Annotated in this window: 109 protein-coding genes, 1 tRNA gene and 2 pseudogenes (2 of these 112 only partly in view); 52 read left to right on the top strand and 60 right to left on the bottom strand. The window is 54.0% G+C overall.

Annotated elements, in window-relative coordinates:
* Positions 1 to 529, top strand: the 3' portion of a protein-coding gene (gene ptrR / locus K5R88_RS09080) for a putrescine utilization regulator PtrR (RefSeq protein WP_008024741.1). It extends 353 nt beyond the left edge of the window; the window shows 529 of its 882 coding nt (coding positions 354–882); the start codon falls outside the window, past its left edge; its stop codon occupies positions 527 to 529.
* 66 nt (positions 530 to 595) lie between these two features.
* On the opposite strand, the gene K5R88_RS09075 is transcribed toward ptrR, so the two are convergent.
* Both K5R88_RS09075 and K5R88_RS09070 read right to left on the bottom strand, forming a co-directional pair.
* Positions 596 to 2,383: an IlvD/Edd family dehydratase gene (locus K5R88_RS09075; RefSeq protein WP_008024776.1), complete on the bottom strand. Its 1,788-nt coding sequence runs from the start codon at positions 2,381 to 2,383 to the stop codon at positions 596 to 598.
* Between the two features lie 47 nt (positions 2,384 to 2,430).
* Positions 2,431 to 3,612, bottom strand: a complete 1,182-nt coding sequence (locus tag K5R88_RS09070; RefSeq protein ID WP_008024778.1) for a fumarylacetoacetate hydrolase family protein — start codon at positions 3,610 to 3,612, stop codon at positions 2,431 to 2,433.
* Positions 3,613 to 3,726: 114 nt separating this feature from the next.
* On the opposite strand from K5R88_RS09070, the gene K5R88_RS09065 reads away from it, so the two are divergent.
* The 5 genes from K5R88_RS09065 to K5R88_RS09045 all read left to right on the top strand — a co-directional run bounded on the left by K5R88_RS09065 (position 3,727) and on the right by K5R88_RS09045 (position 9,482).
* On the top strand, positions 3,727 to 4,677 hold the full coding sequence (locus tag K5R88_RS09065) for a LysR family transcriptional regulator (RefSeq protein ID WP_008024779.1): 951 nt from the start codon (positions 3,727 to 3,729) through the stop codon (positions 4,675 to 4,677).
* Between the two features lie 128 nt (positions 4,678 to 4,805).
* A complete protein-coding gene (locus K5R88_RS09060; protein WP_226299807.1) occupies positions 4,806 to 6,386 on the top strand; it encodes an aldehyde dehydrogenase (NADP(+)) in 1,581 nt (526 codons plus the stop codon).
* 89 nt (positions 6,387 to 6,475) lie between these two features.
* Positions 6,476 to 7,858 (top strand): MFS transporter, encoded by a 1,383-nt coding sequence (locus tag K5R88_RS09055; RefSeq protein ID WP_032832480.1) that lies wholly within the window; start codon positions 6,476 to 6,478, stop codon positions 7,856 to 7,858.
* Positions 7,855 to 8,595 (top strand): SDR family oxidoreductase, encoded by a 741-nt coding sequence (locus K5R88_RS09050; protein WP_226299806.1) that lies wholly within the window; start codon positions 7,855 to 7,857, stop codon positions 8,593 to 8,595. The genes K5R88_RS09055 and K5R88_RS09050 overlap by 4 nt, the downstream gene beginning before the upstream one ends.
* A gap of 38 nt (positions 8,596 to 8,633) precedes the next feature.
* A complete protein-coding gene (locus K5R88_RS09045; protein WP_223435208.1) occupies positions 8,634 to 9,482 on the top strand; it encodes an ureidoglycolate lyase in 849 nt (282 codons plus the stop codon).
* Positions 9,483 to 9,571: 89 nt separating this feature from the next.
* On the opposite strand, the gene K5R88_RS09040 is transcribed toward K5R88_RS09045, so the two are convergent.
* The 7 genes and pseudogenes from K5R88_RS09040 to K5R88_RS09010 all read right to left on the bottom strand — a co-directional run bounded on the left by K5R88_RS09040 (position 9,572) and on the right by K5R88_RS09010 (position 15,862).
* The gene (locus K5R88_RS09040) at positions 9,572 to 10,939 is read right to left on the bottom strand and encodes a sensor histidine kinase (RefSeq protein ID WP_226299805.1); all 1,368 of its coding nucleotides are present in this window, start codon (positions 10,937 to 10,939) and stop codon (positions 9,572 to 9,574) included.
* On the bottom strand, positions 10,936 to 11,598 hold the full coding sequence (locus K5R88_RS09035; protein WP_008028051.1) for a response regulator: 663 nt from the start codon (positions 11,596 to 11,598) through the stop codon (positions 10,936 to 10,938). Before K5R88_RS09035 ends, K5R88_RS09040 begins: the two co-directional genes overlap by 4 nt.
* Before the next feature lie 11 nt (positions 11,599 to 11,609).
* A complete protein-coding gene (locus K5R88_RS09030; protein ID WP_192228338.1) occupies positions 11,610 to 12,254 on the bottom strand; it encodes a tetratricopeptide repeat protein in 645 nt (214 codons plus the stop codon).
* The gene (locus K5R88_RS09025; RefSeq protein WP_226299804.1) at positions 12,251 to 13,057 is read right to left on the bottom strand and encodes an SDR family oxidoreductase; all 807 of its coding nucleotides are present in this window, start codon (positions 13,055 to 13,057) and stop codon (positions 12,251 to 12,253) included. The genes K5R88_RS09030 and K5R88_RS09025 overlap by 4 nt, the downstream gene beginning before the upstream one ends.
* Positions 13,044 to 13,718, bottom strand: a complete 675-nt coding sequence (locus K5R88_RS09020) for a TenA family transcriptional regulator (protein ID WP_008028063.1) — start codon at positions 13,716 to 13,718, stop codon at positions 13,044 to 13,046. The genes K5R88_RS09025 and K5R88_RS09020 overlap by 14 nt, the downstream gene beginning before the upstream one ends.
* Positions 13,715 to 15,195 (bottom strand): annotated as a pseudogene (locus K5R88_RS09015) (AMP-binding protein). Before K5R88_RS09015 ends, K5R88_RS09020 begins: the two are co-directional and overlap by 4 nt.
* Complete coding sequence (locus K5R88_RS09010; protein WP_207284573.1) at positions 15,185 to 15,862, bottom strand: thermostable hemolysin; 678 nt, start codon at positions 15,860 to 15,862, stop codon at positions 15,185 to 15,187. Before K5R88_RS09010 ends, K5R88_RS09015 begins: the two are co-directional and overlap by 11 nt.
* A 201-nt stretch (positions 15,863 to 16,063) precedes the next feature.
* Here K5R88_RS09010 and K5R88_RS09005 point away from each other — a divergent pair, with 201 nt between their 5' ends.
* Positions 16,064 to 16,615 (top strand): cytochrome b, encoded by a 552-nt coding sequence (locus K5R88_RS09005; RefSeq protein ID WP_223449402.1) that lies wholly within the window; start codon positions 16,064 to 16,066, stop codon positions 16,613 to 16,615.
* Positions 16,616 to 16,776: 161 nt separating this feature from the next.
* On the opposite strand, the gene K5R88_RS09000 is transcribed toward K5R88_RS09005, so the two are convergent.
* Positions 16,777 to 17,709 (bottom strand): hypothetical protein, encoded by a 933-nt coding sequence (locus K5R88_RS09000; RefSeq protein WP_226299803.1) that lies wholly within the window; start codon positions 17,707 to 17,709, stop codon positions 16,777 to 16,779.
* A 246-nt stretch (positions 17,710 to 17,955) separates the two neighbouring features.
* Between K5R88_RS09000 and K5R88_RS08995 the strand changes: the two genes are divergently transcribed.
* The 7 genes from K5R88_RS08995 to K5R88_RS08965 all read left to right on the top strand — a co-directional run bounded on the left by K5R88_RS08995 (position 17,956) and on the right by K5R88_RS08965 (position 26,414).
* Complete coding sequence (locus tag K5R88_RS08995; RefSeq protein ID WP_226299802.1) at positions 17,956 to 18,879, top strand: ABC transporter ATP-binding protein; 924 nt, start codon at positions 17,956 to 17,958, stop codon at positions 18,877 to 18,879.
* Positions 18,876 to 19,610, top strand: a complete 735-nt coding sequence (locus tag K5R88_RS08990; protein ID WP_223449399.1) for an ABC transporter permease subunit — start codon at positions 18,876 to 18,878, stop codon at positions 19,608 to 19,610. Before K5R88_RS08995 ends, K5R88_RS08990 begins: the two co-directional genes overlap by 4 nt.
* Positions 19,611 to 19,613: 3 nt before the next feature.
* Positions 19,614 to 21,461, top strand: coding sequence for a GldG family protein (locus K5R88_RS08985; RefSeq protein WP_226299801.1), 1,848 nt, complete (start codon positions 19,614 to 19,616; stop codon positions 21,459 to 21,461).
* A gap of 215 nt (positions 21,462 to 21,676) precedes the next feature.
* Positions 21,677 to 22,276, top strand: coding sequence for a fimbrial protein (locus tag K5R88_RS08980; protein ID WP_226299800.1), 600 nt, complete (start codon positions 21,677 to 21,679; stop codon positions 22,274 to 22,276).
* Between the two features lie 59 nt (positions 22,277 to 22,335).
* The gene (locus K5R88_RS08975; RefSeq protein WP_226299799.1) at positions 22,336 to 23,052 is read left to right on the top strand and encodes a fimbrial biogenesis chaperone; all 717 of its coding nucleotides are present in this window, start codon (positions 22,336 to 22,338) and stop codon (positions 23,050 to 23,052) included.
* 84 nt (positions 23,053 to 23,136) lie between these two features.
* Entirely contained in the window at positions 23,137 to 25,638 is a 2,502-nt protein-coding gene (locus K5R88_RS08970) for a fimbria/pilus outer membrane usher protein (protein ID WP_226299798.1), read from the top strand.
* A 146-nt stretch (positions 25,639 to 25,784) separates the two neighbouring features.
* Positions 25,785 to 26,414, top strand: coding sequence for a response regulator transcription factor (locus K5R88_RS08965; protein ID WP_192415655.1), 630 nt, complete (start codon positions 25,785 to 25,787; stop codon positions 26,412 to 26,414).
* 59 nt (positions 26,415 to 26,473) lie between these two features.
* On the opposite strand, the gene K5R88_RS08960 is transcribed toward K5R88_RS08965, so the two are convergent.
* Positions 26,474 to 30,136, bottom strand: coding sequence for a transporter substrate-binding domain-containing protein (locus K5R88_RS08960; protein WP_226299797.1), 3,663 nt, complete (start codon positions 30,134 to 30,136; stop codon positions 26,474 to 26,476).
* 71 nt (positions 30,137 to 30,207) lie between these two features.
* On the bottom strand, positions 30,208 to 31,107 hold the full coding sequence (locus tag K5R88_RS08955; protein ID WP_226299796.1) for an EAL domain-containing protein: 900 nt from the start codon (positions 31,105 to 31,107) through the stop codon (positions 30,208 to 30,210).
* A 230-nt stretch (positions 31,108 to 31,337) separates the two neighbouring features.
* Here K5R88_RS08955 and K5R88_RS08950 point away from each other — a divergent pair, with 230 nt between their 5' ends.
* The 4 genes from K5R88_RS08950 (at position 31,338) to K5R88_RS08935 (ending at position 37,570) form a co-directional block, all read left to right on the top strand.
* Positions 31,338 to 34,550 (top strand): hybrid sensor histidine kinase/response regulator, encoded by a 3,213-nt coding sequence (locus K5R88_RS08950; RefSeq protein ID WP_226299795.1) that lies wholly within the window; start codon positions 31,338 to 31,340, stop codon positions 34,548 to 34,550.
* Positions 34,551 to 34,699: 149 nt separating this feature from the next.
* Positions 34,700 to 35,914 carry an EAL domain-containing response regulator gene (locus K5R88_RS08945; RefSeq protein WP_226299794.1) on the top strand — a complete coding sequence of 405 codons (1,215 nt, stop codon included), beginning with the start codon at positions 34,700 to 34,702 and terminating at the stop codon, positions 35,912 to 35,914.
* An 81-nt stretch (positions 35,915 to 35,995) separates the two neighbouring features.
* Positions 35,996 to 37,018: a fimbrial protein gene (locus K5R88_RS08940; protein ID WP_226299793.1), complete on the top strand. Its 1,023-nt coding sequence runs from the start codon at positions 35,996 to 35,998 to the stop codon at positions 37,016 to 37,018.
* 270 nt (positions 37,019 to 37,288) lie between these two features.
* Positions 37,289 to 37,570: an excalibur calcium-binding domain-containing protein gene (locus K5R88_RS08935; protein WP_223449389.1), complete on the top strand. Its 282-nt coding sequence runs from the start codon at positions 37,289 to 37,291 to the stop codon at positions 37,568 to 37,570.
* A 40-nt stretch (positions 37,571 to 37,610) separates the two neighbouring features.
* Here K5R88_RS08935 and K5R88_RS30800 read toward each other — a convergent pair whose 3' ends face one another.
* Positions 37,611 to 37,760, bottom strand: a complete 150-nt coding sequence (locus K5R88_RS30800) for a hypothetical protein (RefSeq protein WP_329959900.1) — start codon at positions 37,758 to 37,760, stop codon at positions 37,611 to 37,613.
* Positions 37,761 to 38,630: 870 nt separating this feature from the next.
* Between K5R88_RS30800 and K5R88_RS08925 the strand changes: the two genes are divergently transcribed.
* From K5R88_RS08925 to K5R88_RS08910, 3 genes are all read left to right on the top strand, one after another.
* Complete coding sequence (locus K5R88_RS08925) at positions 38,631 to 38,876, top strand: hypothetical protein (RefSeq protein WP_226299792.1); 246 nt, start codon at positions 38,631 to 38,633, stop codon at positions 38,874 to 38,876.
* A 275-nt stretch (positions 38,877 to 39,151) separates the two neighbouring features.
* On the top strand, positions 39,152 to 39,295 hold the full coding sequence (locus K5R88_RS08920) for a hypothetical protein (RefSeq protein WP_223449387.1): 144 nt from the start codon (positions 39,152 to 39,154) through the stop codon (positions 39,293 to 39,295).
* A 480-nt stretch (positions 39,296 to 39,775) separates the two neighbouring features.
* The gene (locus tag K5R88_RS08910) at positions 39,776 to 40,669 is read left to right on the top strand and encodes a DUF2971 domain-containing protein (protein ID WP_226299791.1); all 894 of its coding nucleotides are present in this window, start codon (positions 39,776 to 39,778) and stop codon (positions 40,667 to 40,669) included.
* A 90-nt stretch (positions 40,670 to 40,759) separates the two neighbouring features.
* Here the strand turns inward: K5R88_RS08910 and K5R88_RS08905 are convergent, their stop codons facing one another.
* The 3 genes and pseudogenes from K5R88_RS08905 to K5R88_RS08895 form a co-directional block, all read right to left on the bottom strand.
* Complete coding sequence (locus K5R88_RS08905; RefSeq protein WP_223449385.1) at positions 40,760 to 40,990, bottom strand: hypothetical protein; 231 nt, start codon at positions 40,988 to 40,990, stop codon at positions 40,760 to 40,762.
* 272 nt (positions 40,991 to 41,262) lie between these two features.
* Positions 41,263 to 41,763 (bottom strand): annotated as a pseudogene (locus K5R88_RS08900) (phosphoadenosine phosphosulfate reductase family protein); the annotation flags it as partial.
* 153 nt (positions 41,764 to 41,916) lie between these two features.
* Positions 41,917 to 42,004 (bottom strand) — tRNA-Ser (locus K5R88_RS08895).
* Between the two features lie 123 nt (positions 42,005 to 42,127).
* Between K5R88_RS08895 and K5R88_RS08890 the strand changes: the two genes are divergently transcribed.
* Entirely contained in the window at positions 42,128 to 42,784 is a 657-nt protein-coding gene (locus K5R88_RS08890) for a Bax inhibitor-1/YccA family protein (RefSeq protein ID WP_226299789.1), read from the top strand.
* A 407-nt stretch (positions 42,785 to 43,191) separates the two neighbouring features.
* Here the strand turns inward: K5R88_RS08890 and K5R88_RS08885 are convergent, their stop codons facing one another.
* Entirely contained in the window at positions 43,192 to 43,659 is a 468-nt protein-coding gene (locus K5R88_RS08885) for a helix-turn-helix domain-containing protein (protein WP_226299788.1), read from the bottom strand.
* 242 nt (positions 43,660 to 43,901) lie between these two features.
* On the opposite strand from K5R88_RS08885, the gene K5R88_RS08880 reads away from it, so the two are divergent.
* From K5R88_RS08880 to K5R88_RS08865, 4 genes are read left to right on the top strand one after another with little or no spacing between them, the layout of a single operon-like run.
* Positions 43,902 to 44,639, top strand: a complete 738-nt coding sequence (locus K5R88_RS08880; protein WP_226299787.1) for a metallophosphoesterase — start codon at positions 43,902 to 43,904, stop codon at positions 44,637 to 44,639.
* 47 nt (positions 44,640 to 44,686) lie between these two features.
* Positions 44,687 to 45,079, top strand: a complete 393-nt coding sequence (locus K5R88_RS08875; RefSeq protein ID WP_226299786.1) for a hypothetical protein — start codon at positions 44,687 to 44,689, stop codon at positions 45,077 to 45,079.
* A gap of 7 nt (positions 45,080 to 45,086) precedes the next feature.
* A complete protein-coding gene (locus K5R88_RS08870; protein ID WP_226299785.1) occupies positions 45,087 to 45,491 on the top strand; it encodes a DUF6957 family protein in 405 nt (134 codons plus the stop codon).
* A gap of 45 nt (positions 45,492 to 45,536) precedes the next feature.
* Positions 45,537 to 45,896, top strand: a complete 360-nt coding sequence (locus K5R88_RS08865) for a hypothetical protein (RefSeq protein WP_226299784.1) — start codon at positions 45,537 to 45,539, stop codon at positions 45,894 to 45,896.
* A gap of 79 nt (positions 45,897 to 45,975) precedes the next feature.
* Here the strand turns inward: K5R88_RS08865 and K5R88_RS08860 are convergent, their stop codons facing one another.
* Positions 45,976 to 46,275, bottom strand: a complete 300-nt coding sequence (locus K5R88_RS08860; protein WP_226299783.1) for a hypothetical protein — start codon at positions 46,273 to 46,275, stop codon at positions 45,976 to 45,978.
* A gap of 198 nt (positions 46,276 to 46,473) precedes the next feature.
* On the opposite strand from K5R88_RS08860, the gene K5R88_RS08855 reads away from it, so the two are divergent.
* From K5R88_RS08855 to K5R88_RS08845, 3 genes are all read left to right on the top strand, one after another.
* Entirely contained in the window at positions 46,474 to 46,773 is a 300-nt protein-coding gene (locus K5R88_RS08855; RefSeq protein ID WP_226299782.1) for a hypothetical protein, read from the top strand.
* Between the two features lie 167 nt (positions 46,774 to 46,940).
* Positions 46,941 to 47,420, top strand: a complete 480-nt coding sequence (locus tag K5R88_RS08850) for a hypothetical protein (protein WP_329959899.1) — start codon at positions 46,941 to 46,943, stop codon at positions 47,418 to 47,420.
* A 328-nt stretch (positions 47,421 to 47,748) separates the two neighbouring features.
* Entirely contained in the window at positions 47,749 to 48,114 is a 366-nt protein-coding gene (locus K5R88_RS08845) for a histone-like nucleoid-structuring protein, MvaT/MvaU family (RefSeq protein WP_226299781.1), read from the top strand.
* Between the two features lie 785 nt (positions 48,115 to 48,899).
* Here the strand turns inward: K5R88_RS08845 and K5R88_RS08840 are convergent.
* The 8 genes from K5R88_RS08840 to K5R88_RS08805 are packed head-to-tail and all read right to left on the bottom strand — an operon-like array spanning position 48,900 to position 56,691.
* Complete coding sequence (locus K5R88_RS08840) at positions 48,900 to 49,289, bottom strand: tautomerase family protein (protein WP_226299780.1); 390 nt, start codon at positions 49,287 to 49,289, stop codon at positions 48,900 to 48,902.
* A gap of 7 nt (positions 49,290 to 49,296) precedes the next feature.
* Positions 49,297 to 49,923 (bottom strand): FMN-binding negative transcriptional regulator, encoded by a 627-nt coding sequence (locus K5R88_RS08835; protein WP_226299779.1) that lies wholly within the window; start codon positions 49,921 to 49,923, stop codon positions 49,297 to 49,299.
* A 28-nt stretch (positions 49,924 to 49,951) separates the two neighbouring features.
* The gene (locus K5R88_RS08830) at positions 49,952 to 51,211 is read right to left on the bottom strand and encodes an NAD(P)/FAD-dependent oxidoreductase (protein ID WP_226299778.1); all 1,260 of its coding nucleotides are present in this window, start codon (positions 51,209 to 51,211) and stop codon (positions 49,952 to 49,954) included.
* The gene (locus K5R88_RS08825; protein ID WP_226299777.1) at positions 51,204 to 52,505 is read right to left on the bottom strand and encodes a SidA/IucD/PvdA family monooxygenase; all 1,302 of its coding nucleotides are present in this window, start codon (positions 52,503 to 52,505) and stop codon (positions 51,204 to 51,206) included. The genes K5R88_RS08830 and K5R88_RS08825 overlap by 8 nt, the downstream gene beginning before the upstream one ends.
* On the bottom strand, positions 52,502 to 53,881 hold the full coding sequence (locus K5R88_RS08820) for a diaminobutyrate--2-oxoglutarate transaminase family protein (RefSeq protein WP_226299776.1): 1,380 nt from the start codon (positions 53,879 to 53,881) through the stop codon (positions 52,502 to 52,504). Before K5R88_RS08820 ends, K5R88_RS08825 begins: the two co-directional genes overlap by 4 nt.
* A gap of 15 nt (positions 53,882 to 53,896) precedes the next feature.
* Positions 53,897 to 54,940, bottom strand: coding sequence for an aromatic ring-hydroxylating dioxygenase subunit alpha (locus tag K5R88_RS08815; protein WP_226299775.1), 1,044 nt, complete (start codon positions 54,938 to 54,940; stop codon positions 53,897 to 53,899).
* A 43-nt stretch (positions 54,941 to 54,983) separates the two neighbouring features.
* On the bottom strand, positions 54,984 to 55,904 hold the full coding sequence (locus K5R88_RS08810; RefSeq protein WP_226299774.1) for an isocitrate lyase/PEP mutase family protein: 921 nt from the start codon (positions 55,902 to 55,904) through the stop codon (positions 54,984 to 54,986).
* Positions 55,891 to 56,691 (bottom strand): sulfite exporter TauE/SafE family protein, encoded by an 801-nt coding sequence (locus K5R88_RS08805; protein ID WP_329959898.1) that lies wholly within the window; start codon positions 56,689 to 56,691, stop codon positions 55,891 to 55,893. The genes K5R88_RS08810 and K5R88_RS08805 overlap by 14 nt, the downstream gene beginning before the upstream one ends.
* Positions 56,692 to 56,765: 74 nt before the next feature.
* Here K5R88_RS08805 and K5R88_RS08800 point away from each other — a divergent pair, with 74 nt between their 5' ends.
* Positions 56,766 to 57,683, top strand: coding sequence for a LysR family transcriptional regulator (locus K5R88_RS08800; protein WP_226299773.1), 918 nt, complete (start codon positions 56,766 to 56,768; stop codon positions 57,681 to 57,683).
* Position 57,684: 1 nt separating this feature from the next.
* Here the strand turns inward: K5R88_RS08800 and K5R88_RS08795 are convergent, their stop codons facing one another.
* Positions 57,685 to 57,864: a hypothetical protein gene (locus tag K5R88_RS08795; protein ID WP_226299772.1), complete on the bottom strand. Its 180-nt coding sequence runs from the start codon at positions 57,862 to 57,864 to the stop codon at positions 57,685 to 57,687.
* Positions 57,865 to 58,048: 184 nt separating this feature from the next.
* Here K5R88_RS08795 and K5R88_RS08790 point away from each other — a divergent pair, with 184 nt between their 5' ends.
* Both K5R88_RS08790 and K5R88_RS08785 read left to right on the top strand, forming a co-directional pair.
* A complete protein-coding gene (locus K5R88_RS08790) occupies positions 58,049 to 58,414 on the top strand; it encodes a histone-like nucleoid-structuring protein, MvaT/MvaU family (protein ID WP_226299771.1) in 366 nt (121 codons plus the stop codon).
* A 303-nt stretch (positions 58,415 to 58,717) separates the two neighbouring features.
* Positions 58,718 to 58,984, top strand: a complete 267-nt coding sequence (locus K5R88_RS08785; protein ID WP_226299770.1) for a hypothetical protein — start codon at positions 58,718 to 58,720, stop codon at positions 58,982 to 58,984.
* Positions 58,985 to 59,146: 162 nt separating this feature from the next.
* On the opposite strand, the gene K5R88_RS08780 is transcribed toward K5R88_RS08785, so the two are convergent.
* From K5R88_RS08780 to K5R88_RS08695, 18 genes are all read right to left on the bottom strand, one after another.
* Positions 59,147 to 59,419 (bottom strand): bacteriocin immunity protein, encoded by a 273-nt coding sequence (locus K5R88_RS08780; RefSeq protein ID WP_226299769.1) that lies wholly within the window; start codon positions 59,417 to 59,419, stop codon positions 59,147 to 59,149.
* 7 nt (positions 59,420 to 59,426) lie between these two features.
* Positions 59,427 to 60,764, bottom strand: coding sequence for an S-type pyocin domain-containing protein (locus K5R88_RS08775; protein ID WP_226299768.1), 1,338 nt, complete (start codon positions 60,762 to 60,764; stop codon positions 59,427 to 59,429).
* Positions 60,765 to 61,303: 539 nt separating this feature from the next.
* Positions 61,304 to 61,918, bottom strand: coding sequence for a helix-turn-helix transcriptional regulator (locus tag K5R88_RS08770; RefSeq protein WP_226299767.1), 615 nt, complete (start codon positions 61,916 to 61,918; stop codon positions 61,304 to 61,306).
* Between the two features lie 221 nt (positions 61,919 to 62,139).
* On the bottom strand, positions 62,140 to 63,258 hold the full coding sequence (locus tag K5R88_RS08765; protein ID WP_226299766.1) for an aminotransferase: 1,119 nt from the start codon (positions 63,256 to 63,258) through the stop codon (positions 62,140 to 62,142).
* 41 nt (positions 63,259 to 63,299) lie between these two features.
* Positions 63,300 to 64,262: an ornithine cyclodeaminase family protein gene (locus tag K5R88_RS08760; protein WP_226299765.1), complete on the bottom strand. Its 963-nt coding sequence runs from the start codon at positions 64,260 to 64,262 to the stop codon at positions 63,300 to 63,302.
* Positions 64,263 to 64,527: 265 nt separating this feature from the next.
* On the bottom strand, positions 64,528 to 65,274 hold the full coding sequence (locus K5R88_RS08755) for an ABC transporter substrate-binding protein (protein WP_226300251.1): 747 nt from the start codon (positions 65,272 to 65,274) through the stop codon (positions 64,528 to 64,530).
* 151 nt (positions 65,275 to 65,425) lie between these two features.
* Complete coding sequence (locus K5R88_RS08750) at positions 65,426 to 66,565, bottom strand: succinylglutamate desuccinylase/aspartoacylase family protein (protein ID WP_226299764.1); 1,140 nt, start codon at positions 66,563 to 66,565, stop codon at positions 65,426 to 65,428.
* Between the two features lie 232 nt (positions 66,566 to 66,797).
* Positions 66,798 to 67,148 (bottom strand): helix-turn-helix domain-containing protein, encoded by a 351-nt coding sequence (locus K5R88_RS08745; protein ID WP_226299763.1) that lies wholly within the window; start codon positions 67,146 to 67,148, stop codon positions 66,798 to 66,800.
* 134 nt (positions 67,149 to 67,282) lie between these two features.
* Positions 67,283 to 68,113 (bottom strand): NAD(+) diphosphatase, encoded by an 831-nt coding sequence (gene nudC / locus K5R88_RS08740; RefSeq protein WP_226299762.1) that lies wholly within the window; start codon positions 68,111 to 68,113, stop codon positions 67,283 to 67,285.
* Positions 68,114 to 68,180: 67 nt separating this feature from the next.
* Positions 68,181 to 68,573 (bottom strand): ACT domain-containing protein, encoded by a 393-nt coding sequence (locus K5R88_RS08735; protein ID WP_150750564.1) that lies wholly within the window; start codon positions 68,571 to 68,573, stop codon positions 68,181 to 68,183.
* 31 nt (positions 68,574 to 68,604) lie between these two features.
* The gene (locus K5R88_RS08730; protein ID WP_226299761.1) at positions 68,605 to 69,837 is read right to left on the bottom strand and encodes a M20 aminoacylase family protein; all 1,233 of its coding nucleotides are present in this window, start codon (positions 69,835 to 69,837) and stop codon (positions 68,605 to 68,607) included.
* The gene (locus tag K5R88_RS08725; RefSeq protein ID WP_226299760.1) at positions 69,837 to 70,595 is read right to left on the bottom strand and encodes an ATP-binding cassette domain-containing protein; all 759 of its coding nucleotides are present in this window, start codon (positions 70,593 to 70,595) and stop codon (positions 69,837 to 69,839) included. The genes K5R88_RS08730 and K5R88_RS08725 overlap by 1 nt, the downstream gene beginning before the upstream one ends.
* Positions 70,592 to 71,356: a histidine ABC transporter permease HisM gene (gene hisM, locus K5R88_RS08720; protein ID WP_226299759.1), complete on the bottom strand. Its 765-nt coding sequence runs from the start codon at positions 71,354 to 71,356 to the stop codon at positions 70,592 to 70,594. The genes K5R88_RS08725 and hisM overlap by 4 nt, the downstream gene beginning before the upstream one ends.
* A complete protein-coding gene (locus K5R88_RS08715) occupies positions 71,353 to 72,042 on the bottom strand; it encodes an ABC transporter permease (protein ID WP_226299758.1) in 690 nt (229 codons plus the stop codon). Before K5R88_RS08715 ends, hisM begins: the two co-directional genes overlap by 4 nt.
* 80 nt (positions 72,043 to 72,122) lie before the next feature.
* Positions 72,123 to 72,908 (bottom strand): ABC transporter substrate-binding protein, encoded by a 786-nt coding sequence (locus tag K5R88_RS08710; RefSeq protein ID WP_226299757.1) that lies wholly within the window; start codon positions 72,906 to 72,908, stop codon positions 72,123 to 72,125.
* Positions 72,909 to 72,990: 82 nt separating this feature from the next.
* Entirely contained in the window at positions 72,991 to 74,517 is a 1,527-nt protein-coding gene (gene hutH / locus K5R88_RS08705; RefSeq protein ID WP_226299756.1) for a histidine ammonia-lyase, read from the bottom strand.
* 37 nt (positions 74,518 to 74,554) lie between these two features.
* Positions 74,555 to 76,075, bottom strand: a complete 1,521-nt coding sequence (locus tag K5R88_RS08700) for an amidohydrolase family protein (protein ID WP_226299755.1) — start codon at positions 76,073 to 76,075, stop codon at positions 74,555 to 74,557.
* 11 nt (positions 76,076 to 76,086) lie between these two features.
* Positions 76,087 to 77,778 carry a urocanate hydratase gene (locus tag K5R88_RS08695; protein WP_226299754.1) on the bottom strand — a complete coding sequence of 564 codons (1,692 nt, stop codon included), beginning with the start codon at positions 77,776 to 77,778 and terminating at the stop codon, positions 76,087 to 76,089.
* A 192-nt stretch (positions 77,779 to 77,970) separates the two neighbouring features.
* Between K5R88_RS08695 and K5R88_RS08690 the strand changes: the two genes are divergently transcribed.
* The 4 genes from K5R88_RS08690 to K5R88_RS08675 all read left to right on the top strand — a co-directional run bounded on the left by K5R88_RS08690 (position 77,971) and on the right by K5R88_RS08675 (position 82,585).
* Positions 77,971 to 79,350 (top strand): dihydroorotase, encoded by a 1,380-nt coding sequence (locus K5R88_RS08690; protein ID WP_226299753.1) that lies wholly within the window; start codon positions 77,971 to 77,973, stop codon positions 79,348 to 79,350.
* Positions 79,343 to 80,608: a Zn-dependent hydrolase gene (locus tag K5R88_RS08685; protein ID WP_226299752.1), complete on the top strand. Its 1,266-nt coding sequence runs from the start codon at positions 79,343 to 79,345 to the stop codon at positions 80,606 to 80,608. Before K5R88_RS08690 ends, K5R88_RS08685 begins: the two co-directional genes overlap by 8 nt.
* Positions 80,609 to 80,694: 86 nt before the next feature.
* Entirely contained in the window at positions 80,695 to 81,624 is a 930-nt protein-coding gene (locus K5R88_RS08680; protein WP_226299751.1) for a LysR family transcriptional regulator, read from the top strand.
* Between the two features lie 331 nt (positions 81,625 to 81,955).
* Positions 81,956 to 82,585, top strand: coding sequence for a TetR/AcrR family transcriptional regulator (locus tag K5R88_RS08675; protein WP_226299750.1), 630 nt, complete (start codon positions 81,956 to 81,958; stop codon positions 82,583 to 82,585).
* 93 nt (positions 82,586 to 82,678) lie between these two features.
* Here K5R88_RS08675 and K5R88_RS08670 read toward each other — a convergent pair whose 3' ends face one another.
* The 6 genes from K5R88_RS08670 to K5R88_RS08645 all read right to left on the bottom strand — a co-directional run bounded on the left by K5R88_RS08670 (position 82,679) and on the right by K5R88_RS08645 (position 88,621).
* Positions 82,679 to 83,245 carry a c-type cytochrome gene (locus K5R88_RS08670; protein WP_226299749.1) on the bottom strand — a complete coding sequence of 189 codons (567 nt, stop codon included), beginning with the start codon at positions 83,243 to 83,245 and terminating at the stop codon, positions 82,679 to 82,681.
* Positions 83,232 to 84,533: a sulfite dehydrogenase gene (gene soxC, locus K5R88_RS08665; RefSeq protein WP_226299748.1), complete on the bottom strand. Its 1,302-nt coding sequence runs from the start codon at positions 84,531 to 84,533 to the stop codon at positions 83,232 to 83,234. The genes K5R88_RS08670 and soxC overlap by 14 nt, the downstream gene beginning before the upstream one ends.
* A gap of 234 nt (positions 84,534 to 84,767) precedes the next feature.
* Entirely contained in the window at positions 84,768 to 85,655 is an 888-nt protein-coding gene (locus K5R88_RS08660; RefSeq protein WP_442963905.1) for a DMT family transporter, read from the bottom strand.
* 332 nt (positions 85,656 to 85,987) lie between these two features.
* Positions 85,988 to 86,692, bottom strand: coding sequence for an OmpW/AlkL family protein (locus tag K5R88_RS08655; protein WP_226299747.1), 705 nt, complete (start codon positions 86,690 to 86,692; stop codon positions 85,988 to 85,990).
* 182 nt (positions 86,693 to 86,874) lie between these two features.
* Positions 86,875 to 87,648, bottom strand: a complete 774-nt coding sequence (locus tag K5R88_RS08650; RefSeq protein ID WP_226299746.1) for an SDR family oxidoreductase — start codon at positions 87,646 to 87,648, stop codon at positions 86,875 to 86,877.
* Positions 87,649 to 87,709: 61 nt separating this feature from the next.
* Entirely contained in the window at positions 87,710 to 88,621 is a 912-nt protein-coding gene (locus tag K5R88_RS08645; protein WP_226299745.1) for an alpha/beta hydrolase, read from the bottom strand.
* 188 nt (positions 88,622 to 88,809) lie between these two features.
* On the opposite strand from K5R88_RS08645, the gene K5R88_RS08640 reads away from it, so the two are divergent.
* Positions 88,810 to 89,328 carry a TetR/AcrR family transcriptional regulator gene (locus K5R88_RS08640; protein ID WP_226299744.1) on the top strand — a complete coding sequence of 173 codons (519 nt, stop codon included), beginning with the start codon at positions 88,810 to 88,812 and terminating at the stop codon, positions 89,326 to 89,328.
* A gap of 82 nt (positions 89,329 to 89,410) precedes the next feature.
* Here the strand turns inward: K5R88_RS08640 and K5R88_RS08635 are convergent, their stop codons facing one another.
* The 3 genes from K5R88_RS08635 to K5R88_RS08625 form a co-directional block, all read right to left on the bottom strand.
* The gene (locus K5R88_RS08635; RefSeq protein ID WP_226299743.1) at positions 89,411 to 90,250 is read right to left on the bottom strand and encodes a helix-turn-helix transcriptional regulator; all 840 of its coding nucleotides are present in this window, start codon (positions 90,248 to 90,250) and stop codon (positions 89,411 to 89,413) included.
* Positions 90,250 to 90,798 (bottom strand): YbhB/YbcL family Raf kinase inhibitor-like protein, encoded by a 549-nt coding sequence (locus tag K5R88_RS08630; protein ID WP_226299742.1) that lies wholly within the window; start codon positions 90,796 to 90,798, stop codon positions 90,250 to 90,252. Before K5R88_RS08630 ends, K5R88_RS08635 begins: the two co-directional genes overlap by 1 nt.
* A 140-nt stretch (positions 90,799 to 90,938) precedes the next feature.
* The gene (locus K5R88_RS08625; protein WP_226299741.1) at positions 90,939 to 91,622 is read right to left on the bottom strand and encodes a GntR family transcriptional regulator; all 684 of its coding nucleotides are present in this window, start codon (positions 91,620 to 91,622) and stop codon (positions 90,939 to 90,941) included.
* A gap of 243 nt (positions 91,623 to 91,865) precedes the next feature.
* Here K5R88_RS08625 and K5R88_RS08620 point away from each other — a divergent pair, with 243 nt between their 5' ends.
* Positions 91,866 to 92,711: a fumarylacetoacetate hydrolase family protein gene (locus K5R88_RS08620; protein WP_226299740.1), complete on the top strand. Its 846-nt coding sequence runs from the start codon at positions 91,866 to 91,868 to the stop codon at positions 92,709 to 92,711.
* Between the two features lie 67 nt (positions 92,712 to 92,778).
* Here the strand turns inward: K5R88_RS08620 and K5R88_RS08615 are convergent, their stop codons facing one another.
* Genes K5R88_RS08615 through K5R88_RS08605 form a run of 3 tightly spaced genes read right to left on the bottom strand, consistent with a single transcriptional unit; the run spans position 92,779 to position 96,226 of the window.
* Positions 92,779 to 93,609 (bottom strand): sulfite exporter TauE/SafE family protein, encoded by an 831-nt coding sequence (locus tag K5R88_RS08615; RefSeq protein WP_226299739.1) that lies wholly within the window; start codon positions 93,607 to 93,609, stop codon positions 92,779 to 92,781.
* Between the two features lie 3 nt (positions 93,610 to 93,612).
* Positions 93,613 to 95,289, bottom strand: coding sequence for a bifunctional protein tyrosine phosphatase family protein/NAD(P)/FAD-dependent oxidoreductase (locus K5R88_RS08610; protein ID WP_226299738.1), 1,677 nt, complete (start codon positions 95,287 to 95,289; stop codon positions 93,613 to 93,615).
* A 52-nt stretch (positions 95,290 to 95,341) separates the two neighbouring features.
* The gene (locus tag K5R88_RS08605) at positions 95,342 to 96,226 is read right to left on the bottom strand and encodes an MBL fold metallo-hydrolase (RefSeq protein WP_154862835.1); all 885 of its coding nucleotides are present in this window, start codon (positions 96,224 to 96,226) and stop codon (positions 95,342 to 95,344) included.
* Positions 96,227 to 96,420: 194 nt separating this feature from the next.
* Between K5R88_RS08605 and K5R88_RS08600 the strand changes: the two genes are divergently transcribed.
* Positions 96,421 to 97,737, top strand: coding sequence for a sigma-54 interaction domain-containing protein (locus K5R88_RS08600; RefSeq protein WP_226300249.1), 1,317 nt, complete (start codon positions 96,421 to 96,423; stop codon positions 97,735 to 97,737).
* 108 nt (positions 97,738 to 97,845) lie between these two features.
* Here the strand turns inward: K5R88_RS08600 and metC are convergent, their stop codons facing one another.
* Positions 97,846 to 99,015 carry a cystathionine beta-lyase gene (gene metC / locus K5R88_RS08595; protein WP_226300248.1) on the bottom strand — a complete coding sequence of 390 codons (1,170 nt, stop codon included), beginning with the start codon at positions 99,013 to 99,015 and terminating at the stop codon, positions 97,846 to 97,848.
* A 389-nt stretch (positions 99,016 to 99,404) separates the two neighbouring features.
* Between metC and K5R88_RS08590 the strand changes: the two genes are divergently transcribed.
* From K5R88_RS08590 to K5R88_RS08550, 9 genes are all read left to right on the top strand, one after another.
* Positions 99,405 to 100,892, top strand: coding sequence for an amino acid permease (locus tag K5R88_RS08590; protein ID WP_226299737.1), 1,488 nt, complete (start codon positions 99,405 to 99,407; stop codon positions 100,890 to 100,892).
* Positions 100,893 to 100,999: 107 nt separating this feature from the next.
* On the top strand, positions 101,000 to 101,563 hold the full coding sequence (locus tag K5R88_RS08585; protein ID WP_226299736.1) for a TetR/AcrR family transcriptional regulator: 564 nt from the start codon (positions 101,000 to 101,002) through the stop codon (positions 101,561 to 101,563).
* 386 nt (positions 101,564 to 101,949) lie between these two features.
* A complete protein-coding gene (locus K5R88_RS08580; RefSeq protein WP_226299735.1) occupies positions 101,950 to 102,504 on the top strand; it encodes an OsmC family protein in 555 nt (184 codons plus the stop codon).
* Between the two features lie 97 nt (positions 102,505 to 102,601).
* A complete protein-coding gene (locus K5R88_RS08575) occupies positions 102,602 to 103,375 on the top strand; it encodes an SDR family NAD(P)-dependent oxidoreductase (protein ID WP_226299734.1) in 774 nt (257 codons plus the stop codon).
* Positions 103,376 to 103,550: 175 nt separating this feature from the next.
* Positions 103,551 to 104,174 carry a TetR/AcrR family transcriptional regulator gene (locus K5R88_RS08570; protein ID WP_226299733.1) on the top strand — a complete coding sequence of 208 codons (624 nt, stop codon included), beginning with the start codon at positions 103,551 to 103,553 and terminating at the stop codon, positions 104,172 to 104,174.
* 65 nt (positions 104,175 to 104,239) lie between these two features.
* Positions 104,240 to 104,935 carry a DsbA family oxidoreductase gene (locus tag K5R88_RS08565; RefSeq protein WP_226299732.1) on the top strand — a complete coding sequence of 232 codons (696 nt, stop codon included), beginning with the start codon at positions 104,240 to 104,242 and terminating at the stop codon, positions 104,933 to 104,935.
* Between the two features lie 74 nt (positions 104,936 to 105,009).
* A complete protein-coding gene (locus K5R88_RS08560; protein ID WP_329959903.1) occupies positions 105,010 to 105,339 on the top strand; it encodes a thioredoxin family protein in 330 nt (109 codons plus the stop codon).
* A gap of 416 nt (positions 105,340 to 105,755) precedes the next feature.
* Positions 105,756 to 106,880 carry an alkene reductase gene (locus K5R88_RS08555; RefSeq protein WP_226299730.1) on the top strand — a complete coding sequence of 375 codons (1,125 nt, stop codon included), beginning with the start codon at positions 105,756 to 105,758 and terminating at the stop codon, positions 106,878 to 106,880.
* Between the two features lie 50 nt (positions 106,881 to 106,930).
* The gene (locus tag K5R88_RS08550) at positions 106,931 to 107,251 is read left to right on the top strand and encodes an ArsR/SmtB family transcription factor (protein WP_226299729.1); all 321 of its coding nucleotides are present in this window, start codon (positions 106,931 to 106,933) and stop codon (positions 107,249 to 107,251) included.
* A 15-nt stretch (positions 107,252 to 107,266) separates the two neighbouring features.
* Here the strand turns inward: K5R88_RS08550 and K5R88_RS08545 are convergent, their stop codons facing one another.
* Positions 107,267 to 108,241, bottom strand: a complete 975-nt coding sequence (locus K5R88_RS08545) for a helix-turn-helix domain-containing protein (protein WP_226299728.1) — start codon at positions 108,239 to 108,241, stop codon at positions 107,267 to 107,269.
* Between the two features lie 243 nt (positions 108,242 to 108,484).
* Here K5R88_RS08545 and K5R88_RS08540 point away from each other — a divergent pair, with 243 nt between their 5' ends.
* From K5R88_RS08540 to K5R88_RS08525, 4 genes are all read left to right on the top strand, one after another.
* On the top strand, positions 108,485 to 109,018 hold the full coding sequence (locus K5R88_RS08540; protein ID WP_226299727.1) for a 2,4'-dihydroxyacetophenone dioxygenase family protein: 534 nt from the start codon (positions 108,485 to 108,487) through the stop codon (positions 109,016 to 109,018).
* Between the two features lie 21 nt (positions 109,019 to 109,039).
* Positions 109,040 to 110,284: an MFS transporter gene (locus tag K5R88_RS08535; RefSeq protein ID WP_226299726.1), complete on the top strand. Its 1,245-nt coding sequence runs from the start codon at positions 109,040 to 109,042 to the stop codon at positions 110,282 to 110,284.
* A 262-nt stretch (positions 110,285 to 110,546) separates the two neighbouring features.
* Positions 110,547 to 111,815 (top strand): carbohydrate porin, encoded by a 1,269-nt coding sequence (locus K5R88_RS08530; RefSeq protein WP_226299725.1) that lies wholly within the window; start codon positions 110,547 to 110,549, stop codon positions 111,813 to 111,815.
* 97 nt (positions 111,816 to 111,912) lie between these two features.
* Positions 111,913 to 112,644 (top strand): SDR family NAD(P)-dependent oxidoreductase, encoded by a 732-nt coding sequence (locus K5R88_RS08525; RefSeq protein ID WP_226299724.1) that lies wholly within the window; start codon positions 111,913 to 111,915, stop codon positions 112,642 to 112,644.
* 255 nt (positions 112,645 to 112,899) lie between these two features.
* On the opposite strand, the gene kefC is transcribed toward K5R88_RS08525, so the two are convergent.
* Positions 112,900 to 112,958 carry the final stretch of a glutathione-regulated potassium-efflux system protein KefC gene (gene kefC, locus K5R88_RS08520; protein WP_226299723.1) on the bottom strand. It continues 1,768 nt past the right edge of the window, so only the last 59 of its 1,827 coding nucleotides appear in the window; the start codon falls outside the window, past its right edge; it ends in the stop codon at positions 112,900 to 112,902.

Genomic DNA, 112,958 nt, shown 5'->3' with positions numbered 1-112,958 from the left:
CGAGCTGGCCTTGTCCACGGGACCTTCCGGAACCATGATTGACGGCGTGCTCTCGGGTCGATTGGCCGCAGCGTTTGTCGACGGGCCGGTGCTGCATCCGGCACTGGAGGGTGTGCCGGCCTTCGAGGAAGAGATGGTGCTGATCGCGCCGCTCAACCATGCCCCGATCCACCGCGCGCAGGATGTGAACGGCGAAAACATCTACGCCTTTCGTTCCAATTGCTCTTATCGCCACCACTTTGAAAGTTGGTTCGCCAAGGACGCCGCAGTGCCCGGCAAGATTTTCGAAATGGAGTCCTATCACGGCATGCTGGCCTGTGTCAGCTCCGGTGCTGGCCTGGCGCTGATGCCGCGCAGCATGCTCGAAAGCATGCCGGGCTGCACCACCGTGAGTGTGTGGCCATTGTCTGAGTCCTTTCGCTATTTGCGAACCTGGCTGGTGTGGCGCCGGGGGACGGTGTCGCAAAGCCTGACCATGTTTGTGCGTTTGCTCGAGGAGCGATGCGCAGCGGCGGACCTGCTGACTTGAGCGAATCGCGCCGCCATCGATCAGCAGATTCTGCCCGGCCGAAATAGCAGGGCTGCGCAAAAAACGTCAGTGCGAATGACGCGGCTCGCCGCCACTTCGAGCGATGACCCGCATATGCAGGGTGGCCGGCTCCAGGCATCCGCCCGTCGATAACTGTCCAACCAATTGCCGGTACAGCTCTTGCCAAGGCGTTTGGGACGCAGGGATGTTAGGCGTCCACTCGGCGCGACGGCGGGCCATTTCGGCTTCGTCGACCAGCAGGTTTACCGATCTTGCGTTGAGGTCCACACGCAGGCGGTCGTTGGTTTTCAGCAGCGCCAAACCTCCGCCGACAGCGGCTTCCGGGGACATGTTGAGGATCGAAGGGCTGGCCGAGGTGCCGCTCTGGCGACCGTCGCCCAGGCACGGCAGAGAGTCGATGCCTTGCTTGATCAGTGCTGCCGGTGGCGCCATGTTCACCACTTCGGCACTACCGGGGTAGCCCACGGTGCCGGCACCACGAATCACCAGGATGCAGCGCTCGTCGATTTCCAGCGCCGGGTCGTCGATTCGGGCGTGATAGTCCTCCGGTCCTTCGAACACAATTGCCCGTGCTTCAAAGCTGTTTTCTGCGCCTGGCTCGGATAGATAGGTCTTGCGGAACGCCTCGCCGACCACCGACATTTTCATGATTGCGCTATCGAAGAAGTTACCGCTGAGAACGATGAAGCCCGCGCGATGTTTGAGAGGGGTCTCGAAGGGATAGATCACGTCAGCGTTGCTGGTCAGACTGCTGCTGACGATTTCGCCGATCGTCTTGCCGCTGACCGTGGCGCAGTCTTCGTGCAGGCGCCCGGCTTTTTGCAGTTCATGCATGACCGATGGCACGCCGCCCGCGCGATGGAAACCTTCGCCCAGGTATTTGCCGGCCGGCATGCAATTGACCAGCAGCGGCACGTCTTCGCCAATCCGTTGCCAGTCATCCAGGCTCAACTCGACGCCCATGTGCCGGGCGATGGCGATCAGGTGCGGAGGGCAGTTGCTTGACGCGCCGAGCGCCGACGCGACGGCGATGGCGTTTTCGAAGGCTTCGCGGGTCATGATGTGTGACGGGCGTACATCCTGCATCACCAGTTCGCAAATGCGCTTGCCGGTGGCGTAGGCCATTTGACCGCGCTCGCGGTAGGGCGCCGGAATACTCGCGCAACCCGGCAACGACATGCCCAGCGCTTCGGCCAGTGCGTTCATCGACAGTGCGGTGCCCATGGTGTTGCAGTGACCCACCGAAGGCGATGCCGCGGTGGTCATTTCCATGAAGCCTTCGTAATCGATTTCACCGGCCGCCATCAGGTTGCGCGCGTGCCAGAGCACGGTGCCGGAGCCGATCAGTTCGCCCTTGTGGTGACCGTCGAGCATCGGCCCGCCGGACAGCACAATGGACGGCAGGTCAGTGGTGGCGGCGGCCATCAGGCAGGCCGGGGTGGTCTTGTCGCAACCGGTGGTGAGTACAACACCATCCAGCGGATAACCGTGGAGAATTTCCACCAGTCCCAGATAGGCCAGGTTCCGATCCAGTGCGGCAGTCGGCCGGCGTGACTGTTCGGCGATCGGGTGGACGGGGAATTCCATGGGGATGCCACCGGCATCACGAATGCCGGCCTTGACCCGCTGCGCGAGTTCCAGGTGATGACGGTTGCAAGGTGTCAGGTCGCTGCCGGTCTGGGCGATGCCAATGATCGGGCGACCCGATTGCAGCTCTTCTCGGGTCATGCCGTAGTTCATGTAGCGTTCGACATACAGGGCAGTCATGTCCGCGTGGGCAGGGTCGTTGAACCATTGCTCGCTGCGCAGACGGCGTTTAGGGGTGTCACTCATGATTCATGTCTCTCTTGTAATTGGATGAATCGACAATCTGTTCAGGCTCAGCGTGGCAGCAATCCTCGGGACGCCAGGTTACGTAGCAAGGCGCTCACGCCAAAGGTCCAAGGCGTTGCCTCGCAGCTGTGGGTCACCTGATTGTGCAGGCTGCCGAGCAACGGGCTGCTGATGCTGACCCGGTCCCCCAGTTTGTGGGTGAAACCACTGCCCACATGATCACGATCTTCGGTGGGCGCGAACAGGGTACCGAGAAACAGCAGGAAACCATCGGGGTATTGGTGATTGGCGTTGAGGGTCTGGCCGGCGAGGTCCTGCGGGTCACGGCTGATCTGGCTCATGGAGCTCGATCCGTGCATCCGGTAACCGTCCTCACCTTGCACCTCAAGGTCGACCACGCAGGCGCGGACATCGTCCAGGCTGAAGTGCTCGTCGAACAGGCGAATGAACGGTCCGATCGAGCAGGATGCATTGTTGTCCTTGGCCTTGCTCAGCAGCAGCGCGCTGCGGCCTTCAAAGTCTCGCAGGTTGACGTCGTTGCCCAGGGTCGCACCGTGAATCTGCCCGCGACTGTTCACCGCCAGCACCACTTCCGGTTCCGGGTTGTTCCACTGCGAACCCGGATGAATGCCAATCCGGCTGCCGCTGCCAACAGAGGCCAGAACCGGTGCCTTGGTGAAGATTTCCGCGTCCGGACCGATGCCCACTTCCAGGTATTGCGACCACATGCCTTGTTCGATCAACAAGGCTTTCAGGCGCATGGCCTGCTCTGAGCCAGGAACGATCGAACGCAGGTTGTCACCGATCACGCCATGCACGGTGGCCCGCACGGCTTCGGCTTTGGCGGCGTCGCCACCGGCCTGCTCCTCGATCACACGCTCGATCATGCTGGCGGCGAAGGTCACGCCGGCGGCCTTGATCACCTGCAAGTCCAGAGGGGCCAACAGGTAAGGTCGGGACGGGTCGGCGTCAGGTCCGGTGTTGGCGAGCAGGGCCTCGATGCTGGCAATGAAGGTGCCCGGCGTCTCGCGCACTGCCGACAGAGGAGCGTCCGATTCCAGCAAGTCACTCAGGGTCGCGAAGCGCTCCGACAGATCGAACACGCCGTCGGCGCGCAGGACGATCGGCGAAGGTCCGGCGATCTGGCCTGGTACCCAGGCGCGGCCGATCAAGGTACCGGCGACGCCATCGACGGGCAGGGTGTTTTCGGGAGTAAGCAATAGCGACATGGGGCATCTTCCTGGTTCGTAAAGACTTCACGCTAGGACGGACAGTCGATAAACTCCAATGAGATAAATTCAGTATTCGATAACTTGCGGTTATTACCTGTGCGAGGCGTGTTCATGTCAGATCTGTCCTTCTCCAGTTTCTGCGGTTGGCTCAAGTTCAGGCATTTGCTGCTGATCGACACATTGGGGCGCACCCGTAACATGCACCTGGCGGCGCAACAGATGAACCTCAGCCAGCCGGCCATCAGCAAGATGCTCAAAGAGATCGAAAGCCTGCTCGGTTTCGCCTTGTTCGAGCGCCAACCACGGGCCATGCCGCCCACGGCGCTGGGCGAACACGTGTTGCGCTATGCGCAAATCGCCTTGAACGACGCGCGCTCGTTCGTCGAGCAAATCAGCAGCCTGCGCGAGGGGGGGCACGGTCACCTCAAGGTCGGCGGAATATTTGCCGCTACGGCGGTGGCCCTGCCCGAGGCGATCTTGCAGATCAAACAGCGCTGGCCATTGCTGTCGATCGAGGTGGTGGAGCAAACCAGTAACCACCTGATGGAAATGCTTGAAGAGAAGAAACTGGACCTGGCCATCGCCCGTTTCACCGATCAAAGCCAGCAACAGCGGTACGACTTTCAACCGCTGGCTCCCGAACCGTTCTGCATTGTGGTCAACGACCGGCACCCGCTGGCAGGTGTCGGCCCCATCTCGTTGGAGCAACTGGTGGACTTGCCATGGATTCTTTACCCGGTGGGTACGCCGATTCGCGGGCGCATGGAACTCGCGTTCGCCGAAGCCGGCGTGGGCATGCCCCGCAACACCGTCGACACCATTTCGATGCAGACCTTCCTCCAGGTGCTGCAGCGTGGGCCGATGATCGGGATGCTGCCCAATGCCATGGTCAACCCACTGCTCGAAAGCGGTCAGCTCAAGACGCTGGATACGCCTTTGCATTTGGTCCCGCAGGACTACGGCATCCTCACCCGCAAGGGCGAGCAACTGGTGGGGGCGGCTCTGGAGTTTGCCGAAATACTCAAGGACAACGCCCGTTTGAACAACGATTCGGCGAGTTAAATCCGATGGGGTTTGTCGGTCATTTCGATAACGGATCGTTATCGGTTAATCCAAAAATGCCATTGGGAAAGAATCGATTCGCGACAGTACAGTAGCGACCAGCTTTCAATCAGGGTCAGGAGACTGTCATGCCCGAACTGTCCGGACACAATTTCATCGCGGGAGGCCGCAGCGCCGCCGGATCGGTGGTGTTGCACAGCGTTGATGCGACGACCGGGCAACCTTTGCCCACGGCCTTCATTCAGGCCACGGTCGAGGAAGTGGACGCCGCGGCAACGGCCGCCGCCCAGGCCTATCCGGTTTATCGTCATCTGCCGGCCGCCCGTCGTGCCGAGTTCCTTGAGGCCATTGCCACAGAGCTGGATGCACTGGGCGATGATTTCGTTGCCCTGGTCTGCCAGGAAACCGCTTTGCCGGCGGCACGCATCCAGGGCGAACGCGCTCGCACCAGCGGCCAGATGCGCCTGTTCGCCCAGACCCTGCGTCGCGGCGACTTCTACGGTGCACGCATCGATCTGCCACTCCCGGCACGCCAACCCTTGCCGCGCGTCGATCTGCGTCAGTGTCGCCTGGGTGTCGGCCCGGTGGCGGTGTTCGGCGCCAGTAACTTTCCGTTGGCATTTTCTACCGCTGGAGGTGACACCGCGGCTGCGCTCGCTGCCGGTTGTCCGGTGGTGTTCAAAGCCCATAGCGGACACATGGCGACCGCCGAACGAGTGGCCGAAGCCATCGTTCGCGCCGCCGAGCAGACCGGCATGCCTGAAGGCGTGTTCAACATGATCTTCGGTGCCGGCGTGGGTGAAACGCTGGTCAAGCATCCGCTGATTCAGGCCGTCGGTTTCACCGGTTCACTCAAGGGCGGCAGGGCGCTGTGCGACATGGCCGCCGCCCGCCCGCAACCGATCCCGGTATTTGCCGAGATGAGCAGCATCAACCCGGTGCTGGTCCTGCCCGAGGCATTGCAAGTGCGCGGCGAGCGCATCGCTACCGAACTGGCGGCGTCGGTGGTCATGGGCGCGGGGCAGTTCTGCACCAATCCCGGCCTGGTCATCGGCATTCGCTCACCGGCCTTCAGCCACTTTGTGCAGACGCTCAGTGCCTTGATGGCTGATCAGCCCGCGCAAACCATGCTCAATGCGGGCGGCCTGCGCAGTTACGTTCACGGTTGCGAAACGTTGCTGGCGCATTCGCAGATCATTCATCTGGCAGGGCGGACACAGCAGGGCAATAAGGCGCAGGCGCAATTGTTCCAGGCCGATGCCAGCCTGCTGCTGACGGGCAATGAATTGCTGCAGGAAGAAATCTTCGGCCCGGCCACCGTGGTGGTCGAGGTGGCCGATCGGGCCGAACTGTTGGCGGCCTTGCACGGTTTACGCGGCCAACTGACCGCGACCTTGCTGGGGGAGACGGCAGAGCTGGAACAGTCCGCCGACCTGGTGGCGCTGCTTGAGCAAAAAGTCGGTCGCGTACTGGTCAATGGTTACCCCACCGGTGTGGAAGTCTGCGATGCCATGGTCCACGGCGGTCCTTGGCCGGCGACATCCGATGCCCGTGGCACCTCGGTTGGCACATTGGCCATCGATCGCTTCCTGCGTCCGGTGTGCTACCAGAACTTCCCGGACGCCTTGCTTCCTGACGCGCTGAAGAACCGCAACCCATTGGGACTGACGCGCCTGGTCAACGGAGAAAAAACCACCGAAGCACTCTAGTCATTGCGCTATGCCGAGTGAACGGTTCACTCGGCCTGACCCATTCGATAAAAACAATCAGGCATGTCCACATGCCCAGGGGTTACCTCATGCAAACGATATCCGAGCAATTGCCCGCGCAGGCGCAGGCCAGCGCACTCGAATTTGAAGACCGGACCTACCGCAAGGTGATCTGGCGAATTCTTCCTGTCCTGCTCCTGTGTTACATGGCGGCTTACCTGGACCGGGTCAATATCGGCTTTGCCAAACTCGACATGCTCAACGAGCTGCAGTTCAGCAACACCGTCTATGCCTTGGGCGCCAGTATGTTCTTCTGGGGCTACTTCCTGTTTGAAGTGCCAAGCAACCTGTTGCTGCATCGCTACGGCGCGCGCTTCTGGATTGCCCGGATCATGTTGACCTGGGCCGTAATCTCCATGGCCGTGGCGTTCACCGTACCGCTGGCGGGTTTCTTCCACATCGAATCGAGCACGATGTTCTACGTGCTGCGCTTCTTGTTGGGCATCTGTGAAGCCGGCTTTTTCCCGGGTGTGATTCTGTACCTCAACTACTGGTTTCCGACCCATCGGCAAAGCCGGGTGATGTCCGGGTTCCTGATGGCATTGCCGGTCAGCCTGACCCTGGGCGGGATCCTTTCCGGTTGGCTGATGAGCAGCATGCAAGGTGTACAGGGCATGTCCGGATGGCAATGGATGCTGATCATCGAAGGCATTCCCTCGATCATCATGGCGTTCGTCGTCATCGTCTGTCTGGCCAACAACATCGACTCCGCCAAATGGCTGTCCGCTGCGGAGAAAGCCTTGCTCAAGGCCAATCTGCAAACCGATAACCAGGGCAAGGCTTCGCGCCTGAGCGAGGTGTTTTTCAATCCACGGGTGTGGTTGCTGGTGCTGATCCTGCTGACCTTCAACACCGGCTTCTACGGCCTGGCGTTCTGGATGCCTTCGATCATCAAGAGCACGGGCATCACCAACAGCTTGCACATTGGCCTCCTGACCGCCATTCCCTATTCGATTGCCACGGTTGCGATGCTGCTCAACGCACGGCACTCCAACCGGACCGGTGAGCGTCGTATGCACGCGGCGATTCCGGCCTTCATCGGTGGTTTGGGGTTGATTCTGAGCGCGTATTTCGCCGACAACCTGGTGTTGTCCGTGTTGTTCCTCAGCGTATCTGCCTCGGGGATCCTCAGCCTGATGCCGATTTACTGGACCCTGCCGGGGACCGTGCTTTCCGGCGTCGCCGCTGCGGCGGGTATCGGCATGATCAACGCCTTCGGCAACCTCTCCGGTTTCACCGGCTCGATGATCACCGCCGTCGCTGAAAACCTGACCGGCAATATCAACAACGGCACCTATGTACTGGCGCTGTGCTTGTTCGTCAGCGGCGGGCTGATCCTTGCCATCCCCGCGTCGATGCTCGGCAGAACCCCAAAAACAGCACCCCTCACCGCGAAGCTGGAGGCCGCATGAACCTGCAGAACAAACGGGTGCTGATCACGGCGGCGGGGCAGGGTATCGGCATGGCCAGCGCCATTGCCTTTGCCCGGGCCGGTGCCGAAGTGTTTGCCACGGACCTCGATATCAGCAGGCTGGAAGGGCTTGAAGGCATAACGGCGATTACCCTGGACGTGACATCGACTACCGCCATCAGCGAAATCAGTGAGCGCATCGGCGCACTGGACGTGCTGTTCAACTGCGCGGGCTACGTGCACAGTGGCAACATTCTCGAATGCGATGAAGCGGACTGGGCGCGGTCGATGGACATCAACGTCACCGCCATGTACCGCATGATCCGCGCGTTCCTGCCGGGCATGCTGGAACGCGGAGGTGGATCAGTCATCAACATGTCATCGGTGGTTTCCAGCATCAAAGGCGTGCCCAACCGTTTTGCCTATGCTGCCAGCAAAGCGGCGGTGGTAGGGCTGACCAAGGCGGTTGCCGCCGACTTCATCAGTCAGGGCATTCGCTGCAACGCCATTTGCCCCGGCACCGTGGAATCGCCGTCGCTGCGTCAGCGCATTGCCGCACAGGCTGCGCAACAAGGCGTCGACGAAGCACGGGTCTACCAACAATTCCTTGACCGCCAACCCATGGGTCGCATCGGCAGTGCCGACGAGATCGCCCAGTTGGCTTTGTACCTGGGCAGCGATGCGTCCGCCTACACCACAGGCGCTGTGCATGTCATCGATGGCGGCATGAGCATCTGAAACCCGCTTCGCACTTTCGGTTTGAGCAGGAGAACTAAATGAAACTGTTGCGTTATGGCGAAAAAGGTTCGGAAAAACCGGGCCTGCTGGATGCCGATAATCAGATCCGCGACCTCTCGGCGCATGTACCGGATATCGCCGGGCTGGCCCTCAGCCCGGAAAGCCTGGCAACGCTTGCCGCCATTGATCCGTCCAGCCTGCCCATCGTTGCCGGTCAGCCACGGATAGGCGCCTGCGTCGGCCAGGTCGGTAAGTTTGTCTGCATTGGTCTGAACTACGCCGACCATGCGGCCGAGTCGAACATGGAAGTGCCGAAAGAGCCGATCATCTTCAACAAATGGACGAGTGCCATCTGCGGCCCGAACGACAACATCGAGATCCCGCGCGGTTCAAAGAAGACCGATTGGGAAGTCGAACTCGGCGTGGTCATCGGCAAAGGCGGGCGCAACATCGATGAAGCCAACGCCATGGAGCATGTCGCCGGCTATTGCGTGATCAACGATGTCTCTGAGCGCGAATGGCAACTGGAGCGGGGCGGTACCTGGGACAAGGGCAAAGGCTTCGATACCTTTGGCCCGCTCGGCCCGTGGCTGGTAACCCGCGATGAAATCACCGATCCGCATGCGCTGGACCTGTGGCTCGATGTCGACGGACACCGCTACCAGCAAGGGAATACGCGGACGCTGATCTTCAACGTGCCGCAACTGATTGCTTACCTGAGTCGTTGCATGAGCCTGCAACCTGGCGATGTGATTTCGACGGGCACGCCTCCGGGCGTTGGGCTGGGCATCAAGCCACAGCCGGTTTTCCTGCGTCCGGGGCAGACCATTCGTTTGGGCATCGCGGGGTTGGGTGAACAGCAGCAAGTCACCGTGCAGGCGGATTGAGGCAAGCGTTCCCAAACACCAGAAATGACAAAGCCCCGAGCGATCGGGGCTTTGTCGTTTTTCTCGGGTCTTGTTAACTCAAACTCAACTTAGCGAGGGCAAATCACTAACGTCGCACGGGTCCCCGTTGGCGTTCGATTTTCCAGCTTGATTTCCCCTCCCGTACGATCTGCGATTGCCTTGACGATGGCCAGCCCCAGGCCTGCCCCTTGGCCATTGCCACGGCTGTAAAAGCGCTCAAGGAGCCGATTGCGCTCCGACTCTTCGATTCCGGGCCCTTCGTCCTCGACGGATAACTCATAGCGATCTTCTTTTCTTTCCAGACGCACGCTGATCAAACCGTTAGCCGGTGAAAAGTTTGCTGCATTCGTCACTAAATTGTTCAAGGCAATGTGGATGTCGGCCGAATCGATCCTGACCGGGCCGATGTCATCATCCGCTTCGAAAACCAGTTCAAGTCCTTTGCTCAAAAGCCAGGGAGTCAACTGCACCAGGCTTTCTCGAACGGTGGCTGTGAGGTCAATGGGGGGAGGGATTTTGGCTGCCGTCTTCGGTTCGAGACGCGCCATGGTCAGCAATTGGTTGACCAGCCGGCTGGTACGATCGACGCCGGCGATCAGGTGTTCAAGTGATTCGCGTCGGTCATTTTCGGTGCCGGCCTCCAGCAGGTTTTGTGCGTGCACCCGCAAGACGGCCAAGGGCGTGCGCATTTCGTGGGCGGCGTCGGCAATGAAGCGCCGCTCACGTCCGAGCACGTCCTGAATTTGCGCAAGCATGCGGTTGAGTGCCGCCTGCATCGGTTCCAGTTCGCTGGGCAGCGGTGTCATTTGCAGCGGCTCCAGCGAGCCGCTATGGCGTGCGCGCAGGGTCGCGGCCATATCGGCTAACGGCTTGAGCCCCCAGCCGATGGCCAGCCAAACCATCGCCGCGAGGATCAGGCTGCCCAGCATGTTCGGCCACAGGGTGTGGCGGACGATGCGATCGACCAGATCCGCCCGCACATCGTCGCGTTCACCGACCCAGATGCGCAGGCCATTTTGTTTGTCTTCAAGGACAAAGGCGCGCCAGTGACGATTGTTCAAATCCACCACGTCACTGAAACCGGGTGTGTTCGGTGGCGTGCCGAACGAGGGCGCACTGGCGGTGTGCACCAGCACTTCACCTTTGGGACTCCACACCTGAAAGGCGATTTTCCTTTCGTACGGATGACCATCGCCGCGAGGCACTGCCTCGCCCAGCGCCGTATTGAACGCCTGGTACAGATCCGCATGTTCCTGACTCGCCAAGGGCATGCGCATCACGCCTTGCAACAGGCGGGCATTTTGCGCCAGTTGCGCATCGTAGACCTCGGCGATTTCGTGGTTGCTGTCGTGCACGTTAAACAGGCTGATCACCGCCAGCCCGGCGAGCATCAAGCCGATGATCAGCGTCAGCGTACGGCGACGGATCGACGTCATCGACGTTCCTCCACCAGATAGCCCACACCACGAACGGTGCGGATCAGGTCGGTGGAGAATTTTTTGCGCAGGTGATGGATGTGCACTTCCAGGGTGTTGCTTTCCGCTTCTTCATTCCAGCCGTACAGCAATTGCATCAAATGATCGCGGGTCATGACGCGACCCGGTGGCGAGAGCAATTCGTGCAACAACTGGTATTCCTTGGGTGTCAGCCCCACGGGCTGGCCAAGATAGCTGACCTGCTGCGTGCCGGGGTTGAGGCTGATGCCGGCGTGCTCGATCAGCATTTGCGCGCGTCCGGCGCTTCGCCGCAGCAGGGCGCGCAACCGGGCTTTGAGTTCGGCCAGGTCGAACGGTTTGATCAAATAGTCATCGGCGCCGGCATCCAGCCCGGCGATGCGGTCTTCGGTGGCATCGCGGGCGGTGAGTATCAGTACCGGCAAGTTGGAACCGCTGTCGCGCAGGCGTCGCAGCACTTCGAGACCGTCCATGCGCGGCAGGCCGAGATCAAGCACGGCCAGGTCGAAGGTTTCACTGAGCAGGGCATGCAGGGCGCTGCTGCCGTCCTTGATCCAGTCGACGGTGTAGCCTTCGCGCCCGAGGGCCTGGTGAATGCCTTCGCCGAGGGCGACGTCATCCTCGATCAGTAATAAACGCACGCGAACTCCTGTCAGTCGAGTTTTCTGTTTACGTCCACCAGCAACGTCTCGATCTCTTTGCGGCGCCCGGCGTCGGCCGTTTCGCGGTTGGGGCGAGGGGCGGCCAGCAGCGCCTTTTGCAACGCTGCCTTGGCCTCAGAGTAGCGCTTTTGACGGTAAAGGTGATCGCCCCAAAAGTACAGGCTGTCGATGCCATTGGGGTTCATTTGCAAGGCAAGCTTGAGCAGTTGTTCGGCCTTGTCTGAATCACCAAAACCGATGGGCCAGCCCGGTACGCGGTCATACAGTGCGCCGAGGCTGGTGTAAGCCGAGCCTTGCAGGGCTTTGGGGTCCAGAGTCAGGGATTTTTCCAGGTCAGCCTTGGCGTCTTTGGCTTTGCCCAATGCCCCGAGCCCGCCTTGGGCGCCGGCCCAACTGCTGGTGACAATGCCTTTCCAGATCCACGCTTCGGCCACGGCCGGGCGTTCCTGGCTGAAGGCGGAGGCTTGCGCGGCCAGTTGTTCGAAGGCTTGCTCGCGTTGTTTTTCCGGCATTTCGTATTGAATGTGCGCCCAACTCTGCTGGAGGGCAGAGAGGCGTTGCTGGTCGGCGCTGTCGAGGGCCCAGGCGATCTGGCTGAAGGCGCCTATCAAAAGGCAGGCAAAGATTTTTTTCATGGTTTTTGCTCGTTCTCGGGTTTGTGGCTCAGACGGCGGATCAGTGGCAATTGCTTGCGCAGGCCTCGATCCACCAGGTTGGGCAACAGGCTGTTGAGACGCACGAAAAAACGTTCCGGCCAGCCCAGGTAAAGGTCGCGGTGGTCGCCGGCGATTGCGTGGAGGACGGCCGAGGCCACGGTTTTCGGGTCGTCGACATTGGCCTTGAGGGCATCGTTCAGGGCTTGGGCCGCCGCGCTGTTCATCGATGTGCGGGTGGCGCGGGGTGCCACGTACAGAACACTGACCCGGGTATCCGCCAATTCCCGGCGCAGGGCTTCGGAAAAACCGCGCAGGGCAAACTTGGTGGCGCAGTAACTGGCATAACCGGGGTAGCCGATCGAACCGTACGTCGAGCCGACATTCACCACCATGGCACTGTCGGCTTGCTTGAGCTGCGGCAACAGCAGCTTGGTCATGCAAATCGGTGCACTGACGTTGACCGCCAACATGGCGTTGATGTCGCTGTCATCGAGCTGCTCCAGCATGGCGAAATGATTGACGCCGGCGGCATTGATCAACAGGTTGATGCCGCCGATGGCCTCAACGGCGGCCAGTACCTTGTGCCGGTCGAAGGGCAACGTCAGGTCGGCGGCCACCCAGTGCATATTCTGCGGATAGCGCGCGAGCAGCGGCAGCAGTGACTCCTGATGACGAGCCACGGCCAGGACCCGGGCACCGGCGGCGCACAGTGCGCTGGCGATCTCCATGCCGATGCCGCCACTCGCGCCGGTCAGGACCACACTGGCCTCATGCAGCTGCATGTTGGACTTCCAGGCGGCCCGGCAAACCGCGAAACATGTCGGCGTAAAGCCGGTACACCACTTTCGAGGCGTGGATCACGGCGGCCTGGTCGGCGCTGTCGTCGAGTTGGTTCATGAGCCGGCGATAGGTCTGCATGTGCTCGATGTCCAGAGAACCGTGGGAGCTCAAATAACTGAAGGCACTTTCCGGCAAGGCCAAGTGCTCACGGATGCTGCCCGCCGCGTGAGTCGCCAGGGCGATGCTGGTGCCTTCCAGCACATTGACCATGCCGAACAGCCCCACCGGGTTGCCCCGGGCAATCAGGTCATAGAGAAAACCGACCATCAGTTCGATCGGCAGCGAGGGCTGGCCGTTGCGCACCGCTTCGCGATCACCGCCACAGGCGGCTATGTCGTCGAGCACCCATTGTTCGTGGCCGTATTCATCCTCGATGTATTCACACACCGCCTTGCGCAGCCATTCCAGACGTGTGGGCAGGCGCGCGCCGCACGCCATCATCAGCGGCACGGTATGGCGCACGTGGTAGTACGCCTGAGCGAGAAACGCCCGATAGCTTTCAAGACTGACCTGGCCTTGCAGCGCATCGAGGATGATCGGCAGGTTGAACAGTTCGTGGCGCTCTTGTTGAGTGGCTTCTTGCAGGGTGTCGAAAAACGTCATGATGCGGGCTCCTCGGAATGGGGGAATTCGGTCAGTTGTGCGCGGTATAACGCGACGATGGCGTCCCGGCGCGGGCGGCCATTGGCGGTCAGCAAGCCATTGGCGGCAGTGAAGGGTTCATTCAGGCGTGTCCAGTGATGCACCTGGGCATAATCGGGCAACGCGTCGTTGGCTTCGGCGACGGCAGCAGCCAGTTGTTCGTCCGTGCAGTCCGGGCGGTTGGGCCACAGCAGTGCGTGATTTCGCGGCAGGGCCTCGCCATACACAAAAGCCTGGGCGATGTGTTGGCGTTGGGTGAGTTCCGCTTCGACCCATTCCGGGTTGACGTTGCGCCCGTAGCTGGTGATGAATTGATGCTTTTTGCGACCGTTGAGGAAGAGGAAACCCTGCGCGTCGAACTCCCCGAGATCGCCGCTGTGCCACCACTCGCCGGTGTAGGCCGGCTCACCCAGGTAACCGAGCAAGAGCGAGCCCTTGATCAGGACCTCACCGTCTTCGGCCAGTTTCACTTCGACGTGGGGCAGGGGCCGGCCGACGCTACCTGCACGGTACGCTGCGGGGCGATTGAGGCAGACGACCGAAGCGCATTCGGACAGACCGTAACCTTCATAGACCGGTAGGCCAACGTGCCGGGCCCGTTGCAATAAATCCTTTGAGACCCGCGCGCCACCGACGGCGGCAAAGCGCAGTGTTTGCGGATTAAACGCGTTCTGTTCGGTTGCGCTGACCAGCATCAGCAGCAGTTGCGGCACCAGAATCAGACTCTCGGGCGAACGACTGGCCAGGCAACCGAGCAGGCGCGGTACATCGACGCCGCTGGCGCCCCGGATGCCCAGGGTTTTCTGGCTCGGCAGGCTCAGGGTGGCACCGGCGTAGAGCGCGGCGTAGCAGCCCAGGTTCTCCAGCAGGATCGCCAGCGGCAACAGCGCCAGGTGATGCTGTGGTTCAGTGGGTTTGCTGGCCTGATCCAGTTCCCGCGCTACCCGCAACAAGCTGTCGGCACTCAGGCACACGCCTTTGGGAGTCCCGGTGGTGCCGGAGGTGAAGGTCAGTTTGGCCGTGCCGGGGTGCATGCGGCTCGGGCCGGCGAACGAGCGTCGCCAGAACTCGGCGCTTTTCTCATACCCGGCAACGAGCAGTTCGGCTTCGAATTCCGGTTCGGCAATCACTCGTTCTGCCTGGCTCTGTTCCAGGCAGTGGGCACGCTGTGCGGGGCTGAAGAAGGGGGCAAGGTCACGCAAGCAAGGCCTTCGAACAGCGCGGCCAAGTCCCAGAGTATGGCCTCGACGCCGTTGTCCAGAGCCAGGGCGATGACGCTTGCCTGTTCATCGCGCAGACGCTGTTGGCGGTACTTCACTTCAGCGTACAGCGTGGCGTAATCGATTTTCAGGGTGTCGCCCCACAGGGCAATGACGTTGCTCTTGCGCTCGGCATGGCTGCGCAAGGCCTGCTCGAATCGTTGGCATTCAGGCGACATGGCAGGCTCCGTCAAGGGACGATGGCAAGCCCAGCCGGCTGAACAGACCGATGTTGCGCAAATGAATGAAGCCGGCGCGGATGTTGCCGACGTGAACCCAGGGTTTGCTTTCGTAGTAGCTGCCCCAACTGTGCCGGTCGTCGCCCAGTCGCTGCGGGTCGGCGGCGCAGAGAGTCACCGGTTTCAGGCCCAGTCGGTGAAAGCTGTTGACCAGGCCCATGTTGCCGGTGAATGCCACCCATTCCAGCCCGCCCATGGCCAGCAGATAGGTAATGGCAATGATGCTCATCCGGGCATTGCCGGTGTCGGTGGCGGCCAGATTGCCGACCTCGACAATGCCGGCAGGATCCACCGGACGCTCCACCACGGCGCTGATCAATGTCTGGATCGGTTTGTCCAGATAACGCTCCAGAAACAACGGCTCGTCACGGCCCAGGCGTACCCCGGCGACCGCGCACAGTTCGCCGTCGGTGCTGCTTATGCCGAACAACTGCGGCATGAAATGACGAATGTCTGCACCGTGAACCTTGCGAAAGCGTTGCTGGATAAAGTTCTCGAATACCGGTCTCTGTTCATCGCCCGGTAAGGCGCGGGACAGGACGATCTGTGGCGTTTCTGCCTGGCCGAAGTGCAGCGGCAATGCAATGTTCCAGTCGAAATCGGGCATGGGCGGAACGCCTCCCTCTATAAGTTTGGGGGGAGTATCCGAGGCATTTCTTAACGAAGTCTGAAGGTGGAAAAAGGTTCGTTGAGCGCTGTTCTTCAGACTGTCTTAAGTTTTGACCGACAGGCTGCGCTCCGCCGGTTCAAAGCAACCGCTCAGAGGCTGTCGCACGGCAGTCGTCCCAAAATTTGATGAGGCGTGTTTATGACCCGCGAGATAGTCACAGATCGTTATGCAAAGCTGTCGATCACCCTGCACTGGCTGATGTTGGCGCTGTTCGTCGGCGTGTATGCGTGCATTGAGATCAAAGGGCTGCTGCCACGCGGCAGCAACGCACGAGCTCTGTTCCTGGGGTTGCATGGGCTGTTCGGGATAAGCATTTTCGCTCTGGTCTGGATTCGCCTGCTCGGGCGTCTGACGCCGCGTCCGCCGATCACTCCAACCCCGCCGGCCTGGCAGACCGGCCTGTCACACCTGATGCACCTGGCGCTGTATGGCTTGATGATTGTGACGCCACTGATGGCCTGGTTGATGCTGGCTGCGGGAGGCAAGCCCTTGCCGTATTTCGACTTCTATCTGTCGGCACCGGTGTCGGTGGATCCGGATCTGGCCAAGCGATTCAAGTACTGGCACGAATGGCTTGGCACCAGCGGCTATTGGCTGATCGGCCTGCATGCGCTCGCTGGCCTGTTCCATCATTACTGGGTCGGTGATAACACCCTTGCCCGGATGTTGTCTGGACGAAGCAGGTCATGAATTCAGTGCGCTCTTGACCCTGACGGCGGTTGCTCACGATTCTCAGGGGCATGGCGAGGGTCGCCTAATACTGCTCTGAATATGGAATAGTCAGGTTCATTGTTGAGCTATCCACAAATTTTCGCGGCTTTGGGGCTTACAACCGTAAGGTGATTGAAGCTTCAATCGGACTTTGGAGGCAGGGCAATAACGGATGCATCGTTGATCAGGTGGATCAACTCACTTAGTTGCGCCTCGGCAATGGTCAATGATGCAGCGCTTCTACTCAACTCTTCCTCCCGTTGATCCAACATGGCTTCACGGGCAGTCAAGTCGCGGTCAAGACGCTCCTGTTTAAGTCGAACGTTATAGAACTCCTCATGTTTGTTCTGCAGCGCCTCTTTATGGTTGCTCAGGTTCGTCATGAGTGTCTGCAAGCTTTGTTCAATGCGCGATACGGAATTTTGGGTCATTGGCGCGGTTTCCTCGGATGCTGTCAGGGCGGTAGTTGACGCTACGTGGGTCATAATGGATTTCGGAGAAGCAGCGGGGGCATCTCGGGAGATCTTGTTCAAGGGCGGAGGGGGAACCTGACGATGGTCGTCTTCATGTTGGTTAAAGCGTGTAAGTTTCGAGTAGTAGTCGGTGCACTCCAGTTCGATATGTATATCCCGCGTCGAAGTTTGCACGGTTGTTTGTACAAGGGGGCCTGGCGAAGGTTGAAAATTCAACAGCTTTTCCACCCATGTTTCGTTGACCTTCAACGTGCGGTGGGTGTGTACATCCCCGGGAATGATCCGAGTCTCCAGCAGGTCAAGTATCCGATAGCTCCCATCGGTCATGTGGGGTGCCGGCGCCAGGGCATCGTTTATGATGTTTTTGAGGGTTTGCGCAGCAATCTTGAAGTCGTTCGGGGACATGCAGGTCATCAGTAACGCTTCCCCGTCATCACACAGCGACGCTAAGTAGATCCGTATCAGCCCCCCACCAAGATTTTCATTCAGGCTGTAAATCACAAACCGCCTGTCAATCACAACCGCCGTAAACACGCACAGTACTGCAGCGTTCAGCGGTTCCCCTTCGGTGTTCAATACGGTGATTGTTCTAAAGTTCATTTGGCTTCGCGGCTCCGAGGCTGGGCAAAAAACGGGACTATCGGCCGATTAAAGAATAGCGAGTGTCGGTGCCGTGTTTTGTAGGAGTAAGCGCATAAGGCCTCGGATAAATCCTCACGGCCTACAGACCGATCTGGTATTCACTTGCCCCCGTTCAATCGGATCAATCAGCGGTTTATGTTTCCTCGCTTCAACAAACGTATCTGCAAATGTGAAGCGGAAAAATCGCTTAGCGAGCTGGAAGCCATGATTGATATTTCGACACTGACAAAACGTTTCTCAGGAAATGTCGCCGTAAACAATATTTCGTTCCGGGTTGTCACGGGAGAAGTGCTAGGGGTTCTCGGCACCAACGGTGCAGGCAAATCCACGACCCTGCGCATGCTCACCGGCCTGATCAAACCTACTTCTGGAACTATTACCGTCTGCGGTTTCGATATCAGCCGACACACTCGTCAGGCACAGCGTTTGTTGGGCTATTTGCCGGAAGGTAACGCGTGTTATGGCGATATGAGCGTGCAGGGTTTTCTCGGGTTTATTGCCAGGGTGCGCGGTTATCGCGGCGCTGAAAGGAAGTTGCGGGTAGCGCAGATGCTCGACCGGTTCGAGCTTGGTTACGTGCGCGCCGACACCATTGATTCCATGTCCAAGGGGTTCAAGCGGCGCCTGGGTCTGGCGCAAGCAATGTTGCACGACCCTAAAGTGCTGATCCTGGATGAGCCTACCGATGGCCTTGATCCGAATCAGAAGCACCATGTGCGCGAGCTCATCTCGGAGCTGGCCAAGGACAAGATTGTGGTGATTTCGACGCACATTCTGGAAGAGGTCACCTCTCTGTGCAGTCGTGCCCTGATCATCGACAACGGTCATTTGTTGGCGGACGAGACACTGAAACAACTGCAAAGCCGATCCCGTTATCATCAGGCCGTGACAGTGTTCGGCCGCCATCCGCTGGATCTGCTGGCGTTGGCGGTACTGCCCGGCGTTGCCGGTATCGAGGCAGGTCTCGAGGCGCACAGCGTAAAAGTGCTGGCCCGGGACGGCGCAGTCATTCTTCCGGCGATCAACGCCTTGATCGTCAGCAAAGGCTGGCAAGTACGGCGCCTGGAGGAGGAGCGGGGCGGGCTTGAGGACGTGTTCCGGACCCTGACCCGGGAGCGCGCCGCATGAGGCTGTTGTCGCCAATCGTCCAGCGCGAATTCTGCAGCTACTTCGCCACGCCAACTGCGTACCTGCTGCTGATGACGTTCCTGGTGCTGTGTGGCGTATGCACGTTTTATCCCGGCGGGTTTTTTGAACGAAACCAGGCGGACCTGGCGCCGTTTTTTGCCTGGCACCCATGGATATATCTACTGCTGATGCCAGCCTTGGCGATGCGTCAATGGGCTGAAGAGCGCAAGTCCGGCACCATTGAAATGCTGATGACGTTGCCGTTGACCCGTTTCGAAGTGGTGGTCGGCAAATACCTCGCGGCCTGGTTGATTGCCGCACTGATGTTGCTGCTGACGTTTCCCATTGTGCTCACCGTCAATTACCTGGGCGAAGCGGACAATGGCGCCATTTTGTGCGGTTATCTGGGAAGTTGGTTGCTGGCCGGCGTTTACCTGGCGATCAGCGGCTGTATGTCTGCACTCAGCAAGAATCAGGTGGTCGCTTACTTGATGGCGGCCATGGTTGGCCTGCTGTTTATTGCCAGCGGTTCGGCTCCGGTACTGGACCTGCTCAAACAATGGGCGCCGATGGCGTGGCTTGATGTGAGCGCGTCCATGAGTTTTCTCGCACGATTCGGCTCGATCAGCCAAGGCGTCATAGCGCCTCGGGACCTGCTTTATTTCTTCGGTCAGATCGTCGCTTGGCTGGCGGCGACGGCGTTGGTTGTCGATCTGAAGAAGGCTTCGTAAGCCATGGACTTGAGACGCTTGCGTTACGTCACGCTGTGCCTGAGCGGCGCAGCCTTGACGGTTCTGGCCGGCAGTCCCGGTGTCGGTACTTTACTGGACGAGCCACGGCTGGATCTGACTGAGCAGCAACTGTTTACCTTGAGCCAAGGTAGCCGACAGATTATCGAGCAGCTCCCCGGTCAGACGGATCTCTACCTGTTTTTTTCCAGCAGGGCTGCCAAAGACCTGCCTGTTCTGCGCAGCTACGCCCGGCGCGTCGAGGCGCTGCTCAGGGAGTATGAGCGACAGGGCCACGGCAAACTCAAATTGCACGTAATCGATCCGCAGGCGTTCTCTGTCGAGGAAGATCGAGCGCGTGAATTCGGGTTGGATGCCATTCCTTTGGGGCCGGTCGAAGGGCAGGTGTTCTTCGGGTTGGCGGCGGTCGATCAGCAACAGCATACGCAACGCATTCCTTTGTTCTCTCTGGATGAGCAGGCGTTCCTGGAGTACGAGATCAGTCGTCTTTTACAGTCTCTGGGCAAGCCGGAGCGGGCGCCCATCGGTTTGCTGTCATCGCTGCCTTTGGCGGGTGGTTTCGATGAGCAGAGTCGACGCACGTTACCGCCCTGGTTCGTGCTCGAAGAGATTCGCAAGGCATTCGATGTGCAGGAATTGACCGACGAGATCGAGCAGATTCCCGAGGGGCTCAACGTGCTGATGTTGGTACACCCCAAGCGAGTCAGCCGCAACACCCAGTTGGCCATTGATCAATTCGTGCTGCGGGGCGGTCGGTTGCTGCTGTTTGTAGATCCGTACAGCGAGCAGGATCGCGGTGAGCAATACTTCGGCATTCCCAGCAAAGACAAATCATCCGACCTGGCGCCATTGTTGCGGGCATGGGGTGTGCGCCAGGTGCCTGGCAAGGTGCTGGGCGACGGTCACTATGGGCAGTTCGTCAACCTCAAGGACAGCGCCGATCCGGTGTGGCAACCGACTGCACTCGCACTGCCTGCGTCGGCGATGAATCAACAGGACGTTGCCACCGCTGGACTGCAAAGCATCAACCTGACCACGGCGGGGATTCTTGAACCGCTGGAGGGCTCGCGCGCTACGTTCAGCCCTTTGTTGCGCGGCTCCGAGTACTCGATGCCGTTCAGCACTGCGCGCTTTGACCAGATGAAAGACTCGGGCGAACTGGCGCGGGAAATGAAACCTTCCGGCGAGCGCTTTACCCTCGCGGCCCGGCTGCAAGGTCCGGCGCAGTCAGCGTTTCTGACGGAGGTACAAGGCAAGCCTGGAGCAATCACCTCGACTGAAAACATTAATGTGATTGTGGTGGCCGACACCGATCTGCTCAGCGACAACCTGTGGGTTGACGCTCGGGGCCGCATCGGAGACCCCGCAGCCTGGGCTGACAACGGCGTGTTTGTGCTCAACGCGCTGGACAGCCTGACCGGCACCGATGCCTTGATCAATTTGCGCTCTCGGGGGCACTTCAGTCGCACGTTTACCACTGTGGACGTTCTCCTGCGACAAACTCGGCAGCGCTTTCGGGACATGAGCGACACGTTGCAGGGCAAGCTCGATGAAACGGAACGGCAGCTGGCGTTTTTGCAATCTGAACATCACGACGGTACGGGTCTGAGCCCCGAACAACAAAAGGAAATCGATCGCTTCATCCAGGAGAAAACCGCCCTTGCAAGTGAGATGCGCGCGGTGGCCAGGCAAACGAATCTGGAGGTTGAGAAGCTGGGCGCGCTGCTCAAGGCCATCAATATCGGTCTGGTGCCCGGTGTGCTGACGTTGCTTGTTCTCGGTCTGTGGAGTGCTCGCAGGTTGTTGCGTCGTAGACGATGGCAAACGTTTTAAGGTTGCTTACGCAACGCCGCTTGATCCGTAAGGTTCAGGCGGTTTTTTTTGCAAACCTCCCAGGCAAGTAGGATTAATCCTACACGCCGGACAGATTTATCTATTGGGGTAGGACGAATCCTGCAATTGTTGCTTTAGCTGCACTCGGTAAAGATTGCCCGACTCTTTTAAAGAGTTCTAGAAGCGCTCACTTTACGCAGTAAAAGGAATACGCAATGTTTGTTTCCCTGAGAAGTATTCTGGCTGCCACCACAGTCGGGCTCATTACAACTTCGGCGATTGCTGCTGACGGTAAAATTGAATTCACCGGCGAAATCACCGCGGCTTCCTGCAGTGTCACCGCCGGTGCTGGTACGGGCATTACCGGTAATAAAGGCAATACAGTTATTGCCGTTGGGTTGGGCAAGGTCAGTATTGACTCGCTGAAAAATGCCGGTACCACGCCTATTGTTTCCGGCACGCCAATCAACATTAATCTGGATTGCGGCAATACAGCCACCGGGTTGACCACAGTGAAAATGAAGTTTGACCCGTACTCGGGCAGTGGTGTGGATGACAAGAATAATGCACTACTGAAAATTGCCCCAGGCGGCGCTGCGGGAGTTGGTATCGGTATCTTTGCTGCTAACAACACCATGTTGAACCTGGCGGCTGGCGACAGTTTTGACTCGGCGTTGATTGCAACGGGCGCAGGTGCTGCAGCCCAGTACACGGCCAATCTGAACATTCGCGCCGCGTATGTTGCCAACGGCGAACCGACCATTACTCCGGGCGCTGCCAACGGTACTTTGCCTTACACGCTGACTTACCAGTAAGTCTTCAAGACAGAGAGACATCAATTGCCTCTCTGTCTCATCTCTTCAAGGTCCAAACGATGATAGTGAAATCCAGATATGTGCTGGCTGGTATCGCTTTGCTTTACAGCAGCGTCGCCGCCGCAGGCATTACATTAGGCGGCACGCGCATTATTTATCCTCAAAAGAGTAAGGAAACATCCATTCTGGTTAAAAACGACGGCAATCAGGACATCATGATCCAGTCCTGGATCGAGCCGGACGTCGCCTTCAAAGGCAAGGATGTACCGTTTGCGCTAACCCCGGCCCTGAGCCGTCTCGCCACTGGCAAACAGCAGACTCTGCGGGTTTTCTATTACGGGCAAGGGCTGCCGGGCGACAAGGAGTCGGTGTTCTGGCTCAATGTCCAGGAAATTCCGCAAAAGGCCGAAGGTGACAATACCTTGCAGTTGGCAATACGCCAACGGATCAAGGTGTTCTATCGCCCCGACGCTATGACGGGTAGTTCGGCGGAAGCCGCCAGTGGTCTCAAATGGCGTGTTCAGGATGAAAGTGGCAAGCGCTATCTTCGCGTCACTAACGATTCGCTCTATCACGTGTCCTTCGGCACGACTCAATACAAAAGCGATGGCAAAACATACCCGGTAGACACCGATATGGTCGCACCACTTTCTACCGGAAAGTTTCCGGTCAAGGGCGCGCCTGCAGGCAGCATCGATAAACGGTCTGTAGTCGAGTATTACAACATCAACGATTACGGTGCGCCGATTAAACATACGGTGAGTGTTTTCGAATAATAGTTGGGTGCATGTCCGTGGGTTGACTTTCTGTAGTGGAGGGGAGCCACAAGTTGACTAAGAAGTTGCAAGAGGAAATAGCCTGTGTATGTTTTCAGGAAGAAAGCGAATCCAAGCCTCGTTAATTACGTAAGTGGTTCTTGCGTCTTTCTCCTGGGGATGACCGTTCCTGTCGCGGCGTTTCCGGTCGAATTCAATGTTGACTTCCTGAGTAAGGGCGGGGCCAAGGCTGAACTAAAATACTTTGAACAGGGTAACTCACTGCCGCCGGGTCGCTACGCGGTAGATATTTATCTCAACCAGATTCTGATTGTCCGCGAGAATATCGAGTTTGCAGTGTCTGGCGACACTGGAGAGGTGCGCCCGATCATTCAACTAGGCGTACTGCAAAACCTCGGCGTGAACGTCAACCGCTTGCGTCGGGAAAATGTTATTGCCCTGGACAGTGATGATCAGTCCGTCATTGATGTCGCGACGCTGGCGCCCGGTGCGGCAGTCGAGTTTGATGTAAACGCATTGGCGCTGCAGATCAGCATTCCCCAGGCTTATGTCCAGCGACAGTCTCGGGGCTACGTTGACCCGTCGCTGTGGGATCAGGGAATTACTGCGTTCTACACCAATTATCAGACCAACTTCAGCCGCAATATCAATCAGGGCAATCGCAACGACTACCGCTACATCGGTTTGCGCAACGGCTTCAACATCGGGGCTTGGCGTCTGCGCAATGAGTCGTCGATTACCGGCTCTACCGGCACTCGGAACCAATTCAGCAGCAACCGCAGTTACGTGGAGCGCGATCTCATCGGCCTCAAAGCCAAACTGGCGGCGGGGGAGTTGTACACGCAGGGAGATATCTTCGACAGCGTTCGCTTTCGCGGTGCGCAAATCAGTTCCGAGTTGGGCATGTTGCCGGACAACGAAATCGGTTTTGCCCCGGTGGTGCGTGGTATCGCCGAGACCAACGCGACTGTCGAAATCAGCCAGAACGACTACGTCATCTATTCGACGACGGTGTCGCCCGGTGCGTTCGAGATCAGCGACATCTATCCCAGCGGTTCGAACGGCGACCTCAAGGTCAAGATCATCGAAGCCGATGGCCGCGAACGCCAGTATTCCCAAGCCTATTCGTATCTGCCGGTGATGACTCGCCGTGGCAGTGCCCGGTACAGCTTTGCCGGTGGTCAATACCAGAGCCAGGGCCCCGTTGCGCCGAAATTCGGCCAGGGCACTCTGGTGTACGGTGTCAGCGATAACGTTACCGGTTACGGCGGCGTGCTGACTTCACAGCAGTACCGAGCGCTCAACCTCGGGCTGGGCTTGAATACTTCGGTGGGCGGCTTGTCGTTTGACGTCACCAGCAGCACCTCCGAAGATGCGGCGGGACGCAAGAACACCGGGAAAAGCGCGCGTTTCCTGTATTCCAAGACCCTCAGTGCCACCGATACCACCTTCACAATGGTCGGTTATCGCTACTCCACCGAAGGTTATCGGACGTTCAGCCAGCACGTCGATGAGCAAGGCTACCTCAGTGGCTCGAATTACGGACGGCAGAAAAGCCGGTTCGACATGAACATCAACCAGTCGTTTGCCGACCGCGGTTCATTGTTCCTGAGCCTCGGTGAAACCAGCTACTGGAATCGTCAAGGCAGCACTCGCCGCTGGCAGTTCGGCTACAGCGGCAGCTATTCGGATACCAGCTACAGCTTCGCCATTTCACGTACCGATGGCGAAGCCATGACGCAAGGCGCCGACACTCAGGTCACGGCGTCGATCAGCCTGCCATTCGGTGGCAGCAAGCGTTCGCAAAGGGCTTACACCAGCGTAACGTCTTCGTCCCAGGGCGATTCGTCGATCCAGTCCGGCATCGCCGGCAACCTGACCGAAGACAGCAGCCTGATGTATTCCGCCCAGGCGGGTCACAGCAAAAATGGTGGTACCAACGGCGACCTCGGCCTGAGTTGGGATACCCCGAAAGCCAAGATCAACGGCAACTATGGCCAGGGTCCGGGCAGTACCCATATGAACACCGGCGCGTCCGGCTCTATGGTTGTACACGGTGGCGGCGTGACGTTTGGTCAGCCGGTCGGCGAGACCTTCGCTCTGGTGGAGGTCCCGGGTGTGGCCGATGTCGGTGTCGCTTCAGCCGGCGCCGCACGCACGGACGGCAAGGGCTACGCAGTGGTGCCGTATGCGCAACCGTATCGCTTTAACTGGATCAACCTCGATACCAGCACCTTGGGTAGCGACATGGAAGTCACCGACACTTCGCGCATGGTCGTACCGACCCGTGGTGCCATCGTCAAAGGTCGGTTCGAAGCGGAAACGGGACGTCGCATGCAACTGACGTTGAGCCTGGACAACGGCGAGAAAATTCCGTTTGGCGCCCAGGCCTTTGACGAAAAAGGCAACGTCAGTGGAGTGGTCGACAACCTGTCGCGCCTGCTGGTATTCGGTGCGAAGGATAAAGGTGTACTGGATGTTCGTTGGAGCCAGGGCAGTTGCCGGGCGAACTACGACGTGCCGCCAGCGAAAAAAGACATGATGTACGAGAAGTTTGATGTGGTTTGCACGTTCGTAACCACTTAGCGAGCGCTGATGACATCGATACACTCTCATTTCACTGAACACTACAGGCCCGGGCGCGCAAGCATTGCGCTCTCGGGCCTGTGCTATGTTGGCCGCCATTCAATGCGTGCCACTCGATCGTCTTCACTTCAGGAGCAGTAAACACCATGGGCAATATAGTCATCGTCGATGATCACCCGCTGATGCGTATGGCGGTGAGGGTGATGCTTGAAGGTGAAGGGCACACGATCATGGCGGAGGTCGATAACGGTGTGGACGCACTGGAAGCGATCCGCAAGTTGCTCCCGGATTTGATCGTGCTGGATTTGAGCATTCCGAAGATGGATGGTTTGTCGGTGATCGCGCATCTCAAGGCGATTGGTATTTCCACCAAGGTGTTGATTCTGACTTCCGGCGACACCAGTAACTTTGCCGTGCGCTCATTGCAGGCCGGCGCATCTGGCTTCGTCTGCAAGGACGACAGTCTGGATGAACTGGTGGGGGCCGTGAAAGCGGTGCTGTCGGGATACAGTTATTTTCCCGCCGATACCATTCAGATGTTGCGGGACAACTCCCAGGCTGCCAGCCAGGAAAGCCAAAAGATATCCCAGCTGTCGGATCGCGAGATCACCGTGCTCAAGTTGCTGGCTCGAGGCATGGGTAATCAGGAAATTGCCGAAGAGTTGCTGATCAGCCACAAAACTGTCAGCACGTATAAAGTGCGACTGCAGCGCAAGTTGAGTGCGGAAAACCTGATTGCCCTGGTCGAACTGGCCAAGCGTAACGATCTGGTTTGAACCCGGGCTCAAGCGCAAAAAAGAAAAGGGCTGGAGAGCATCTCTCCAGCCCTTTTTTGTCACTGGGGTTTGGTGAAGGCCTTTTCTATCAGCAGCAGTTCTTTGTCCACTTCGGCCGTTTTGCCGGTCAGTTCCTCGAAGCTGCCTTCGACACAGGCCAGGTCCATGGCTTTGCATAACTCGATCAGGCGGGTGTTGCGCATGATCGCTGCGCTTCCGCGAATGCGATGGGACAGTTGCATCAGTGCATTGATGTCCATGTGTTCGTTAAGTTGGCGCAGTTCCTCAAGATCCCGGCGGTTGCTTTTCAGCAGTTCCCCGAGCAGTTGCTCGACGACGACGGGGTTGCCCATGCTGATTTTGCTCAACGTGTCGATCGCTTCGGCGTAGCCCTCGGGCATGTCGGCGAGGGCGTCGCAGGCAGCCACAAACACCTCGTTTGAGGGGGCCGTCGCGACCGCTGGAATCAAGGCGTTCAATCGCTCTTCCAGCACACCGAGGCTGGCGGGTTTGATCAGGCAGTCACGCATGCCGGCGCTGATGCAACGATCGATTTCCTCTTGCTGTGCGTCAGCGGTAAGACCGAGGATCGTGAGGCGAGGGCGCTGCCGCTCGTGTTCTTCCTTGCGAATCGCCAGGGTCAACTCTACGCCGTTCATGACCGGCATGTGGTAATCAGTGATCAGCAGATCGAACGAATGCTGTCGCCAGAATTGCAGCGCTTCGAGGCCATTTTCCGCCTCTACCGCCGTGCAGCCGAGGAACTCCAGTTGCGCACGCAGCATCTGCCGGTTGAGGGTGTTGTCATCGACGATCAGCACATGGGCGATTTTTCTCGGCGCCTGCCGGGGCTTGGTTACAAGCACGTCGTCCATCAAAGGAAGCGGTTCAAGGGTTTTCAGTTTGAGTGTGACATTGACCGTACTGCCGTGCCCCAGCGCACTGTGCATTTCCAGGCGTCCGCCCATCATTTCGCACAGTGAGCGCGAGACGACCAGACCCAGCCCGCTTCCGCCTTGGGCGTTGAGAGTCGATTGCGCCACCTGAGCGAAAGGGCGGAACAACAACTGCAGATTCTCATCGGAGACACCCGTTCCGGTGTCGGTGACCTGCAATTGCACATGCAACATGCGCGAGGCATCGATATGGGTGGTGATACGGATGGCCACGCTGCCTTCGTCAGTAAACTTGATCGCGTTGCTCACCAGGTTCGACAGGATCTGCTTGAAGCGCAGAGGGTCCACCAACACGTCCCGAGTAGTGCCGGCGTCGATTTCCAGCAGCAGTTTTAGGTTTTTCTGGCGTGCCAGACCCTCGAAGACCCGCGCCACAGGCTCGACCAATTCCTTGAGGCTGCAACGCCTTGGCGAAAAGCTCAGGCGACCGGATTCGATCCTCACGATGTCCAGGGTATTGCCCAACAGTTCGAGCAGGTTTTTCGCGGAGTCGTAAGCCACGTCAATATTGTCACGATCAAGCACGCCTTGATCGGCACGCTTGAGTGCAAGCTCCAGTGTGCCGATCACCGCGCTCATCGGCGTTCTGATTTCATGGCTCATGGTCGCCAGAAACTGAGTCTTTGCCAGGCTGGCTTCGTCGGCGTGCTCTTTTGCCTGTTGCAGATCCTGGATCAGTCGCCGGTGCTCGGACACGTCCTGCCATCCGCAGATCACACCTTTGATGCTTCCCGAAGAATCACGGAACGGCTGTATCCAATGCTCGATACTTCGGCTGTTGCCGGCAATTGAGATTTCGTATTGCTGCTCAAGGGGAGTGCCGGTTTCCATTGCGAGCAGGTAGCTGTTGTGCAGCGCCAGGGCCATTTCAAAATGCTCGATTGGCATTTCCAGTGCAGTCTTGCCCAGCACGTCGGCCTGACGCAGATTCATGACCTCTTCATAACTGCGACTGCATGACAGCAAGCGACCTTCCAGGTCGCGGACATAGATGGGAATCGGCATGGAGTCGTTCAGGGTTTGCAGAAACTCCAACTGATCGTTGAGCGCTTTTTCGGCCGCCACACGACGTCGAATCTGCCGGCGCAACTGGAAAATTCTCAGCATCGAGATCGCCAGCACAAACAGCGCGCAACCGACGATTTCCAGAATCACCCGCGAATAGTCGCGCCAGCTCTGTCCGCTCATCGCGGCGTTGGAGCGCCAGCGCGCCGTCAGCGCGTTCAGCTCATCCGGTGGAATACTCAGGATCGCCTTGTCCATGATCGATTGCAGTTCGGTGTCGCCGCGGCGCATGGCAAAGCTCGCCGTTGCGTCTTCGCCGTCGAGGATCGCCGAGATACGCAGTTTTTGTTCGTACAGGCGAGCGGTGTAATAGCGGGCCATGGACAGGGCCATCACCGCGGCATCGGCCTCGCCGCTGACCACCATGTTCATTGCTTCCAGATTATTGGCTGGTTGCAGCAGGACCACTTCCGGGTACTCCCGGCGCAGGCTGTTGATCAGCACGTGGCCCTTGGCAATCGCCAGGCGTTTGCCAGTCATGGCGTCCAGACCGAAAATGTCCCGGTGATCGACTGAAGTCACGAGGCTGAACGAGCTGGTAGCAAAAGGATGGCTGAATCGCAGTGTTTCCTGGCGTTCGGCGCTGGGGGTCAGGAGCGCCAGATCCGCTTCGTTTTCACGCAGCGCATCCTGAACGCCCTGGAAGCTTGAAGTGCGCAATATCTCGAAGCGCAGGCCGGTGCGCTGGGTGATGGTTTCGAAGAGGTCCGAGACCACGCCATTAAATCGACCCTTGGCATCGAAGTAGGCCGAAGGCGCCATGTCATCATTGATCATCAGGCGTGCAACAGGATGCCTGGCAAGCCAGCGTTTCTCCTGGTCCGACAGCGTCACCCGGTCTTCCGGTATCACCGTGCCGCCACCGGTCCAGCGTTTGACCAGATAGCTCATTTTCAACGTGCCGAAAGATGACAGGGTGGAGTTGAGTATGTTCAAGAGCCGACCCTCATCGCCCCTGAGCAAAAAGCCGTATCCGCCGGCGTCGAGCTTGATGAATTGCGAAAACTTCAGGAAGTTGAAAAAACTGTGATTGATCATGTAATGGGCGGAAAGCGAATCACCGATGTATCCGTCGAGCCCCTGAAACGCCACGGCGGCCATCGCCTGGATATTATTGTTGAAGGTGATGATCCGAGCCTCGGGATAGCGGCTGCGGAACAGCTCCGACGGGATGTAGTTTTTCGCCACGGCGATGGTCATGCCGCGCAGATCGTCCGGGACTGGGCGGTTATCCCCGGGGCGTCGATACAACGAAGGCGCGTTCACCGCGTACGGGATGCTCAGGGCGGTTTCCGGGTGATGATGTTCGTAGACACTGGAGCGGCTGATCAGGTCAATTTCCCCGGCCTGCAACGCCGTCAGTGCTTCCTGGCGCGTAGCGAACCCCAGGACCTTGATTTCGATACCCAGTTGTTGCTTCAGCAGCGTGACGACATCGGCGCTGATGCCTTCGTAATCGCCATTGCTATAGATGACGTCGAGGGGCAGGGCGGACGTCCCCGGTACACCCAGCGTCAGACTGCGGCGCTCACGAAGCCAGGCCCAATCCTCGGGGGCCAGTTGTAACTTTTGCGGCTCGCTGGCCAATTGACTGGTCAGATGGAGATAGCCTCCGGCCGGGTCGGCGAGGGTTCGACTGCTCGCAATCAGCGAGCTCAGGCACACGAGAAGAAAAGTTAAAACGGATTTGGCGCTGAACATTGAATGTCTTCTTGGCAGGCAGGTGCCCGTGGTGGTGGAACTGCGAGATGCCGGGCAAGGCGTAGTGAGCATCACGCGCAGAGCGAGGTGTTTCGGGGCAGGGCGATGTATTGCAGGCAATAGTCGATGAACTGCTGCTCCGGCATCGGTCGGGCAATCGCAAAGCCTTGAACCATCGGGCAGCCCAGCGCTTCCAGTTCTTTCATTTGCGCGACGGTTTCCACGCCTTCGATAACCAGCGACAGGCCGAGGGTGTTTGCCAGTTGAATGGTGTTTTCCACTACGATCCGGCAGGAGGGATGAGAGTGCAGGCGTTGCACGAAAGAACCTTCCAGCTTCAGCTCATTGAAGTGTAGGTCGCACAAGTGTTCGAGGGAGGAAAACGCGGTGCCGAAGTCGTTCATTGAAAGGTTGCAACCGAGGATTCGCAGCTGCAACAGGTTCTTCAGGCAAGCCGGCGACAAGTGCATCGAGCCGGTTTCGGTGACTTCAAACGTGATTCGGCTGGCGGGGCATTGATACTGTTCAAGCCAATGACGGATCGTCGCGGAAAATGACTTGCAGCCCAGTTGCGAAGGTTGCAGGTTAAAGGCGAGTTCCATGGGAAAACCGAACGCCGACAAGGTCCTTCGCAACAATACGCCCTGCTCGAGCATTTCAAAAAACAGCTCGTCGATCAGGTCGTGGTGCTGAATCGCCGGTAAAAACTGCGACGGGCTCAATACTCCGCGCTGCGGGTGATTCCAGCGCGCGAGTACTTCGGCGCCAGTAATGGTGCCATCTTTCAGTGACAACTTCGGTTGGTAATAAGAGGCGAACTCATGATTACGCAGCCCCCGGCATATTTCGTATGAAGTGATACCAGACGGCGCCGCAACAAGTGGATTTGAAGATGGATTGCGATCTTTTTCTGCTGTCGACAATCGAGCGCGGTCGAGCAAATCCAGATTTTTCACACTCGAATTTTTCATGGACGCTCCAAGGTCAGAAACAGGTAAGAGAAACTGTTTGTGAACCTTGGCGCAGCTCAGGCAGACTGTCGGTCGGCGGTTTCTACAGCGCTTGTAGGATTAATCTTACAGGCTTCAATGACTCTGCTTTCATGGCTTGTCAGCACGCAAAGGGAGCGAAAACGCTTCTGTGGCGGGGGATTTTTTGATGGTTTACGGACGTGGCTTGATGCCGTCTGATTTGAGTTTTTATGCGTTATAGGCAATCAAGAGTAGGGCGGCTGGAAAAAATCTCCCTGCGTCTGGGTTTTGGTTTGATCGTTTCTTTTTTGTTGCTGCTGTTTTTTGTAGTTGTCGGCTATTGGGCAACCTACAAAGTAGTCAGGGGCGAACTTGTCAAAGTCAACTATCACTTTTTGAGACTGGTAGCGCGCGCCAACGATCACGAAACGTTTTTGTTGCGAGCAATAAAGGCCAGTGGTTCGGTTGATTACAAACCGGAGAAAAGCGTCGGTTATGTCTTTGATGAGCGTCCAATGGGCGACTTGCGCCTCTATGAGGGCAGGGCCTCACAGTTTTCGACCACGGTATCGGTTCTCGGGCCTGATCGCCTCGACTTGCTGGTCAGTGGCGCGGTTGCTCGGGAACTGGATCAAGCTCGTGGCATGGCCAATGTCTACAGTGATTTCTGGGGTGGATCATCGTTTACCGCGCCTCAGATGTTTTTGTTCGATCTGGAAGATGGTTTTGATGTAGCGGTGCCTTCGATTGACGCGGAGCCTGCGGATTCAGAGCCCGCGTTGTTGCCGGTCATCGAAAAGGTCAAGGCAACTATTGCCAGGAATCCGCCCAAAAAAAGCGATTTGATTGTGCACTGGACACCCGGTAGACGCTTTCTGGCGGATGGCCGACGGGAACTGCTGGCCTATATCTCCGACCAATCCCATGAATACAGTGCAGATGGCCACAACCCCCCGGAAATAATCGTGGCAACCCTGCTGGAACTCAATGAGTTCAATGCCTTCGGCATCAGTATCGACAAGCAGTTTTACAATCTGCCTGCGTTTGAATCGATTGATTTGATAGCACCTGACGGTAGCGTGCTGGTCGGTTCACAGAACACTGATATTCGTGAATACGAAAACGGCCTGCACCTGACCACCTCCGGTCTGCTGATCAAGCGTAGTGCCGGCACTATTGGAACCTGGCAGGCGCTGTATTACATCAGTTATGAGCGACTTATTCACGACGCGAGATGGCCGCTACTGGGGCTGACGGGTTTGTTGATGGTGTGTGTGTCCGGTGGCTGGTGGCTGATTAACTGGTATCGGCGTCGTGTCCTGGTACCTGCAAGTACGGACTATCGGGAGTTGTTGGTTAATCACGACTTTAATCATTCACTGCTGCAAACGGTGCCGCTGGCGTTGTGCGTCATAAGAGCGGAGGGTTTGGAGCAGGTCACCCAAAACGAGCTGTTTACCGAGTGGCTCGGTGATGCCGGAGATCTTCACGACTTGATGCGTGACTGGCCTATGTTCGACCAGGATCAGGCGCTCTCGGGCGAAGGTTGCCTGATGACGGTTGAACGATCGCTGCATGTTCGTTTTGCCCCGACAGATTATCAGGGCGAGCGGGTTTTGCTGTGCACCTTCACGGACATAACTTCCCATCGCGAGGCGGCGGCAACTCTAGTGTTTGCGCGCAAGGCCGCAGATGCGGCCAACGAAGCAAAAAGCAACTTCGTGGCAACGATCAGCCATGAAATTCGCACGCCGCTTTACGGTGTGCTTGGAACGCTCGAATTACTGGGCATGACAGAACTGGAAGAGCGACAACGAGCTTACCTCGCGACGATAAACAGTTCCTCCGACGTTCTGCTGCATTTGATCAGCGATGTCCTGGATCTGTCGAAAATCGAAGCAGGACAACTGGTTCTTGAGCCGATCAAATTCAATCCGCTGGATCTTATTGAAGACATCATTCGCCTCTTCGCAGGTACCGCTGCGAGTAAGGGCTTATCACTTTTTTGTTGCATCGATCCGGCCCTGCCTCAAGAGGTATCAGGGGACAGTCTTCGTATTCGGCAAATCATCAGTAATCTGCTGAGCAATGCAATCAAGTTCACCGACAGTGGGCAGGTAGCGGTTTTTGTGGCTGTGACCCACAACCCTAATGGTCAAGCCGGATTGGAGTGGCGAGTCGTCGATTCCGGGCCGGGTATTTCGCCAGCTCACCAGGAGCGCTTGTTCGAGCGTTTTTTCCAGGCCAACAGCAAGCAACACACGATCAAGGGCACAGGGTTGGGCCTTCCCATATGTTCCATGCTCAGCCAGATGATGGGCGGCACGCTCAGGGTCAGCAGTCAAACGGGAGAGGGCAGCGAGTTCACTTTCGCGTTAACGGTGGATGTCCTGAAACCGGCGATGATCCCTGTGTCCGATCAACTGTTATCCGGTAAGAGCGTATTGGTGCGCACGCCGTACCCGGCATTGACGCAGAGTCTGACTGCATGGCTGGAGCGTCTTGGCGTGATTGTTTCGACTCAAGTCCAGGCATTCCACGATGCGCTATTGGAAGTCATGCCTGAACAATTGCCAGTGCTTGATTGGGGGGGCGTCAAAGTCTTTGCCCAGCATGACTTCAGTGAAGTGCCGCAAGTCATTGGCAAAGATATTCTGGTCAGCCAGCACAGCCTCTCGGGCATGCGCCAGGCCCTTGCCATGGCCGTCACCGGTGCCATGCCCGAGCCCATTGCCAATGCAATCGCCCCCGATAAACGTCATTTGGGCCTGAGCGTGCTACTGGCTGAAGACAGCCCGGTCAATCAGCGGTTGATGAAAGAGCAACTGCAAGCCATCGGTTGTACGGTCGAGGTGGCATCGAATGGTGTTCAAGCGCTGAAAGCTCTTGAACACGGACGCTATGACCTGATCCTCACGGACGTCAACATGCCCGTCATGGACGGTTATGACTTTACGGAGTCCGTAAGACAGCGGGATCTGGAGATACCCATAATCGGCGTTACTGCCAATGCATTGCGAGAAGAGGGCGAGCGCTGCATACATGCCGGCATGAACAATTGGTTGACCAAACCCATCGACATTCAAGGCCTTTACTTGAGCCTGAAAAGTACGATGAACCAACCAGTGCTCGACCACGCACAAGTGATCGAGGCTACGGACCCTCAAGACCGGATTCAGATTCCAGAGCGCATGGTTGAGCTCTTCATGCTCACCATTCGTGAAGATTTGAGTGGATTGAAAGCCGCGATGAAGGAAGCCGACGCTGCAAAAACCGTTAGATTGTTGCACCGGATTCGTGGCGCTCTTGCGGTCGGCAAAGCCAAAAGCCTCATTGTTCTTTGTCGAGAAGTGGAGAGATTGGTCGAGAGCTCTGGCCACTATTGTGCAGTCGAAGTCGATCAGTTTGTTCGGCGCGTGGAACAAGCTATCCGCGCGAACTGAGACGTGCTCAACGGCCCATATTGCATTGGGGCCTCGCCAGAGAAATTCATCGACGTAAGATTTATCCTCGCGAATGTCAGATATTTCCTAATTAGATTTGTTTCAGCTTTAGGCAGGATGGTTCGCCCCCCATCACCGAGCTGATTTCCATGAAGCGTCTTCCTCTACGTGTACTGGTGCTTGAAGATCATGATTTTCAGCGTTCAGTCGCGGTCAGCATGCTGCGCCAGCTTGGCTGTCAGGAAGTTTTCGAGGCTGTAGACGGCGTCCAGGCACTCGATGTTTTACACAAAGTGGGCAAGGTAGACATTGCCCTCTGTGACTTGTGTATGGACGGCATGGATGGTCTGGAGTTTCTTCAGCGAGTCGGCCACTCGGGGCTCGTAGGCTCTGTGATCATCAGCAGCTCGCTGTCCGCCGACCTGCGTCGGGCGGTGCAGCAGATCGTGTCGTTGTTGGGGCTGGAAATGCTCGGTGATGTCGGTAAACCGATGCAGGCGCCTGCTCTGGACGTCTTGCTGAAAAAGCACTTGCGTGGTTCGGATGTTGTGCCGCCAGTTCGCGCCCCTGTTGAGTTGGCCAGTGAAGATGAGGTTCGTCGAGCGCTACGCGAGCAACAGCTGAAAGCCTGGTATCAGCCCAAAGTGAATCTGAGTACCGGGGAGGTGAAAGGCGTGGAAGTGCTGACGCGATGGCAGCATCCTGCTTCAGGCATTCTGTCCCCGGCGGTGTTCATGCCAGTGCTGGAACGTTGCGGATTGCTTGATGAGTTGTTATTCGCACAAATGGATACTTCGCTGCGCCTGCAACAACAAGCGCGCAGCGATGGCTTTGTATTAAACCTGGCGTTCAACCTGCACGTAACGCAACTGACCAATAGCGACCTCACATCAATCGTCAAACGCATTCTGCAATTTCACAATGCGGCGGGTTCCAGCCTGACTTTTGAACTCACGGAAAGCGGGTTGCTGGAAAGTCCAGTCACTAGTCTGGAAACCCTGGTGCGGTTACGAATGATGGGCTGCCAGTTGTCGATCGATGACTTTGGGGCGGGATTCTCGTCGTTGCAGCGGTTATGTCAGTTGCCGTTCAACGAGATCAAACTCGATGGCGAGTTTATCCGCACTCTCAAACATGAGCCACGCTGCCGGGCAGCCATCTCCAGTACTTTGGCGCTAGGTGAAAGCCTGGGAATGTCGGTGGTGATCGAGGGCATTGAGAATAAAGAAGAACATGACCTGTTACTGGAGTTGGGTTGCACTTCTGGGCAAGGCTATTTCTACGCCCGACCGATGCCCGGCGAGGATCTGTTGCACTGGTTGTCGGCGCGCGCTGGGTCCGGAAAGAAAGCCGAAATGAAGTAGGTTTATGGAGGCCGGAGCAAATCAAGAAAGACATACGGTCCGCTTCGACTGGACAATGGGCAGCAACGGTATTAGAACTTTATGAGAGCATTATTTATAGTATGTGCATTGTTTAGCGGTAATTTACTTGCTGCAACAAGCTGTACATTCGACGACGGCACAATTTCTATTCCTGCCCTTTCGCTGGAGGTTAGGGACGTCGCCTTGCCAACAGTAATTTCAAACTCTTGGCACGAGTCTGCAGGAACAATACTGGGGGTATGTAAAGACATGTCATCAAAATCCGATTTCTTCTCGTACGCAAATAATGTAGTTGCTAGAACGGCACAAACGTTAGTCTTTGAAGGAGGCTCATATATAATTCACGATTCAGGTATCAAGGGTGTTGGCATAATTATGGCCGCTGGCGATGTGAATGACTCTTATGTGCCTTTCATGTCATCGGCTGAAATTAGAATGTGGACTTCTAATACTGGAATCATGGCTGCGGCTGCGAGAGGTAAATATCGAATTCGCTTTGTTGCCACAGAACGCCTGCAGCCGGGGACAATAAACATTCCATCAATCACAGTTATGCGGCACGGTATATATGTTTACGTGGATAACTACTATTATGGTTTCGGGTTCATAAGGACTCAGGGAACGACTCTTAATGTGAAATTCCCTGCCTGTAAGCTCAGCGTGCCAGGGGCAATAAAACTGCCGACGGTAGATATCGGATCTTTGGGGAATGCACAAACGACGGCCGGAGAAACCCCATTTTCTATCGATTTGGATTGCGGGGCAGTAGCATCAAACTTAAACGTGAAATATACCCTCACCGATATCTCATCCCCCACAAATACCTCATCGACGCTTGGATTGGCGAACGTACCGGACTCCGCGTCAGGTTTTGCCCTTCAAGTTCTGGAAAACGGTTTGCCCGTAAGTTTCGGTCCTGATTCATCAGCGATAGGCACTACTAATCAACGAGACTTTGGCAAGCTCACAAGTGCCGGCGGTCGTCTAGGAAAATCATTTACCGTTCGATATCTCAAAACTACCGCCCCCGTTGTTGCAGGCAAAGTAAAAGCGGGAATGACCATCACAATGTCTTATCAATAGACGCTTGGTACCCGATTTCACGACCGACCCGTTATGGTGGCAGTGAGGTTGGCGTACAGCTATGGCCCCGGCAAGGCTTGAAGCCTGGCCACTGATCTGGCGGCACTTGCTGAAGGTGCGGTGGCAGCTTGGCGTTCTGCTTTTCCAGCAGGCGCCGTTGATTCTTATCCGTGTCGGCGTTAACCGGCAGGCTGTATGTGAATTTGTGGGTTACGCTGGAAAGCAGGCAACGTGAGAACGCAAACGGTCTCTCATCATGGATGGATCAAGATGAAACTGATTTTGGTTGTGCTTGTTGTTGGTCTGTTGGCTTGGAAGCTTTCTCCTGAATTACAGTCCTGGGCTGAGGCTCGGCTATCGACGCCCCCGATCATCTCTACGGTCGTGGCTGTGCCGAAGCCTGTTTCGGCTCCAGTCAAATGCGATGGGCGCAAATACTGCTCGCAGATGACCTCATGCGCAGAGGCGAAAAACTTTCTGCAAAATTGTCCAGGAATGAAAATGGATGGCGACAATGACGGAGTCCCCTGTGAGATGCAGTGGTGCCGGTGACATTCGCCGTTCAGCAGCGGGCTGTTAGGTGGAAGAGGGCTTAGGCCGTTGCTTTGGATGCCAGCTCGCACTTGGCGGCCAGCTTCAGCAGGTTTTGAGTCGTCGGCTTGAAGCCTCCCGTGTTCGGGTAGTGAGCAAGGTCATGCCCATGCGGGTATTCCTCGAACGAACCATGGAAAGGCCAATTCATCTTCCAGTCCGCCCAGGTGGTGTAAGCATCCAGCCCGTCACCCCAATAATCGGTTCCACCTCCCACGCTCAGGCAATGCCTGGCGTTCGATTTCTGGTCGTACGCTAGTTCGGAGTGCTCATCGTCACGCCAGGCCTTTCGATACAGCGCCGGGTGCGATTGAATGAGGCGATCATGGGTTCACCTGCACGCCGAGATCTTTGACTGCAAACACGATGTCCCGGCAGTAACCGTCCTCGCCATCCATTGATGTAATGGCGATAGTCGTGATGCTTGAGCACGGTCTTGAGCAGGTGGGCTATGTAACCGCGTCCGCCATCTGGCGTGTTCAGGTCAACGCCAGGCTCGACCGGTTTGTTTTCTGTGGGCATGGAGGAGCCTTGGCCAGTGTTCGGCTACAGTGAGTTGGTCATCGAAATGGAGATCGGACATGCAATGCTTAATTTGCCAAGCTGCTTCTAAGATTGTTCACACGACAGGATGCTGGTCCGAGGTCAAATGCTCGGCCGGATGTGGACACTTCAGGGTCTCAGCAAACCTTGTTGCGAAGATGAAGTTCAAGAACGAACTCTTTGACGTTGAACGAACAAGGCAATGGCTCGGGATGGCTCGGAACGAGGGGCCAGTGCCGTTGATATCGACCTACGATTACAACGTTTCCTTATTGCACCGTGCCACTAAAGAGCGATCTGGCAGCTCGGCGAGTCGTTCTAGGACATCGATCGCTTCGGAATAGATTGATTTTTTACATCGGTCCACCGCTGCGTGGGCATGGGGCGCCCTATGCCGGGTCATGCCCGGGCGGTGGAGTGGTGAGATTGGGGGCGGCCTGGGGTAAACTCCCGGGCTTTAACCAAAGGGAGTTGACCCATGTTTTTAAGCATTGTCGTCGGTTTGTTAATAGGAGTTGCCTTAGCGCTTGTCCTGAATGGAATGCGGTTGCTTGATCCAAAGGCGTTGCTAATCCTTAAATGGTTTGTAGGGGTGATTGCGACAGGTTTTATATTTTTATCTTTTATGTTTGGCTTCGTAATTGGGGTGATGGCAGTCGCAGAGGTCAATATTGGCTATTACGCTTACTCCATGCTGTTTCAACGCAGCTCAGCGAAATCTTGAAATAAGTGGGTCAGGCTGCGAGGCGCTGGTAAAACATCAATGATGTCGGCGGCGTTGGCGCCGACCAAGGCTTCCGCCTCATCCGGATAAACGCTGTTTCCGATCAAGCGGACCTGGTCTGTTTTAGTGTTGAAGCACCCATGGCGCGAGCCGGAACTTCGCGCTGTGGTAGCGGATGACCGGTGCAGTGATGGTCATGATCTTTTTCCAGGTGCAAGCCCGCCGTTCACCGGTAGGCCTTGTGGTTTAATGGGAGAAATAAAGGAGAGGTTGCTATGGAGAAGGCGTTTCGAAATCCGTTGTTTTTGACAGGGATAACACTGGCCGTTTGTGGTTTTGCTATCACCGCGCCTGGCTTGTGGATCGCAGGCTTGGTTTTAATGGTGTGCGGATGGGGCAAGGGTAAGAAAAAAGCCTGAGGTCATCACCGCGGCCCCTTGTAGCAGTACACGTAGGCGAGCCAGGCGAGGGCGATCATGGCGTCACCTCGCGCCGAGCCCACTGCACATATGGGCCGTCTTCAGTGTCGAAAATGCCGAGCAGGAACCACTCGTACGCAGGCGGCTTTTCTGGCTGCCAGCCGAGACAATGGGCCTCGCCATCTTCCTAGTAAGGGTGGGCTTCCATATCGGAGTCCATGTGCCAGCCGACTACTTTCAAGCCCTGGGCATCGAGCCACGCCTTCTAAGCTTCGGCGTCTTCATCGAAGCCCGGGATGTCAAGGTGGTACCAGTACCCATGCTCGTCGCGCACAACTTCAACGGGGCCAATCAACTTTTCTTCAGGCATGACTGTTCCTTTGCCGCTATAGCGGCTGACTTTGAAGGGGAAGGGGAGTTAGCTGATTTTTTCGCGAATCTGGTATTTTGTTAGCTCGTTGCTTCAGGGAAGGAATTGATGTGAGACTTTTTAAATATGTCGACATGGCTGGATTGCAGCGAGTACTGACCGGCGGGGTTAGGTTTACTCAGCCGGGTGCGTTTAATGATCCGTTTGAACTGTTGCCCGAAATTTTTGTGCCAAACGGAACCGCTGAGCAGCCAATAAGTATAAGTTTCGACTTGATTGGTCCACGCCGTCCAAGTGACTTGGTTAGTCTGTCATATGATTTTGAAGATGATTACTGTAACGATGTCCAGTCACGAGATGTTGTTAGATCGCTGAACGAAAATGTTGGAATTTTTTGCCTAAGCAAGAATAATGACTCTTTGCTGATGTGGTCGCATTATGCTGAGCAATACGCAGGTGCCGTTGTTGAATTTGAAACCGATCACAAGTTTTTCGAGGGATTGATTGAAGTCGAGTATGCGAGTGCTCGGCCTAAAAAGGATATTAGTTATTATCTCTCCGCCGGAGGGCATATTCCCATAGCAGAGCTTTGCGTAAAGTCTGATGCTTGGGCATATGAGTCAGAGTATCGGATTGCTCGAAGTCTAAAAGCATGCGAGCGCGCAGGAGAGAACAAAGGGTTTGGAGTCTATATCCAGAAAGTCCCTATGGAGTGCATTAAATCAGTGTGTTTGGGGGAAAGGTCTGACTTGCTTGAGCAAAGGAAAATATGGGAGCTGCTTAAGGATACTAGTATAGCTATGTCCATAGCAGCTATCTCTAATAATGGCTTTGGTTTTAGATGGGAATACGTCAAATACGACAGCCCTGTTGGTAACGGTAGTCCGATATTTACTCCGCGCACCGCACATATTTTCAAAAACGATGTAGGGCAATGGGGGGATGTTGCTCGTTGGACTATTGAGCATCATAAACTATCAAAAATCGCTCAGATGCTTGCCTGATTTTTGGGCTACAGCTCTTGCTACAAGTTTATGGGTACCCATTGCTGGCGGCGGGTTGTCGTGGCCGCGGCAGCCGTTGCTGGCAAAATCTTAACCCTCGCAAGGTGGCCCGAACGGCAGTACCTCCTTGCCTTGGGCCAGCGCTTCGAGCAGATGGTCCTTCGCCTCGTCGGCGGTGCATTCGCGGCCACACTCTAAGCGGAACATGCCTTTGAGTTGGCGGTTGCTAAAATCACGCAGTGCGCCGCGCACGCTTAGATCAATATGGAAGGTGCGACCGTTTGGGCCGAATGGCTCGGCCGGTTTGTTTTCTGTGGGCATGGGGCGTCCTTAGCCGGGCATGCCCGGCGTCGGTCAAATGGGGGAAGGCCGATCTAGATCGGCCACTTGAATTGTTGCGTTAGGCACTGCAACCACCGAAGAGGGTGATAAAAATCATCAACGCGAACAAAACGATCAGTCCGAAAGGCATCATTAGCTCCAGAGTTTTGGATGAAGAACATTCCTCACCTAAACCTAAGAGTGGTTAGGTAGTGCCCCAAAAAACGGCCAAAAAGTTTGCGCATTGAAAATAAAAAAGTTTGCGCATGGAGTCAGTCGCCGCAGAAGCAGGCAATGGCCTCTGTGGCGTCGGCAAACATGTCGAATTGGATATCGGAGTAGTCGAGCATCGGATGGTAGCTGGGACGGTCGAATCTGAACAGGGCGCCATTACCGGTGATGCCGCTGCTGGAAACAGCGGTACGCTCCATGCGAGCCCGCCAGTCAGCTTTTCGAACTGGTTCCCCACGGTCGCTGGCGATTATTGAATAAACCTGATTCGCGCCCTTGAGGAAGCACAGGTCACAATTGCCTTCAAGAGTCCGACCGTTGATGGTCGGAAGCATCAGATCGAAAGGCTGGACGGCCCAGATGTCAGTCACGTCCTGTACACCGATTCCAGCATCAGCCAGCGGCATGACCATCGTAGCCCACTTACTTTCGCTGGTGCTTTTCCGGCTACGGATCTTCGCTACCCTGCGTGGCTCGTCGGCTCCAATGCCCGTCATCATGTCCACGGGATTGTCTTCGGTCGACAATCTCAAGCTGCGCAGCTACTTGTGGAGACAGGACCCCGGAGGAGGGGCAAAGCTGGGAAGTTTGTAACGACTACCAAATAGTTTTCTGGCGCCTCGAAAAATCGCCGCCGATTCTCAAACCCCAGAAACGACAAAGCCCTGAATAATCAGGGCTTTGTCGTATAAAGATGGCGGAGGCGATGGGATTCGAACTCATGGACCTGTTACAGTCGACGGTTTTCAAGACCGTTGCCTTAAACCACTCGGCCACACCTCCGTTTGCGTTGCGGGCGCCATAATACCTGAATGAAACACACTGTCAAACTCTGTGCATGGCTTGTTACAGAGCGTCTGTTATGATCTTTGCGACTGAACGTTTCAAACCAACAGGAGTGTCGCCATGCGCGAACAGGATTACGCAGTTAATAACAGCGTGCAGGCTGAGCAGCTAGAGGTTAGCCGCGTCCTGCGCAACACATACGGCTTGCTCGCTCTCACCCTCGCATTCAGCGGCGTGATGGCGTTCGTCGCCCAGCAGATGCGTGTTGGCTACCCGAATATCTTCGTGGTGCTGATCGGTTTCTACGGCCTTTTCTTCCTAACCAACAAACTCCGTGATTCCGCGTGGGGCCTGGTGTCGGCGTTTGCCTTGACCGGTTTCATGGGTTTCCTGCTCGGCCCGATCCTTAACCGTTACCTGGGCATGCAGGGCGGCGCAGAAGTAGTGAGCTCAGCGTTCGCGATGACGGCGCTGGTGTTCGGCGGTCTGTCGGCTTACGTGCTGATCACCCGTAAGGACATGAGCTTCCTCGGTGGCTTCATCACCGCAGGTTTCTTCGTGCTGCTGGGTGCGACGCTGGCGAGCTTCTTCTTCCAGGTCAGCGGTCTGCAACTGGCGATCAGCGCAGGTTTTGTGCTGTTCTCCTCGGTCTGCATTCTGTTCCAGACCAGCGCCATCATTCACGGCGGTGAGCGCAACTACATCATGGCGACCATCAGCCTGTATGTGTCGATCTACTTAATGTTCACGTCGATTTTAGGTATACGTGACGAGTAAGGGGGTTGGTGGGTGTTCTGCCCCGCAAAACCAAGGAATGCCGCCGATTAGGCGGCATTTTTTTTGGGCGTTTGTCAAAAAATGTAAACCTACAATTATTCGCGTAAATTACGTCGAAAATGTAAACATTCAGTTTCTTACGCATGGATGAAACAGGTGCATTTTTCACTCAGGCGTAAACGTATGCCGGAAGCCCCATCGACGGCTCGCTGATGCCCCGTTAGCTCGAGTTGATGCTCGGCCTGGCGGATGGAACCCATTTCCTCATAATCGGAAGGATGAAAAGGAGTGGGGGAGAGTCGTTTAAAAGAAGGATTGGCAGTATCCGTTGGCCGATCAAGCCTAACATTCATGTTCGTAAAAGCCGAAATGAGCGTTATCCACCCTCGCTGCCATTCGATGCCTGCCTATTTCGCCATTCGCCAAATTCGGTTGACCGTTGATGTGGGAATTCCAAGCGCCTCAGAAGCTTCTTTCTGCGTCATTCCCTGAGATCGGCAACGAAGCACGGCTTCAATTTTATCGGGCGATGAGCGTGGGCCACCCTTGATGGGCTTAAGCGTGCCGTCAGCGAATTGCCCGGACAACCCGTTTACTACACCCGAGGCAACGAGGCGCTTTACTTCTTCAGACAGTCTCTCGAGAGATTCTTCGGGAGATAATTTCTTCTCAAAGCACGATGCGACCACAAGTAGCGCCAATGGATCGACATCCAATGCCGAGGAGATCGTATTCAGCATATCGAGGGTAACGCCCGTCTTTGCGTTCTCGAGATTGTATAGATGCCTAGTTTCAACCTGACCTTGGAGATCCTCCTTCGAAAGGCCGCGAGAGGAACGTACCAATCGAAGTACTGCCGCCAGCGATTGCCTCATGACCATGGCGAATCCTCAAAAGGGAGGATAAGGCCATATTGATCAATCCCACGCCATGAAATATACTTCCTGTACTGGGATGTTGTTGGGCTTAGCTGAGATTCAAGCGACACCTCAGAAATCACGGGGTGGCGGATCATCTATATAGATACGTTAGTAGGTGCATTTTCAGTCTTAAATATCGGCAGTGAAATATTAGCCATAAATTGACAGCGTGGATGGGCCTTTAAAAGGTTGAGATTTTGAAAATTCACTTGCTATCTGACGTCCATATCGAATTCCAAGAATTTTCTCCGATTGTCTACGATGCAGATGTTGTTGTGCTGGCCGGCGACATTGATCTGCTGGCTAGGGGGGTGGAGTGGGCGAATAGAACCTTTTGCTGCCCAGTGATCTATGTCGCCGGAAACCATGAGTACTACAAAGGACACCTCGACCGAACCTTGGAAAAAATGCGTGCTAAGGCGCTCCCGCATGTTCACGTTCTAGAAAACGAACAAGTAGTGATCAATGGAGTAAGGTTTCTTGGTACAACCGGCTGGACTGATTTTTACTCAACTGGAGATGTCAGTTCTGCAATTCATAGCGCGCAGGGATCTATGAATGACTACAAACAGATCAGAACTGGAGCTCAGTTTCGTCGCGTAAAGCCAATCGAAATTCAGAAAAAGTCGCAATTTGCGAAACAGTGGTTATTGGCTGAACTATCTACTCAGTTCCAAGGAAAAACAGTGGTGGTAACCCATCATGCGCCCTTGCCGGAATGCGCGCCTGGAATCAAGTATGAAATGGGGCATTTGGCTGCGGCTTATGTCAACGACTGGCAGGAGTTCGCAGGATGCAATATAGACATTTGGTTGCATGGACATACGCACGTCGGTTACGAGAAAACTATAGATGGCATCCGCTATGCCTCTAATCCAAGGGGCTATCCTTTCGAAGAGACCGGTTTTGTAAGTGATCTAGTACTTACTATCTGAACTAAGATGGGCGCTAAAGAAAAAAATCGTTAGTCAGGAGCTGTGTTGTGTTCAGAACAAACGAGAGTCAGCTGCAAGGCAAATTCAAAATGTCTGATGAAAATCTTCTGTTATGGAAATCCGTTGATCTTAGTCACAACCAATATTCTTTCTTAGTAGAAGGAGTAGGGTTTTTCGATGGGGCTTTCGGGCCAAACGTGCGCCTCATCAGCGACACGGAGACGGTTCAAACCATATGCAGTTCGGGAGACCCAGAATTTCTTGCTGTTACTAAGGTATACCTCATCTCTCCACCGTGGATGAACCGGCAAGGTGAACGTCTAATGGAGCCGATTTCAGAAATCAGACTAACAAATCCTGGTAAAGAACCGCCGATCTACGAATTCGTAACCGTCGCGGGACAGACCTACACAAGCGTTCCTGAACCTTCACCGAAGTGAGATACACATGGTGACCTTAAATGAAATCTCGCAGCTCCTTTACGGAGCAGGGGATGAATCGATCGGTTGGCAAGGCTCTCAGGAAGACCTGATCGCTATGGCTGCAAAGGCATTCCCAGACAAAGCATTCTGCGTGGTGCGGCAGTGGATTTTGATCGACCTCACGGTGACGCCTGATGAAAAGGAAAAACTGACAATGCTTGGTCTGCTTCCTGCGACGCTATTTGCTCATGAGGTAGTCCTGGACAGCGGAGCGCGCTTTCAACCAAATATGTGGGTACGCAGCAACTTCGGAAAATCCTTCACTGAAGGCTGCATGTTTGAAACCAAAAGTACGGTCTACCTCCTCTGGGGATCGGGCTTAAGGAAAGAAGCCAGTGTGGGTACTGCATTTTCCATGAAGGCGGGTTAAATGTGCCCCCACAATATTTTCCGCAGTGGGGCTTGGGAGCTTAGAATGTCCGAAATAATCGAAGTCGAGTTTCATAGCAAGTGGCTGACTGACTTTCAGCTAGGCCGCTTGGTTCGAGCCACCAATCAGCGGTATATCCCCACTATCACGGCATTCATTAGCGACGCCATCATCGTCAACGATACCTGTCTAGGCGTCGTATTCGACCATACTCGAAAGGATGAGTCAGGGCGTCACGCTGATTGCTCAATCATTCAAACAGCCAAAATTCAGTCTGCTCGGAAGGCGGGCCGTTTCTGGATTCTGACTACGGGGGAAGATCACTACGTTATTGCTAGCTTCAAGCGTGGTGGCGGGCGACGTAGTTTTCTTGAATTGCTCCGCTCAGGTGAACGCACCGGATAAATCAGTTTTATTGTCTGGAGTGCATCAGCCATTCGTTACTTCATAGGCTGCAACTCTCAGCCACATGAGCATTCATGGTTCAGTATCCGTAGTCGTTCAACAATCTCTGCAAAAACTCACGTCGCCTTTGAACGACGCTCAAAATGAGGTAGTCGCGGTCGGTGTCTCTCGTCGACAAATGCCCAGCGTCCACAAGGCCATGAATGTAGCCTTCGGCTCTGCCTCTTGCTTCGAGCAACGCCTCATTGGATATGCTTTTGTAGATGTCTTCAGCGATGAGCTGCCACCGCTTTTTCTGCCGGTGCCCAACGGGGTCATCGGAAAATTTCGGTGCGTTGATCAGGGTGTTGAAATCGGCATGTGCGTTTAGTGTGTTCAAAGCGGATTCTCAGAACGGTGATAACTGAGCGGAGGCTATCATGCGCACACTATATCGCCTGTTGTTGGCTGGCTTTTGTAGGCGCTGGCGCGAAGGAACGATTTCAATGATGGTGCACGCTTTCGGTGGCGTCTTTAAACATTGTGGAGCGCACAGGCAGTGCTATTCAGCGAGTACATTCTTAGCCCGGAGTGCGATATGGGATACCTCAGCCTAGAGGACATCTACCCCGATGACGTAGAAAAATATGGCCATATGCGGGTGGGAATGACCGACCTCTATGTAAAAGACAATCACGCCATTTATGGTGTGGTTACGCTTGGCGAATACCGCGAGCTGACCAGCAGATTACTGCGTGACGAAGCGGTGCAAATGATCATCAGCGCTAAGCTCGCCGCGTTGCCCGAGGACTACGATCCGTGGATCAGGCGGATCGAACGTAATCGCGCGCTACACGCTAGGTATGGGGACAAATTCGATCCCAAGGGGGACGATTGACAGACCCCACGTCCAATCATAAATGCAGCGCCTCATCTTACTCGGCCGACCTGGTAGTTACGCTCCTCGGAAATCCATCGGTACTGTAAATAGTGGGACGAACACGGGCTCCAATGACAGGCCACGCTAACAATCGTTGAAAAGGATTAGGTCGCTGAAGATATTCCTTGATTGCGAATTTACCCAGCTCAATCAGGACTCTGATATCTCTAGCGCTGGTATCGGAGTCAGGCGACGAGTTCTATGTTGAATTGACGGATACCTATTCGGTCGAGGACTGCAGTGATTTCGTCATCCGGAACGTTTTGCCGCAGCTTGATCCTCCGCGATATGGTCAGTCGCTTGTCGAAGCTCGAGCCACGCTTCGGAAGTTTCTAGGCTGCTTCGACGAGGAGCTTGAGGTGTGTTCAGATGCGCCACATTGGGATCGGGGATTTTTCTATGATCTCGCTTGTGCAGATCATCAACCCTTGCCAGTCCAGGTTATGAATCAGCCGACCAACCTCACAATCCTTTTCAATCAGGTAAATGCGGAAGCTCTTGAACAGGTAGAGCTGTCTGATCTGCCACACCATGCGTTGCTAGATGCGCGGATGCTTGCAGAGCTTTTCAAGGTCTTGGCCCCCCGGCTTGTTTTGTCGCCCTAGAGGGCGCATCCCAATTCGACGGCTTCTTTTGCAACGGAGCTTGGAGAGGTGTGCCACCAAACCGGGTTGAAGGATGCGCCGGGAGATAATGAGCCAGTGCTCCACGACGCGGGTTGATCAGCTGTGGGCGGTGTACTGCAAGTGAAACGAAGATTGCCATCAGAGGCGTTCTCGGTAACGGCAAACTTAATTATTCCAAATTATGGCTCAGCCATAATTATTGCTGAGTTTTGGCCTCTCCGTTTCTATCTCAGTTGTCGCCAGCAGTCCCTATTGCCCCGACCGATTTGCAATATACTGTTAGGTAACTACTGAAAAGAGACCTGTCATGTCCAAGCTCGCAGAATTCCGCCAACTCGAAAAACACCTCGCCGAACAGCTTCAAGCTCTCGAAGCGCTGAAAGGCGACGCTGGCCTCAAAAAAGAAATCGAATTCGAAACCAAGCTGCGCGCTCTGCTTGCCGAGTACGGCTACAGCCTGCCGAACGTGATCAACTTGCTTGATCCGAAGGCTGGTCGTCGCGCACCAGCTGCCGAGGCAAAATCCGGTACGAGAAAGCCACGTCAGGTAAAGGTCTACAAAAATCCGGAATCTGGCGAAGTCGTAGAAACCAAAGGCGGTAACCATCGAACGCTGAAGGAATGGAAAGCGAAATACGGTGCCGACAAGGTTGAGTCTTGGCTGACCAAGTGATCTGGTTTGAGTACAAAAGGGCCATTTAGGCCCTTTTTATTACAGCGGTGAGGTAGCAAGCTTCCCGCCGTGCATGACAATTACGCGCATGCTGAGTAGCGTCCGGAGAAGGCACCTATTCGGCGAACCACAGTCGCGTGCTCCACCCCCAGCGAGCGTGCCGCAACGGCTAAGGTGCCCTCATGAACAAAGGCAAAGAAAAAACGGAGGCTATCCCAGTCGAGCATATTAATCATCAGGTGTAGTACGAGAGGCTTTTCAGCAAGCTATAAGCCTAGCTTGCCGAGTAATCAGGTGACACTGCCGCGTAAAGGTTGGACTTAAAGTCGTCCCCACGTTATCCGTCCTCAAGAACCTCTTATGCGATGACAGCAATCACGACGAACATGGCATATTCAGTCCCCCGAGGGTTGTAGAGCAACGGGTAAGTTCGCGGCTGACATGGGCACACCTGTCTTACCTTCATCGCTCTGACTTCGGCTTCACTGCTCACAACGCGCACGTCCATTTGCGCTTAAGGCATCGCTTCCAGCATCCCTGACGTTGCGATTGCGATTTCAACCCAGTGAAGATCAGTTTCATTACGCAAGGTGTATTGGACAGACGCTTACACCGAGTCTACGCTGCGAAAGGCTCAAGATGAGGCACTTGCCAAGTCAAATAATCAAAAAACCTTAATTCCGCAGAGCGTCGGTCAAATGCTAAATGCTAGGTCAGCGCAACCGGCAGATAGCTCAAAGCTGAAACTGACCTGCATAGGCTATTGATGCAAAAGCGGAGCGATATCAAATGGAAATAGCATATCCAAAGTCGATCTCACTCGCCGGCACTCCGCCACGCATACCCCAGTTCTCTGGCTCTTGCTCAACCAGCAGTATCAGAGGGGCATGCTCTGAAATATCGAGCTGCGCAGCGATACTTTTACTGATCAGCTGATAAAGCTGGCGCTTGGTTTCCAGCTTGCGTCCTTTGAAGACCGTGATTTCAATTTGGATGAACTCACTGCGATCTCCTGGGGAACGGAAGTGGTCTTTGTCATAGCAGACATAGCGCGCCTGGAGCTCTTCGTCACTGACCTTGAACACCGATTTCAAGCAACCATAAATTGTCTCGATTATGGCTTGTTGGGTATCGGCGTCACGCTGTACAGGGTCTTCTACTCTAACGATGGGCATACTGACCTCAGTTTGAATGCGGCTTGGTAGCGGCGTGCAGGAGCTCCATCAGGAGCTCGGCATGATCGTGTTTTCGGTTTTCGAGTAACCACCGCAGAGCCGCTGACGAATCCGGCGAGGATTTGTCTTGGGAGAGTTTAAAGCGCCCCTCGGTATTTTCCGGCTGTATGACCAACCCAAGAATGTGTGGCAGGTTCGATATCACCCGAGGGTCGCGCTCGTCGACCTGATAGTCAGAGGGCTGCTCTGACAACCGTTTTGCGGTTTTCTCGAGGATTTCGAGCTTTTGGTGTGGGGCGTCCACCACAGTTATGTTCGCCTGCATGTGAACGGCGAGGTAATTCCAGGTGGGGAGTTGGCGCGAGACGTAAGCCTGTGGAGGAATGTAAGCCGATGGCCCCATGAAGACGATTTGAGCACTCAGAGACTTTTCGCCTTTGAACTGTGAGTTATTGCCGTCGACATGTCCGAACAACGACCCATCCGGCTGACGCCATAGCGGAATGTGGCTACAAAGAAATTGTCCGTCCCGATGCGATGTGATCATTGCCAGCGGAAACACATCAACGAAACGGTCGATTAATCCCTTGTCTGTGGAACGGTATTGAGGGTAATGAAAGGGGCAGGCAGACATAGTGTGTACTCGAATTTGGTAGATAAGATCAGGACGCAAGCACGGTGCGACGTTGTTTCCGGCGATCAAGTGCGATGACCATTTGCGCCAGCCAAGTCAGGGCGTTACCCGTCTTGTAAGTGCCTGATGAAGGCGGCAGATGTAGGCCGTTGACCCCACACAGTCGATCCATCAACGTTCGCCCCATCAGCATTGAAAGCGCAATGCCTCGACCGTTACAGCCACTCCACCCCATGATTCGTTCGTCGTGCTGGTGAACCTTCGGCATCCCGTCTGTAGTGAGGCCCACCCACCCGGCCCACTGTTGCTCGGGTTCTTGCACAACAGTGCCGTAGAGGCGCTTGATGCGATCCTGGAGCAATGCACTGCAAGCGGCAGAACGCTGGAGCGGTAACGCGAAGCAGCCCGTCAGCAGCTTTGTAGGCCCCAAGCGGCGTGCAAACCACATGTCCTTGCGGTTGTCTGAAAATGGCAGCAGTCTTTCGGCACGGCACAGCTGCGGTACGGCGAAAGTCGCAAGCGTTAGGGCTAGCGGACTAACTGCTCGCCGAGTCGTACGGCTGGCCGCAGAACCATAGGCATTGCCGGCCATAAATACGCGCCCGGCCCTGATCTCACCCCGCTGAGTTTGGACGGTGACCCAGCCGCCCTGCGGTCGAACATCGAGCGCACTGCAACATTCGATGATATGCCCACCTTTGCGGTTGACCGTGTCTGCCAGTTGGTACACGAATGCCAGGGGATTGATTGCACCAGCATCGGTAAAATGGAGGCCTTCGGCATACTCAGTAGTCCCTAATGCCGTTTCCAGTGCTTCGGGCTCCATGGGGTCTACCTTGACCCCCAGGTGCGTCCAATCCTTGGCCAGTTTATGGGCCCCAACCCCCGCAGCTCCAACCATTGGTTGTACCCAGCCTTTGACCGTTAAATCCGATGGGGCATACTCAAACACAGCCTTCGCTGTTTCGCTCAGAGCGGCTAAAAATGGCGCTGTATCCTCGCCAAGCAAACGTTGGAGTGACTCCGGCGAGTGCCTCGATGGTATGGGAACCACGAAGCCCGAATTGCGACCGCTTGCCCCAGAGCCAACATCCCCGGCTTCCAACACGGTTACCGAGTAACCTGACTCAAGCGCCCGTAGCGCTGCCGCTAATCCGCCAATTCCCGCTCCCACAATCACTACATCACTTTCAAACGGAAGGTTACCGGCGCGAGCGGTGCGGCAGGGCAGTTGTTTTTGCCAACAAGAGGGCGCCGCCAGCATTTCGCTTATGGCCTGGTTAAGCATGGCGCTGCACCCTGGCTTCCGAGTTCCTGGTCAGTGATTCCACGATGCTTTGTGAACGTAACGCCAGCAAGCTGAACGAGCCTGCGTCCCCCATGCCATGTGAAGACTCGCACAACCCGTTGAGGTAGGTGGGCAAGCCGTTGAGCAAGTCGACGCGATAATCCCTGGCAATGGTCAACGTGTCGATTTCATTTTCACGGGCGATTGGGGCTAGCAAGCTCGGGAAGGGCTCCTGACGATCTCCGGTGCCGAGGTCGAGAAAACCCGTGGCCAGAATCACCAAATCGAACGACTGGCTATGTATGCTCCCTTGAAGATACTGCCGACTTTCGATTTGCACCCCGGTAGGGGAAGGTATGCAACCGACCATGTCCTCACACGTTCGTAGCTGCAACCGACTTTCACCTTTCAGCATTTGCTCATATTTACGTACATAGAGCTGGTTTAGGACATCGATGTCCGCAGCCGAATAATTGGTATGCACCAGTTCCTGACGTAACCGCGCCTTATGTTCTGCGCTGGCGTTGTGGAATGTGTCCACAAATGAGGGGAAGTAGACCTCGTCGGAAAACGGGCTTGTATCCTTCTGGCGATAGCCAAAATTACGGGTGAACCCAACGACCTCTCGTACGCCAGTCTGATCACTGGCGTGAAGCAAAATCTCTACCGCGCTCTGACTGCCGCCGATTACGGCTATGCGGCATCGTCCATCGGTGGCAGCCACAGCTTCAGCGAGGGCGGGCAAATAGTCGTTTAAATGGCGGACGCGTCGATCTTTGATGCCTGCGAAAGGGGCAGGAATGTGAGGCGTACGGCCAGGGGCGAGCACCAAAGAACGAGCAAGAAATACTCGGCCATCGACGCAGCACACTTTGTAGTGGGCGCCTTCGCCATTTGATGGGTTTACTGCTTCCACCGATGCAGCTTCACAACCGTAGGCGACGATGTCTTCAAAGAAATCTGCAGCCCAAGAAACGTACTGGGCATATTCCGCACGCAGGGGATGATGCAACGGAAGGTTCAAATGCTCGTACAGGCGGTCTTGTTCAAACAGGAAGTTCGTGAAGGTGTAACGGCTACGCGGATTGCGTGGGGTCACTAGGTCTCGCAGCGGATGATTCTGGATATCCGAGCCCGGCAGCAGCATGTTCGGCTGCCACAATGGGCCCAGGCGCTTTTCAAGAAATTGGACGCTCGTCCCTGGAGCCAATTCTTCCAGGGCGATTGCCAATGCGATGTTTGCTGGGCCAAATCCGATACCCAGAACATCAAAGATCTTTCCAGGAGTGCTCATGCCAGCACCTCCGCGTGACGAGTACCTTTCGTGACCCGAGTTGAACTGACCATTTGTGTGGCCAGAGCACGGTCAAGCCGCTCCAATACTAGGTCGACTTGAGCACTGGTGATTACCAAGGGCGGGAGAAAGCGCAGTACTGCACCATGACGTCCTCCCGTTTCAATAATCAGGCCCTCGTTCAGACACGCACGCTTGACACTTGCAGCTATGGCTCCCGCCGCCTGTGGGTGTCCAAGTGCATCGACGCGGCCATCCGGTTCAACCATCTCCATACCGAGCATCAAACCCCTTCCACGCACGTCACCGATGCATGGATAGCGATTCTGCAGCTGCAACAGGCCTTGGCGTAGTTGATCACCGACAACCTTGACGTGATCCAGCAGCCCTTCATTTCTGATGAACTCCAGGGTTGCGGCTCCGCTGACCAGAGCGATCTGATTGCCCCTGAACGTACCGGTGTGTGCTCCCGGCTTCCATTGGTCGTATTGATCCAAATACAACAACAAAGACAGTGGGTAGCCACCACCGATAGCCTTTGAAAGGAGGATGGCGTCCGGCACGATATCCGCCTGCTGGAACGCGAACAGGTCGCCGCTGCGACCAACACCGGCCTGGATTTCGTCAATGACCAGTGGAACGTCATGCCGTTGGGTGATTTCCCTCACCTGGCGCAGCCAATGCGCGCTTGCTGGAATGCAGCCCCCTTCGCCCTGGATTGCCTCAAGCAAAACCATTGCCGGTTTACCAATGCCACTTTCCGGATCGCTGAGGGCGTTTTCCAGGCAAACGAGGCTGAGCCGTTCTGTCTCTTCCGGACTGGTGCCGGCGCCAAATGGGCTGCGATATACGTAGGGGTAGGGCAGAAAGTGCACTTCGCCAGGCAGGCCAGTAATCTCTTGTTTGGGTGCTAGGTTGCCCATCATGCCGAGCGTGCCGTGAGTCATACCGTGATAAGCACCCTGAAAAACGATGATCGGGCGGCGTTTCGTCGCGGTTTTGAACAGTTTTAGGGCAGCCTCGGCGGCGTCGGCTCCCGTAGGCCCGCAGAACTGGATCTTCGCTCGTTTGGCGAAGGCAGGCGGAAGCATCTCGTAGAGCTCCTGGACGAAATGCAGCTTTGCCGGAGTCGCGATATCGAGGGCCTGTTGCAACTGCCCGGACTGCAGAAACTGGATGACGCGTTGCTGAACAAATGGGTGATTATGTCCAAGGGGAAGAGCACCTGCGCAAGCAAGGCAATCCAGGTAACGGCGCCCATCGATGTCTACAACCTCGGTGCCTGCACCTTGGCTCAGAACTGTCGGAATATTCCTAGCGTACGTCCGGGCATTGGATTCCAGGCGCGTGAGAAAATCGATAGATGATTCAGTCATGGTTGACATTCCTTGTCAGATAGAAACAGATTCAATGAGCTGCGTTTGTTTATTGGTGGTTGCGGCCTCACCCAAGGCACGAATCCAGCGGCGGTACTCAATACCCATTCGATCACTGACCACATGCATTTCCGCTTGTGGGTCTAGTGGCAGGCGCGGAGGGCGTTGGGATTCGACAATACGGCGATCCTGTTCGAAAACAATATTTTGCCGAGAAAGGATCTGTTCGAGCGTGAGATCCTGGCCAAAGTTAATAGCGACTATCAGCCAGATAATGCATTGCGATTCATCCACTGGAGTGGCATTGAAAAAGGTGCAGAAGCGTTCTGTTTCACCGGTTTTTTTGACGAAATACGCAGTCGTAGGATTCAGGACTGAATAGGTATAACGGGCATTAACCGGTATCCCACGATGGTCGCCGTACGGTTGAAAGACACAAATTTCAGAAGAGTGCAGGCCATGCTCGTCTTCCTTCACGTTGTACCGCTTCAGCGGTTCAGGCGCGTCCGGCAGACCATTGAGATTGGCATGCACAAAGGGGAAGTGCGATGCATCGATGAAGTTTTCGAGAGAGCGCAACGCGTTTGCGTTGTAATGGTATGGGCCTGCAAACACCTTGCGAAAGCTCTCGTCATGCCACTGTGGCAATTCCGGCAGCGGTCGCAGCGGTTCCTCCAGGCTCACCCAGACGTATCCGTAGCGCTCTTCAGCGTAGTGGCGAAAAATCAGGCGCTGTGAAGAGGGCCCTTTTCGTTCAGGATGTGCTGGAACTAACGTGCATTCGCCTTGGCTGCTGTAGCGCCACCCATGATAAGGGCATTCGATCTGTCCTTGTTTGACACAACCAAGTGACAATTTTGCACCTCTGTGGCCGCAGTAATCCTTCCAAGCATTGATTTTCCCTTGGTCGTCTCGCCACAAAACCAATTCTTCGCCAAGCAACCGAACGGCCTTGGGTTGGTCGTCGCCGACATCCGTACTCAGGCAGACCACATGCCATTGCCCTGCGAGAGCTCGGTAATCGAGTTCGTTGGGATTCCATTCACCTTGGTATAACATTCCATCTCCTTGTTTTTAGCGCATGTTGGCTACAAAGCTGTTTTTACAAGTCATCCAGTGCCAGATACTTTTCAGTTTGAATTATCAGCTCGCGCTCGGAAAAACTCGTTAATTCAGCCGACATTGCATGGCTATCTCCTGAGCGTTGGAGTTCAACCAGGGTTTTTTTCATAGCATGGATGGCAGCCCGTTGCAGATCCGATGGCACGATGACAAGTTGATAACCAAGTTCTGCAAGTGCTTGTAGAGAAACGAGTGGGGTTTTTCCGCCATAGAACATGTTCATGAGTTTTGGCCCCGGAATACGCTGGGCAATAATCTGAATTTGCTCCAGCGTCTCCGGCGCTTCCACAAAAATCATATCGGCACCAGCCTCAACGTAACGTTGTGCTCTAACAAGCGCTGCTTCGAAACCTTCAATTGCTATCGCGTCAGTGCGAGCAATAACTAAGCAATTAGTGTCTTGCAAGCTGGCACGCGTCACTTTGATCTTCTGGCACATTTCTTCGACATCAATAAGCGATTTGTTGTCCAAGTGCCCGCATCGCTTAGGGAATGTTTGATCTTCCAGATGGAAGCCGGCTACACCGATGCGTTCCAGTGCCCTCACGGTGCGTTGCACGTTGGCAGTTCCGCCAAATCCAGTGTCCGCGTCTGCGATAACGGGGATATCGCTGGCTTCTACAATTTTCTCAATCCGCTCGATAACTTCAGTAAAGCTCAGCAGACCGATATCTGGATACCCAGCAGATCTAGCGATAGCGCCACCACTTGCATACACAGCGTCAAAGCCAGCCAGACTGACTAGTCTTGACGACAGGCCGTCATAGGCACCAGGAGCCATAATGGTTTTTCCTGAATTCAATAGATCACGTAGAGCTTGAGAGCTTTTCAATTGCAAACCTCGCTTTGTATAGTTAATTCCGGGCGAACGCGCCAGATGTGTTTTTTCAATTACCGCCAAGATAGGCTCGATACACGAGAGTAACGCCACTAACCAATATGATGATGTTGATTAGCCTGGTGAACGTGTTGCGAGACATTTTAAATGAGATGTGCTCGCCAGCCCAAAGACCAAACATCATGGCTGGCAATAAGTAGATCGCAGTCACGACTAACGCAAGATCGGTGTAGGCTCCTGCTACAGTGAGCATGGAGATACGTACGAGCGTGCTAATGCCGATCAATGTACTTTGAGTGGAGCTTGCTTTCTCTTTGGTGTCTATCCTGCCGTTCAAATATATCGCGTACAGGAAGCCGCCACTGCCAAACAGGGCGCCAAACAGGCCGCCGCCAACACCCAGGGGCATTGCCCACGCCGCAGATATGTAACGAGTTCGTACAGGCTTTGTAAGCATATACAACGCGTACAAGGTTACGAAACACCCCATCGCGAGCATTAAAACGTCAGATTTCGTTTTTAGTAGCACCGCTATGCCAGCCATGCTTCCAATGGCCATGAATGGCAGCAGCCTAGCGAGCTCAATGCGCACCACATGCTGATGAGAACGCGCCAGTTTTCCAAATGCAGCCACGCAGTCTAGGAGCACCAGTAGAGGGATCGCTTGCGACAGAGGCATGTAATTCACTAACACAGGGCCCGCAACCAGTGCCGTTCCAAAACCTGCAATAGAAAAAATTACGTATGCCAGGCTGATGGTAACGAACATTACTACTAAGGTCGCATTGTCGAAAGGGGCATGCAGAAAAGCATCTGGCATTATCGGAATTTCCGTTTCGTGTTGTTCCATTACCCTACCCAATAGGGCGAAAACCTACTAATATGGAAATGACATCTTACTGATCACATTTTGGCATAGCTGTTATGATATCAATGAAGCAGTTGCGATATTTTGTAGAAATCGCGGAACATGGAAGCTTCAGTGTCGCAGCGCAGAGATTGTTTATTGCTCAATCAGCGCTAAGTCGACAAATGAAGGAGCTAGAAATTAACCTTGGTACGCTTTTGTTCGAGCGCACCGCAAGACAACCCCATTTAACACATGCTGGGTTAGCGTTCTTGCCAAGGGCCAAAGCAATTTTGATTGACGTCGACAGCGCAGCTCGACTGGCTACTTCGGTAGGCAACGGTCAAAGTGGTACTATCCGGCTTGGCCATGCCAGCACGGTGCCGCTCATAGGAAAGTTAAAAGATGCGCTTGGGCTTTATCTGAAGTGCATGACCGATGTTCATATTGAAGTGTCGGAGGAGTCTTCAGAAACACAACTAATGAATTTAGTTAACAATCGCATTGATGTGGGATTATTTCGACTGCCGGTTTTACATCAATTAAATGAGATTAAGCTTCTTACCCTGTTTAGTGAGAAAGTTGTAGTCGCAGTCGGCCCCACCCATCCTCTGTCATCAAGAAAGTCCATATCACTTGCCGAGTTGCGAGACGAGCCATTCGTCTCGATAGCACATCCAAAACGCGGTGGGCTTAGTTATCTTTCATTTGAACTTTGCGCTCGTGCAGGATTTGCTCCGAAGTCAGCGCAGGTTTATTCGTTAAAAAGTACGCAATCGTTGCTTATCCAAGCAGGATTCGGCATAGCTCTGCTTCCCGTTTCGATGGTTAAAGCTTCTTCCTTACATGCCATTGATATCACAGATGAGGGTTGTGAAAGCGGGGTCGTTCTTGCCCATCACGAGCGCGATTCCACTCTGGTCGGGGCTTTCGTTGAGCACTTTCGAGAAGCATTTTCCGTCTCCGGCGCCACCACAGCAGGTCTCAGTCCATAGGCTATACAAGACCGACAAACGACAGGATAACTAGGGCGATCACCACTGCCCCAACGATGTAGATGATATTGTTCATGAAAACCACCTCTCTATCTGAACGGGATTTCGACACCAAGGTGTCTAATACAAACGACACTTCCGCTCGTAATTCCGTTCCGCAAACGTCCAGATGCTGCGCCATCACACCAATGTTCCTTTGCGATTTTACGAACCGTCTCTCGTCGCCAGATGTTGATTAATGGACGTTTGCTCCAGTGCGAATTCCGTCACGAATACGACCTAATCAGAAAAGTAATCGCGCTTACATCATGCAACTCGGAGTTTTTGGTGTAACGTTGAGGATACTAATCAGATAGAGATTTCCCATGTCCAAGCTCGCAGAATTCCGTCAACTCGAAAAACACCTAGCCGAACAGCTCCAAGCGCTCGAAGCCCTGAAAGGTGATGCTGGCCTTAAGCAGGAAATTGAATTCGAAACCAAGCTCCGTGGCCTGCTTGCCAAGTACGGCTACAGCTTGCAGAACGTGATCAATTTGCTTGATCCACATGCCGGTCGCCGTGCCCCTGCAGTCGAATCTAAAGCTGGCACTCGTAAGCCTCGCCAAGTGAAAATCTACAAAAATCCTCACACTGGCGAAGTCGTCGAAACCAAAGGCGGCAATCACAAAACTCTGAAAGAGTGGAAAGCTCAGCACGGCTCCGACACCGTCGAGTCCTGGCTGACCAAATGAGTTTGGTTTGAGTACAAAAAGGGCCTTCGAGGGCCTTTTTTTATAACGGATTGAGGGGCATCGAATCAGGGATTAGCGTAGTGATCACTCTCCGTTCGCTCTTAACCCACCATTTTCGCTTTATTCCATACCTCCACATCGACTGGAGCCTGCCAAACGCTGCAGGTTTTTTCAGTGTTATCGATCTCACTTTAGCGGTCTAATTAAGCTGGACACTATTTTTAGCGATGAGAAATCCTAATGAATTCAGAACTCAGTGAGGAGGAAATGCGCTAAGCGCTATTCGGCTCCTCAAGCCAACCCATGCCAGAGTCACAACCGGAACGGCTTGAGCCGGATGCTCTCGCAAAACCGCTGCCTAGGCCAAAGCCCCGAACGGTTGCTAAACCGCTATCGCCGAAGCTCAGGGTGGTGCTGCACGTTACAAAGGAATTTGAAGGCGACGTAGAAGTGTTCGTTTATGACGCGAACACATTGAGCACCCTCGTCGCGGAGCAGGAGGCGAAGAATGAAGCTAAAAAGAAGAAGTTCAGGTATTTCGACGTTGTGTTTGTCAAACCTATCCCTTAGTCAATTCTTCATGAGCACTGGGTGCTGCTTGATCAGCAGCGGCCCAGCAGATTCTTGAGCGCTTATACAAAGTGAGCTTTGGCAGCCTGAAGTAATGAGAGTTCAGGTGCAGTAGAGTGGTTTAGTTCGGACGGGCATCCATCCAGGATGTGGAAGTGCTCACTATCCCTTGAAACCCGGCAAGCCCTGAGCGGCACGCCACTCCTTCACAATCTGCGTTATGCCCTCAGGGGAGTTATCTGCTCCGGGCTCTGGATAGTAGATCAAGTCTGATCCTGCTGGGTGCTCGCTGATTTTCTCAAAGTGCAACAAAAGCAAGTCTGCACGATCATCGTTTTCAGCCTCTTTGTCCTCCTTGGCGAGTTCTTCCAGCAGTCCGATGAACTCGGCCTCGGTGTACTCTGATAAGCTGTTTTTCAGTAATGTGTCTGTCATGTCTGGCCTATTCGTTCCGGTGAAGATCGATGTGGTTTCTCGGTGTGTTTATTCGCAGGTTATCCACGTCGTACACGCCGCCACCCGCCGATATTTTTTCGAGGTGGTGCAGTTCATACGATAGCCTGCCTCCGACTCTGTCGGCTTTTCGTACACGTGGGGCCCGACCTGTACGCATACGCCCAATATTCTGTTCGATGAACTGGTCTGCCGCCGCTGATCCCGAGACAGCTTTCCATAGTGCGGCTCTGAATGTGTCGAAGCTTTTGAAATCACGTCCCCTCAGTGCGTCCGCCACGTCTTTTGGGATTGGAACTCCTACCCCAGAACTCGCCCCAATAAGCCAGATACCAGCTACATCTTCGCCTTGACCTGTGACAGTGCCGGGGGTCTTGCGAACACTCATCACGATGTACAACGGCTGCACACCAGAGCCAGCCGGGAACACAAGGATGAAGTCCTTGTACTCAGGCGGATAGATCGGATTGACGATGATGTTATCAGCCTGTTCGGTAGGCGGATAAATCCAAATCTGTGGGGTTTGTGGTGCGCCCTCTAACGGCGGAATTCCTGAGGTACTGGATGGGTCAACGGATGGTGTCCATATGAGGGTTACGCCATCGCCAAAGTCGGCCACTTGCTGAGAGCCTTGAACCTTGAACTGGACAACAGGAATCATCTCCCAGTCGCGGCGCTTCTGAGTGTTGTAACCGTAGCCCTTTAGGGTGCCGTCAGCTTGCTCCTCGACGTGCAGTCGAACGCGGGTACGGCCCTCCTTGAGGGATTGGAGCTGGTCTTCTGTGTACAGGCTGCTATCGCCCAGACTTGACGGCCAGAGCAGGGCAACCACTCCCGCCAAGGCTCCAGCAGCAACCCCGGCAGTGACTACGCCGGCACCAGCAGCCCCCGTTGTAGTTGTCCCAGTGCCAACCCCGACGCCCGCAACAGCCGCTCCAGTGGTGCAGAGACCGCCGCAGGATGCACCAGCAGAAGCAATAGCAGTTCCACCTAGAATGAGGGTTCCAAGTGCAGTGGGTAATGCGCTACCGCTTATTTGTTTGAGTTGGATGTTTCCGGCTGCATCCGTTTCACGGCCACCCAGCAGAGAGAAGTTTCCATATTCGCTGACAGCATCGGTGGGGATTGATCCACCGGGACTGACATAGTTAATGGTGCCATCAGGCAGCTTGCAGGGTTTGGTAAAGGTGCATCCAGCCACATTGGACTTCGCATCTGCCTTCGGTGGAAGGTCTTTGTATTCCGCCCAGCGTTGAGCGTGAATATCGACGGGTTTGACTTCGTCGTAACGGTAGCCCTTAGGCGGGTTGGGTACATAACCGCTCATGCAGCATCCTTGTTCGTCCTTGAAAAATCCCGGTTTGAAGTCGGGGCAGAATGACGTTACCGAGAAAGGCAGGCGCCTGGCTTTAGGATGTTTCCTAAATGAGGTGCTCTGTTTTCCTGTTCCATGTCACTTGGAGGGCGAATGGTAACCGCTCTAGCATGAGGGTTTGAATGCTGGCACTTTGGTTTGAAGAATAGCGACGCCATGCGCGGTTATCCCTAAAGACGCTGCCGGTAACCCAGCCGAGATAACTGGCATAAATGTGATATCACGTTCTTTTCGTTACTTTCTATTCCGCCGATGCTAGCGTCAGCAAGCGTCTTGTTCAAATACGTTGGGAAACGTGGTTGAACCCGATTTTTTCTCCACTACTGCAAGCAATCCGAGCAAGCCGCGATTGTAGAGTCGCACCGGTGCTTGAGGCTCTGAACAGTAATTCAGAGGAGCTACATGATCTGTGGACTTGATGTCCTTAGACTGTGATAGGGGGTCGAGATTTTGGACATATAACGTACTCGGTAATCGATCTTAAAATCGATTCACGCTGCTTCACGTAGGAGCTTTACGTACTTGTATACGGTGGCCCTTCCCATAGATAGAACATTGGCGATGTAGTCTGAGGCACTTCGGCCTTCAAAGGCGCCTTCGGCGTAAAAGGCTTCAACCAGCAATCGCTTATCGTTTCGCGTCAGTCCAGGGAGTGACAGATTATGTTCCTTGAGCCAGGCGTGCAGGAAGGTATTGATGCGTTCTTGCCAGTCATCCCGAAACAACGCGTCAGGCTGTGGAAGCAACCGGCTGGGCTCGAAGAAATTGTTCAGCGCTTCACGTGCCATCTCCAACACGGTGAAATTCATGTTAATGCACAAAAGTGCCTCGGGCTCGTCGTCGTCGTTTCTCAGTACGCTGGTAATGGAGCGGATTTTCTGTCCGTTCCAGTTTAGTTTCTCGTAGGGGCCAAGGTTACTGACGATCTCGAAATCTCCCGGTAACTGATCGAGGGCTGAATCATCTCCCAGTTTCCGTTTGGAAATATTGTTGGCAATGTGGACGATGGTTTGCGTTTTTATGTCGTGAATGATGACTTCCGCGTGAGGGAAATACAGCAACGCGATACCGTCGGCGATGGCCTTGTAATTATTAAGTTTTTTCATGCTGGGGCAGGTCGCAAGAGAATCCGTTAGGGGAGTAAATGTATCAGCTACGATGTTTCACTACGAGCCGTGATTTTGTAGAGATAGTGACGACCACCTAGGCGCTCCAGCGTCATGCGAATGTTGTTATCGAGTAATGAGAATGCCGACGGCATCGCCATCGCCGTCGGCATCATTCATCAGACCACGCCACGTTACTGGCGAAGGCATGAAGGAGAAGATCAAAGCTCTGCGAGAAATTCCGAAACCTTTTCCAGTCCTTCTTTCAGGACTGAAAGGTTGTTGGCATAACCAATGCGCACATAACCTTCGATGTCCAAGGCACTACCTGGCGTGAACATGACGCCTTTGCTTTCCAGCAGCTTGACGCACAAGTCGCGGGAGGACAGGTCGACATCGATCTTTAGAAGGGCTGTGGTGCCGGATTTCGGTTTGACGAACGAGACCTTGGGTTCTTTCGCGATCCACTGATCTAAATATTCGAGGTTGGTGCGAGTAATGGATTTGTTACGGGCCAGGATCTTGTCCTTGTTCTCTAGCGCGATACAGGCGAAATGATCATCCAGCATGCCGACGCTGATGGTGTTGTAGTCGCGGTGAATGGCGACCCGATGAATCAGTTCAGTTGGCGCGACGATCCAGCCTAGGCGCAGACCAGCCAGCGAGAACGCCTTGGACATACTGGCGGTGCTGATACCTTTTTCGTACAGATCTGCCACAGAGACGGTGAAGCCGTCGCCATCCTGGTCGATGCCCCGGTAGACCTCGTCACTGAGAAGGTAGGCACCGGCCGAACGAGCAATCGCCACGATCTGCTCAAGCATGGCTTGATTCATCAGAGACCCGGTCGGATTGTTCGGGTTGTTGATGGCAATCACTTTGGTATTCGACCTGACCAGCGCACTGAGCTCTTCTAGGTCAGGCAGGAAGGCGTTCTCTTCACGTAGTTTGAGAATCGAAACGTCGGCGCCGTAACTCTCGGGAATCGAGTAGTGCTGCTGGTAAGTTGGAGCCACGGAAATAACGTGGTCACCAGGCTCAACAAGGGTTTCATACACCAAGGCGTTAGCACCTATCGCACCATGGGTGATGATCACGTTGTCCTTGCTCTGCTTCGAGTACAAAGCCGCCACGTTATTGCGCAGGCGATCAGAACCTTCGATGGCACCATACGTCATCTTCAACGGCAGCAGCTCATCGAGGATGCTGTCTTTTTTACCGGCCATTTCCAGTAGTTGTTCGATGGTCAGAGACTCGACACAGGTTTCGGCCAGGTTGTATTCGCAGTCGTTTTCATAGGCGTTCATCCAGATTTCAACGCCGAATTCTTTGATCTTCATGTAGATACCTTTCGTTTTGATTGTTTGTCAGCAAACGGTGTTCAGCGCTGAGTGAGCGCCTTATAGATTTCGAGGGTAATAGCAACATCCTCCAGGCCCAGACCGATGGAACGGAAAAACACATGACGGTCGTATTTGGGCAGTGGTGCTGTTGAATTGGATAGCTCTGCCAGGTCACCTACCAAGCTTTCGGTCGACCATAATTTACGTTCGGCCGCGATTACCATTTCTCCGGCCGCCAATGGGGTCGTGTGTCTGTAATCGCAGTACACGTCCATTTTTGATAATTCCTCCGGAGAGATTTCATGCGCGCGATAAGCATTGGTGCTGATCGAAGTGATGAGAGTTGGCTGTCCGAGAATTTCCGTATGCAGGACAGGTTTTGGTGAGGAAGTACAAAGCATCACGACGTCCGCATTGGAGACAGCTTTCGATTGCAGTTCGCATAGCGCGATGCGTGAGTCGATTGCCAAAATGGCCTCGCGCTTTTCTTCACTTAGCGATGAGATTTCCAGGGAGTGGATAGAAATTTTTTCCCAGTTCCGCAATCCCTTCACGACCTCGATATGTGCCAGGGCAATCGGGCCGGTGCCGATTACGGTAAGACGCTTGCTGTCTTCGGGGGCTAGGCGATCAACTGCCAGCGCAGTGGTCGCAGCAGTACGCAGGGTGGTCAGCAGACCTGCGTCGGCAAGTAACAGTGGAGTACCGGTTTCCATGGACATCAGGATTGACCATGCGGTTACCAGCGGTTTGCCATCGGTCTTGATGTAAGGGGACGTTTTAATCCCATAAACCTTTTCTGCGCTCATAACCCCCAGGTAGTTGATGAAGTCTCCCTGCCCGTTGGGGAATTCCACCAGTTGTTGTGGAGGCTGTACGGCGTTGCCGGCACCCAGCGATTCGAACAGCCTGCGCATCGCAGACAAGACGTCGATCTGTGCTAGCAACGCCTTGATATCTGACTCTTGAACGACAAAGGGGGCTTGATTATGTGTGGGCATGTATGACGCTCTCAGGCAGCTGTTAAAGGAGAAATCACGCAGGCAAAAATGATCTAGGATTCAACAGGCACCGGAATTGGCCCCCTGACACGCCCCTTGTTCAAGGCGAAGATAGAACCCTTTTTTTGCCTAAAACCGATGCAAATCCACCCGCCAGACACAGGGGCTCACCGGCGATAACTTCCCGGAGCCTGGAGAGTGGATGGCGAAATAACTGAGGAACTCTTGAGTAGCAAACTAGCCCGTGAGAACTGATATCACCCGGTTATTTGCCATACACATCGAAGTCGAAATATTTCGCGTTGATGGCTTGGTAGATACCCTTGGCCCTCAATGCCTTGATGGCGTCATTGAAACTTTGTACATGGGGTGTATCGCCTTTGCGCAAGGCTATGCCGATGCCGTCACCGAAGTATTTTGGATCAGTCAATTGCGGGCCAGCGAAGGCGAATCCTTGACCGGTAGGCAATTTTAGAAATGACTCGCTGAGAATGATCTGATCAGCGACTGTTCCATCCAGTCGGCCGGAATTCATATCCAGGTAGATCTCATTTTGCGAGGTATAGCGCACGATCTCCGCGCCCTTGGGCGCCATTATTTCGGTTGCAAAGCGGTCGTGGATACTGGAGCGCTGCACACCGATTCGCTTGCCTTTCAGGCCAGAGAGGTCTTCACCAATTTGTGTTCCACTTTTCATCGCCAGTCGAGCGGGGCTTTGATAATACTTGTCGGTAAAGTCGACAGATTTCTTGCGCTCTTCTGTGATCGACATCGACGACAGAATCGCGTCGACCTTTTTGACCTTCAGTGCGGGAATCAAGCCGTCGTATTCCTGCTCGACCCATTGGCACTTGATCTGCATTTCTGCACAAAGCGCATTGCCAATATCGTAATCGAAACCGGTGATTTCGCCGTTGGGTGACTTGGAAGCGAAGGGAGGGTAGGCCGCTTCTATGCCGATTTTTAGCGGTTGATCGGCCGCGTGGGCTACGGACATAGAGAGCGCGAGCATAAGACCGCTGAATACTGCGTGGATTTTCATTTTTAGGTGCCTCAGATTGATTGTCGGTATTGTTGGTGAAGCCGCAAAAAGCAGCTCGCCAAGGCAGTTTAAAAACTGAGTCTTCGTAGCTTATTGATAGGTTTGGTACCTACTCTGGTTGTTAGAAAGCGTGCATTAACTGGCCAGTAATACGTCCGGGCAGCGGTTCAGTGCCTGCCGCCATGCCAATACGCTGACCAGCTCGAACGAGCCTGATGTGATTTCGAGCAACGAGAACACCATCGACCGGGCTCGGTACCGGAATACGCGGCGTTCCGAGCTGCATATCAAGCGGCAAGATTTCGGCAATGAGGTCTCCGCGCTGTACAGCCGAGCCGAGCGCTTTTTTCCAGGCAATGATGCCAGTGCCGGTTGCCTCTAGATGGGCAACCCCCTCAAGCGGATATATGGTCACCTGTTCTGGATTGATGGGGAGCTCGACGTCATCGTCCAAGCGAATCAAGCCTTCGGCACAGAGAAAACGCAGTAGCCCCATCGCATCTTGTTCGGCTATATCGTCTTCCACATCGGCTTGGCCGCGAAGCTCGACGGTGGCGGAGAAACCAAGGTGTTCTGCGTCCACGAACTCTTTCACATACAACGCTTTCCAGGCCTTGGCATAAGCCTCATCAAGTGGGAATCCACCGGCTTCCTCTTCGAGAAACACCGCCGTGACACCCATGCTTGTGGCGAGACGTGTTGCCCGTTCCTGCTGATTGCGGTTGGCGTAAATGTGCAAAATACTTGAGGTGTCACAGTGCAGGTCGATGAACAGATCGTGCTGCAGCGCCTCGTGCAATAACAGGTACTTGTTCGCGGCGACAGTTTCCGTAGGAATCGAATCGCCAAGCGCAGACAGCATCAATGACTTCATTGCGGAAGTGTCGTTATGGGCTGGTCGTGTCGTTGTCAGCCCGGTCTCCAGCTTGCCGACGATATTTGGGAAGTTGCGGTTGAAATTCTCACCATTGGCGAGATTGAAGCGCCCAGTTAGCTGGCCAAAAACCTGCTGACCCATGCCAACAGGATTAGCGAATGGCCTGATCACAATTCGACCGAAGATCCGCTCCTGCTGCTCCAACTTTTGCAGATGAACGAGAAGATGCTGAATCACAAGAAGCCCTGGGTGTTCGTCGGCGTGCAATCCGGCCTGTATGTAGGCACTTCGTTGACCCGAGGTACCACTGAAGGTGTGTTTGCAGAGCTTGTGCACCACGCCAGGGGTTTGCGAGGGAAGGGTGATTTCTACGGTCTGAGCCATGCCAGCTACACCTGTTCGTGTGATATTTGTCCATAGTGGACTTATTGTCTCTAATTTTCAAGGGGTCGTTGGTCGTTTGGTCGATGGAAAAAACAAGGTATTGAGAGCTACACGTGTGATGACGCCGGAGCAGACTGGTGATCGAACAGATCTAGGGACGGGGGGCGTAATGAGGAGAGAGCGTATTAAGAGTCAGTTAAAACAGTTCTAGCAATCGATATCGATAAAGTCGTTATATATTTTTAGTGGCGGATGAGTTTCTAGCTAGTAAGTTAGCAATGACCACCAAAGAGTCTTTCTCTTGCTGATCAAGGTTGCGATAGACCGTCAGCAGGTTTGCCTCTGATTCGGAAAGTTGCTGTTCTTCTGCAGTTATGGCGTTTCCGGAGATAATATAATAAATGTCTAGGCCTTTGGTCTGAGCTTTACTCAAATAAATTAAGCCCGCATTTTTATCACGCGTCTCATAACTAACTTGAGTTCGGCGAGAGACACCCATGAGCTGGGAGAAGTCTTCCTGGCTGTATCCGAGTCGCTTCCGCTCCTCCTGCAGACGCATCCCCATAGTTACATTTATATTCATGTGTGACCTTCTCCTTATTACGAATATCTGTTTTGGGGGGCGTTAGAAAATTAGAAAATTTAAGTTTCCATGTCCGAACTCGCTGAATTCTGACAATTCGAAAAACACCTAGACGAACAGCTCCAAGCTTGTCTTCACTGAGGAGGAGTAGGAGGAGGTGAACCCTTCATTTCGGCAATAAACAGCTCAATAAGGTAACGAGATATCGAGCGGTGAGAAGATAGAGTGGGTAGTTCATGCAAATTGAACCAGCGCGCATCTTCGATCTCTCCGGGCTGCGGCACAATTTCGCCTCCGTCGTAGTCGGCATGGTAGCCGAACATCATTGAGTGCGGATAAGGCCATGATTGACTGGCTTTATAACGAAGGTTGCATATCTCGATCCCCACTTCCTCGCGGACTTCTCTGGTTACGCATCCTTCCATGGACTCCCCTGGCTCCGCGAACCCGGCAAGGGTACTGTAAAGCCCAGGTGCGAAAGAGGGGGAGCGAGCCAACAGCACCTCCTCGCCACGCGTGATCAGGACGATCATGCAAGGAGAGATCCTGGGATAAAAACGCAGGCGGCAGTCTTCGCAACATGACGCTCGCTCTGCCTTCAACATGACAGTAGGTGCACCACAGGCACCGCAGAACCGATGTTGCTGTGACCAAGTTCCCACTTGAGCTGCGTAGGCCAGCATCTTGTAGGTTTCAAGGTCACGTTCAAGCATCAGATGTCTAAGTGACATCCAGGCACAGCTCGGTAGCTCTTGGGTGGATGCGGTTTGAATCATATGTATGGGAGAACCGTTCAGGTAACCCACGCCATGTATGCTGCCGACATGCAGATCAAGGGTCGATACCCACGCCTTTTCAAACAGTACGGTATCTGAGGTCGCCAAAAAACCTCTCGGCCCCAGCACTAACAGCCGATCGGCAAGTTGGGTAGTATCGACCATTGCCGGCGTCCAGATCGTCGACATCACTAGGCGCTCCATGTGTACTGTAAAGCTGCGCCGCTAATATAAAAGTTAGGCGCAGCCTGCTGAGTTAGCGGTGAATTTTGTGGCCAGCTTCAGTTAGTACCGACAGTCCTTTCTCGAAGTCGGTCTCTTTGAGCAGCATGTAATCGCCATCGAAGGTTGACACCACGAACACGCCGAAACTGCTTTCGGTAAGAGGGCGGATGACAGAGAGGATGATGCCTGTCTCATCGAAGGCGAATGGGCCCACGAACTGAACGCAACGCCAGTCGCGGTCAACTTTAACGCCTTCAGGTACACGTGATTGCAAGCAGACGATCGACAGTTCCTCAGGCGAACGTGAGATGCTGACGAATCCTGCGCCATCTGCCCAAGACGGAAGCTTTTCGTCCCCCTGCAGTCGGGAAATGCTGTAGGCGTCGGGCAATACTTTCAGATTGATGCTTTTTGCGAGTTGCATGATGGCTCCTTGAGATTGATGAGGCGACCGTTTACTGCTGGTGATTGTCCGCATGGTCAGTGTGCGGAAGGTAAGTCTCCACTAGCCGCACCCAGTAGGTGGCGCCTAGGGCCAGAATGTCGTTATTGAAGTCAAAGCTGGCACTGTGAAGCACGCATGGCCCATCGCCGTGACCGAGACCGTGCTGGTCGCTGGCGCCGTTGCCAATGAAAACGTAACAGCCAGGCGTATGCTCGAGCATGTGCGCAAAGTCCTCGGAGGCCATTGTCGGCGCTGCGTCGGTGACCACTTGGTCGGGCCCGACGAGTTTACGTAGGACGTCAACACACAGCTCCGTCTCCTGCACATGATTGATCAGCGGTGGATAGTCTGACTTGCACTGCACTTGAACATTGCAATGGAATGCTTGCGAAACATTCAATGCCAAGTGACGTATCCGCGCTTCAATGGTTGTCATGGCGTTTCTTGAAAACGCCCTGAAGATTCCCCCGAGCTGAGCCTGGTCTGGAATGACCGTCAAGGTGTCATCTGTGCCTGTTTGTAGATGGGTAATCGATAGCACGACCGGATCTAAAGGCGATAAGCACCTCGTCATGATGATCGGGATCGCTTGGGCAAGATGTGCAAGGGCCGGTACCGGATCGGTGCTTTGCTGAGGCAGAGCTGCGTGTCCGCCTTTACCTGAGATGGTTATGCGAAACTCGGTGTCCGAGGCCATCATGGCCCCGGGGCGCAACGAGAATTGGCCGACCGGTAATCCCGGCCAGTTGTGCATACCGAAGATTGCGTCCATGGGAAAGCGCTCGAATAACCCGTCCCTGATCATTTGTAGTGCGCCTGCATCACGCTCTTCGGCGGGTTGGAATATGAAATAGACCGTTCCGTCAAAGCTGCGGGTGCGTGACAACTCTTGCGCCGCAGCTAGCAGCATGGCGCAGTGGCCGTCATGGCCGCACGCGTGCATTTTGCCGGCATGCACCGATGCATGTGCAAATTGGTTCTTTTCCTGAATCGGCAATGCGTCCATGTCGGCGCGTAGTCCGATGGATCGCGTGCCTACTTGGCTTCGCAATACCCCGACGACACCTGTACCGGCCAGCCCCCGGTGCACCTCTAGTCCCCAGCTCTGCAATGACTCAGCAATAAGGTTCGCGGTTGAATGTTCTTCAAAAGCCAATTCGGGATGTTTGTGGAGCTCGTGCCGTATGGCGTAAATGGTTTCAGGGACATTGATCAAGCTGCCGGAGCCCTGCTCACTGCTCATCACTTCAGCCCCATGGCAAGAAACTGGCGAAGGCGCTCACTTTGAGGATTGTCGAATAACTCCTCTGGTGTACCTTGTTCTTCGATTTTGCCGCCGTGCAAGAAGATGACCTTACTTGAGGCTGTTCGTGCAAAACCCATCTCGTGTGTGACCACGATCATCGTGCGTCCCTCTTGGGCAAGCTGCTGCATGATCTTGAGCACTTCCCCAACCAGTTCCGGATCAAGCGCCGAGGTAGGCTCGTCAAACAGCATTACCTCGGGTTCGACTGCTAACGCTCGGGCGATGGCGACGCGCTGCTGCTGGCCGCCGGACAGATGGGCCGGATAAGTATTGTGGAAACGCTCGTCCAAACCGACTTTCTTGAGGTAAGCGACCGCACGGGCACGCGCCTCTTCCTTGGTGACTTGCAATGTTTGCATCGGCACCATGCTGACGTTTTCCAGCACGGTCATATGCGCCCACAGGTTGAAATGCTGAAACACCATGGCCAGCCGCGTGCGCAGGCCACGAAGCTTCTGTTTGTCAGGTTTAGGCGATTTTTTGGGATCAATATCGATGCACAGGCCATCCAGGCTGACCTTGCCGCAATCCGGTTGCTCAAGAAAGTTAACGCATCTGAGAAATGTGCTTTTGCCAGAACCGCTGGAGCCGATGATGCTGATCACCTCCCCACGCTGGGCACTCAACGACACGCCATGTAGAACTTTGTGGCTACCGTAGCTTTTATGGATGTTGTCAACGGTCAGGGCATTCATACGAAACTACCTTCTTTTAGAGTAGGAGCGGAAGGTTTGGCGGCTTTGGTGGCCTTTCTGGGTTTGAGATGCTTGAGCCAGCGTTTTTCCGCAGCATGGAAGCTGGCGATAATGCAAAGAGAGATCATTAGGTAAAGGAGTGAGGCCAGCCCATAGGTGGTAAACGTCAGGTAGGTTTCTGCGTTCACATCCCTTGCCACTTTGAGAATGTCGGGCACGGTAGCGGTGAAGGCCAAGGTCGTGCCGTGCAGCATGAAAATGACCTCGTTGCTATATGCCGGCAGGGCGCGGCGCAAAGCGCTTGGCAAGATCACCTTGAAGTTGATGGTGGTGTCGCTCAACCCGAAGGCTTTCGCGGCCTCAATCTCTCCTCGCTGACTGGCCCGGATCGAACCCACGAGGATTTCGGTCATGTAGGCGCACTCGTTGAGGATGAATGCCAGCAAAGTGCAGCAATATGCGTCGCGGAAAAAGTCGCTTACTAGCGGCGTATCCCGGATGAATGACAAGCTGTATAGCCCGCTGTAGATAATCAACAGTTGTACGTACAGAGGCGTGGTGCGGAACGTGTATGTGTACAGCCATATGGCTGCGCTCAGCTTTCGGGACGAGGAGACCCGGCCCAATGCGAGCGGAATCGAAAGAACGAAGCCACCTATTGTTGAGACGATTAATAGCATGAGGGTAACGGCGACACCGCTCCATTGCTGTCCATCCGACCACAGAAAGCTTTGCCAATAAGTAGTGAAGAGCTCGATCATAATTCCACCTCCCGGGCCCACGCCGCTGAGCGACCTTTCACCCAGTGCAGCAACAGGCTGGAGATCCCGGAAAGGCAGAAGTACACGGCTCCCGCTATCAGCATGAACAGCAAAGTATTGTGAGTGCTGCGGCCTGCTTCCTGGGCGGCTAATACCAAATCGCTCAGGCCGATGATTGAAACCAGTGCGGTGGCCTTCACCAGAACCTGCCAGTTGTTGCTAATGCCGGGCAGGGCATACCTGACTAGCTGCGGCATCAGCACCTTTCTGAGCGTTTGTAGCCCTGACAGACCATAGGCATTTGCAGCCTCAGTCTGACCACGATCAATGGCTAGGAATGCCCCTCGGAACGTTTCGGAGAAGTAGGCTCCGTAGATAAAACCGAGGGTCATGACGCCGGCGGCGAAGGGGTTTATTTCCACTCGGCCAGCGCCGAGTTTGTCTGTGATGTGATTCACTCCAATTTGGATCGTGTAAAAGATCAGCAGCATGAGCGCTAGATCAGGCACACCTCGGATTAAGGTTGTGTAGCACTGCGCTGGAATGACTAGCCAGGCTCGGCCCGACAACTTAGCCAAGGAACTGAGCAGCCCCAAAAACAGCGCCAGTACCAGCGCTACCAGCGCCAACTGAACGGTGCTTAAAGCGCCTTTAGCAATCAGCGGTAAGTATTCAAGCCATTGCATGGCACATTACTCGCAAACGGTGGACAGAGAGGGAGGTTGCGAAGCCGGCCCGGCGCATCGGCGTGGCCGGCGTTCTGCGTTTACCCGCCGTAGATGTCGAAGTCGAAGTATTTGCTCGCGATCTTTTTGTAAGTGCCGTCGGCAAGCATGGATGCAATGGCTTTGTTGATCCGCTGTTTGAGATCGGTGTCATCTTTGCGCACGCCGATCGCTGTGCCGCTGCCCAAGACTTTCTCATCCTCGATCACAGGCCCGGCGAATGCGTAGCCTTTTCCCTGATCGGTTTTGAGGAAGGCATAAGTGGCCTGCACCTCATCCTGGAGCGCGGCGTCGATGCGACCGTTCACCAGATCTGAGTAAACCTGGTCTTGGTTGGCGTAGGCCTGTAGTCGGATGCCGGGCCGTTTCCAGTAGGTGCGGGCGTAGGACTCCTGGATGGTGCCTTGTTGGTACCCGACGGTTTTGCCTTTAAGGCCCTCCTCGGTAGGCAATATGCCGGCGGCCTCCTTTGCAACCAAACGGGTAGAGGGATTAGAAAGCTTGTCGGTGAAGTCAATTTGCTTGAGGCGCTGCTCTGTGATGGACAGGCTGGAAAGGACGCCATCAAACTTGCGAGCCAGCAAACCTGGAATCAAACCATCGAAACTGCTGTTCACGTACTCGCACTTCATTTCGACGCGTCTGCAGATTTCATTACCCAAATCGATGTCGAAGCCGACAAATTTTCCTTGAGGATCGCGGTATTCCAGCGGCGGATAAGTAGGATCCACGCCCAGGCGCAGCGTCTCTTCGGCTTCGGCCTTGAGCATGATCGAGCCGGCGAACAGAGTGGCGGCTACGCAAGCTACAACGAGATTCTTGTTCATGATTTTTCTCTGTGCAGTAGTTGGCAGGTGACAGGCTGTGTATCTGAGCTTGGCCACCGGCAGGAGCCGGTGGCGGCGTTGGTCAGAACAGTTCGTCTAGACTTGGTGTTGCTGCGGATAAGGCCCCGCTCCTGATCAGTTCAGCGACGGTCGCCATGTCCGGCGCGATCGGTCGATCTTCATTCATAGCGGGCACTTGGTCGCGAATGCAGTAAATGCTCGTCGAAAGCGCCTTGCTGTAGGGATTGCCTCCGCGTAGATCCAGGCCTTGAACTGCGCAAAGCGCTTCGACGGAGAGGATCCCGCGCAGCGTGGAGGTCATCTCCAGCAGTCGGCGCGCACCATGCGTGGCCATAGACACGTGATCTTCTTGGTTCCCGGCAGTAGGAATGGTGTCGATAGAGGCTGGGGTGGCACGCTGCTTGTTCTCTGAAGCCATGGCTGCGGCGGAGATGTGTGCCGTCATGTATCCAGAGTGCAGGCCTGCATCTACAGTTAGCATCGGCGGCAAACCCGAAAAGGATGGGTCAAGCAATAGGTTGCATCGGCGCTCGGAAAGGTTGCCGATTTCCGCGATAGCGATGGCGAGCATGTCCGCAGCGAAGGCGACAGGTTCAGCGTGGAAATTGCCGCCCGATATCACGTCGCCGGTATCAACGAAAATCAACGGGTTGTCAGATGCCGCATTGCTTTCAATCTCTAGCATGTTGCTGGCGAAACGGATCATGTCCAGGCAAGCGCCGAGCACTTGCGGCTGGCATCGGATACTGTAGGGGTCTTGCACCTTGCCCGACGCTTCGGAAATGGCGCGCATCGGGCTGCCATCGAGCAGACGTTTGAAGGCTGCGCCGACCGTAATTTGCCCAGCGTGGCCCCGAACTTCGTGAATGCGGGGGTCGAAGGGGCTCGCAATACCCGCGAGCGCTTCAGTGGTAATGCAGCCGATAGTCAGTGCGGCTTTGAAGGCATTCTCCAATGCAAACAGTCCGGTAAGGGCCAGCGCGGTGGAGACTTGGGTGCCATTCATCAGCGCCAAGCCTTCCTTAGGCGCCAGTACGATGGGCTCCAGACCGGCGCGACCCAGCGCCTCGGCGCCGTCGAGCAGTTCGCCGTCATACCAGGCTTGACCCATGCCGATCATTACGGCGGTCATGTGTGCCAATGGGGCGAGGTCACCGCTTGCACCGACCGAACCTTGAGCGGGGATGTAGGGAATCACGCCACGTTCGCGCATGTCCTCCAACAACTGGACAGTTCGGTATTGAGCACCGGAAACACCACGCCCAAGGCTTGCGACTTTGAGTGCCATCACCAGCCGCACGACATCACTGCCCAAGGCCGGCCCATACCCCGTCATGTGCGACATCACTAGGTTCTTCTGCAACTGACGCAGATCCGCATCGCTGATGCGAACGTTGGCGAGCTTGCCAAAGCCGGTATTGAGGCCGTAAACAGCGCGACCACTCTCGACCAGGGTATCCACCGCTGTGGCGGTGGCCTCGATGCCTGCGCGTGCACTTTCACACAGGCATGCCGGCGCGCCGTTGTAGATCGCGCGCCAAGTGGCGAGCCGGGTTTTGCCGGGAACGATTTTTTGTTCTTTAGTCATTTTTTTGTGCTCACAGGTCGTCAATATGTTGATCGCTCTAAAACGCTTTTGGCGCTTTGCGGGGTTGGTTGAAGTAATTGATTGAGTGGCGAAGTTCTTCCATTTGCGGGTCGCGCAGGCAGTCCTCGTAGGCCCCTTCAAGATACGGCCGAAGGATTTCGCGAGCTTTTTGACCGCTGCCAATTCTTCCTTGCAACGTCAGCATGCGTTCAGCAACTTCGAGTAGGAGTGCCTCTTCATCCAGGCGGGTGATGCGACCCTTGTCGACAACCTTCTGGCCTCCCACATAAACGTCCCGCACCGAATTGCCTTGCTCGCAGAACACCAGTTGGGTAAGCGCGTCATTGAGTGGGGTGAAGGCAGAGGTCTTTAAGTCGATCAGGCAAAAGTCTGCCTGCTTGCCGATTTCAATTGAGCCGATTTGGCGTCCACGGCCTATGGCTTTGGCACCGCCCGTAGTAGCCATCGTGAACACTTGAAGAGCATCCACCGGACTGGAAGACGATTGATCCAGTAGTGCATTGGAGAGGGCGGCAAGGCGCATGGCATCGAACATGGAGTTCAAGTCGTTGCCATTGTTATTGTCAGTCCCCAAGCCAACCGGAATACCACGCTTGAGCATCTCGGCCACCGGCGCCACTCCGCTACCCAACTTCATGTTGCAGGCAGGGTTGTGCACCACGCTCGACCCTTTGCTGGCGATCAGGTCGAGTTCATCGGCCGTGAGCCATACCCCATGGGCGAGAACGCTGCGCGAGTTCATCAAGCCGAGCTCGTCCATGTACTTGGCCATGGGCATGCCATAGAACTTTGCCGCCGTGAGTGCCTGGATCCGGGTCTCCAGCAGATGGATGAGTACGGGACGGTCATACTGCTCGGCCAGTTCCCAGGTTTTCTGTAAAAAAGAAGCGGTGCAGCGCTGAGGGCCAGAAGGCGAGAAAACGAAGCGCACTCTGCCGTTCCAGCGCTGCGCCATCTCCTGCCAGTATGCAAGCACCTGTGGAGTGGCTTTTTCGGTTACTGCTCCTTTGAGCTCCGATGGCAGACGCCCGGCGAGATAGGGAATTCCTTCCTGATAGGGTCGGTCGCACCAAGCTACGCTGACGTCGGCCCGGATGCCTAAGATCGAATATGCCTCAAATGCCGCGTGCACCACCTCAGGTTCCAAGTGACCACCGAAGTGCACATCATCGACTACGGTGGTAATGCCATTGCGCAGCATCTCTATTCCGTTTACCAGGGTGCGCAGGTAAACCTCTCGCGGCGTCCAGCCTCGGCGGTGGGTTGGCGGACTGTAGAGCCCCATCCAGATTTCCAAAGGTATGCCGGAAAAACGGCCCTTATCAAAACGGTCGTGCGAGTGATGGTGTGCGTTGATCAGACCAGGTATCAGCAGCTTGCCGCGCCCATCAGTACGCTCGTCGAGATTGACCGTCGAATGATCGATTCGTGGTGCAAGACCAACGAAACGATCGCCGTCGATCAGCACGTCGATAACACGGGCTGTGCCGTCCGTGCCTATAACGTTGACTTGCTCAATCAGATGAAGAAGGGCCATGACTTCCTCCTTTATGGGCGATGCAGGGTGGCTTGCGGGCTCCACCACAGTGGGACTTGAATCTCTTGGTCAGTCAGCGGGCCGTGGCCTTGGGCTACCAATTTCGCCATCGGATAGCCTGCTTGGGCGTGGCGCACTACGCCAATGCCGGCATCGGTGGTGAGACAAGCATCCAGACGTAGGTCAGCCTCTTCGGATCCGTCGGCGATCATGGTGACGCCGGTATGGGCGGAGATGCCCATCGTGCCGTTGGATTGAATCGCCACGAGATCTGCCATGGCCGAGACATTGAGCAAAGCGTTCAGGTACGGCCAATCGGAAATCGCATCGGAACCGTCAAGCATGTTCTCGGTTTCAAACGCCGGATTGGCAATGGAACCGGTGTCGAGGTTGTCTCGCGAGAAAGCGACCGGGCCTTTGAGTTCGCCCGAACGCACTAGGGCGTTGACGGCCAAACCAAAATCGCGACGCTGACCAAAACCGAGGAAGCATATTCGCGCTGGCAGACCTTCTACCGGCAAACGATCGCGGCAGCGGCTGATCCAGCGAGTTACAAGTGGATCGTCCTTAAACATCTCCAGCGCCAAGTCGTCGAGTCGACGTTGATCCGATACTTCGCCGGATACGCAAGTCCAGCGGAAGGGGCCACGCCCGAGGAAGAAGAGCGGGCGGACGTATTCGGCAATGCAGCCTGGATAGGCGAAGGCCTCTTCGCGGGACATGCCGGCGTCAACCGCCTCTTTACGCACAAACGTGCCGTATTCAAAAACCACCGCACCCTCATTCTTGAAGCGGTTCATCGCTCTGACTATGCGTTTCATCGATTCACGGGATTTCGCCATGTAGGCGTCACGGTCGCGCTCAAGCAATTCGGCGGCTTCCGCTAAGGACAGTCCGGCCGGAATCAGTGCGAACGGGTCATGGCATGGGCACATCTCTGTAACGATGTCGGGTTTCCATCCATAGTTCAGAGCTTGCTCCAATGCTTCAACCATATTGCCGAGCACTACTATGGAAAGAGCACGGCCTTCTTTCTGGGCAGAGTCGGCCATTCCGATCGCTTCTTCGAGCGAGGCGGCCTGAATGTCTGCGTAGCCGTTGGCCAAGCGTTCGTCGATGCTCTTTTGGCGTACTTCCACTGTCACGCTGACGCCACCATGCATGGTCATTGCAAGTGGCTGTGAACGCCCCATGCCGCCTAAGCCTGCGGTGAAGAACACACGGCCTTTGAGCTCGCCGCCGAAGTGGCGGTCAGCGACCAGGGCCAAGGTTTCAAAAGTCCCTTCGATGACGCCTTGGCTGCCAATGTACTGCCAAGGCCCAGCGGTGTAGGAGGCGAATGCGGTGAGGTTTTGGGCACTTAGATCGTAGAATTTTGGCCAGTCGGCCTTGATAACGTTACTGTTGGCCATTACTACACGAGGGGCCAGACGGTGTGTTTTGAAAATGGCCACCGGCATACCCGATTGAATGGCCAAGGTCTCATCGTTCTCCAGCTTCTTCAGTGACTCAACGATCGCGTCGTAACTTTCCCAGTTACGTGCAGCCTTGCCGATCCCGCCGTAGACCGTCAGTCGTGATGCGTCCTCCGCGTTTTCCAAGTTGTTTTCGAGCATTCGCAAGATCGTCTCCTGCTTCCAGCCCTTGCACCGCAAGGTACTTCCACGCGCAGCTTTTATTTGTTGAGGTTTTTGCTGGGTCATATCAAGCCACTCTCAGGTTTTTTTACGGAAGCACAGTTGGCAGGCTTCCCCTCGGGTGACTCGATTATTTAAGGCGGCTCCTCGGCGAACCATGCAAAAAGCTGCAACCGAAGTTTCCATATGCGTCATGGTTCATGCCGCAGGCACAGTTCGATACTCACTCGTAAAAGAAACACCTCAGGAGGTGGAACGATGAGTGATTTCGATCTCGTAGTGCGTGGCAGAATCGTCGATCACAAACAGATAGTTGAAGATGGATGGCTTGCCATCCGCGACGGAAAAATTGCCGCTCGTGGAGCAGGTCAGCCGCCGGCCGCCAAGTCCACGCTCGACGAACGCAGGCATTGGGTGCTGCCAGGTGTTATCGACGGTCAGGTGCATTCTGGTAGTCAGGCGAACCAGGAAGGCTTGGGGTGGGCCAGCCGTGCGGCAGCAGCCGGGGGCATCACTGTGATGGTCGATATGCCATATGACGATCCTGAGCCTGTAGCTTGTGCGGCACAGCTACTGCGCAAGGCGGCCGAAGTCGAGCGGGACTGCCATATCGATGTGGGGCTTTTCGCTACCGTGGATGAGAAGCATGGGGTGGGCGCCATTCCCGGACTAATCGAGGCCGGTGCTTGTGCCTTCAAGTTCTCAACGTTCGAGGCAGCCCCTGGCCGTTTCCCTCGCATCGAGGAGGACTTACTGAACGAGTTGTTCAGTCTCATAGCTCCTTCTGGACTGGTGTGTGGAGTGCATAACCAGATGCAGGAGCTGACCCGCAAAAACATCAAACGTCAAATCGAAGTAGGTGATACGGGCTGGGATGCCTTTCTTCGGGCTCATCCGCCATTGATCGAAGATCTGGCTACGGCGCTGATCTATGAGATCGGAGCGCAGACAGGGGCTCGTGCACATCCAGTTCACGTGTCCACCGGGCGCGGTTTTGAGCTTTGCGAGATGTACCGCAAGGCCGGTCATACAGCGACTATTGAAACCTGTATCCAATATCTGATGCTTAACCATGAAGAGCACACACGACGGCTCGGAGCCAAGACCAAGCATTACCCACCGATCAGACCCAAGGCAGAAACTGAAAAAGTGTGGGGCCACATAGCTGCTGGCCATTGCACATTCGTTTCTTCCGACCATGTCAGCTGGGGGCTGGAGCGCAAAAATAACCCAAATGTGTTCCGCAACTCTTCCGGCGGCCCCGGTTTGGAAACGCTGCTGCCAGCGCTTTGGACAGGGGCGACCACCCGTAGCCTTTCACCCACACTGGTCTCGAAACTGCTTAGCCATAACCCTGCTGCACATTTCTTATTGGACGATCGCAAGGGCGGATTTGAAATCGGTAAAGACGCGGATTTCGTGATTCTCGCTGAAGAACGCTACCGCTTCGATCCTTCCGGAAGCCTCAGCGCTGTGAAGTGGAGCTCGTTCGAAGAAATGGAGTTTTCCGCGCGAGTCAAGAAAACATTCTGTCGCGGCCAAGGTGTATTTGACCAAGGAACAATACTCAACAGCCCAGGTTACGGTCGTTTCCTGCGCCCCCACAATCAAAACAAGAGCACCGACCGAAATGAGTGATTCCCAAGTGAAATTGAACCGCGACCGTCTGTGGGGCCGGGTTGAAATGCTCTCCAGTTTTATTGTTCCTGGCGTACCGTGGACGCGCCGTGCTTTCTCCCCTCAGTTCGAAGAAGCACGACGCTGGCTCAAAGGCGAGTTCGAGTCAGCAGGTCTTTGCGTTACCTTGGATGCAGGTGGCAATTTAATCGGTGAGATGAAAGGCAGCGAGCCTGGCCGCAAGCCTTTAATCAGCGGTTCGCATTGCGATACGGTGATGGCCGGAGGGCGCTTCGATGGAATCATCGGCGTATTGGCAGCGTTAGAGGTTGCCCATGCGTTTAAGGACGCAGGACGGTGCCTGCGCCATCCGTTCCAGGTGATTGATTTTCTCTCAGAGGAGCCCAGCGACTACGGCATATCCTGTGTAGGAAGTCGCGCGTTTGCTGGGCTATTAAGCACCGATATGCTCGCTTCCAAGAATCGGGCTGGCGAGAGCCTTGCTCAGGCTTTAACACGTATCGGCGGCGATCCAAATGGTTTGAACCAGGCGTTGAGGACACCCGAGAGCACCGCCGCGTTCGTCGAGTTGCACATAGAACAAGGGCCAGTGTTGGAGAGCCAGGGCGTGCAGATCGGCTCAGTTACCAACATCGTCGGCATCCGGCGGGTGAGCATCACGGTGTGTGGCCTACCAGATCATGCCGGTACGACACCCATGGATCTTCGCCGAGACGCGTTGGTCGGTGCTGCGCACATGATCGTAAAGGCCCGCGATATGGCCGCTGCGCTGTCCGGAAACCCGAACTATGTCGTTGCGACCGTCGGCCGTCTTGATGTGACCCCAAATGTCCCAAACGCAGTGCCGGGGAAGGTTGAGATGGTGCTTGAAGTGCGCAGTGACTCCAAAGATGTGTTGCTGAAATTTCCAGAGGATCTGTTGAGCCAATGCGAGCCGGTGCTCAGAGATCTGCGCTTGAGCGCGGTATCGGTGGCATTGACGTATGCCGACCCAACCGATTGCTCCTTGCTGGTAATCGAAGCTGTGAGCGCAGCCGCCCAAAGTCTGGGCTACAGCAACATAACGATGCCCAGCGGCGCGGGGCATGACGCTGTCTACGTGGGCGCTACCGGGCCAATCGGTATGGTGTTTGTTCCATGCCTCAATGGCCGAAGCCATTGTCCCGAAGAGTGGCTTGAGCCTGAGCAACTCATGCACGGGACAGAGGTGCTGGCTGCAACACTTATGCGACTGGACGCTCAACTGGCCCCAGATTAATCTGCTTCACACGATTCCAATAACAAGGACGAGTGCGCAGGTATGCCGATACCAGCGCTTTACTCCCCAATCCTGGAGTACAAGAAGTGAACAGCCCATCGGTTCCCCCTCTACACGACATTGACCTCAAACACTGGCGGCTTTTCAAGGCTGTTGTGGAGTGTGGCGGGCTGTCCGCCGCCGAGGAGGCTACGGGTATGGGCATATCCGCGATCAGTCGGCAACTGTCCGATCTGGAAGGGCGCTTCGGTAGCCAGCTGTGCCAGCGAGGGCGCAGCGGGTTTCAGTTAACTCAGGAAGGGCAGGTCGCGTACACAGCTGTTCTACGGTTGCTAGATTCCATAGATGAGTTTCGCGACACGCTTGCCCACTCCAAAGGCGAGGTCAAAGGTGACCTTAGTCTGTGGTTAATTGACCACAGCACATTCACTCCCGCCAATCCTATCGCCACCGCCCTTGCAAGTTTTTCTAACATGTATCCGTTGGTGAACCTGAGTATCAGCGTTGCCCCGCCGGACGCGGTCGAACGCGCGGTGGCCGAGAAGAAAGCTGGAGTGGGCATCACCATCTGTAAGTCGGATTTGCCGTCGCTCACCTATCAAGTGATCAGCAACGAGACCTCTGCTTTGTACTGTGGGCGAGGTCATCAAGCTTATGGCAAAGACGAAGATGAGACGCGGTACATCATCGAGCAGGGAGCGCGATATGTGCGTCGGGGCTACCTGATCCAAGATTCAGCCCCGGCTTCCTTCCTGCAGCATTCCTCACCACTGGCCCACCATGTCGAAGCAACTGTGCAGCTGCTGCTCAGCGGCGGTTTCGTCGGGATTGTGCCCGATCACATAGCTCAGCCTTGGGTCTCCAATGGAGAGCTATACCGCTTACCTCTTCCCGAGTTCGTAGTCGACCGTCCGGTGTTTGCCGTCGCTCGGGAGTCAGAGCACCGCACGCGCACCGCAATGCTCATGCAGGACGCGTTAATTGAAGCTTTCGGAAATGGGCGTCACGGGAAATAGCAGGCGGGGCGGGACAGCAGCTCCTAAAGCCGCCACGATCGAGTACAGCGGATTTTTCAATCAGGCGTTATTTCTAAGCCTGCGACTAGGCTATTTGCTATTCCTGCGGAAGTCCGGCGTGTTCAAAAAATGGTGTAGGTGCCGACGCTGCTTCCTCTGGCTAATGCCTTCCCTAGGGTCAAAAACACGCTACCTGTGATATAAATTGTGTACTGACCGGTCGAGACGCTGGTCGTATCAGCATTAGATCCCCGTACAACTGGCTTCAGTGTATCGCCCGCTGAATAGGTCATGATCTAGTGAAAAATTTGTATCAGAAGGAAGGAAGCGCATGGCAAAGGCTGAAATGGCTGGCCAGTTGCCCATTGCCGAAGGTGGCACTAAAGAGCGCATTCTGCGTATCGCTGCGGAGCTATTTTCCACCCGAGGCTACCATGCGACCGGAGTGGCCGAGCTTGAAAAAGCAACCGGGTTAGGTCGAGGGGCGCTTTACCACCATATAGGTAGTAAAGAGGAGTTGTTGTTCGAAATCACGAGCCGCTACCTGAGGGTGCTGATCGCGAAAGGCGTTCCTTTAATCGAAACCGATCTCCCCGCAGAGGAGAAGTTTAGGCATTTCTCGTCGGTGGTCATGCGCGCAATTGTCGATCATCTTGCTGAAATGACTGTTTGTTTCCGGGAGGTCTATTCAGTGATTGGCGAACGTAAAATAGAGTTGCTTGACCTTCACCGCCAGTACGAGCAGATCTGGTCGACAATACTGAAGTCGGGTGTTGAGGAGGGAGTATTCGTTACAGCGGACTCATTAGCTGTCAAAGGGATCCTCGGAATCCACCACTACAGCTACCTATGGATTAAACCTGGTGGCCGACGCTCGCCAGAGGCAATCTCAGTTTTTTTCTGCCAGATGCTACTCCCAGGGTTGAAAACCCCCACCCTTGCGCCTGAGGTTAGAGCTTAAGCTTCTGAATTAAAAAAGGGGGCAAGCATCTGGAGTGATCTCTTGAAAGGTGTCAGCTTCTGGGCCTCAGAAGCTGACGTTCCAGCTCCCGGATTATTGACAGTCCTTGTAGCAAGGTTTCACTCTGACATCGGGCCTATCGTCGACGTAGAACGCGTCGCGATTTGGCATTTTGACCCTTGTGAGGGTGTCTGCGTTAACCGTAGCGTTCACTTCCAGCAGCTCGTTTTTGTTAAGAATGTAACCAACCACTGAGTACACCTGATCATTGCTCAGCGATTGAGGTTGTTGGAACGGCATAGCGCGCCTGACGTAGTCGTATAGTGTGGTCGCGTAAGGCCAATAACTGCCGACTGTTTTCACCGGTTTTTGAGAGGTTAGGGTGCCTTTTCCGCCCATTAGCGCTGGCCCCATGCCGCCTTCGAGGTTGGCGCCATGACAGGCAAGACAGGATGTCTGATAAATCTTCTCTCCGTCCATGACTGTACCTTGACCGGCGGGCAGGTTCTTACCATCGGGGGCAACGTCAATATTCCAACTTGCGATTTGTTCCTCTGTCACTGCATGTCCCAAACCATGCTTTTGGTCAGCCGCTACGCTCGCAACAGTACAAATACTTAATACCCCCAGCGTCATGAGTATCATTTTATGCACGGCCATTTGTCACCTCCCCATTGGAGTTGATTCGCCAAGGCTGGGTAGCATTGTTGTGGTAAAAAGAGACCTCTCCGCGCACTTCCTTCAATTGTTCGAGGCTTGGTTGAACGTACCCTGTCTCATCAATTGCGCGGCTCATAATGACCATTTCCGTTCCTAACCATTCGAATGGGGCGCGGAATGCCGTTAGAGATTTATTGAGTACAGGTTCTTGGAGCTTCGCTTCATACCAGTTACGCCCGCCGTCGACGGACACATCCACTCGCGTAATTTTTCCGTTTCCGCTCCACGCGATGCCACGCATTTCATGGAGGCCTTTGCGTGTGAGTTTATGCGTACCTGAAGGGGAGGTGATGAGCGACTTGCATTCCATAACAAATGAGAATTTTCTTGATCGCCCATCGGCCATGAGATCGGTGTATTTGGCCGTTTCTTCACGGCTATAAGCAGGAGCATCGGTCACATGTAAACGCCGCAACCACTTAATGTGGGTATTGCCCTCATAACCAGGTACTAGCAGGCGTATTGGGTACCCTTGCTCGGGGCGTAGCCTTTCACCATTCTGGCTGTACACGACCATTACGTCATCCAGACATTTCTCTATCGGTATGCTTCGAGTCATGGCTGCACCATCTGCCCCCTCAGCGATAACCCATTTCGCCTCAGGCTTGAGACCTGCTTCTTCCAATAGCGTTTTCAAGGGCACACCAGTCCATTCGGCGCAACTTACCAAGCCCGCTACTTCAGCTGCAGTTTTGCCCCATGGCGGTAAAAAGGAGGGATTTCCTGAACATTCGATGAAGTGAACGCGTGAGACGGCTGGAAATTGCCTTATCTCATCCACAGTAAATAGAAGTGCTGCTTTCGTCAGCCCATGAATCACCAGCTGGTGATTCGCAGGATCGATCTCTGGAACCCCTGCGTGATTGCGTTCATAGAACAGCCCATTGGGTGTGATGATTCCATCCAACTCTTGGAGTGGGGAAGTGCTATAGGCTGACATTGGCTCCTTCAGCCCAGGGTACAAATTGCGTACTGCATTAGTCTCAAACTTAGAAGGTTTACCGTAGGGTACAGCTGTGGGGCCGCCTAGGGTTTTTGTCCAGGCCGGCACCTCCAGCTGCTTGCCCCCAACGGCACTACTAACAGAGGATTCTGTAGCTCTTACAAGAGGTGCAAATGTTGCACCGAGTACCGCTGTGCCGACGATCATGCCTGTTCTGCTTAGGAAGTCTCGGCGAGCCAAGGTTGTGGCAATCTCAGTTTTGTCATCTGTTGAGTCATTCTTCATTTTTGTTCTCCTGATCAACAAGGATGGCGGCCTATCGGCACCTCACGCTGTACCGATCGGTCGGTACTCAGTGTTTCAATGGCCAGCCTAAAAATCAACCTTCAAAGTGCCGAACGGACAGGGCATTCGATTCGCTTGCTGACCAAGGGGCCAACTCATAGCCATCTGAATCGATGAGATGGAAGCTACGTCCGCCCCCGCGAATGCCACCGGTGGCGATTGGGATCCGAGAAATCAATTAGCGCCATTTGCTAAACGCTTGTCGCTAAGCACCAAGCCAATTCCTCCTAACACTGCCAGCGATGTCAGTGCTAAGCGAACGGTGAGGTGCTCACCCAGGATGAGTACCCCAGCGAGAGACGCTAAGACGGGAACACTCAATTGGATGGTTGCTGCTCGAAACGATGAAAGCGAACGTATCGCCGCGTACCAGATTGCATAACCAACACCTGAGGCAATTGTCCCAGACGCAATGGCGCAAAGAGCCCCCAAAAAATCGATCGAAAAGTCATTAACGAAGGGGATCGAAGCCAAAAGCATCATAGGGACGGCTCGCAAGAAATTTCCCGTAGTCGATGCGAGTGGGTCGTTCGATTGCTTGCCGATTAATGAGTATCCGGCCCATGCAATGCCTGACAACAGCATAATTCCAGCGCTACCAAGCGCAGGCGCACTTGTCCCGGGTAATAACAAGGCCACAAGACCTCCAATAGCAAGCAGTAGCCCTACAACTGCGACTCCTTGCATCCTCTCGCCTTTGCAGTACCCGTAACCAAGCATGGTAAGTTGTACGGCGCCGAACAAAAGTAACGCGCCAGTTCCAGTTTCCAGGTTCAAATATGCGTATGAAAAAGCAAACGCGTAGGCGAACAGAGTGAAAGCACCAAACCACGTTCCTGAGGGGCGGGAAGTGGCACCTTTAATCGCTAGGAGCACCCAGAGCATGATAGCTCCGCTTACTAGGCGTATGAGTGTGAAGGAAGTAGCATCAATTTCTGTATGACGAAGCGCAAGCCGGCAAAGCACAGAATTGGCTGCGAATGCCAGCATTGCCAAAGTAGTGAGTATCACTACTTCTTTGGTGTTTTTTAAGGTTGACGAGTCAAGTATTATTCGTCTCATCAAGCGGCTCCAAAAATAGGATTTTTCCGCTAACTACTTCCGGCGGCGTTGAGTAAATCGGGTCTTACTTGCGACTTATCATAGGGGCGCAAATGAAGGTTACCATCCAGTAGGTAGGCGTGCAACTGAAATGTACTGATATGGCGTTCAGTCTGGGTACCAATTCGCCGGGAGGCTCTAGGTTGAGTCGGTGACGCATTTCGCTATGGTGGCTTTTCCCTAAGGCCGATCAATCGGCATGCGATGTCGATTGATCGGTACAGAGCGGAGCGAAGGGCGAGCTGTTGGATTTTGCTTGTCTAGTTTATTTTTTGGGGGGCTTGACTGAATATTTAAAATTTATATCCAATCAACAAGCCAAATGCATCTGGATTGGCCTTGGCTTGGATAGTTCTTTCAATTCTGCCGATGCCCGGTGTTTCTGTGGCAATAGTGGCCTTCGTTTTTATCCAATAATGAGAGTACCCTACGTCAAACACCCAATTGTCGGAAAGAGGAAACTCCGCACCAAACTTCATCACGCCGCCCCAGGTATCATCCAGCTTGGCTGAGCTTGATGTGCCACCGAATCCATTTGTATAAGCATCAGTCATATGCTTGTCAGTATAGAACGTATAGTTTACTCCAGCTCCAACGTAAGGACGAAAACCAAAAACGTCGCGAAAGGTGTATTTCAGAATGACAGCTGGGAACCAAGCTTTCGCAGTAGCGATTTTACCAAGCGACTTTGCAGTGCCAGTAGCATCAACTTTCAAGGTTGGAGGTGCGCCACCTTGTAAAACTATAGACCAAGGCCCGGAAATTTGACGCTCATAGATTATTGCTAGCGTTTGGGTGTTGTTGATGTTCGCTGTAATTCCTGGTGGTGTCGTGCCAGCTGGGCCTTCTAAATCGCTTGTGCTGGTGTGAAAGTGAATGTCAGCAAACCCTAGTTTCACAGCATTCATCGGCTGATCGGACTCCGCGTGGGCTCTTGAACAGAAAAATACAATAAAGAGCAGGGTCACCAAGATATTATTTTTATTTTTGCTGGTCATAGTTATCTCCCAAGGCTATTTGGAATAGCCTTTTATTGGATTTATTTTTTGGGTGGCTAACAATCGTTTATTGCAGAAACATAGTGATGCTGTGAATACGGTCAGGCAGCCGCTCGCGCCGAAAATCTTTTACGAGGCACATAAGTTTGCAGTGTGATGAAGCGTCTTGGTTTTATGGTTGATTAGTAGCCGCTTAGGTGTTTCATAGCAGCTCTGCGGACGTTTTTTGGTAGCAGTTTATTAATGGCGCGGAGTAGGCGAGGGCGCCATGTGTCTACTTCCCAGTGGATGCGTTTGCGGTTCTGTACTGCTTTCCAGATGGTAGCGCTTACATCATCAGCGTTAAGCTTAATGCCAATTGATTTTACAATTTTTCCGTCTAGTCCTTGCATCATAGGGGTTGCAACAAAATTGGGCATTACATCGCATACGTAAATGCCATGGCGATCCCATTCGATGTTGATCGCCTCAGTAAATCCCTTTACCCAAAATTTGCTCGCTGAATATGAGGCCTCACTCGGTACTCCATACTCCGAGCTAAGAGAGCACATGCTGATCATTGACGGTTGTGAACTTTTCTTTAAGTATTGAAGCGCGTGAAAGGTTCCGATTTGCACCCCTTTAATATTCACGTCTGTTAATGCAAGATGTTTTTCAAGTGATATCTTTTCAAAGTCATCAATAAAAGCTATCCCCGCATTATTGATCAGTATGTCAATTACTTCGCCGTGTTCTAAAGCAAACTCTTTCAGCGCCGCAGCAAAGTCCTCAGAGTTGGTTACGTCCAGTCGACGATAAAAATGCTCGTTGCCTAAAATTTTCTTTAGCTTTTCCAGATCTTTTTCGTTGGCGTCGGTTGCGGCTACACGGTATCCCTGTTTGGAAAACATTAGTGCAGTTTCGGCGCCGATGCCTTTGGCTGCGCCTGTGATGAATACGGTAGGTTTGTTATTCATTATTATGTCCTCATGTATAGTTTCTAATTGCCGGCTATCTAATCTGACTTTGGTAACTCAGTTATTCGGGGTGAAAGCGTGCCGCGCAGCGTGAAACACGGCGTTTGAGAAAGGCAATCTCCTTCTCGATAACTCGCTCGAAGGCTTCTCCGACATAGATATCGAAATGGCCTTCTTGGCAAATGTGAATCTCAGCATCCATAGCTCGTTTGGCGTAGTGCAGTGTCGGGCCAGCAGGGGCAACGGTATCCGTCTCGCAGATACAGAACAAAATGGGACAAAAAAGCTTTGTTGTTTTCTTTCCCGGCCGGTAAAGAGCGATATTCAGTGCAAAACGCGCCGCCACGAAATTTTTGAAAGGGTATTTGGCTGGTATCAAACCGAGGTATCCAGATTCGGCATCGTTAGCAGTCATAAGCGCAGCGGAACCCTTTGGCCCCGCAATTTTTACCGGTACTGGCGCAATACCAAGTATCGAGCAGGCCACGTCTGCTACGCCTAGCATGGTCAATTTGAGCGAAGTCAGCAGGTTGACTTTGAAAAACGACGCTAGGCCGTCGGTGAAAGGACACTGGGCGATTACCGCTGCGATTTTTTCGTCAGCAACGGCAGTGTGGATCACATGTCCTCCGCTGAAAGAGGATCCCCACAGAATTACCTTTGCCGGATCCAACTCCTTTTGGGTGCGGGCATAGGCGACGGCTGATCGCCAGTCCTCCTGTTGGCTCGCTATATCCAGGAGTTGCCGAGGTTCACCTTCGCTCGCCCCAAAGTTTCGGTAGTCGAATACCAGGCAGGCATACCCGGCCTCGCAGAACCGCTCAGCAAAAGCATCCAAGCGCATTTCTCGTACTCCACCAAGACCGTGAGCCATCACGACCACCGGGTGCGGGCAGGGCTCTTCCGGCAAGTACAGCCAGGCGGCGCAGCTTGCGCCCTTGGACGGAAACGACACATCTAGACGTTGGGGCATGGTGGAGTCCTTATTGTTTTTTTTGATGCTATTCCAAAATTGGAATGCCTTACAATAAATTTCTTCATGTATACTCGCGCCATGACAAAAATCACCTTTCCCACACGCACCCAACGCAAGGCTGAAGCCACGCGGCTAGCAATTATCGAAAACGCCGAAGCCCTGATTTTGGAGGGGGAGCAGTCGCTTTGACGCTCGAAGCCGTCGCTGAACGAGCAGACGTTGCGGTGCAGACCATCTACAACCGAATTGGTGGACGATCAGCGTTGCTTATGGCAGTTGCTGAAAGGGCCTTTGAGGAAAACAAGGCCTACATGGATGCCGCTTATGCGGCAGCTGGGACGCCTTTAGAGCGACTTCAAATGGCCGCTAAAGGTTACTTTCGGTTCGCTTTTGAACGCCCAAATGAGTTCCGGTTGCTAGCGGATCCTCCTAATGAGCCAGAAGCTTTATCGCGTGTGAGCGAGTTGGTAAGGCACCAAAACAGCAAAATGGAAGCAGCCATTGCCGACGGAATCTCTGACGGTTCGATTGATCCGACCGTAGACCCATATCTTGCTACTACCTCGATGTGGGCAGCAGCTAATGGCGTCCTGAGTTTAATGTGGCGAGCGGATTCAGCTCCGACCAGTCCGGAATTGATGGAGCGGTTATTGGCGCAATGGATGACCATCGTTGTTAGAGGCCTCACTACCCAAAGACGCTGACGATGCCCGAAGCAGTGTTTCCAATACAGGGAAGGGAATCGACCATGCGCTTTGGTCAACTGTCAGAAATGATCAGCAACCATCAAAGAAAATCTCGTCGATGCCCCCTGATCGCAGTCGGTGGAAAGCCAAATCTATCTCGAAATCGGACAGCAAATTGAGACGGCGTTTGATAGCCGACGGAAAGTGCTATCTGCATCACCGGCTGAGCTGTCGATTGGAGTAGCTGCAGCGCAAATGACATGCGAGCATCGATCAGCAGATTGCTTAGGTTAGTTCCTTCCTCAGCCAATCTACGGCGCATAGTGGCCTCGCTCATCGCAAATGCTGACGCTACGGTTCCGGCGCTCCATTCGTTGGCTAGATCTCTTCCGATGAGGCGTCTGACTTTGACCGCCATTGTCAGCACTCGTGACTGCTCAAGTCGTCCTCCGTTTATGCCGATCCACACCAAAAGCTCCTGCAAGCGATGACGAGCAATCATGGTCGGGACGGTGCTGTCTTCCACCGCCTGAATTGCACGATGAAGCGATACTGCAAAATCTGCGATATCGCTTCTCATGGGCAGGGCATGTTGAATGACCGGCAAATCTGGATTGGATTCTGCATTTAAGGCGATCAGCGTTTCATCCCACACCAGCCAGTGAGCTCGGTAGCTACCGTCTTCCGCTAACCTGTTGGTTATATCGAGCGATTGACCACCTGCCACGATGATCGCCTCGCCTGCGCGGATCAAATACTCTCCTCCCGGCCACCGTACAGCTTTCATGCCTTTCTCAACGTAAATCAGCACAGGGCTTTCGATATACAAACGCTTGAACTCCAGATTTTGTTGCTGGAGAACGACTCCTGCTGTCCCGACACCAGGTCGAGTAATGATGCGCAGAGCACTGTAGGAGTCGTAAGCGTTCGTCATCGACATCAGCGGTTGCCTTGTACCGTGAGTGTTGCTTTGCCAAGTGAGCTGCCCAGCACCATAAAGCCCAGCATCGCCGGTGTGGCAGTAGGTGGCAATTCGAGCTTATCGACATTCAAGGCATGAACGGTGATGAGGAAATTATGTGTCTGCCCTTCAGGCGGACAGGCTCCAAGGTAACCAGGCATACCGCTATCGCCCCTGACCTCAAGTGTGCCGGCTGGAAGTTTGCCTCCAGAGCTGCCCGCGCCTTCCTTTAGCTCATTTACATTTTCAGGTACGTTCGCCAGTACCCAGTGCCACCAGCCTGATCCGGTAGGTGCGTCGGGATCATACATAGTCACCACATAGCTTTTCGTACCTTGCGGAGCGCCGCTCCAGGATATTTGAGGGGAAAGATTTTTGCCGTTGCAGCCGAACGCATTGGCGAACTGGGCCTGTTGAAGATGTCCGTTCAATGGGCTGCTGCTTTGCACCTTGAACTCTTGGGCTTGAGTAATACCTGCGGCCAACGAAAGCGCCATGATGCCGGCGACTAAAAATGATTTTTTCATACCGACTCCGATGTGGTTGGAGTCGATATTCTGCGGCGCCAGCCACTCCTTGCCCGTTTGCCGCCGCTCGAATTTGATTGCGATCCAGTCAATTTGGGCGAACCGCAATATTATTAAAGAGGTGATGCGCCAACTCAGCGCTATTGCTCCTTCATTGCTTGGATACTCGCCAGACCCTTTATCAGAGCTGCGGAAGTCGTCTGAATGTGATGAATCAACAGCTCACTGGCCTTGGTCGCATCTTTTGCTAAGGCTGCATCGAGGAGCCTCCTGTGTTCATCACCGATATCCCTATTCTTGGCAGTCATTGCTATCGACATCGCCCGATAGCGCGCCGTTTGTTCGAATAGCATTGCTCGCATTCGCAACAGCCAAGTGTTTGGGCAGGCGCTGACCAGTGCTTCGTGAAACGCCTCATGTGCTGTATTCCAGGCGTCAGCTTCATGGTCGCAGGTGTCAGGCCCCGCAATCCTCGAAAGACAGTGGTAGGCCGAAACCAACCCTGCCTCCCAAGCGACATTGCCGTTTTCGAGGGAGTGGCGAAGGCAGCTCGTTTCTATCTCAATTCGGGCCTGCGTGATGTCGTTCAGATCCGCCAGCGAAACAGCTGAAATTCGAAATCCTTTTTGAGGTTCAGCAATGACAAGCCCTTCGGAGGTCATTCTGGACAGGGCCTCTCGTACTGCGCCTGCGCTGGCTTTGTACTGTCCAGCTAGCTCCTTCACATTGACTCTACTTCCAGGTGGCAACACACAGGACAAAACGTCTCTGCGTAGGCGTTCGTATGTCGCCTGAGTGAGACTTTTGGCCGCGCTTTCTACCATTACCTTCTCTCTCAAAGCTAAAATATTGTTTATTGATAAAAATATATTTTATGCCATAAGATGGATTTGCTCAATTACCAAAAGAGTCGCTGATTGCTAAGACTGCTCCCCACAGGGCCTTCATCGGACTGGAGCGCTCAGCGCGCTGACAGAGCACAGATCCCACTTCGATCGAGGCTGCGCTTTTTTCAACGGCCTCCATTGATGCTCGTTCCACTTTTTTAGAAGACAGCGGAGGTAGTAATGAAGCTTTGTCGTTTTGGCCCACCAGGCAAGGAGCGTCCAGGTTTGCTGGACACCAATGGTCGGATCCGCGATCTCTCTGCGCATGTCACCGATATCGATGCTGCGGTACTGGCCCCTGCAGCTCTTGCTGAACTATCGAAGCTAGACATCGCTGAATTGCCGGTGGTAGAGGAGGGCGTTCGTTACGGAGTCCCCGTGGCCCAAGTGCGTAAATTTATCGCCATTGGACTCAACTACCGAGATCATGCTGAAGAAGCTGGCATGGCGATTCCCACCGAACCCATCATCTTTCATAAAGCCATCAGCTGCCTCTCCGGGCCGAATGACGACATCGTTCAGCCTCGGCATTCCACAAAGCTTGATTGGGAGCTTGAGCTGGGGGTAGTGATTGGAAGTGAAGCTAAATACGTGTCCGAAACCAATGCTCTGGATTACGTAGCTGGTTACTGCTTGGTGAACGATGTTTCTGAGCGGGCTTTCCAGATGCAAAGTTCGCAATGGGATAAAGGCAAGGGATGTGACACTTTCGGCCCGATTGGGCCTTGGCTGGTGACTCGAGATGAGATCGCGGATCCGCAGAACCTCGATATGTGGCTGGACATAAACGGTGAACGGCGCCAAACAGGTAACTCGAAAACGATGATCTTTTCTGTTGCGCAGATTGTGTCTTACTGCAGTCGGTACATGACGCTGCATCCCGGTGACGTAATTTGCACAGGCACTCCTCCGGGGGTAGGCATGGGGATGAAACCGGAGCCTCAGTGGCTACACCCCGGCGATCAGATCCATTTATGGATTGACGGCTTAGGAGAGCAGCGGCAGAAGGTTGTGCCAGCCAGGTAATCCGTAACTCGGCAAATGAGCGTCTCCAAGTGGAGGCGCTTGCTGATTTTAGAATTTGTCTGGCATGTCATGATCCCAGACCTAAATCGAATACGCTGGCTCCCAGCATGATGGCTGCGACGATTCCGACGATCGAGAACGCCTGTTGTAAACGAGGAATGGCCAGCTTGTGAGCTAGCTGCCTTCCCGCGATCAACCCTAAAACCGCACCGACGGCAAACGGTACCGCTGCTTGCCAATACATAACGCCGCTGATCGCGGCTGCAATCACTCCGCCGATTGAAACCGACGCGATCACCGCAAGAGAAGTTGCGACAATACTTTTCATTTCCAGATTGGTGTATCGCGTCAGGGTCGGAATGATGACGAAACCTCCTCCGACACCCAGCAAGCCTGACAGTAAACCCGACGTGAAACCGGTTAACGCCAATACTCGAGCACAGGGCAGCGTCCAACGTAACCGGCCCTTTGCCGGATTAAGTACGCAGGGCAACACCTCGCGTCGTGGAGCGGCACCGCCATTACGGATTTCCCGACTTGCATTGCGCAACATGCGCACGCTTGCGTACACCAGCACCAACGAAAATACGAGTGCGAGAGGCTTGTTGGGAATGCGCTGAGCCAAGTGTAAGCCTAGCGGCGCAGCCACGATTCCAATCGATGATATGAAGGCAGCTGCTTTATATCGAACGACGCCTTGCTTCAATCCGAGCACAGCTCCGACGCCGGAAGCTAAAGCCACTGCTAGCAGCCCGACGGGGGCCGCCTGAGTCATTGATAAACCTAGACCGAAAACCAATACAGGAATGGCGAGGATTCCCCCGCCTGCACCAGTCATGGCCAAAACACCTCCAATGACCGCGCCAAGAACGACGGCCAGCATGCTGTGCTCATCCATATTTTAATGCTCCGCCTGACTTACTTCCGAGTCAGCGAACCATTCACGGCCTTTCAGCATGCAGTGCCAGTAGAACGGCGGGAGAATTCTCTCTTTCAGAAACCAACTCAAACGAGAGGGTTTGCGTCCATCCAGAAACCAGGTGGCAAACGTAGGCGCTAGTTTTCCGCCATATATAAACTCGGCCAAGATAACTTTTCCACGCTCAACCGTCAGAGGGCAGGAGCCATAGCCGTTATACGTAGCTTGACGCGGCCTCATCTCCAGGTTAACCAGGACATTGTTCGCTACAACCGGCGCTTGTTTACGTGCAGCCGCCATGGTTTTCGCATTTGAGGTGTTGATCACATCACCTAAGGCCCAAATATTAGAAAATTTGCGGTGAGCCAAGGTCGACGGGTCTACGTTGACCCATCCCGCATCATCCACAAGCGGGCTTGAGCGAATAAAGTTAGGAGCAACCTGCGGAGGCACCACGTGGAGGATGTCAAACGACTCCAAGACGGTCTCAGTACTCCCGTCTTTATTGGTACGTTCGAAAGTCGCTTGTTTGTTGGGGCCATCCACGGCAACCAGCTTGTGGCTGAATTTCAAGTCGACCGCATATTTTTCCATGTACGACATGAGGGCAGGGACGTAGTCGGCAACGCCGAATAGCACGCCGCCGGCATTGAAAAATTGCGTTTTTATCTGCGCCAGCCGATCGTTTTTCAACCAGTGATCGCATGAGAGATAGAGCGCTTTCTGAGGCGCACCCGCACACTTGATTGGTATTGGAGGCTGCGTAAAGAGGGCCTTGCCTGATTTGAGTTCCTGGACAAGTTTCCAAGTATAAGGCGCAAGATCGTAGCGATAATTAGAGGTTACGCCATTGGAGCCTAATGTCTCAGTTAGTCCTTTGATAGCCGACCAATCGAGCTTCAAGCCAGGGCAGACGACAAGCTGGTCGTACTGAATAACTCTCCCTCCATCGAGGACGACTGCATTGGCCTGTGGGTCGAAAGCAGTTACAGCTGCTTTGATCCACGTCACACCTCGAGGCATGACAGAAGCCATAGTCCTTACAGTAGATTCAGCCTCGAAGATGCCTCCGCCGACCATAGTCCACCCAGGTTGATAGTAGTGCGCGTCAGCAGGGTCGATTAGTGCGATATCCAGATTCGGTTCTCGTGACTTCAGGCTGGCTGCGGTGGCAATGCCTGCAGAACCGGCACCAACAATGACGATCTGGTGATGAGTTGTAGCCATTGCATTGCTGGTGCGTCCACCATTGCTGATTCTGCGCACAATTGAAGAAACATCCACCTGTGCGCTTTTGGTTCTTTCGAGTATGGCGGACAGACTCTGCTTGCCTGCTTCAGAGAGCGCCCACAGCATCGCCGCCCGGGTGCCAGTTCTACAGTAGGCAACCACAGGTCTCGACGCTTCCTTTAAAATTGCGACGAAGGAATCTACCGTTTCATCAGCGATGGCCGATGCTTGGGTGGGCAGGTAGTGAAACGTCATGCCTTCTGCTTCGGCTGCTTGGCGGATCGTTACATGTGTTGGCTGGTCGGGTGCCTCGCCATCCGGCCTGTTGCAGATGAGAGTACGAATCCCGAGCTCAGCCAGTTGCTTCACATCGACCACGGTGAGTTGCGGCGCAATAGAAAAATCCGAACTTAATTTGTAAGTATTCATATTATTTTCCGTTGATAACTACGCAAGGTTAAAGCGTTAAAGCGTTAAAGCGTTAAAGCGTGTTGAGCGGTATTTTCAGATAGCGGATGCCATTCGTCTCTGGTTCTGGCATGTTTCCGCCTCGCATATTGATTTGGACGGATGGCAATATAAGAACTGGCATATCCAGTGTTGCATCTCGTTTTTCTCGCATGCTCACGAATGTGTCTTCGCTTGTACCTTCGCGAACATGAATGTTCTCCTGTTTTTGTGCTTTCACACTGGTAATAAACGCAAGAGGTCGACCATTGGGACGGTAATCGTGGCACATGAAGATGTTGGTTGATTCAGGAAGCGCCAAAATTTTATGTATTGACCGAAAGAGTGTTCTGGCGTCCCCTCCTGGGAAGTCGCACCTTGCTGTGCCGTAATCAGGCATGAACAATGTATCGCCCACGAACGCGAGCCCTGTTTGTTCATCCTGGATAAGATAGGTCATGCAGGCAGGTGTGTGCCCAGGCGTATGCAACGCTTGGGCGGTTAAGCTGCCGATATGAAACGTATCGTTGTCATCAAACAAAATATCAAACTGGTCGGAACCGCTTCTAAGTTCTTCTTCCGTATGGAACAAGTGGCTAAAGACTTTTTGAACGTCTTTTATTCTGTTTCCGATACCAATCTTGCCGCCTAGCCGTTGTTTTAAATATTGTGCAGCAGTCAAGTGATCGGCATGTAGATGAGTCTCGAGGATCCATTCAACGGATGCACCCAGCTCCGTCACGCGTGCAACGATTCTGTCGGCTGATTCCGTTTTTGTGCGGCCCGATTTCGGATCGTAATCAAGCACGCTATCGATGAGCGCACACTGCATGGTTGAGCGGTCAAGCAACAGATAGCTGAACGTCGAAGTCGCTTCGTCAAAGAATTCTTCGACCAGTATTTTTTCGCCGAAATACATTAGATAGCTCCTGAATAGCTGCTATGTCAGCAGTCTCAAGATCCATGCCAGTGTTGATCTCTCCATTGAACGCTCTAAACAGCGTGTTTCCTGAGTTTCCGGGGCGAGGTATCCGTGTCTGCCATTATTTTTGGCAGTTGCCTGGCAGTCTATGGCAGTATTTGGCAGGAAACATACGTGTTCGGGAGACGATTATGAGTAGTGGGCTAATCACTACGAGCAATGTAGATGTTCAAGCGTTGATTTCTTACCTTGAGCATGACGATAGACCCACCATCGTCCTGGATGTCGAGTACAACGTCATCGCCTCCAACAAGGCCTATCAAAGGCATTTTGGTGTTGAGGGAACACCACACGTTGGCTCCAAATGCTTCAAGGTTTCGCATGGCTATGCCGTTCCCTGCGATCAGGCGGGTGAGCTTTGTCCAATGCGAAAGGCCTTTGATAGCCATGCTGCGGAAAGGGTACTGCATATCCATCACACTCCCCGGGGGCCAGAACACGTTGATGTTGAGCTCCGTCCCATTTTGGATCGCCAGGGCCAGGTGGTTGCTTACGTTGAAAGATTGATCACCGTAGACATAGCGTCTGCGCAGCCGCAAAAGCAGGGGCTAGTGGGCGTGTCGCCGTCTTTTAAACAGGCGTTGAGCGCGCTGCAGCGAGCGGCGCCTTCCCCGATTCCCGTTCTTTTGCAGGGGGAGTCGGGAACCGGTAAAGAGCTGTTCGCTAGGGCACTCCATATGGGTAGTCCGCGCTCAAAGGCACCTCTGGTTGTAGTCGACTGCACTGGCCTTTCAGAGTCGCTGTTCGAGAGTGAATTATTTGGCCATGAAAAAGGAGCATTCACAGGCGCGCTCAGTAAGAAAATTGGGCTTGCAGAGGCTGCGCATGGTGGTACGCTTTTTCTGGACGAAATAGGCGATGTGCCTCTCTCCATGCAAGTCAAATTGTTGCGTCTAATTGAATCGGGCAGTTTTAGACCTGTGGGTAGTTTACGGACGATCCATTCTGATTTCCGTCTCGTTGTTGCAACTCATAAGCCTTTGAAGGATATGGTTGAACTTGGCACTTTTCGCGAAGACCTCTACTACAGAATCAGCGCTTTCCCTATAACGCTTCCGCCATTGAGAGAGCGTTTAGACGATTTGCCGCTGCTGATAGAAAGTCATCTAAAACGAATTGCACCTGGCAGTCGGGCTGAGATTGACGAGGAAGCATTGAAGCGCCTCACGCTGTATTCATTTCCGGGGAATATCAGGGAGCTAAAAAATATTCTTGAACGGGCGCGTCTGTTCAGTGACGACGGGATTGTACGGGAAAAAGATTTGCCTACGAATGTGACTGGCCACATCTCCCAGTACAAAAAAAATAATAGAAATAGTAAGTCCCTAAAAAACCTTGCCCAGGTGCTTAATGGGTTCGAGGGGTCGCGAGCAGATTTAGCCAAGGAATTGGGGATTAGTGAGCGAACGCTTTATCGTCGGATCCAGATTTTAGAAGGAGATAGATGAGTCTTATCGGCGAGCAGTTTGAAGATTTTAATCTTGGGGTAAAATATTCCGGCAGAAAAGCAAGCACAGCCCAATTAGGGGCTGTGCATATAATCAGCTTACTGAAAATTAGCCACGTAGCATATTAAATTTCGCAAAGCCTTTTTCGAGATCGTCGATCAGGTCAGATGGGTCTTCAAGACCAATATGAAGCCGCACAAGGTGCCCATCAACCTCCCATGAGGTCGCGCTTCTAACGGGTTTGGGATCTGCGATCATCGCCAAGCTTTCAAAACCGCCCCAAGAGTAGCCAATTGAAAACAGCGATAAGTTATCCAAGAGTGCGTCTGCTGCTGCTTGTGTGGAAGGTTTGGTCACGAAGGACAGTAAACCCGATGCTCCTTTAAAATCCCTTTTCCATAAGTGGTGCTGAGGGTGAGACTCTAATGCAGGATAATAAACTGCCTCAACTTCCTCGCGTGTTTCCAGCCACTTAGCCACCATCGTCGCGTTTTTATAATGACGTTCAAGTCGAACATCTAGCGTCCTCATTCCCCGAAGTGCCAGCGTCACGTCATCAGGGCTGGCAAACAAGCCCATGTTGAAATGGAATCGTTTAAGGCTGTCCCACGCACGCTTTGAAGCCGAAACAGTACCAAGAACAGCATCGGAGTGACCGACGATATATTTCGTCGCGGCCATGATGGAAAGATCCACACCAAGTTCGAGTGACGGAAAGTAAAGCGGTGTACCCCATGTATTGTCTGCAATAACCAGGATGTCATGCTCATGGGCAACCTTGGCTATCGCCGGGATGTCTTGTATTTCCAGAGTCAAGGAGCCAGGAGATTCGGTATAGATGGCCTTAGTGTTTGGCTTGAGGAAATCTACGATGCCGGCACCTATTGTCGGGTCGTAGAACGAGACCTCGATTCCCAGGCGGTGACCCACCTGCTCACAGAATGCCCTTATCGGCGAATACACGTTGTCGGCAATCAGGAGGTGATCCCCAGCTCCCACCACGGACAGTATGGCAGTCGTACATGCGGAGAGACCTGAAGGGCAAAGGACCGTGCCTTCCGCTCCCTCCAACTGCTGGAGGGCTTGAGTCAATGCCTCCGTCGAAGGGTTGTTCCACCGGCCATACGTATATTTTTGGCGTCCTTCGCGCATCGATTCACACGTAGGGAAAGCTACGGTAGAACCCCGGTAAACAGGTGTATTCACGAAGCCATGATGCTGCTCAGGCTCGATAGAAGCGTGGGCAAGTAGGGTTTGTACGGTTTTGTATTTTTTCATACCGGCTTCCAATTCTTGCGTTGGTGAGGTTGGGTTGCGCGCTATCTGCCGCAGATTCAAGATTAAAATGCTATTCATCTTAGATGTCTACCATAAGGTTGGCATGTAAATAAAATACGTTTAAAAACAAAGATTTAAAAATACTTAAAAATAGAATTTGCATGGCTACCATGTGAATGGTAGGTTTTTTGTGTCTCGGAATTTCGCTACCTGGTCGACCGAATAGCGATGATCTGAGCGTGCAATGGTATTGAGCGGGAGAGGTTTAGTGTCTTTTACGGCGCTGTGAGCTCAAGGCTTCTCTCGCACTTCCCGTTTGGAATGGGAAGAAGAAGTTAAGTTTGCAAGGGATAAGAAAAAAAACTGCAAATTAATCGCTTGGGTGAAACATGAAAAAACAAAAAAAAATACAACCCCTCTCAGCAGTTCAATGCAGCAGCGAACTAAACGATAGGTCGAACTGGCTTGATTCCCATGAAAGCGGATATTCAAAGCATTTAAAGAAGCGTCATGTGCAAATGATGGCGCTAGGTGGAGCCATCGGTACTGGATTGTTCTTGGGCGCTGGGGCTAGACTGCAAATTGCGGGGCCTGCACTTGCGTTAGTTTATTTGGTTTGTGGAGTATTTGCTTTTTTCATTTTGAGGGCGCTGGGTGAGCTTGTGATGCACCGTCCAAGCAGTGGGAGTTTTGTATCCTATACAAGGGAGTTTATGGGGGAGCGTGCTTCTTTCGTTGCGGGTTGGATGTATTTCGTAGTTTGGGCATTAACAGGTGTTGTTGATATAACAGCCATTGCTATTTACATGAAATACTGGAGTGTGTTTTCGGATGTTCCGCAGTGGGTATTCGCTCTAAGCGCTTTGGGTGTAGTGACATTGATGAATATGGTCGGTGTCAAATGGTTTGGCGAAATGGAATTCTGGTTCGCCGTGATAAAAGTCGCGGCAATCAGTATTTTTTTGGTGATCGGGTCGTTCTTTTTTGCTACTGGCCATGAGGTGGCAGGACATATTCCTGGCCTGCATTTGATCGCGGATAACGGGGGTATATTTCCTCATGGGCTTCTGCCAGCAATCATCATCGTGCAAGGCGTAATCTTTGCTTATGCGAGCATAGAGTTGGTGGGAACCGCTGCCGGTGAGACGGCGGATGCTAGAAGTGTTATCCCAAAAGCAATCAATGGTGTGATCTGGAGAATAAGTCTGTTTTACGTGGGTTCAGTATTCTTGCTTGTCACTGTACTGCCGTGGACAGCCTATAGCGCCAACGTTAGTCCTTTTGTAACTTTCTTTGAGGCGCTTGGTATTCCTGGAATTGGCTCCATTATGAACATCGTTGTAATGACGGCGGCGCTCTCAAGTCTCAATTCTGGTTTGTATGCCACTGGGCGCGTGTTGAGATCGCTAGCCATGGGTGGGTCAGCGCCAAAACTATTTAAGCGTATGAGCACCCAAGGGGTACCCTATATGGGGATCTTGGTTACCATGGGGATTAACGTTTTTGGTGTGCTTTTGAACTTCTTGATTCCATCTCAGCTATTCGAACTGTTGTTGAACCTGGTAACGTTGGGGATTCTCTCTACGTGGGCCTTTATCGTCTTATCTCAAATAAATTACCGTCGCGCCGTAAAAAGAGGGGAGGTCGCGATGGTCTCATTTAGGATGCCTGGCGCGCCGTTCACCTCTTGGTTAACTCTTGGTTTTTTGCTCTTGGTATTGGTTCTCTTGGGCTTCGATTATCCCAACGGAACTTACACTGTTCTTTCTATACCGTTAGTCGCGGGAGCACTGATGCTGGGATGGTCGAAGACCGTCCGCTCCAAAGCAACGGGCTCGGAAGAGATTGAGGGCACTTCCAACCATGTAGGAGTCTAGCTTAATAGCGATGAGGGCACGTTTCACGACGTTCTCTCATCGCTTTGAGTTGAACTATAGTGCTAAGACAGTTAATATGCATGTATCAAAAATTCTAGGTAGGCTTTATGAGTACGCGTTCCGACCTTTTAACCACCGCCGAGATGTTGCTGCGCACCAAAGGCTACGCTGCATTTAGCTATGCAGATTTGGCTGACGAAATTGGTATAAAAAAGGCGAGTATTCATCACCACTTTCCTACAAAGGAAGGGCTCGGAATTGCCGTTATTGAGAGTTATCTTTTTAGGTTTGCCAAGAATTTGGAGTTAATAAACGAAGAAAGCTCCGATACAATCGTTCGATTGAAAGAGTTTTCAGCGCTGTTTGTCGATAGCTCAAAAAATGGAATGCTACCTCTTTGCGGTGCGCTTGCTGCTGAACTTTCTGCTCTACCTGACAGCCTTAAAGAGTTGACCAAAAAATTCTTCGAAATACATATTGCCTGGTTGGAAAGTAACCTAGTAATAGGTCAATCCCAGAAGGTGATAAAAGCAGATCTCAATCCTAAAGAGATCTCACGAGCGATTTTGAGCTTGCTTGAAGGTAGCAGTTTTGTTTCCTGGGCGCTCAACGACAAGGTGGTTGATCAGTCTGGGTTTGATTTGATTTTGAAAAATATTATCGTATCGTAACTTACGCTTAGAACATCTTGTTGCCATTTGGCTAGCAGATTTCTCCTCAAGTTATTGTTTCTGCCCATCTTTTTAGGTGGGCCCCATCTCGTTATCCCTCAGATGCGCTAAAGATATTCTCTCCTTAGCGGTATTTCTTCGCCCAAACACAAAATGTTACGTGCGCATGCCTGTTCAGGTGCTGCCTCCGTCTGTCCGCTCGGACAGGCGGTGCTTTGCTATGCGCTACGTTTAATGTGGCTTGAGAGCCGGTTGCTTCATTAGCAGCTTGGGTGGCTCATCAGATTTAACAAAAATCCTATTGCAACCCATCCTACCAGTTGGTAGAGTTATTTCGTCGAACAACAACCCACTCGCAAAAATGCATTCCACAGAGGACTTATCAAATGACGAATAACCTGAATGGTATTGACGTAGCTGCCCTGCAGCAGTTTGCCCAAGGCGTTGCTGAGGATGCTACCAAGCGTCACGCGAGCTTTAACGTCAAGACCCAGTGGAAAGGCCAGACTCGCTCTGTGGCGAAAGTCAGCCGCTACAGCTTGGCCGGTGAGACCTATTCGCGTGATTTCGAAATTGTCGCCGATGAGCCAAATGAGTTGCTGGGCCAGAACACTGCGCCTAACCCTCAAGAACTGCTAATGGCCGCTCTCAACGCTTGCATGTCGGTGGGCTATGCGGCCAACGCCGCCATGATGGGTATCAAGATCCACAGTCTGGAAATTGAGACGGACGGTACCCTCGACCTGCGTGGTTTCTTGGGCCTCGACGAGAGCGTCAACCCAGGCTACGACGAAGTGAGCTTCGTCGTTCGCCTGCACACCGATGCGCCCCGTGAACGCGTGGAAGAGTTGCACAAGAATGTACTCAAGACGTCGGTCAACTATGCCAACTTCTCGAAAGCCATCCGTATGGTGCCGACCCTCGAGGTTCGTGAGGACTGATTTTCGTCGGGTTTGACTCTCTGAACCCTAAGAGCGCCAGCAGACGAATGATCTCTGGCGCTGCAATTTTCGGAAATTTAGTTAACTGGAGCATGAAATGAACGATTTTTTCAAAGGTAAGAAATTGCTTGTTGTAGGTGGTACCAGTGGTATGGGTCTGGAAACTGCCCGCATGGTGCTGAAAGCTGGTGGCAGTGTGGTGTTGACTGGCAGCAAACAAGACAAGGCAGACGCCGTCCGTAGCGAGTTGAGCGCGCTTGGCCCGGTTTCTGTGATAGTCGCAAACCTCATGACTGAAGATGGCATGAATTTCGTTCGCAACGAAATCAACGCCAACCATAGCGATATCAGCCTGATGGTGAACTCCGCTGGCATATTCATTCCCAAAGCCTTCACCGAGCACGACGAAGCTGAGTACGACATGTACCTGTCTCTCAACCGTGCGACGTTCTTCATCACCCAGGCAGTAGTCAAGAACATGCTCGCCGCCAAGCGCGAAGGGTCAATTGTCAACGTCGGCTCCATCGGTGCACAGGCCGCACTGGCAGGTTCGCCGGCCTCTGCCTACTCCATGGCGAAGGCAGGTCTGCACGCCTTGACCCGTAACCTGGCAATTGAATTGGCTCACTCGGGTATCCGCGTCAACGCCGTCTCGCCAGGGATCGTTCACACCTCGATCTATGAAGGTTTCATGGACAAAGAGGCGATCCCAGAAGCGATGAAGTCGCTGAACGATTTTCACCCACTGGGCCGAGTTGGTGTTCCGGAAGATGTGGCCAACACCATCGTGTTCCTGCTGTCGGACAAGACATCCTGGGTGACCGGTGCTATCTGGGACGTGGATGCGGGAATTATGGCCGTTCGTGCCTGATTTCAGCTAACGCTGTCTGATGGAAGTCGCCTAAGTCGACTTCCATTCCATCACCAAGAGTGCTGGGAGGTGCAATGGCTCGAACGTTAATCCAAGGCCATTTGACTGGCCCAGTTGGCATCAGCTTGCCAGCTTTTGGTGTAGGGCGGCTGAACCCTAGCCGCAGGAGTTTTCAATGTCTGTTTCGACAAGAGCAGCGCTGTTAAAAGTCGCGGAAAACCAGATGAGGTCTAAGGGCTACTCAGCATTTAGTTACGCTGATCTAGCCGCGACGATTGGTATTAGAAAAGCCAGCATTCATCATCACTTCCCGACCAAAGAGTGTCTCGGTCAAGAGTTGATCAAAGACTCAATCAATCGCTTCGAAGCGACCATTAGGTCAATTGAAGACACTGATAAGGATCCTTTGATGCGGCTTCGAGCTTTTTCTCGTCTGTTTGTTGTCAGTGCGAATGATGGGCTTCTACCTTTGTGTGGCGCACTGGCGGCAGAAATGGCTGCACTACCTTCATCGCTTCAAGTTCTTACTCGAGTCTTTTTCGAGACGCAACTTGACTGGCTCCAGAGAGCCATCAGTGAGGCTGCTATTCAGAAAGGCTGGTTACTGGCCAAGCCCGCTCAATCCTATGCATTCATGCTGTTGAGCGCATTAGAGGGGGCGAGTCTCATTGATTGGACATTGGGCAGATCAGCAGATCCCTTAGCTGGGTTCGACTGCTTGCTCGAATCGGTGGAGCGATCAGCCGCAATGGCTGCTCGTGAGATCAGACATACCAGTGGGCATCAACAGAGTTGTTAACAGTCGCTTTTAGCCTTCCCGCAATAGCGACGACTTCTTCTATTTCCTTTAAAACTGAGTGATTTATGAGCAGTGTTTCGAAGAAATTCGTAGTAGATATTTGGTCTGATTACGTCTGTCCTTGGTGCTGGGTCGCTAAGCGTCGTTTTGAAAAAGCGCTTGAAAACTTCCCTCACAAGGACAGCGTTCAAGTCAACGTTAGAGCTTACCGTCTAGCCCCGAACCACGTTGCTGAGCCTATGGTAGGAGCCCTCAAGCGTAAATTGGGTAGTCCAGCCGCTGCTGTAACCATGATGAGTACGGTGAAGCAATATGGCCAATCTTCGGGGCTTGATTACCGTTTCGAAACCATGCTGTTTGGTGACACTGCGGATGCGCACGTATTAGTCAAAGCAGTCGAAGATGAAGCAGTGAAGAAAAACCTGGTGGAAGCGCTCTATGAGCAAAGTACCACCCAGGGTAAATCACTGTTCGACCGAGGCAGTTTAGAGTCGATAGCAAAATCTGTAGGGGTATCTGATGAGTCGATTCGACTCGCCTGGTCGTCCATGGAATTGCGCCTTCAGATGCAGGAAGACGAGCACGCAGCCGCCAAATTCGGCTCAGGTGTACCGTTTTTTGTGTTCAATAATGCATTTTCCATGTCGGGTGCTCAGCCTACAGAGGACTTTCTCCAAGCATTGAATCAAATGTATTTGGAAGCAAAGGGCGAGGAGGAGTCGTTCAGCGGTCAAGTCTGCGGTATCGATGGATGTAATTAATGCTGGTGAGACTGTGCGGTACCTGTTGGTGCCGCAATCTCTGATTTTGGAGTGGTGTTATGGATAAGGTACATGTGAGTCATATTGTAGATTTGAGCGCTGAAAAATTCGCTCGATTCGTCGCAAAAGGAAGCAGTGTCGTGCTGTTTTCGGCCTCTTGGTGCAAGCCTTGCCAGGAAATGAAGCCGGTCTTTCACGACTTGGCAGAAAAGCTGCGCTCCCGCGCCGCATTCGGGAAGATTGATGTGGCTGTTTCGCCGACGATTTCCCAAATGTACGGTATCCGGTCAGTGCCATCCTTGGCGATTTTTCACGAAGGGCGGTTACGCTTGGTTCTGGCCGGCTCTCGATCGGTTGCCGCGTTGAAGAAGGCAATCGTTTCTGAGCTAAAGGAGGTCGTCTAGGAAAATGCAGATCAGCTTGTTATGGGCGCGCGACTAGCGAAATAATCACGGTTTTCCGTGCCTCAACTGGAAAAAATTCTACATACACTACCGCTCCGGGCTTTCAGCGCATTCTCCCGCATCGCCCGTGAAACCCGCCCATACCCCTTCAACTGCTTTTAAGCCCTCTTAACGAAAACCCTTCAACATCCAAATCGTCCCAAGAGTTCGTGCAATCGGGGCTTTGTGCAGCCGGCGCCTATCGCAGCGGCCACCGCATGCTTAGTGGCGGTATGAGGCCCGCTATGTCTTGGCGTTGCGTAGAAGGCTGAATGACCGCCGGATGAAAACGAAGAGCGAGGAGGCAAAAGCACTTAACACATTAATACATTCGAATGTGTTAATGTGTATTCTCCGCTCATCATCCTCGAGACATCATGACTGACCTTAGCCTGTTCCAACCTCTTGCCCTAGGCGATCTGAAACTTAAAAACCGGATCGCCCTTCCGCCGCTGACCCGATCCAGAAGTTCTCAACCGGGTAATATCCCCAATGACCTCATGGCCGCCTATTATCGGCAGCGGGCAACTGCAGGCTTCATGGTCACAGAGGGAACCCAGATTGAACCACGCGGGCAGGGCTACGCCTGGACTCCGGGAATTCACAGTGATGCCCAAGTAGAAGGCTGGCGCAAAGTCATCGATGCAGTCCATGCAGAAGGATCGGTTATTTTCTGCCAGCTTTGGCACGTTGGCCGGGTTTCACACACCAGTCTCCAACCCGATAACCGTCCCCCCATTGCGCCATCCGCCATCCGTGCCACAGCAGTGAAAGTCTTTATCGAAACAGGCCCGCAAGCTGGTGTACTTACTGATCCAAGTGAGCCGGTCGAGCTGACGACCGAGGAAGTCAAAGAGCTGGTGGGTCTTTATCACGCGGCCGCATTGAACGCTAAAAAAGCTGGTTTCGACGGCGTCGAACTTCATTGCGCCAACGGCTACCTGGTTAATCAGTTCATTTCCGAGCACACCAACTGCCGAACCGATGAATATGGTGGCTCGCTGGATAACCGCCTCAGGTTCCTTCGTGAAATCTGCGAAGCGGTGATCAGTGTCTTCGGTGGTAACCGGGTAGGGGTGCGGTTCGCTCCGTTGTTCGAGACGACTGAAGAGGAGCGTGTCTACTTAGGCCTTGTGGAGCAAGATCCTCACCATACATATATCGAGGCGGCCAAGATTCTTGAGGAGCTGGGAGTGGGCTACTTGTCGATTGCCGAGGCTGACTGGGAGAATGCCCCTGACTTGCCAGCTTCATTTCGCGAGGCACTGCGCCAGGTATATTCTGCGCCGATCATGTATTCCGGTCGCTATACAGAAGCGAAAGCAAAAGAGGTTCTCGCCAAAGGTTACGGAGACTTGTTCGGATTTGGCCGCACCTTCATCGCAAATCCAGACCTCCCTCATCGCCTCAGGAACGGGCTCGAACTGAATCCGGTTAACGCGGCTACGCTCTATGGCGGAGGAGAGGAAGGTTACATCGACTATCCATTCTGCAACGCTTAAGATAATCCGTTTGTAGCAGGGACACTCTGCGTGCGTAGGAACCAAGCCAAATGCCGGATTTGAATGAGACGCTGAAAATACTCTCCAGTCCAGTACGCAGAAAGGTATTGGCGTGGCTAAAAGACCCTTTTACGGCGTTCCACGACCAGACGCAGATATACGCCTTCGACGTCTATGGCGTTTGTGCCAGTCTCATTCAGGAAAAGGCCGGGCTATCGCAGCCGGCCACTTCGCTTTGCCTGAAGGCTCTCAGTGATCAAGGCCTCGTTGTGGCGACTAAAGTAGGTAAGTGGACGTATTACAAGCGCCAAGACCAGCAACTGTCAGCAACGTTGACTGAGCTCCTTGCCGAATTGGACGTAAAATGCTGAAGGCACGACGCATCCTCAAGTTTTTCCTAAGGCCATCGCTCGAACCTCGGAAGGTGTTTGTCCGTAGCGCGCCTTGAAGGCCCTAGCGAAGTGGGCTTGACTGGTAAAACCTTGGCGGTAGGCAACCTCAGAAATATCCAGTCCCCTAACCTGTTCGCTATTCAGCAAGCGGTAAGCTCGTTGCAGGCGCTTTTCCAAAATGAAGCGATGCGGCTGAGTGTCTTCCAACGCAAACAGCCGTGCAAGATGTCGTGTAGAGACTCCGGTTTGAGCCGCAACTCGCTCGCAGCTCAAAGTCGGATCAGCCAACTGCTCCATAATGCATTGCTTGGCGGCCAATAAATATGAGGCGCTTAGCGCATTGCCCCGGCGCTGGCCGACCTGGCCCGCAATTATGTTGCCCAGCAACTCTAATGCATCGTCTTGATAATTATCTGCGTCCTGGCTAAGTGGCTGCTCGAAAAAGCCTCGGGTGCGCTCAGCGAGTGTGCGCATCAGCAAGCGTTGCGTGCCGGTGTGAGCGCTGATTTTCAGTGCAGTTTCGAAACGGCTCAAGCAATGACTGGCAAAAACTTCCTGGGGAATGTCGAATATGAACTTGCGCATGGAGCCGGAAAACCCAAACAGGTAGGGTTTGTCTGTGCGATACACCATCAGTTCTCCAGGCTCCAGTAAATGGCAGCTGCCGTTCTGAAAGAAAAACGAAGCACTTCCTGTGACAAGAGACACGAAAACGGACGCCTTGGGCACCGCACGAATCATCGAGCCGTCACGTTCAATAACGTGCTCGTTGGCGACGATATGAGCTACCCGCATGCTTTCCAGACTCAGATTGTCCTCGCTAGCGGCGAATCCTGTCTCGCTATAGGACGAGCATTTGAGGCCCACCAAGGTAGATGCGTTGTACTGCTCCCAGAAGGCCAGGCGCTGGTCAAGGGGGACGCAATCGGTAGTCGCCCGTCGGGTGTCGAGCAAGGTGCCTGTCTTCATTTTTATTATTCTCGTTGTTTTTGAAAACGCTCAGGCAAGCAAGGCAAATCACGAGGCTTTCAGAGGCCCAATTAACCTCTGGGCAATAGCCCATGTCAACTGACTCGCCGGGCCAAATCGATTGTTCTGCCAGCCCAAAAAGCCTCCGTCCGATTCAGGCAACAATGATGTCAGTTGTGGTCAAACCGATCTGAATTTCTCGCCTTAAAGTGGTCGCACTCTCCCAACAATCAGAGGCCGACCATGCCCGAATTAGCCAGCACCGAATTTTGGAAAGACCTGCAGCCTATTGCAAATTGCTTAATGCCTGACGCTAAACCTGAGGTCTATCTTCCCAATGCGGCCAGCGATGACTTGCGACTCTACGTGCCTTTCACTGAAACCGTTTCTTCACGACCTTTGTGGATTTCCCCAAGTGAAAACCGCTGGTGCGATATTTTGATGTCCAGTCGCGCTGGTCTGGTCAATAGGCACTATCACCCCCATGAGGTTTTCGCTTATACCCTCTCCGGCAAATGGGGCTACCTGGAGCACGATTGGACGGCGACCGCAGGAGACTTTGTTTATGAAACACCGGGCGAAGGTCACACTTTGGTCGCGTATGACCACGAAGAGCCTATGCGTGTGTTTTTTATTGTCAAAGGGCCACTGATCTGGCTAGACGAGCAGGGCGAGTCCACTGGTTACTTCGATGTGCACTCTTACATTGCCTTGTGCCGTGAGCACTATGAAAAGGTTGGCTTGGGCGCTGACGCTGTGGATCGCCTATTTCGCTAACTCGCTCTTCGGAGAATAACTATGGCTGACAATAATAATAAAGCCGGTTACGAAAACACTTTGCTATGTGTGCTATTTCTGACTTTTGGCTTTGTGTTTTTTGATCGTTTGGCGCTGTCCTTTCTGTTTCCATACATGTCTGCCGAGCTGAATTTGAGCAACAGTCATCTGGGCATGCTGTCTTCTGTATTAGCTCTCGCTTGGGCGCTATCAGGAGCGCTGGTGGGAGCTTGGTCAGACCGCAAAGGGGTGAGGAAGCCACTCTTAATAATTGCAGTGATCTTGTTTTCCTTGTGTTCGGCGCTTTCTGGGCTGGTCACAGGGTTTCTTAGTTTGCTGCTGTTTCGTGGGATCATGGGTTTGGCCGAGGGGCCAATATTGCCGTTGTCCCAGTCGATGATGGTGGAGGCCTCATCATCTCATCGACGCGGTCTCAATATGGGATTGTTGCAGGGGTCGGCGGCTGGCTTGCTTGGTGCGGTGGTCGGGCCTCCAGTATTAATACACCTAGCTGAGGCATATGGGTGGCGACACGCATTCATAGTTTCCTTGCTGCCGGGCCTTTTGATAGCTTGGCTCTTATGGCGATACGTCCGGCGAGATGATCCACGCCCTACGCCAATCATTCGAGATAAAGAACCCGGAAACCGCTTGGCCTTGCTAAAAAGCCGAAACATTGTGCTATGCACCTTGATCAGTTGCGTGTTTCTGACTTGGTTCGTCATCCTTATCTCCTTTACTCCGACTTTCCTAGTGACCGATCGCGGATACACCCCGCCCAGTATGAGCGCGATCATGAGCTGTCTGGGCGCAGCATGGGTGCTCTGGGGATTTGTGGTGCCCGCCATTTCTGACCGAATCGGTCGACGTCCCACTTTGGTGATTTTCTCTCTGATTTCGGCGTGTTGCCCGATGGCGCTGCTGTTTGCTCCGTCACCGCTAATTCTCGGGATACTGATGGTGTTGACCTTTACCGGACTGGGCTGTTTCACACTTTTTATGTCGACCATTCCGGCGGAAACCGTGCCTAGGGAAGTGATGGCCACGGCTCTGGGCATGATCATGGGTGTGGGTGAGCTAATCGGCGGGTTTGTAGCGCCGACCGTAGCCGGTTTCGCCGCAGACCGTTTTGGCTTGTCCATAGTGATGTGGATATCCAGTAGTGGTGCGGTGCTGGCAGCGCTCTTGTCGCTGTTTCTTAAGGAGACTGCTCCCGCCGTACTCCAGCGTCAGCCGTCATCAACTCATGCTATTGAGGGAAGCTAGCTGTGACATTGTTCCTGACATGTTGCACAGCTGCTGCCGAGGAACATGGCAGTAGGCCGCATTAGTAAAGTGTTGATCAGCGCTATCTAGCGTGCGCCTGAACATGATGCAATATCTTCACTGTGAAGCGCTGGAATACGCAAACGAACTATATACAAACTTGGACGGTGGAAGCGGTATTGGCGCTTTTACCTGCCACGTCCTGTCGATAGTGAAGTGTTGACATAGTTACTCATTACAAAAATAAAAAAGAGTATTGACCATGAGCTATCTAATACGTTTTGGCGTTTTTCTGGTAACCGCATTCCTGTTTCCCCAAGCTTGGGCGCAAAACAATGAAGGCCCTCTAGTAGAGCTTGGCGAGAAAATGTCCAATTATGGCATTCAGCCCCATGTGCAATTCTCGAGCTTGTCTATGAAGAATCTCGACACTGGCCCCAGGCACAATAGCTTTGGCAACAGTGGCGACTTATACCTAGGTGCCGATGTTGACCTCGCGACCTTGGCAGGCCTAGATGGCGCGGCGTTTCATTTTGAAGAAACATTGTTCATTCTCGACAATGGCACTGGGCAGCCTACTTCGCATAACTGGCAGGGCGCAGCAGGCACCTACTTTGCTGGCGCCCCTCTTCACAATGACATCGCCGCCAACCAGTTGAGTCTTATGACCTTCGAGCAAAAATGGCTCGATGGACAGCTCGACTTGCATATGGGGCGCACTAATGCCCGACGCTACTTTTACATCTACAATTGCGAAACGGTGGTTACCTGCACTGATCCAATCCTAGACGCCTCCAGCGGTGTGCTGCCACCACCCTTCGGTGCCTGGGGTGGCTATCTGAAGTATCAGGTAAACCCGAGCCTGTATGTACACGCCGGTGCGTTTGAATCCAACCCTGTCGACTACTTGAAAAAGCGTAAAGGTTTGGACTTCAGTACCGACGACGCTAGCGGCACCAGCTTTCTAGTGGGGATAGGTAGTAAACCTAGTGACGACAATACGCAATACGAACTTAATGCTTACTTCAACTCTTCAAAACAGTCGGATCCATTGACCGGTACCAGTGATCATGGCACTGCCGGAGCCTTCTTCAAGTTCCGGCAAACCCTATGGCGCGCTGATGGACAGGGCCTACAAATGTTCGGTTCAGTTTCGGCGGCAGCGGACAGCAAGCAACCCTTCAGTCATTTCGCAGAAGGTGGATTAACCTACCTCGCGCCTTTCGATCGACCGCAAGACAAGCTGAATTTCAAAACCAGCTATATGCGGGTCAATCCTCACCAGTTGGAGTTCCAGCAACGAGAACGTATCACCAACTTTGGCGATCCTCGCTTGGGCGATAAAAATATCTACGCACTGGAAGCTAATGGCCATTTTGCGTTGAGCCATAACCTGGCGGTCGAGCCGAGCATTCAATACCTGATTAACCCTGACAATTACTATAACCCTGGGGCCCGAGAACTGAGCAGCAATGGCTTCGTTGTTGGCCTCCAAGTCATGCTTGATGTGGGCTCAATGCTTGGACTTTGAAATATTTTTTAACTCAATGCTTCTTGCTTATTGCAGCGGTTCTTTCTTGGGATTCAACAGTTGTTTTTTACCATGAAACTAACTCCTTGAGGTTGTAATGACTACCTATATCAGCGATTTATTTAAAGGAAAAGTTGTACTCGTTAGCGGCGGTACCTCGGGTATTGGGCAGTCAACGGCTGAATTTTTCGCTCGTCACGGCGCTAAGGTCGTTGCTATAGGTCTCGGCGCGGATGAAACAAAAGTCACGCCTGGGGTTGACCTCGATCTTCGAGAAGTCAACGTCACTGACGATGCGGCGCTCAAAAAAGTCATTGAGAGCCTTGATCGCCTCGATATTCTGGTGCCAGCAGCTGGAGGCACCCTGGGAGAGAGAGAAGTCGAGTGGGAGGCTTTTAACCAAGTGCTATCAGTACAACTGCAAGCCGTTTATAGGCTCATTAACCTGTCATACCCTTTGTTGGCAAAGCAAGGCGGATCCATTATCAACATTGCTTCAATGTTCTCATTTTTCGGCGGTGGCAAGCTTGTCGCATATGCGGCAGCAAAAGGGGGGATTGTTCAGCTTACCAAGTCTCTCGCGGAGGCCTACGCACCTGATAATATTCGTGTAAACGCGGTTGCTCCGGGCTGGATTGCAACCCCCTTATTAGAAAAAATCGATGACGAGGCCAAGAGGGCTAAATTGCTGTCTCGAACTCCGATGAAGCGGTTTGGCACTGCCGAAGAGGTTGCCAAGGCAATTGCTTTCCTGGCTTCTGATGCCGCATCGTTTATAAATGGAGTCGTTCTTCCTGTGGATGGTGGCTACCTAACGACTGCTATCTAAGTGTGTACGCATCCACTTTGATAGGCTAAAAATGGAGTCCACCTAATTTAGGTTAGGTGGACACCGCCGCTTTGATCGAAGGTGGGACAAAGGTGTATTGCCCGGGCGATTACCGCTTACCTGAAGTTCTTCATTAAACGCCTTCCGACGAAGCCAACCAGTGAGATTACGGAGTTGTTGCCTCACGGTTTACGCGCTCTTTAGTACGCAAATCATCATTTCTGGTCTTTCAGGCGCCCCGATCATGAGGATAGTTTAGCTTCGTGTTTCCTCTTGCCTGCTTCTATCATGTTCAGGCCAATTGTTGATCGGAT

Source organism: Pseudomonas sp. MM213, from assembly GCF_020423045.1.
Taxonomy (GTDB): domain Bacteria; phylum Pseudomonadota; class Gammaproteobacteria; order Pseudomonadales; family Pseudomonadaceae; genus Aquipseudomonas; species Aquipseudomonas migulae.
This window is presented reverse-complemented; position numbering and strand designations above follow the sequence as displayed.

What these genes read in the sequence shown, in the direction of transcription:
- K5R88_RS08765 (WP_226299766.1), bottom strand. Translation starts at nt 63,258, where the DNA reads ATGAAGATCAAAGAATTCGGCGTTGAAATCTGGATGAACGCCTATGAA.
- K5R88_RS08530 (WP_226299725.1), top strand. Translation starts at nt 110,547, where the DNA reads ATGAGCTATCTAATACGTTTTGGCGTTTTTCTGGTAACCGCATTCCTG.
- K5R88_RS08995 (WP_226299802.1), top strand. Translation starts at nt 17,956, where the DNA reads ATGATTGATATTTCGACACTGACAAAACGTTTCTCAGGAAATGTCGCC.
- K5R88_RS08840 (WP_226299780.1), bottom strand. Translation starts at nt 49,289, where the DNA reads ATGCCCATCGTTAGAGTAGAAGACCCTGTACAGCGTGACGCCGATACC.
- K5R88_RS08615 (WP_226299739.1), bottom strand. Translation starts at nt 93,609, where the DNA reads ATGGATGAGCACAGCATGCTGGCCGTCGTTCTTGGCGCGGTCATTGGA.
- K5R88_RS08630 (WP_226299742.1), bottom strand. Translation starts at nt 90,798, where the DNA reads ATGAAAAAATCATTTTTAGTCGCCGGCATCATGGCGCTTTCGTTGGCC.
- K5R88_RS08625 (WP_226299741.1), bottom strand. Translation starts at nt 91,622, where the DNA reads ATGGTAGAAAGCGCGGCCAAAAGTCTCACTCAGGCGACATACGAACGC.
- K5R88_RS08800 (WP_226299773.1), top strand. Translation starts at nt 56,766, where the DNA reads ATGATATCAATGAAGCAGTTGCGATATTTTGTAGAAATCGCGGAACAT.
- K5R88_RS08645 (WP_226299745.1), bottom strand. Translation starts at nt 88,621, where the DNA reads ATGCCCCAACGTCTAGATGTGTCGTTTCCGTCCAAGGGCGCAAGCTGC.
- K5R88_RS08935 (WP_223449389.1), top strand. Translation starts at nt 37,289, where the DNA reads ATGAAACTGATTTTGGTTGTGCTTGTTGTTGGTCTGTTGGCTTGGAAG.
- hisM (WP_226299759.1), bottom strand. Translation starts at nt 71,356, where the DNA reads ATGATCGAGCTCTTCACTACTTATTGGCAAAGCTTTCTGTGGTCGGAT.
- K5R88_RS08610 (WP_226299738.1), bottom strand. Translation starts at nt 95,289, where the DNA reads ATGAATACTTACAAATTAAGTTCGGATTTTTCTATTGCGCCGCAACTC.
- K5R88_RS08865 (WP_226299784.1), top strand. Translation starts at nt 45,537, where the DNA reads ATGTCCGAAATAATCGAAGTCGAGTTTCATAGCAAGTGGCTGACTGAC.
- K5R88_RS08835 (WP_226299779.1), bottom strand. Translation starts at nt 49,923, where the DNA reads ATGTCTGCCTGCCCCTTTCATTACCCTCAATACCGTTCCACAGACAAG.
- K5R88_RS08755 (WP_226300251.1), bottom strand. Translation starts at nt 65,274, where the DNA reads ATGCTCGCGCTCTCTATGTCCGTAGCCCACGCGGCCGATCAACCGCTA.
- K5R88_RS09055 (WP_032832480.1), top strand. Translation starts at nt 6,476, where the DNA reads ATGCAAACGATATCCGAGCAATTGCCCGCGCAGGCGCAGGCCAGCGCA.
- K5R88_RS08620 (WP_226299740.1), top strand. Translation starts at nt 91,866, where the DNA reads ATGAAGCTTTGTCGTTTTGGCCCACCAGGCAAGGAGCGTCCAGGTTTG.
- K5R88_RS09000 (WP_226299803.1), bottom strand. Translation starts at nt 17,709, where the DNA reads ATGAACTTTAGAACAATCACCGTATTGAACACCGAAGGGGAACCGCTG.
- K5R88_RS09075 (WP_008024776.1), bottom strand. Translation starts at nt 2,383, where the DNA reads ATGAGTGACACCCCTAAACGCCGTCTGCGCAGCGAGCAATGGTTCAAC.
- K5R88_RS08845 (WP_226299781.1), top strand. Translation starts at nt 47,749, where the DNA reads ATGTCCAAGCTCGCAGAATTCCGCCAACTCGAAAAACACCTCGCCGAA.
- K5R88_RS08710 (WP_226299757.1), bottom strand. Translation starts at nt 72,908, where the DNA reads ATGAACAAGAATCTCGTTGTAGCTTGCGTAGCCGCCACTCTGTTCGCC.
- K5R88_RS08650 (WP_226299746.1), bottom strand. Translation starts at nt 87,648, where the DNA reads ATGAATAACAAACCTACCGTATTCATCACAGGCGCAGCCAAAGGCATC.
- K5R88_RS08535 (WP_226299726.1), top strand. Translation starts at nt 109,040, where the DNA reads ATGGCTGACAATAATAATAAAGCCGGTTACGAAAACACTTTGCTATGT.
- K5R88_RS09030 (WP_192228338.1), bottom strand. Translation starts at nt 12,254, where the DNA reads ATGAAAAAAATCTTTGCCTGCCTTTTGATAGGCGCCTTCAGCCAGATC.
- K5R88_RS08575 (WP_226299734.1), top strand. Translation starts at nt 102,602, where the DNA reads ATGAACGATTTTTTCAAAGGTAAGAAATTGCTTGTTGTAGGTGGTACC.
- K5R88_RS08670 (WP_226299749.1), bottom strand. Translation starts at nt 83,245, where the DNA reads ATGGCCGTGCATAAAATGATACTCATGACGCTGGGGGTATTAAGTATT.
- K5R88_RS08750 (WP_226299764.1), bottom strand. Translation starts at nt 66,565, where the DNA reads ATGGCTCAGACCGTAGAAATCACCCTTCCCTCGCAAACCCCTGGCGTG.
- K5R88_RS08890 (WP_226299789.1), top strand. Translation starts at nt 42,128, where the DNA reads ATGCGCGAACAGGATTACGCAGTTAATAACAGCGTGCAGGCTGAGCAG.
- K5R88_RS08855 (WP_226299782.1), top strand. Translation starts at nt 46,474, where the DNA reads ATGGGATACCTCAGCCTAGAGGACATCTACCCCGATGACGTAGAAAAA.
- K5R88_RS08770 (WP_226299767.1), bottom strand. Translation starts at nt 61,918, where the DNA reads ATGAAAAAACTTAATAATTACAAGGCCATCGCCGACGGTATCGCGTTG.
- K5R88_RS08565 (WP_226299732.1), top strand. Translation starts at nt 104,240, where the DNA reads ATGAGCAGTGTTTCGAAGAAATTCGTAGTAGATATTTGGTCTGATTAC.
- K5R88_RS08550 (WP_226299729.1), top strand. Translation starts at nt 106,931, where the DNA reads ATGCCGGATTTGAATGAGACGCTGAAAATACTCTCCAGTCCAGTACGC.
- K5R88_RS08870 (WP_226299785.1), top strand. Translation starts at nt 45,087, where the DNA reads ATGGTGACCTTAAATGAAATCTCGCAGCTCCTTTACGGAGCAGGGGAT.
- K5R88_RS30800 (WP_329959900.1), bottom strand. Translation starts at nt 37,760, where the DNA reads ATGAATTGGCCTTTCCATGGTTCGTTCGAGGAATACCCGCATGGGCAT.
- K5R88_RS08975 (WP_226299799.1), top strand. Translation starts at nt 22,336, where the DNA reads ATGATAGTGAAATCCAGATATGTGCTGGCTGGTATCGCTTTGCTTTAC.
- K5R88_RS08805 (WP_329959898.1), bottom strand. Translation starts at nt 56,691, where the DNA reads ATGGAACAACACGAAACGGAAATTCCGATAATGCCAGATGCTTTTCTG.
- K5R88_RS09005 (WP_223449402.1), top strand. Translation starts at nt 16,064, where the DNA reads ATGACCCGCGAGATAGTCACAGATCGTTATGCAAAGCTGTCGATCACC.
- K5R88_RS08795 (WP_226299772.1), bottom strand. Translation starts at nt 57,864, where the DNA reads ATGGCGCAGCATCTGGACGTTTGCGGAACGGAATTACGAGCGGAAGTG.
- soxC (WP_226299748.1), bottom strand. Translation starts at nt 84,533, where the DNA reads ATGAAGAATGACTCAACAGATGACAAAACTGAGATTGCCACAACCTTG.
- K5R88_RS09020 (WP_008028063.1), bottom strand. Translation starts at nt 13,718, where the DNA reads ATGACGTTTTTCGACACCCTGCAAGAAGCCACTCAACAAGAGCGCCAC.
- K5R88_RS08605 (WP_154862835.1), bottom strand. Translation starts at nt 96,226, where the DNA reads ATGTATTTCGGCGAAAAAATACTGGTCGAAGAATTCTTTGACGAAGCG.
- K5R88_RS08735 (WP_150750564.1), bottom strand. Translation starts at nt 68,573, where the DNA reads ATGCAACTCGCAAAAAGCATCAATCTGAAAGTATTGCCCGACGCCTAC.
- K5R88_RS08745 (WP_226299763.1), bottom strand. Translation starts at nt 67,148, where the DNA reads ATGAATATAAATGTAACTATGGGGATGCGTCTGCAGGAGGAGCGGAAG.
- K5R88_RS08885 (WP_226299788.1), bottom strand. Translation starts at nt 43,659, where the DNA reads ATGAGGCAATCGCTGGCGGCAGTACTTCGATTGGTACGTTCCTCTCGC.
- K5R88_RS08725 (WP_226299760.1), bottom strand. Translation starts at nt 70,595, where the DNA reads ATGAATGCCCTGACCGTTGACAACATCCATAAAAGCTACGGTAGCCAC.
- hutH (WP_226299756.1), bottom strand. Translation starts at nt 74,517, where the DNA reads ATGACTAAAGAACAAAAAATCGTTCCCGGCAAAACCCGGCTCGCCACT.
- K5R88_RS08545 (WP_226299728.1), bottom strand. Translation starts at nt 108,241, where the DNA reads ATGAAGACAGGCACCTTGCTCGACACCCGACGGGCGACTACCGATTGC.
- K5R88_RS08715 (WP_226299758.1), bottom strand. Translation starts at nt 72,042, where the DNA reads ATGCAATGGCTTGAATACTTACCGCTGATTGCTAAAGGCGCTTTAAGC.
- K5R88_RS08985 (WP_226299801.1), top strand. Translation starts at nt 19,614, where the DNA reads ATGGACTTGAGACGCTTGCGTTACGTCACGCTGTGCCTGAGCGGCGCA.
- K5R88_RS08945 (WP_226299794.1), top strand. Translation starts at nt 34,700, where the DNA reads ATGAAGCGTCTTCCTCTACGTGTACTGGTGCTTGAAGATCATGATTTT.
- K5R88_RS08940 (WP_226299793.1), top strand. Translation starts at nt 35,996, where the DNA reads ATGAGAGCATTATTTATAGTATGTGCATTGTTTAGCGGTAATTTACTT.
- K5R88_RS08830 (WP_226299778.1), bottom strand. Translation starts at nt 51,211, where the DNA reads ATGCTTAACCAGGCCATAAGCGAAATGCTGGCGGCGCCCTCTTGTTGG.
- K5R88_RS08785 (WP_226299770.1), top strand. Translation starts at nt 58,718, where the DNA reads ATGCCAGAGTCACAACCGGAACGGCTTGAGCCGGATGCTCTCGCAAAA.
- K5R88_RS08690 (WP_226299753.1), top strand. Translation starts at nt 77,971, where the DNA reads ATGAGTGATTTCGATCTCGTAGTGCGTGGCAGAATCGTCGATCACAAA.
- K5R88_RS08780 (WP_226299769.1), bottom strand. Translation starts at nt 59,419, where the DNA reads ATGACAGACACATTACTGAAAAACAGCTTATCAGAGTACACCGAGGCC.
- K5R88_RS09040 (WP_226299805.1), bottom strand. Translation starts at nt 10,939, where the DNA reads ATGACGTCGATCCGTCGCCGTACGCTGACGCTGATCATCGGCTTGATG.
- K5R88_RS08700 (WP_226299755.1), bottom strand. Translation starts at nt 76,075, where the DNA reads ATGGCCCTTCTTCATCTGATTGAGCAAGTCAACGTTATAGGCACGGAC.
- K5R88_RS08990 (WP_223449399.1), top strand. Translation starts at nt 18,876, where the DNA reads ATGAGGCTGTTGTCGCCAATCGTCCAGCGCGAATTCTGCAGCTACTTC.
- metC (WP_226300248.1), bottom strand. Translation starts at nt 99,015, where the DNA reads ATGAAAAAATACAAAACCGTACAAACCCTACTTGCCCACGCTTCTATC.
- K5R88_RS08695 (WP_226299754.1), bottom strand. Translation starts at nt 77,778, where the DNA reads ATGACCCAGCAAAAACCTCAACAAATAAAAGCTGCGCGTGGAAGTACC.
- K5R88_RS09065 (WP_008024779.1), top strand. Translation starts at nt 3,727, where the DNA reads ATGTCAGATCTGTCCTTCTCCAGTTTCTGCGGTTGGCTCAAGTTCAGG.
- K5R88_RS08960 (WP_226299797.1), bottom strand. Translation starts at nt 30,136, where the DNA reads ATGTTCAGCGCCAAATCCGTTTTAACTTTTCTTCTCGTGTGCCTGAGC.
- K5R88_RS08730 (WP_226299761.1), bottom strand. Translation starts at nt 69,837, where the DNA reads ATGAGCAGTGAGCAGGGCTCCGGCAGCTTGATCAATGTCCCTGAAACC.
- K5R88_RS09025 (WP_226299804.1), bottom strand. Translation starts at nt 13,057, where the DNA reads ATGCAGCTGCATGAGGCCAGTGTGGTCCTGACCGGCGCGAGTGGCGGC.
- K5R88_RS08555 (WP_226299730.1), top strand. Translation starts at nt 105,756, where the DNA reads ATGACTGACCTTAGCCTGTTCCAACCTCTTGCCCTAGGCGATCTGAAA.
- K5R88_RS09045 (WP_223435208.1), top strand. Translation starts at nt 8,634, where the DNA reads ATGAAACTGTTGCGTTATGGCGAAAAAGGTTCGGAAAAACCGGGCCTG.
- K5R88_RS08955 (WP_226299796.1), bottom strand. Translation starts at nt 31,107, where the DNA reads ATGAAAAATTCGAGTGTGAAAAATCTGGATTTGCTCGACCGCGCTCGA.
- K5R88_RS08965 (WP_192415655.1), top strand. Translation starts at nt 25,785, where the DNA reads ATGGGCAATATAGTCATCGTCGATGATCACCCGCTGATGCGTATGGCG.
- K5R88_RS08580 (WP_226299735.1), top strand. Translation starts at nt 101,950, where the DNA reads ATGACGAATAACCTGAATGGTATTGACGTAGCTGCCCTGCAGCAGTTT.
- K5R88_RS08635 (WP_226299743.1), bottom strand. Translation starts at nt 90,250, where the DNA reads ATGTCGATGACGAACGCTTACGACTCCTACAGTGCTCTGCGCATCATT.
- K5R88_RS08820 (WP_226299776.1), bottom strand. Translation starts at nt 53,881, where the DNA reads ATGACTGAATCATCTATCGATTTTCTCACGCGCCTGGAATCCAATGCC.
- nudC (WP_226299762.1), bottom strand. Translation starts at nt 68,113, where the DNA reads ATGTCGACGATCTGGACGCCGGCAATGGTCGATACTACCCAACTTGCC.
- K5R88_RS08950 (WP_226299795.1), top strand. Translation starts at nt 31,338, where the DNA reads ATGCGTTATAGGCAATCAAGAGTAGGGCGGCTGGAAAAAATCTCCCTG.
- K5R88_RS08600 (WP_226300249.1), top strand. Translation starts at nt 96,421, where the DNA reads ATGAGTAGTGGGCTAATCACTACGAGCAATGTAGATGTTCAAGCGTTG.
- K5R88_RS09010 (WP_207284573.1), bottom strand. Translation starts at nt 15,862, where the DNA reads ATGCCCGATTTCGACTGGAACATTGCATTGCCGCTGCACTTCGGCCAG.
- K5R88_RS08825 (WP_226299777.1), bottom strand. Translation starts at nt 52,505, where the DNA reads ATGAGCACTCCTGGAAAGATCTTTGATGTTCTGGGTATCGGATTTGGC.
- K5R88_RS08920 (WP_223449387.1), top strand. Translation starts at nt 39,152, where the DNA reads ATGGAGAAGGCGTTTCGAAATCCGTTGTTTTTGACAGGGATAACACTG.
- K5R88_RS08980 (WP_226299800.1), top strand. Translation starts at nt 21,677, where the DNA reads ATGTTTGTTTCCCTGAGAAGTATTCTGGCTGCCACCACAGTCGGGCTC.
- K5R88_RS08540 (WP_226299727.1), top strand. Translation starts at nt 108,485, where the DNA reads ATGCCCGAATTAGCCAGCACCGAATTTTGGAAAGACCTGCAGCCTATT.
- K5R88_RS08585 (WP_226299736.1), top strand. Translation starts at nt 101,000, where the DNA reads ATGAGTACGCGTTCCGACCTTTTAACCACCGCCGAGATGTTGCTGCGC.
- K5R88_RS09050 (WP_226299806.1), top strand. Translation starts at nt 7,855, where the DNA reads ATGAACCTGCAGAACAAACGGGTGCTGATCACGGCGGCGGGGCAGGGT.
- K5R88_RS09070 (WP_008024778.1), bottom strand. Translation starts at nt 3,612, where the DNA reads ATGTCGCTATTGCTTACTCCCGAAAACACCCTGCCCGTCGATGGCGTC.
- K5R88_RS08760 (WP_226299765.1), bottom strand. Translation starts at nt 64,262, where the DNA reads ATGCCCACACATAATCAAGCCCCCTTTGTCGTTCAAGAGTCAGATATC.
- K5R88_RS08675 (WP_226299750.1), top strand. Translation starts at nt 81,956, where the DNA reads ATGGCAAAGGCTGAAATGGCTGGCCAGTTGCCCATTGCCGAAGGTGGC.
- K5R88_RS08685 (WP_226299752.1), top strand. Translation starts at nt 79,343, where the DNA reads ATGAGTGATTCCCAAGTGAAATTGAACCGCGACCGTCTGTGGGGCCGG.
- K5R88_RS08775 (WP_226299768.1), bottom strand. Translation starts at nt 60,764, where the DNA reads ATGAGCGGTTATGTACCCAACCCGCCTAAGGGCTACCGTTACGACGAA.
- K5R88_RS08925 (WP_226299792.1), top strand. Translation starts at nt 38,631, where the DNA reads ATGTTTTTAAGCATTGTCGTCGGTTTGTTAATAGGAGTTGCCTTAGCG.
- K5R88_RS08905 (WP_223449385.1), bottom strand. Translation starts at nt 40,990, where the DNA reads ATGCCCACAGAAAACAAACCGGCCGAGCCATTCGGCCCAAACGGTCGC.
- K5R88_RS08525 (WP_226299724.1), top strand. Translation starts at nt 111,913, where the DNA reads ATGACTACCTATATCAGCGATTTATTTAAAGGAAAAGTTGTACTCGTT.
- K5R88_RS08655 (WP_226299747.1), bottom strand. Translation starts at nt 86,692, where the DNA reads ATGACCAGCAAAAATAAAAATAATATCTTGGTGACCCTGCTCTTTATT.
- K5R88_RS08815 (WP_226299775.1), bottom strand. Translation starts at nt 54,940, where the DNA reads ATGTTATACCAAGGTGAATGGAATCCCAACGAACTCGATTACCGAGCT.
- K5R88_RS08590 (WP_226299737.1), top strand. Translation starts at nt 99,405, where the DNA reads ATGAAAAAACAAAAAAAAATACAACCCCTCTCAGCAGTTCAATGCAGC.
- K5R88_RS08570 (WP_226299733.1), top strand. Translation starts at nt 103,551, where the DNA reads ATGTCTGTTTCGACAAGAGCAGCGCTGTTAAAAGTCGCGGAAAACCAG.
- K5R88_RS08660 (WP_442963905.1), bottom strand. Translation starts at nt 85,655, where the DNA reads ATGAGACGAATAATACTTGACTCGTCAACCTTAAAAAACACCAAAGAA.
- K5R88_RS09060 (WP_226299807.1), top strand. Translation starts at nt 4,806, where the DNA reads ATGCCCGAACTGTCCGGACACAATTTCATCGCGGGAGGCCGCAGCGCC.
- K5R88_RS08790 (WP_226299771.1), top strand. Translation starts at nt 58,049, where the DNA reads ATGTCCAAGCTCGCAGAATTCCGTCAACTCGAAAAACACCTAGCCGAA.